This is a genomic window from Streptomyces sp. BV286, assembly GCF_019090165.1.
GTDB lineage: Bacteria > Actinomycetota > Actinomycetes > Streptomycetales > Streptomycetaceae > Streptomyces.
Map to the genome: position 1 here is coordinate 285235 of NZ_JAHRIB010000141.1, position 113844 is coordinate 399078.

Below are 113844 nucleotides of genomic sequence, written 5' to 3' on the forward strand. Positions count from 1 at the left end.
CGCCGGTCGAACTCCTCCGGCAAGAAGCCGAGCACGGTCATCGCCGCCTCGTCCAGCTTCACCTCGTCGGTCGCCATGACCCACTCCCAGGAACCGACGCGTACGGCCTCCAGCGCCTGTTGCAGGAGCGGGCCCGGCGGATGCTCCGGCGGTGCCGGCTCCTTGGGCAGGAGAGGGCGGCCCAGCCGTTCGGCGACCCAGCCGGCCACGGACTCCAGGAAGGACCACTGTCCGGATTCGGGGGTGTACGAGGTGCCGGTGACGACGGTGAGCGCGCCGGGCGGTCCGTCGGGCCCGGGCAGCGGGACGGTGGCGAGACCCCGGCCGCACTCCGCGCCCGCGGAGGTGGTGCCGCTGGAGGGCTCGCCGTGCGAGACCGCCGGCAGCCAGATGCGGGCACCTTCGCGTACGGCCCGGACCGGAGGGAGTCCTCCGTCGTCCGGGATGCGCACCCAGGATTCCGTCATGGCCGGGGGCAGACCGCTGCTCGCGACCAGATGCAGGCCTCGCAGGCTTTCGGGGCCGCCCATATGGACCATGCCGCCGATCCCGCCGAGTTCCGCCACGGCGTGTTCCAGGGCGAGACGGATCGCCTCGGTCACCGTGACACCGTCGTCGATCGTACGGAGAATGGCCATTCGCCCATTCATGAGCTCAATATACAGAGAGCCCATAAATCAAGTGATGTGATGCGGAATATCGTTCCATCGCCCATGAAGACGTTTGTGGTGGGTTTGCCGCACGATCCTGCGGCGGCGCCGGGGTGGTGATCGTTCGTGCAGGGCGCCGCACGCCGGTGACACCTTCCCGGCCGCCGCCGACGTGCGGTCCGGGGTTCAGTAACCGACGCGGAACGTCGCGTCCTGCTGCTCGGTGGACGTGGAGACCGGATCGATGCGCAGCACGTAGTTGGAGTGGCGGATGTAGCGGGTCGGGTTGTTGTACGAGCGGAACGACGCCCAGCTGGAGTCCGCGAGGCCCGCCGTGCGGTGGAAGGTGGCGTCGCCCGCGAACGTCGACGTGCCGTCGTTGACGTCGAGTTGGAGCTGGTAGTTGTAGTGGCGCAGGTAGCGGGTGGGATGGCTCACCGACTGGAAGGAGACCGCGGAGCTGTCGGCGAGGCCGGGGACGAGCTTCCACTGCGCGTCGGTCCAGAGGTCGAACGGGTAGGTGTCGATGCGCGCCGCGTAGTTGGCGTGGCGGACGTAACGGGCCGGGTAGTTGTACGACTTGAGCCGGTTCCAGCCCGGCGCGCCCCACTTGGTGAGCAGGTTGTTGTACTCGGTCGTGGTGATGGTCGTGATGCCGCAGTGTTTGGAGTTGACCGGCTGGGTGTAGGTCTTCTGGTCGAGCGCGGTCCAGGTGCCCGAGGCCAGGTTGGTGGACTGCCAGGCGTAGAAGACGCCGTTGGGGGTGTACGTGTCTCCCCAGAGGTACCAGTTGCTGGAGGTCAGTGACTTGAACACGGTCGGGGCCTCGGTGCCCCCGTGCGCCACGCCGGTGCTGAACTCGGTGAAGCTGCCCGGGTTGAGTGACGTGGACCGCGCGGCCACCAGTGTCTGGTTCTTCTTGAAGAAGAGGTAGTTGACCCCGTTGACGCCGACGGCCATGTTGCCGTCGATGACGTCGTAACCGGGGTCGAAGAAGACCTGAGGGGCCGAGGCGGTGACGAAGTCGCTGGTGTAGTTCACCATGATCACGTTGTGGCCGCTGGAGTTGACCGAGGAGTAGATGACCGCGTACTGGCCCCGGCCGGCGTCCCAGAACGCCTCGGGGGCCCAGCTGTGGGTGGTCATGTCGTGGAGCTTGAGGCGGCGGTAGCCCGTGAAGGTGCGCAGGTCGGCGGAGTCCCAGACGTGGATGTACTGGCTGTTGTACGCCCAGTCGGTGCCCTTGAGGTCGGTGGCCATCGCGACGAAGGTGCCGTCCTGCTTGCGCATGAGGAACGGGTCGCGCAGGCCGAGGGCGCCCGCCGTGGGGGTGACCACGGGATTGTTCTGGTTGAGCGGCGTCCAGTTGAGCGAGTCGGGGCTGACCGCGAGATGGAGGCCGTAGTCGGTGCCCGCACCGAGGCTGGTCGACTCGGTGAAGTAGCACATCACGTACGCCGAGTCGGCCGCGTGTGCGGTCCCGGCGCCGAGGGTCAGTACGCCGGACACGGCGAGGGGAGTGGTGGCGGCCATACCCAGGAACAGGCGTCGGGACGGCTGAGGTCTTGCGCTCATCTTGCTCTCCAGGCGGGTGCGGGGGTGCGGGGCGGAGTGAGCGGTGGCGCGGTGTGTGCGGGAGGGGGCGTCGGGCACGCCCACAACCCATCGAGGATCGATATTTCGAACGTGGTTCGGAAAGTCGATCAGAAAGTAGAGGGGCCCCTGGGTGCGCGTCAATCACTCTGTCGATGCTGGGGTTTTCCTGTGTCTCCAGGTGGAGGACGCGGAGGATCTTCGCGAGCGGGCCGCGGTGTCGCGCCGGACTGGATCGTGGTCGGATGGGAAGGGACTCCACTTCCCGCATCCGGGTACACAGCAGTCCTGGGGAACGACCTCTCGTCCGTCCGCAAGCGACCGAGCCAGGCAGGAAGGGGGCCCCGTGGCACACGATCCGCTGCGTGACCGCACGGTGGTGGTGACCGGAGCGGCCCGGGGACTGGGAGCCGCCCTGGCACGTGATCTGGCCGACCGGGGCGCCCGGCTGGCGCTCCTCGGGCACGAGAAGGAGGCCCTGGAGGCGTTGGCGGCCGAGCTGCCCGTCCCGGCGGTGGCCTGGGAGGTCGACATCACCGACGACGCGGCCATGGCCGACGTCGCCCGCGAGGTGCGCGTACGCCTCGGCACGCCGTCCGTGGTGATCGCCAACGCGGGCATCGCCGAGGGCGGCCCCTTCGCCGAGTCGGACGCGGCGACCTGGCGCCGGGTGGTCGACGTCAATCTCACCGGCAGCGCGATCACCGCGCGCACCTTCCTGCCCGACCTGGTGACCACGGCGGGCTACTTCCTGCAGGTCGCCTCACTGGCGTCGATCGGCGCGGCGCCGATGATGAGCGCCTACTGCGCGTCGAAGGCGGGTGCCGAGTCCTTCGCCCACTCCCTCCGGGCCGAGGTGGCGCACCAGCGCGTCGCGGTGGGCATCGCCTACCTCAACTGGACCGACACCGACATGATCCGCGACGCCGACGAGCACGCCGTGCTGCGCGAGCTGCGCACCCACATGCCGCCGCCCGCCCGCCGCGTATGGCCCGTACAGAAGGTGGCCCCCCGGCTGGTGCGCGCGATCGAGCGGCGGCGCACCGCCGTGTACGTGCCGTCCTGGCTCCGCGCCGCCCAGCTGGGCCGTGCCGTGCTGCCACCGGTCGTGATGCGCCTGTCACGCCGGACACTGCCCCGGCTGGCGGCACGGGAGCCGTTCCGGCCGACGGGGCTGCTCGGCGCCGGCGGCCGGGCCGACCGGGACGGGCGCGGGGCTCCCCGTACGCCGGAGGAGCGCTGCTGAAACGACGCCGTCCTCGGTTGAACTCCGGATGCGGGGGGACTCGAAGTCGGCACTCCTTTCCCGTGGGTGCCAGACGAGGGAGGCAGTCGTGGCCGTACGACACAGGCTGATCAAGAAGAGTCCCCGCGAGGTGTGGGCCGTCCTCGCCGACGGCACCCGGTACGCGGACTGGGTCGTCGGGACGGCGTCCTCGTATCCCGTGCGCGGACAGTGGCCGAAGGTGGATGCCGCCATCGCGTACGAGGTGCGGGTCGGCTTCTACGGCTTCACCAACGAGACCGTCGTACGGGCCTGTGACGAGGGGCGCGAACTGGAGCTGGAGGCGAAGGCCGGTCCTCTCGGCACGGCCCGTATCGCGATCGAGCTGCGCCCCTGGGGCGAGGACACCCTGGTGGTCATCGACGAGCATCCGCTGCGGGGTGTCGGCGGCACGCTGCACAACGTCGGCGTGGAAGCACTCATCCAGCTGAGGCACCGGACCATGCTCAAACGCCTGGCGGACGTGTGCGAGCACGGGCGGGGCCGGCCCGAGCCCGTCCGCGCGGAGCCGAAGCCCGCATGACCCGGACAGTACGCGGGACGGGGCCGGCCGGCCCCGGTACCCCCGCGACGGTGAAGCCGGTGCGGCGAGACGGGAGGCGTCCATGCCGGACGCGGTAGTCATCGGAGCGGGACCCAACGGGCTCGTCGCCGCCAACCTGCTGGCCGACGAGGGCTGGAGCGTCGAAGTCCTGGAGGAGCAGGACGAGCCCGGGGGCGCGGTCCGGCACGACCACGGGGTCGACCCCGACTTCGCGAGCGACCTCTTCAGCTCCTTCTATCCGCTGGCCGCGGCCTCGCCCGTCCTCGCCGGACTGCACCTGGAGCGGTACGGGCTGCGCTGGAGCCATGCGCCCGCGGTACTGGCCCACCCCCTGTCCGACGGCAGGTGTGCCGTCCTCGGCCGCGACCTGGATGACACCGCCGCGTCCCTGGAGGCCTTCGCGGACGGCGACGGCGACGCCTGGCGCGAGCTGCACCGGATCTGGGAGCGGCTGCGGCCCGACCTGCTGGAAGCACTGTTCACGCCCTTCCCGCCGGTGCGGGCAGGCGCCCGGCTGGCCATGCGCCTGCGGGCCGCCGGAGGCCTGCGGATGGCTCGCTCGCTCGTGCTGCCGGTGCGGCGCCTGGGGGAGGAGGAGTTCCGCGGAGAGGGCGGCAGGCTGCTGCTCGCGGGCAACGCGCTGCACGCCGACCTCGCCCCCGAGTCCGCGGGGAGCGGTGGGTTCGGCTGGCTGATGTCGATGCTGGGCCAGACGTACGGCTTTCCCGTACCCGCAGGTGGTTCGGGCGCTCTCACCGCGGCACTGACGCGGCGGCTCCAGGAGCGCGGCGGTGTCCTGCGGTGCGGTGAACGTGTCAGCCGTGTCGTCGTCCGGCAGGGGAGGGCCGTGGCAGTACGCACGGCCGGCGGTGAGACGGTGTCCGCGGGCCGGGCCGTGCTGGCGGACGTGTCCGCTCCCGCCCTGTACGGCGATCTGGTCGACAGCGCCGACCTGCCGCCTCAGGTGCTGGCCGACCTGCGCCGGTTCCAGTGGGACTTCGCCACCTTCAAGGTGGACTGGGCCCTCGACGGCTCCGTGCCGTGGCAGGCCCCCGGCGCGGCCGGGGCGGGCACCGTGCACCTGGCGGACGGCGTCGACGAGCTGACGCGGTTCGCCGCGCAGGTCGCCATGGGGCTGGTCCCGGACCGGCCGTTCTCGCTGTTCGGGCAGATGACGACCGCGGACGCCACCCGCTCGCCCGCGGGCACCGAGTCGGCCTGGGCCTACACCCACGTCCCGCACCGGATCACGGGCGACGCCGGTGACGAAGGGCTGGCCGGGACCTGGGACGCGAAGGAGCAGGAGCTCATGGCCGACCGGGTCGAGCGGCAGGTCGAGCGTTTCGCGCCCGGGTTCCGTTCCCTGATCCGGGCCCGCCGGATCCTCGCCCCGCCCACGCTGCAGGCCATGGACGCCAATCTGTACGGGGGTGCCATCAACGGCGGCACCACGGCCCTGCACCAACAGCTCGTCTTCCGGCCCGTACCGGGGACGGGGCGCCCGGAAACCCCGGTCAAGAACCTGTACCTGGCATCCGCCTCGGCGCATCCGGGAGGCGGTGTGCACGGGGCCCCTGGTTCCAACGCCGCCCGGGCCGCCCTGCGCAAGAACCTTCCCACCGGTCTGAGCCGCGCCCAGGGCCTGCTGGCCCGCCGCAACCGAAAGGGAGAGCTCAACCTGGGTCCTGGCACCTGATCGAACCGGCTTCCCCCTCCCGTCGGCCATCACGACGGTGAGGGGGGATCCCGGTCCTCGCCGAGCCAGGTGGTCAGGGCCCACCACCAGTTGAGCGTGCTCAGGGGTTCGGAGAGAGGTCCGGACGTGAGGTCGGTCGGTGTGTGGCCGGTGATCTGCTGCAGGCGGCCGAGCCGGTACCGGACGGTGTTGGGGTGGGTGAACAGGGCCGTCGCGGTCTGGTCCAGACGCCGGCCGTTGTCCAGGAACGTCAGGGCGGTGAGGGCGAGTTGGCGGTGGAAGCCGTCCGCCCGGTCGAGAGCTCCCAGGAGCCGGGTGCTCAGGTGCTCGCCCATGAGCGGCTGGTCGGCGAGGGCGATCTCGGCGGCCAGGTCGGTCAGTTCGTACAGGCCGTGACGTCCTCGCCGCACACCGATCTCCACGGCGCGCACGCACAGGCGGTACAGCGGCCGGATCTCCTCCAGCGGAGCGGCCGGTGAGACCACGACCAGAGCCGACGTCGGCGTCTCCCGGCCTTCGGGCCTGCGGTGGCACAGGCCGGCCAGCCGTCCCTCGACGAGGCCGAAGACCGTGCCGGGGCCGGAGAGACCGTCCGTGAGAAGGCGCGCGGACGTGGGATCGTCGGCGCCCGTGACAAGGCAGTGGAACGGCCCGCCGCCGGGCCGCATCCCGGCTCCGGCCATCTCCAGAGGGGACGGCACGACGCCGCCGACCAGCAGCCTCCGGAGCACGTTCGTGCGGACCTCGGCCGTCTCGTGCGGTGTGGCCCGCTCGGCGGCACGGTATCCGTTGATCACATGGCGTTCGACCGCGTCGCCGTACTCGTTCAGGCGCAGGACGACGTCGAGAACGGTGCCGTCCGCCACTCCCGCCGCCCGGCAGCGGTCGACGGTGATCTCCACCGCGCGGTTGAGGGCGGCTTGGACGCCCCGCAGGACCGCGGTCATCGCGACGCCCTGGCCCGCCCGGTCGGCACCCAGCAACAGGGCGGCTGTGAAGTCCTGTTGCTCGATCCCGTCGAAGGTGGCGAACCACTCGCCGGCGGCTCGGATCATCGCGGTGACGTGGGAGAGGCTCTCCGCCTCGGTGAGCCGGGCGACTTCGGGGGAGTGGGCCCGGGCCGCGCGGACGAGTTCGCCGCACACGTCGCCGTCCACGGCCATCGTCCGCAGGATCTCCGTCACCGGCTCGCGTTCGTGGACGACAGTCATGGTCCTTCTCCGTCCGCGCTGTTGCCGGGCCACAACGAAACCGTCGTCACGTTGGTCCCCGGCCACTACCACATTGCTGTGACGACCTGGTTCCCTGTGGGCTACCGACGGTAACAGCACGGCCGTCGCAGGAACATCCCCGGTGTCTCCCGCACCCCTCGCACCCCTCCGGAAGGCAGCCCATGGAGAACTCTGCGGCCTCGGCCGAGATCACGCGCCGTCGCGCCCTGACAGCGACGGGCGGCGCGGTCGCCGGTGTGGCCCTCGCGCAGGCGACGGCTCCGGCCTTCGCCGCCTCGGCCGCCTCCGCCGACGCGGACGCGATCGTCGTCGGCGGCGGACTCGCCGGACTGGTCGCGACGGCGGAACTGGCCGCGGCGGGACGCAAGGTGCTGCTCCTCGACCAGGAACCGGAGTCGAACCTGGGCGGGCAGGCGTTCTGGTCCTTCGGCGGCCTGTTCTTCGTCAACTCCCCCGAACAGCGGACGATGGGCATCAAGGACTCCAAGGACCTGGCCTGGCAGGACTGGCTGGGCACGGCGGGCTTCGACCGCGGCATCGACGACAAGTCGGGCCAGGACTACTGGGCCCACAAGTGGGCCGAGGCCTACGTCGACTTCGCCTCCGGGGAGAAGCACGACTGGCTCCACAGTCTCGGGATGCAGTGGTTCCCCATCGTCGGCTGGGCCGAGCGCGGCGGCGGCCTCGCGGACGGGCACGGCAACTCGGTGCCCCGCTTCCACATCACCTGGGGCACGGGCCCGGCGGTGGTCGAGCCGTTCGAGAAGAAGGTCCGGGCCGCGGTCGAGGACGGCAAGGTGACCTTCAAGTTCCGGCACCGCGTCGACGGGATCGTGACGTCGGGCGGCACCGTCACCGGCGTACGCGGCGCGGTCCTGGAGCCGAGCTCCGTCACTCGCGGCAAGCGCAGTTCCCGTACCGTCGTCGGCGAGTTCGAGCTGCGTGCCCCGGTCGTGATCGTCACCTCCGGCGGCATCGGCGCCAACCACGACCTCGTACGCCAGAACTGGCCGGCCCGTCTCGGCACCGCGCCCAAGTCGATGATCACCGGCGTGCCGGCATACGTGGATGGCCGGATGCTCGCGATCACCGAGAAGGCGGGCGGCCGGATCGTCAACCCCGACCGCATGTGGCACTACACCGAGGGCCTCAAGAACTACGACCCGATCTGGCCCGACCACGGCATCCGCATCCTGCCGGGCCCGTCGTCCATGTGGTTCGACGCCACCGGCAAGCGGTTCAGCGCACCCGACATGCCCGGCTACGACACCCTGCACACGCTCAAGTCGATCACCGACACCGGGTACGACTACTCCTGGTTCGTCACCACCCAGAAGATCATCGCCAAGGAGTTCGCGCTCTCCGGCTCCGAGCAGAACCCGGACCTCACCGAGAAGAACATCTGGATGCTGCTCTCCCGCGTCTGGCAGACCCCGGAGCCGATCGAGAAGTTCAAGAAGAACGGTGTGGACTTCGTCGTCGCCACGACGCTGTCCGAACTCGTCCGCGGCATGAACAAGCTGACCGGGGACGGCCTGATCGACCTGGCCGACCTACAGCGGCAGATCGACGCGCGCGACCGGGAGATGGACAACCCCTACAGCAAGGACCTCCAGGTCATGGGCATCCGTAACGCCCTCGCCTATCCCGGGGACACCATCAGCCGGACGGCCGCCGCCCACAAGATCATGGACCCGAGCGCCGGGCCGCTCATCGCCGTTCGCCTCAACATCCTCACCCGCAAGACCCTCGGAGGCCTCCAGACCGACCTCTCCGGCCGCGTCCTCGACGCGTCCGGCACCCCGGTCGCGGGACTGTACGCGGCCGGAGAGGTCTCGGGCTTCGGCGGCGGCGGTGTGCACGGATACCGCTCCCTGGAGGGCACCTTCCTCGGGGGCTGCCTCTTCTCGGGCCGCGTGGCGGGCCGCGCGGCCGCCCGGGCGACCGGGACCTGAACCGACGAGCCCGCGAGGGCTCGCCGGCGTGGCTCTCGTTCAACTCGTCGTGCGGCGGCGAGTTGAACGGGACCCGCCACCAAGGGCCGGCCGACGCCCGTCTCGAAGAACTTCGTCCAAAGACCGCTCAGTTCCCGGACGAACTCCGGTCTGTTCTGTGGAAGGCAACCAGCCACGAACGACCGACAGGAGACCGTGCCATGAGCGTCACCGCGTCCCAGAAGCAGTACACCGCCCAGTCCGTGTCCGGACCGACCCGATTCCTCGCCACGCGGCCCGTCTGGCAGGTCGGTGCCCTGGCCGTCGTCGCCGGCGCTCTCGTGACCGAGGCCTTCGCGCTGGTCGCCAGGGGCGCCGGCGTGCCCATGGAAGCGGCCAGTCCCGGGGAGACGGAAGCCGCCGCGATTCCCGTCGGCGGCTTCGCCGGGGGCGTGGTGTTCTGGTCGATCGCCGGGATCGTCCTGGCGGTGGCCCTCGCGCGCTGGGCCAGGCGGCCCGCCCGCACCTTCGTGGTGACCACCGTCGCACTGACCGTGCTGTCCCTCGCCGGTCCGGCCGTCGCCCCGCACACCGCGCTCTCCACACAGGTCGTGCTGGCCGTCTCCCACGTGGTGGCCGCCGCCGTGATCATTCCCCCGCTGGCGCGGCGCCTCTCCCACCGGCACGGATGACCGGGGCGGCAGCCGGGGCGCGGCATCTCGTCCGCTCCGGTGCGGGACTACCTCGGTGCGGCCGGACGACCCTCCGGTGCCGTCGCCCGGTAATAGGACGCGACGGTCGGCTGACCCGTGTAGTTGGGGCCGGCGTGCGGGTCGGCACCGAGGTAGGCGAACGGCAGGACGACCTGGCGGCCACCCCGCAGACTCAGCCGGTGATGGCGGGCGGAGTACCGGAAGCCCGCAGCGCGCAGTGCCGCCAGGACCGTGCGGGAGGCGTCGGTGCCGTCGGGCCGCCGCAGGGTCGAGGGATCGAGATGGGCGACGAGCAGGCCGCTGTCCGTGAGCCAGGAGGCGGCCCGCTCCAACAGGCCCAGCCGGTCGCCGATGTAGTGCAGTCCGTGGACACAGGTGATGAGGTCGTAACGGCGCTTCGGGGACCATCGGCCGAGGTCCGCGGTGACGAGTTCGAGGCCGTCGGGCACCGGCGACGACCGCAGCGGGCCGACCAGGTCCACACCGGTGAGCCAGGCCCCGGGAAGCTGTCGTGCCGCCGAGCGCAGGGCGAGGCCCTCCCCGCTGCACAGGTCCAGCCAGGACGCGGCCGGTCCCTGCCCGGTGAGGAACTCGGCGGGATCGAAGCCCAGTTCCCGCGCGTAGCTGTTGACGCCCGCCAGGCCCCGCTCGCGGTTCATGGTGCTGTTGGCCACCACTGAATGGCCGGTCAGCTCGTCGTCCTCGAACAGCCGGGGCGGCGGTTGGGCCCTCGGCGGCGAAGTACCGTCACTCATCGCGCCATTGTCCGACACGGCGGTCAGTCCCGGGCTGCGCCGGCTGCGCCGTCCTCCTCCACCGGTGGCATGAAGGCGCGCAGCCAGCGCTCCGTCTGCGAGACGTGGGCCTCGGCGGCGCCGGCGGCCGCGCCGGGATCGCGGTCGGCGATCGCGGTGGCCAGGACGCGGTGATCCGCGTCGCTCTTGCGCCGCAGCTCCGGGCCCTCCGGGAGGGTGAAGATCTGGTACTTGCGGGAGCGGGCCCGGAAGACCGCGAGCAGGGAGGCGAGGGTGGGGTTCTCGGCCGCCTGGGCGATCTCGGCGTGGAAACGGTGGTCGAGCTCCGAGGCCTCGGTGGGGTCGGCGGTGGCTTCCATCGCCTCGATGAGGGCGAAGAGCGACTTCACCGTCTCGGGTGTCCGGCGTGCGGCGGCCTTGGCCGCGACGTGCGCCTCCAGGACCCGCCGGATCTCGTACACCTCCAGCAGGCCGGGCAGCGGCAGGAGTTCGAGCGTCAGGGAGAGGCTTCCGATGACGTCCTCCGGCCGGAGCTGGGACACGTAGGTCCCCGAACCGTGCCGCGGCTCGACCACGCCCAGGGCGGCGAGCATCCGCACTGCCTCGCGCAACGGGCCCCGTGAGACGCCGAGTTCCTCGCCGAGCTCGGCCTCGGGCGGAATGCGCTCTCCCGGACCGAGACGCCCCGTCGCGATCATGTGACGCAGGCCGTGGAACGCCTTGTCGACTGCGGACATCCGATTCCTCCCCTGACGGTCCGGCGGCATCACCGTAACCCCTCGGGCACTCTAGCGAGTCATCTGATGTCTCAGACGTGTCGACCGAAAGTCATCTGATGACTACCGCTGCAGAACCCTTGCGTGGGCCGAAAATGCCATGCCAGGATGCCGAGTCATCATACGTGTCTCGCCGGGAGTCTGATGTCTGGCGGACATCCGGGTTCGGTAGATGTGGAGTGACGTGAGCGAGACCGAGGTCACCACCGCCCCACGCCCCTTGCTGCTGGCCGACGGCCGACCTGCCTCCCGGGCATGGTCGTTGGACCCCGTCATGAAGCACCTCAACCACGGCTCGTTCGGGGCGGTCCCCTTGGTGGCGCAGGAGCGGCAGAACGAGTTCCGCGCCGAGATGGACAGCTCACCGGTGGTGTGGTTCCCCGCGCTGCCGCAGCGGATCGCCGACGCGCGGGTCGATCTCGCGGCCTTCCTGCACGTGGCCCCCGACGACGTCGCCCTGGTACCGAACGCGAGCGCCGGCGTCAGCGTCGTGTTCGCCTCGCTGCCGCGCCGACGAGGCGGCGGGATCGTGGTGACCGATCACGGCTACGGCGCCGTGACCATGGGCGCCGAGCGCCTTGCCCGACGCTGGGGCGGCGAGGTGCGCACCGCCAGGGTCCCGCTGGACGCGGACGAGGAGCAGGCGTACGAGGCCGTGATCGCCGAGATCGACGAGGCCACGGACCTCGTCGTCGTCGACCAGATCACCTCCGCGACCGCACGCCGGCTGCCGGTGGAGCGGATCGGCGCTCAGGCCCGGCGGCGGGGTGTTCCCCTGCTGGTGGACGGCGCACACGCGCCCGGCCTGATCGAGGCGCCGCTGGACGGCCTGACCTGCGACTTCTGGGTCGGCAACCTGCACAAGTGGGGTTGCGCGCCCCGCGGCACCGCAGCGCTCGTCGCCCGCGGCGCGCTGCGCGAGGAGCTCTACCCCCTGATCGACTCCTGGGGCGCCGCCGATCCCTACCCCGACCGCTTCGACCAGCAGGGCACGGTGGACACCACCGGCTATCTCGCGGCCACCACGGCCCTGGAGTTCATCGAGCGCACCTGGGGCTGGCAGACCGCCCGCCAGTACATGGACGACCTGGCCGGCTACGCCGAGCGCGTCATCGGCGCCGCCTTCGCCGAACTGACCGGTGTCTCCGGCGCCGTCGACGTGGGCATGCCCGTCCCCGGCATGCGGCTGGTACGGCTGCCGGCGGGCCTGGCGGGCAGCCGCGTGGAGGCCGACGCGCTGCGCGACCGGGCGGCCCGCGAGCTGGGAGTGGAGGCCGCGTTCACCAGCTTCGGCGGCACCGGCTACATGCGGCTGTCCGCACACGTCTACAACACCGCCGCCGACTACGAGTACTTCGCCGAGGACTGCGTCCCCCTCCTCGGCCAGTGGGCCAGGGCGGCCCACGAACACCCCGGGCTGTCGTAGGCGCACCCCGCGTCCGCGCGACGCCCTGACCGAAGCCGCAGCCAGCGCGGCCGTAACCACGGAAGAGGTCGGCACGATGAGAACAAGGACGGCAGCTCTCGCCCTCGGCACAGCCGCCACGATGGTCCTGACCGGCTGCTCCAGCATGAGCGGCTCGCAGGCCGACGGCACGGTCACTCTCAACATGGTCGAGAGCCTGACGAACCCCGCCCGCACGGACCTGCTGAAGGGCCTCATAGGGGACTTCGAGCAGCAGAACCCCAAGATCAAGGTCAACCTGGTCTCGCCGCCCACCGAACAGGCCGACCAGAAGATCCAGCAGATGCTCCAGTCCGGCAGCGGCGTGGACACCCTCGAAGTGCGGGACACGACGGTGGGGCCCTGGTCGAACAACGGCTGGCTGTACGACATGAAGCCGGACCTCAAGGCCTGGAAGGGCTGGGAGGCGATGACGGAGAACGCGGTCAAGGCCTCCGAGGACGCCGACGGCAAGACGTACTTCGTCCCGTACGGTTTCTACGGCCTGAGCGTCTTCTACCGCACCGACCTCATCAAGGAGGCCGGCTACAGCAAGCCGCCGGCCTCCTGGGACGAACTGCTGGAACAGGCCTCCGCCATCCACGATCCCGGCAAGCGCCGCTACGGGTACGCCTTCCGCGGCGGAGCCAACGCCCAGGGCAACGCCACGGCCATCATCGAGGCGTACGTCGCCGACGAGATCGACCCCGCCGACGGCTTCAAGCTGAAGGACGGCAGCACGATCTTCTCCGCGCCCGAGGCGCTCGACGCCATGCAGACCTACCTGAAGCTCTTCAAGGACGCGTCCCCGAAGTCGTCCGTGTCCTGGGGCTACCCGGAGATGGTCGAAGGATTCTCCAACGGTTCCACGGCCTTCCTGCTGCAGGACCCCGAAGTGATCGCCACCGTCTCGGAGTCCAAGTCCATCAAGAAGGGCCAGTGGAGCACCGCCCCGCTGGTGGCCGGTCCCAGCGGCAAGACCGTCCAGCCGCTGGCCACCGCCGGCTGGGGTGTCGCGGACGGCAGCAAGAACAAGGCCGAGGCCGTGAAGCTGGTCGAGTTCCTCTCCGAGGGCGAGGCGTCGACGAACTTCACCAAGAAGAACAGCCTGGTGCCGATCCTCAAGTCGGCCACCGAGGACCCCTTCTACAAGACCGGCCCGTGGTCCAGCTACGTCACCATGACGAAGAACCCGGACACCTACCTCAACGTCAGCCAGCCGCGTGGCGTCGCCTGGTGGGCCGAGTGGCAGCAGAAGGCCGACGCCGACGTCCAGAAGATGGTGCTCGGCAAGACGACGCCCAAGGAACTGCTGGCCGGCTGGGACACGTACTGGACCGAGAAGCGGCAGCAGGAGAACTAGCCATGCCCACCGCGTCCGAGACGACGGAACCGACCGAACCGACGAAGCCGACGGAACCGACGAAGGCACGGCGGACGGCAGCGGCGGGGGCCTCCGGCAACGGGGGCGCCCGGCCCGTCCGCACGGTGCAACCAGGCCGCCGCAAGCCGGAGTTCACCGCCCGGCGCGGCTTCCTCATCGCCCTCTTCATGGCTCCGGCCGCGATCTTCGTGGCGGTCTTCACGTACTACCCGATGATCGCCGGCAGTCAGATGGCCTTCCGCAACTGGAAGCTGACGGACCTGACCGACACCTCCTGGGTGGGACTGAAGAACTTCCGGGACGTCTTCGCCGACCCCGCCTGGGGAACCGTGCTGGGCAACACCGGCATCTGGGTGTTCGGTTCGATCGTGCCCCAACTGGTGATCGGCTTCGCTCTCGCGCTGTGGCTGCGCAGGAAGTTCCGCTTCCGGGGCCTCTACCAGGCGTTGATCTTCTTCCCGTGGGCGATCTCCGGCTTCCTCATCGGCATCCTGTTCCGCTGGATGTTCAACAGCGAGTTCGGCGTCGTCAACGACCTGCTCCAGAAGGCCGGCCTGATCGACGAGCCGGTGGCCTGGCTGGCCGACCCGGAGACGGCGATGGTCGCCGTGGTGGTCGCCAACGTCTGGTACGGGGTCACCTTCTTCACGATCATGATCCTGGCCGCGCTGCAGTCCATCCCCGAGGAGCTGTACGAGGCGGCCGCGCTCGACGGCGCCGGCAAGGTGCGCACACTGTTCCAGATCACCATTCCGTACATCCGGGTCACGCTCGCCCTGACCGTGCTGCTGCGGATCATCTGGATCTTCAACTTCCCCGATCTGATCTTCGGGATGACCGGCGGTGGACCGAACAACGAGACGCACATCGTGACCACCTGGATGATCAAGATCACGCAGCAGGGCGACTACGGCAGGGCCTCCGCGCTCGGCCTCATCGTCGTCGCCACCCTGCTGGTGTTCGCGGTCTTCTTCCTTCTGGCCACACGCGAGAAGCGAGAGGTGAAGCCGTGATCGGCAAGGAGTCCACGGCGGGCCGGGCCGCCAAGTTCACCTTCCTGGGGCTGTGGCTGGTCTTCACCGTCTTCCCCCTCTACTGGATCACCGTCACGTCGCTGAAGGCGCCCGGCGACATCTTCGCCTTCCCGATCGCCTACTGGCCCGAGCACTTCTCGCTGGAGAACTACAGCGGGCTGTTCGGCAAGGCCGACTTCGGCGTCTACCTCACCAACAGCCTCATCATCGCCACCGTCGCGGGCGCCGTCGCCACCGTCATCTCGATGCTGTCGGCGTACGTGCTGGCCCGGTTCGAGTTCCGCACCAAGTCGGCTCTGCTGATGGCGGCCCTGGTGACCCAGATGATCCCGACGTTCATCGCGCTGGGGCCGCTGTACCTGCTCATGACCGACCTCAAGATGGTCGACAACCGGCTCGGGCTCATCCTCGTCTACATCGCGGTCTGCATCCCGTTCTGCACGGTGATGCTCCGCGGCTTCTTCGAGAACATCCCGGACGCGCTGGAGGAGGCCGCCATGATCGACGGCCTGTCCCGGTTCGGAGCGCTGTTCCGGGTGCTGCTGCCGGTGATGCGGCCCGGGATCGTGGCCGCGTTCATCTTCAACTTCGTCAACTGCTGGAACGAGCTGTTCCTGTCGGTGACGCTGATGAACAGCGACGCCAACAAGACCGTCCCCACGGCCCTGAACGGGTTCATCTCCAGCTTCAACATCGACTGGGGCTCGATGTCCGCGGCGGCGGTGCTCACCATCCTGCCCACGATGGTGCTGTTCGCCTTCGCCAGCCGCCACATCGTCCAGGGCCTGACGGCCGGCGCGGTGAAGGGCTGACGGAAGAGCGGGAGGGGACGACGCGTCCCGGACGTGTGCGGCGGTCAGGCCGATGACTGCCTCGCCGGGGCGCCGTCGGCCCTGACGCGGCTCACGGCCCCGGGGATGATCTTTTGCGCGCCATGGGAGTGGGAACGGCATGGAGCAGACCGATGATCACATACTCTACCGTGACGTCACGGTAGAGATCGCCGTCTGCCGTCCCCGCACGGACGGCAGGCACCGCTGAGGAAGGGCGCCCGAATGAGCAGTGTGCACATGCAGATCGGCGAGGTCGCCGCGCGGACGGGGCTGTCGTTGCGCTCCATCCGCCACTACGAGATGACCGGTCTGGCTACCCCCTCCGCCCGTTCCCAGGGAGGCTTCCGCCTCTACACCGAGGGCGATGTCGCCCGTCTGACGGTCATCCGCCGTATGAAGCCGCTCGACCTCACGCTGGATGAGATGCGCGACCTGCTGGATGCCACCGACCGTCTCGACTCCGGCGAGGAGCTGACGCCGGGCGCGCGGCGGGCTCTGCTGGAGCGCGTCCGCGGTTACGAGCGGGGCGCAGCCGAGCAGGTGGAGAGGATCCGCACCCAACTGGCGCAGGCGGAGGAGTTCACGCGGTCCCTGCGTGTGCGCCTGCACAGGGACCGGGTCACCACGGCTTGAGCGGCTGACGTCTTCGGCGCCTGCGACCAGCCGTATGCCGGTCGGTCGGCGGTGGCGACGCCCCGTGGGCGGTCGCCGGGCCGGTGGATCGTCGCGCCGCACAGGTGAAGGGCCGTCCGGTGAAGGACCGCCGTGAAGGGCTCCACGCGGGCGGAAGTCCGCGGTGGTGACCGTCAGTTCCGCGTGCCGTTCCTCGCCGTGGCGTGGAGTTGCTCCAGGGCGTCCAGGACGACGGTGTTCCAGTGCCAGGACAGCCAGCGCCCGGAGTCGACGCCCGTCTGCCACAGTGCCGCCAGCTGGGCGCGGGTGAAGCCGGCGAGGGGCTGTTCATGGTGCGAGGACACCATTCCCAGCGGCACGCCCGCCCGGTTGACGAGCGGAACACTGTGGGCGGCACGGCTGTTCGCCTGCAGGACGGCGTGCCGGGAGGCCTCGTCGAACACCGGCGCGGTGGCCACGTCCCGCACGGTGACCTGCCGGCGCTCGGCGGCCGCCTGCGAACACAGGGTGGTGGAGGCGTCCACGAAGGCGAAGAAGTCCGTGAAGTACTTGTTGAGTCCGGTGTGCCGGGCCAGGCGCAGCCGGCCGCTCTCGGCCAGCTGGACGTTGCCCATGGGCGTCTGAGTGATGGTCAGCACGCGGTGCAGGACCGCTTTGAGGACGAGGCCCTGACTCGTGTGTCTGTCCCGGCCGCCGGGCAGGAAGGGAAGTCCGGGCGGGCCGTAGCGGGGCCGGTTGGGAAACCACAGTTCCGCGTCGTGGTCGGGGGCAGGCGTGCGTACGACCGCGTCGGCGAGCGTGGCGAGCTTGATGTTGCACCGCTGGGAGATGTCCTTCAGCAGAGCGAACGCCTCCACGGTCGAAGTGAAGCCGTAGCGCTTGACCAGTACTTCCTGAGCGCGGGCCACGCCATGGTGGCCGTACAGGCGGTTGCGCTGGTCGAGATCGTTCTGCGGCCACCGCGATGAGCCGGAGCCGGAGCCGGAGCCGGGGCCGGCGTCAGGACCAGTGGCCGGGCAGCCTTCTTCGGCAGGGGGCTGGGACAACTGATTCATGCAGGGTGCTTCCCTCCGGGCGCAGGCAATGACGCGGAGGCGCTCGGCTCAACCGAGCCGCCGCCGCCGTACCTGCTTCCCAAGCACTGCAACCGAGCCTAACCGGACGCTCGTCGAACGAACTGACGATCCCGCCGTCCCTGGTCGCTGTGAGACCGCTTGTGCAGACGGTCAGGAGACTGCGTCACGTCGTCACGTCGTCACGTCGTCACGCCGTCATGTCGTGCGGGGCGGCTGCCGGAGAATGTCCGCGGTGATGTCGGCCAGGGTCCTCCCGGTACGGAACGCCTTGGCGCGCATGACGGCCAGAGCGTTCTCCGGGCTGAGGCCCCGCCGCGAGACCACCAGGCCGACGGCGCGACGGACGTCGAACCAGTGGGCGCGGACGACCTCTTCGGGTTCCCAGGCGGGGGCTTCCCGGCCGGTGATGAGCAGGTCACGGTTCGGCAGGAGAGCGGCGGCCACCGCGTCGGCCGCGTGCGACGCCTGAGCCAGGATGCTCCTGTCGAGCGTGTGGGATCGAAGGCCCAGCAGGTCGATGGACCCCAGGACGTAGTCGCCGAAGTAGAGGGGGAAGGCGTACACCGAGGTCACCTGAGGCAGCTTCTCCCGCATGCTCGCTCCGAAGAGGGGCCAGGGTGACAGCGCGTACCGCAGGTCGTCCACCAGCACGGGCTCGCCGGTGGCCGCGGCGCTGACGCAAGGGCCCTCGCAGACGGTGAACTGGATCTCCTCCAGCAGCAGCGCGGTGTCGTCCGAGGCCGCGAGCATCTGCCGCGACGGCGTGTCGGTGAGCAGCGACAGGGTCGCTCCATCGACTCCCAGCGTCGCGCACAACGCCGTGCACAAGCGCTGCGGGACCTCCCTGGCGGGTGCTCCCTCGACCGACTTCGTGACCAGCCGCGCCGCTTCCATGTCTTCGGTCGTCATCTGCTGCTCCGGTGCGGGGGCGGCCCGTCCTGGACCGCACACTGGGTGCTGTCGGTCGTGCATGCGCGGCCGGCCGGGCGTCGGGTCGGCGACGCGGTGTCGTAGTGGTGTGCCATGGCTGCGGAGTACCCAGCGAAATGTCCGTGCAACACGATGGAGCCGACTGCCTTGCGGACGTCGTGCATGGCGTTCAACGCACACCAGCGAGGACCGGCCCCGGACCGGAGCGGACCTTCGCGTCCTGACGCGAGCGACGAGCCCGGGCGCGTCCGCCGGCCGTGTACCAGCCCACCCCCAGCACCACGGCGAGGGCCGCCTCCGCGACATCGCCGCCGTAGTGCATCAGCTGGGCGCCGCTGTGCAGGTCGGCGGTGGTGAAACCGGTGCCGGGCGGTGGGACGGCGTACAGCGTCCTGGCCGGCAGTCCGTCCGTGGGCGGCGCCGGCGGCCTGCCCGATCCCATGTCCCCGCGAGCTCGCGGCCACCCGCTCCCCGGTGGCGCCGGTTCTCCGGCCGCGCTCAGCGTGTCATCTGGTTGCCCTGAGGTCTGGGTGACTGCCCGCGGCCGCCGTCCACAGCAGTTTTCCGGCGGTCACCGGCGGACGCTGCCCGCACCGGTGTTACGACGGGTGAGCAGCACGGCCAGTGCGATCATGCCGACGCCGAGAACGAAGTGCAGCCAGTCGTCGGCCGTGTTCAGGGGTACGAAGTTGGCGGCGCTGTGATTGTCGATGATCAGGCCGTACAGCCACAGCACCAGGTAGACGGCACCTCCGGCGAGCAGGAAGGTGTTGGCCCCGGACGCGCTACGGGCCAGCACGAGGCCCGCCACGCCGAAGGCGAGGTGGACGAGGTTGTGCAGGACGGAGACCTGGAAGATCCCGAGAAGCTCGGCGCCCGAGTCGTGCGAGGCGAACTCCATCGTGCCGAAGTCCGTGGTGATCCCCGGGACGAACCCGAGGATGCCGACCAGCAGGAACACGGCTCCTACCAGGAACGCCGCCTGCTGTACGGGGGTTTTGGTCGCAGTGCGGGTGTGCGTCGTCATGGCAGTCCAGCCCTTCTGGGGACGGCGCTTCGGTGTGCGCGTGCGGCGCGAGTACCCATGCCCTGCGGTACAACCCTGTCGAAGCGACGGGTTCGGAACGGCGGCACCTTGGCGCCACGGCCCCCGACGGGACCGCCTGCCGGGCGATGCGGTCGACGCACCCATGACCACGGGTCTTCCTCGGTCCTGACCTCGGCGGGCAGGCGGGCGGCGGATCGCGGGCGGCGCATCGCGCGCGTCACCGCAGCGAGCGGAAGAACTCCCTGATGTCACCGGTGAGTGTCCCGGGCTCCTCCAGCGCCGCGAAGTGGCCGCCGCGGTCCACGTCCGTCCACCGCACGATGGTGTTCTCCCGCTCGGCGTACCGCCGGATGCCGACGTCGTGCGCGAAGACGATCGCCGCCGTGGGGACACCGGAGTTCGCCTTGGGCGCGCCCCAGGCCGCCTGCTGGGCGTAACCGACGTAGGCCGCCGACGCCGCCGTGCGGGTGAGCCAGTAGAGCATGACGTTCGTCAGCAGACGGTCGCGGTCGATGACCTGCTCCGGAAGGGTCGGACGGGGATGGGTCCATTCCCGGAACTTGTCCATGATCCAGCCGAGTTGGCCGACGGGGGAGTCGGTGAGACCGTGGCCCACGGTCTGCGGGCGCGTCGACTGGATGGCGATGTAGCCGAATTCCTCCCGCATGAACGCCTCGATGCGGCCGATCCGGTCCCGTTCGAGATCGGTGAGGGCCGCACGCTCCGCCTCCGGCAGCGGCATCGGAGGCATGGGCCCCGGGCCGCCGTTGACATGGACGCCGATCACGCGGTCCGGTGCCACCCGCCCCAGTTCCGGGGCGACGGCGGCGCCGATGTCACCGCCCTGGGCGCCGTACCGCCGGTACCCGAGGCGCCGCATCAACTCGGCCCAGGCCCGGGCGATCCGAGTGGTGTCCCAGCCGGCGTCCGACGTCGGGCCGGAGAACCCGAAGCCGGGCAGGGCCGGGATCACCACGTGGAAGGCGTCCGAAGGGTCTCCGCCGTGCGCGCGGGGGTCGGTGAGCGGGCCGATCAGGTCGAGGAACTCGACCACCGAGCCCGGCCAGCCGTGGGTGAGGATCAGAGGGGTGGCGTCGGGTTCGGAGGAGCGCACATGCAGGAAGTGGATGCGCTGGCCGTCGATGACGGTGGTGAACTGCGGGAACTCGTTGAGCTCCCGCTCCGCCCTGCGCCAGTCGTAGCCGTGGCGCCAGTGGTCGGCCAGTTCGCGCAGCCAGGACACCGGGACGCCGGTGTCCCAGCCGTCGCCCGGCAGCGGAGCGGGCCAGCGGGCCGCGTCCAGCTTCGCGTGAAGGGCGTCGAGCTCCGACTGCGGGATGTCGATCCGGAAGGGGTGGACGGCGTCGTGCGCTGTTGTGGTCATGAGGACAAGGCTAGGAGGCAAAGAGGACAGCTTCCGCCCTAGCTGCCTGGAATACTTTCCGCATGCTGGAAACCTCCGCGCGGCTGCTGCGCCTGTTGTCCCTGCTCCAGACACCGCACGACTGGACGGGCGCGGACCTCGCGGCCCGGCTCGGCATCGACGTGCGCACGGTCCGCCGCGACATCGACAAGCTGCGCGCCCTCGGCTATCCCGTCGACGCGACGCCCGGCGTGGCCGGATACCGGCTCGGGGCGGGGGCGGACCTGCCGCCGCTGCTTCTGGACGACGACGAGGCGGTCGCCGTCGCGATCGGTCTGCGTGCGGCGGCCGGCGGTACGGTCTCCGGCATCGAGGAGAGCTCGCTGCGCGCGCTGACGAAGCTGCGGCAGGTGCTGCCCGCACGGCTGAGGCACCGGGTCGACACGCTGCGGTCGGTCACCGACACCATGCCCGTCGGCGGCCCCGCGATCGACGCCGACGTACTGATCGCCCTCGCCACGGCCTGCCGCGTCCACGAGCAGCTGCGGTTCGACTACACCGGCCGTGACGGCACCCCCGACGTCCGCCGTACCGAGCCGCATCGGCTCGTCCACACCGGCCGACGCTGGTACCTCATCGCCTGGGACCTGGACCGCGACGCCTGGCGGACCTTCCGTGTCGACCGGCTCCGGCCGCGCATCCCCACAGGTCCGCGCTTCACTCCGCGTCAGGCCCCCGAGGCCGGTTTCGTCGAGCACACGGCGCGTGGGATCTCCACCTCGGCCTACCGGTACCGGGGCCGCTTCACGCTCCATGTGCCCCTCGCCGTCGTCGCGGACCAGATTCCGCCGACCGTCGGCGTGCTGGAGTACGTCGACGACTCCACGTGTTCCCTGACCGCGGGGTCGGACTCGCTGAGCGAACTCGCCCTGTACGTGGGTCTGCTGGGCCATCGCTTCGAGGTGCACGAGCCCCCCGAACTCGTGCGCCACATCCATGAACTGACGGCCCGCCTCACCGCCGCGGTAGCTGTCTCGCCGGACTGAGAGGGGCGGGTGGGTCGCGCCGAGCGCGAGGGAGCCGACCGCCACACCGGCGCGGCCCAGGGTGCTGTACTGCATGACCGTGAAGCGTGACGGCGATGCATGGCTTGGTCGCCGGGTCCCCGCTCTGGCATCATGAGCAAACGGAACCTCGTTCCGGAAACGATACGGAACCTGGTTCCACTTCGGCAAGTCCGATGACGGAAGGAGCGGCGTGGTGAGCGGCAGTGACGAGGGCGCAGGGCACGCGGCCCAGTCCAAGCGGAAGGACGCCCGGCGGAACAAGGAGGCTCTGCTCGACGCGGCCGCCTCGGTCTTCGTCACGTCAGGTGTGGAAGCGCCGGTACGCGACATCGCGGCCGAGGCCGGCGTCGGCCTCGGCACGATCTACCGGCACTTCCCGACGCGGGCGGACCTCATCATCGCCGTGTACCGGCACCAGGTCGACGCCTGCGCCGAGGCCGGTCCCGCCCTGCTGGCGACCAGCGCGACGCCGCACGCCGCGCTGGGGCAGTGGGTGAACCTCTTCGTCGACTTCCTGGTCACCAAGCACGGCCTCGCCGCCGTGCTGCAGTCCGACAACGCCGGTTTCGACGCGCTGCACGCGTACTTCCTCGACCGTCTCGTGCCTGTCTGTGCCCAGTTGCTCGAAGCCGCGGAGGCCGCGGGCGAGATCGACCCCGGCCTGGAGCCCTACGTGCTCATGCGCGGCGTCGGGAACCTCTGCGTGGGCGCGGGAAGCGACCCCCGCTACGACGCACGCCGCCTGGTCGACCTCCTCGTCGCGGGACTGCGCCGACCGCGCTGACTCGGCGCGGCCCCGGACCCCTGGCAGGCTCCGGCTCACGCGCTTCCGACCTGCTGGCCTGCGGGTCTGCGGGCCTTCTGCGTAACGGTCGGCCCGCGACATCCGGACGACCGCGAGGCCTCCCGCCAGATCCACCGATGTCCTGTGCGGCGGAGCCCCGTCCTCTTGTCCGTCGCCCCGGAATCCGCCGGTGGTGTCAGTGGACGGAGAAGCCGCCGTCGACGTGGATCGCCTGGCCGGTCACGTACGCCGAGGCACCGCTCGCCAGGAAGACCGCCGCGCCGGCGAAGTCCTCCGCCAGCCCGTTGCGCCCGGTCAGCGTGCGCGCGGCCAGGGCAGCGACCTTGTCGGGATCGGACGACAGGCGCCGGTTCAGCGGCGTCATCACGAAGCCCGGAACCAGCGTGTTGACGGTGACGCCGTGCGGGGACCAGGCCTCCGCCTGCGAGCGGGCCAGCGATTCGAGCGCTCCCTTGGACACGCCGTAGGCGCCGCTCTGGACGAAGGCGCGGTGGGCCTGCTGGGAGGTGATGTGGATGATCCGCCCGTGACCCCGCTCGGCCATGGCCGGGCCGAAACGCTGGCCCAGCAGGAAGGGGGCGTCCAGGTTCAGCGCCATGGTGCTGTCCCAGACCTCTTCGCTCAGCTCACTCATGGGCGGCCGCAGATTGACCCCGGCGCAGTTGACGAGGATGTCGGGCTCACCGAAGACTCCGACTGCCCGCTCGGCGATCTCCCGTACGGCGGTACGGGTGCTCAGGTCGCCGCTGACCCAGGCCGCGCGGCAGCCGAGGGCGGTGAGCTCCTCGACCGTGGCAGCCAGTTCCGCTTCCCTGCGCGCCACGATGACGACGCTCGCCCCGGCGCGGGCGAGGGCCTCGGAGACGGCACGGCCGATGCCGGAGCTGCCGCCGGTCACCAGGGCGACCCGTCCGGCCAGGGAGAACAGTTCTGCGAGGTAGGGCTGCGAGGTCATGGCGAAACCCTAGAAGGGCGCCACTTGGAGCGGACCGGCGGGGCGCGGTCCGTCCCACTCGGTCACTTCGTCCCTCTCCTCGCGGCGAGGTCGCGGTACCGCCGTGCGACCGCGTGGAACGCCTCCTTGGGGCGGGTCGTGCCGTCGCCGGCCACGGCCACGACTCCGAAGCCGGCCTTGTCGAGGTCGGCGCGAGGGTCGTCGTGATGCGGGAAGTCGGGCATGGCGAAGGTGAAGACGAAACAGCCGTGTACGCCCTCCGCGTCGTACTGGTCGATGAGTTCCCCGAGGTACCGGGCCTGGACGGTCTCGTCGCGGGGATGGAGGCCGCGGATGCGCGGCGGATCGGCGAACCAGTTGACGATCCAGAAGGAACCGGCTCCCCGCTGGTCGGCTCCGGTGAAGGCGCCACACCCGAACTCGGTGACGACGACGGGTTTGGCGTGGTCTCGGACCAGATCGCGCAGACGGTCCGCGTAGGTGGCGTGGTTGCGTCGGGAACGGTAGAGACTGACGCCGACCACGTCGAACAGCGACCAGTCGACGTGTTCCCAGCCGGCCGCCGCATAGGAGACCGGCCCGTCGAAGCGGCGCCGTGCGACGGTCACGGCGGCCGTCAGCAGCTCGTGGAGACGGCGGTCGATCCTGCGGCGCAGCACGCGCCGGAAGCGCACGATGAGCTTGAGGCGCAGGAACGACCGCGGCCCGGGGACGATGCCGGGCGCGGTGTGGGAGAACTCGCTGCCGACCAGCAGCGTCACCCGGTCCGGGTGTTCCCGGCGCAGTCCTTCGGCCGCCTCGGCGACGGCGTCCAGGTTCTCCAGCAGCCTCGACCGGGGCACGTCGGGGACGTGGGGCCGGAGGCAGACGTCGAGTCCGGTGGCGAGGGCGACCCGGGCGGCATCGATCAACCGCTTCCCGTCGTCGCCGATGAGCATCACCGTGGTGCAGTGCAGTTCACGGGCGATGACCTCCAGGTCGCGCCGCATGTCGTCGGTGCTCGCCCCGCCGACCAGGTAGGAGATGCCGCGCACGCTCAGCATGTGCTCGGCTCCTCGGGAACGGATTTCGCGGGCATCGGGCTCCTTCACGTGCGACGTCCAGGGTCCGGGGTCACCGGTGAGGTCGACGCTAGGGGGACGGCCGACCGTGGGACATCCGTCTTCCGTTCACGAGCGGCCGACTTTCGGCTGGAGGAGATGCAGGAAGATGCAGGAAGGCGTTTCCTCAGGTGCCTCGGCCCGTGCCGTTCACCGAGTGGCGCGCTCCGGCTCCCGGCGTACGGCGCCCGGGTCCCAGCCCTCGTGGGGAACGGAGGCGAGCAGCAGCCGCGTGTACGGATCCCGCGGGTCGCTCAGTACCCGGGCGGTCGGGCCGTGCTCGACCACGGTGCCGCGCCGCATCACCACGGTCTCGTCCGTGATGTGCTGGACGACGGCCAGGTCATGGCTGACGAAGACCAGGGCGACCCCCGTGTCGCGGCGGATCTCGCCGAGGAGCTGGAGGATCTGCGCCTGGATCGACACGTCGAGCGCGGCGACCGCCTCGTCGAGCACCAGGATCCGTGGACCGACGGCGAGTGCACGGGCGATGGCGAGCCGCTGCCGCTGGCCGCCGGACAGCGCGTGCGGCCTCGCGTCCGCCTCACGGCTGCCGAGACCGACCTGGTCGAGCAGTGAGCCGACACGGGCGTCCACCTCGGAGTGACCGTGCAGGCGCAGCGCCGTGCGCAGACACTGACGGGACGACAACCGCGGGTCGAGTGACACATAGGGGTCCTGGAAGACCATCTGGATCTCCCGCGCGCGGGCCAGCCGCTCGCGGCGGCTGCGAGGGGAGCGCCCGTGGGCCCGGTCCTTCCCGTCGACGGTGATCGTGCCGGAGTCGGACCGGATCAGGCCGACGAGCATGCGTGCCACGGTGCTCTTGCCGGAGCCCGACTCACCGACGATGCCGACGGATCCGCCGCGCGGCACCGTGAAGGACACCTGGTCGGCGGCGGTCAGCCGGCCACCCCCGGGCAGCCGGTAGGTCTTGGTGACGCCGTCCACCACGAGGAGTGGCGGATCGGTCGGCGCGGGTGGAGGTGTGCCGTTCACGAAGTACTCCTGGCGGCCGGTGCGGCCTCGACGGCCGGTTGCACGGACAGTTCGGGACGGTGGGCGGCGAGGACCGGCAGATCGGACAGGCGCCGGCACGCCGCTGAACCGCCCCCCTCGGCGGGCACCGGCTCCGGGAGCCAACTCGCGCACGCGGGCTCGGCGTACGGACATCGCTGGGCGAAGGGACAACCGGTGAAGTGCTCGGCCATCGACGGTGGCCGACCCGGGATCGGGCGCAACTCCCGTGTGGTGTCGCCCAGTTCGGGCGAGCAGTCGAGCAGGCCCCGGGTGTACGGGTGCCGGGCTCCGGTGAAGAGACGGCCGGCCTGCTGCTCCTCGACGAGCCGGCCCGCGTACATGACGTACACCCGGTCGCAGTAGGCGGCGGCGAGATGCAGGTCATGGGTGATGAACAGCAGTCCGAGGTCCCGCTCGGCGCGCAGTTCGCGCAGCAGCGTGAGGATCTCGGCCTGGGTGGTGACGTCCAGGGCGCTGGTCGCCTCGTCCGCGAGCAGCAGGCGTGGCTCGGCGGCGAGGGCACCGGCGATGACGACGCGTTGCAGCATGCCCCCGGACATCTCGTGGGGATGCTGTCGGATGCGCTGTTCCGGGTCCGGCAGACCGACGGTGTCGAGGAGTTCGACGGCGCGCCGCCGGGCGGCGCGGCGGTCCATTGAGCCCGCGCCGACCAGTCGTTCGACGAGGAAGTCACCGACCCGGCGGACCGGGTTGAGCGAGGAGCGGGGGTCCTGGTGGACCATCGCGACCGTCCTGGCCCGGTGCTCGCGCAGCCGGGAGCCGCTCATCGTCAGCACGTCGGCGCCGTCGACGAGCACCCGTCCGGTGGCCCGCGCCTCGTCGGGAAGGATGCGCAGGACCGCTTTGGCGGTGGTGGACTTGCCGGAGCCGGATTCACCGACGAGTCCGACGACCTCCCCGGTACGCACTCTGAGTGAGACGTCCGCGAGCAGTGGCCGGGCGGCGCCGGGCAGGTGCGCGGTCAGGTTTTCGATGTCGAGCAGCATGCGCACTACCTCCTGGCGCCGAGCCGGTCGGCGGCCCAGACGCCGACCACGTTGAAGGCCACCACGACGGCGGCGATGGCGGTACCCGGCACGAGCGCGGGGAGCAGGGCGTTCTGGACGATGGCGGCCTGGCCCTCCTGCACCATCAGACCCCAGTCGGAGCTGGGCGGCTGGGCACCGAAGCCGAGGTAGCTGAGGGTCGCCAGGGCCATCAGCGACTCGCCGAACAGCACCACGAGGTAGCCGACGACGGAGCGGGCGAGGTTGGGCACGAGGTGGGCCACGCAGATCCGGGTGCCACTCATGCCCTGGACGCGGTAGGCGTCGATGTAGGCCTTGGACCGTTCGGCCAGTGCGACGCTGCGCGTGTACTTGGCGATCGTCGGGGCGTAGGCCAGTCCGAGTGCGACCACGGACGTGGTCATGCCGGCGCCGAACACCGCGATGATCAGGACGACGAAGAGCAGTCCGGGAAAGGCGTACATGACGTCGGTGATCCGGGAGACGAGGGTGTCCACCCATCCGCCGCGCCACGCGGCGACCGTACCGAGGGTGACCCCCAGCACGGAGGCGAGCAGCAGAAGCAGCAGCGGGGCGATCAGGCTGGTGCGGGCGCCGTGCAGCACCCGCGAGAACAGGTCCTGACCGGACGTGTCGGTGCCCAGCGGATGGGAGCCGCTGGTACCGGCCAGCGAGGACGACAGGTCGACGGCGTCGGGTGCGTAGGGCGCGATCAGCGGAGCGAGGGCGGCGGCGAGCACCACCAGCAGGAGGAAGGTCGCGGCGGCGCTCACGCCCCACGGTCGGCGGGCCCGTTTCCCGGTGACCGGGACGGCGCCGGCCGGGACGGCCTCGGCGGGGAGGGCGGTCATGCGGTGCTCCTCGTGGCTTTCAGGCGGGGGTCGAGCAGCGGGTGGACGAGGTCCACGACGGTGGTGACGACGATGTAGCAGGTGACCATCACGAGCAGGACGGCCTGCGCGACCGGGAAGTCGTGGGTGTTGATGGCACCGACGAGCAGGGAACCGATACCGCTCAGCCCGAAGACGGTCTCGACGGCGACGGTGCCGGCGAGCATCCCGGCGGTGACCAGACCGCACATCGTGACGATCGGCCCCAGGGCGTTGCGCAGGATGTGCCGCCGGATGATCTGCCGTTCGGGCAGTCCCGCCGAGCGGGCCACCGCCACATGGTCCGCGGAGCCCGCCTCCACCATGGCCTGCCGGGTGACCCGGCTGATGACGGCGAGCGAGCCGAGGGCCATGGCCACGGCGGGCAGGGTGAGGTGGTGGAGGGTGCCGGCGAAGCCTTCGCCGCTGCCCGTCACGGGGAACCAGCCGAGCCGGACACCGAAGAAGGCGACGAGGGCGATGCCGGCGACGAAGGACGGCACGGACGCGGCGAGCGTGGTGCCGCTCACGACGGCCGAGTCCACCCAGCCGCCCGGGCGCACCGCCGCGAGGATGCCTGCGCCGACCCCGAGCACCACGAACAGCACCGTGGCGTATCCGACGAGGACGAGCGTCGTCGGGAACCGGGACACCAGCAGGTCAAAGACCTGGTCGCTGTACTGGAACGAGCGGCCGAGATCGAGGTGGAGACAGTCCCACAGCCAGCGGCCGTACTGGCTGACCAGGGGCTCGTCCAGGTGGTACTGGGCGCGGACTCCGGCCAGCCGTTCGGGGGTGAGTTTGTCGCGGCCCCCCGCCAGGAAGACAGCGGGGTCGCCGGGAGCCGCGTAGACGGCGGCGAAGATCACGAACGATGCGGCCAGCAGGGTCGCCAGCAGTCCCGAGAGCCGCCGGCCGATGGCGACGATCATGTGGTTCAGCCCTTCTTGGCGCCGAGCTCTGCGGCCCAGGGGGAGTAGAGGTACGCCATCGAGGCGGGCGGGCCGGTCAGCTTGCTGCTCAGGGTGAGGACGGTGGGCGTCTGGGCGACGGGGATCCACACGGCCGCGTCGGCGAACTGCCGCTGGATGTCCACGACGAGGGCGGCGCGCTTCCTGTCGTCGATGGTGCGCAGCGCTTCCTCGACCTTGGTGTCGTAGCCGGCGCTCTTGAACCCGACCCAGTTGTTGGAGCTGTCGGACAGGGCGTTGTCGTAGAAGCCGATGGGGTCGCTCTTGGAGATGTACCAGTCGGCGACCAGGACGTCGAAGTCGGCGCGGGCCCCCTTGTCGCCGTAGGCCTCCTGGTAGGCGGAGGACGGGAGGGTCTTGATCTGTCCCTCGAGGCCGATCTTCGCGAGGGCGGCACGTACGGCGTTGGCGATGACGAGGCGGCCCTGGGTGCTGTCGGTGCCGATCACGATGGGCCCGTCGGGGGCGGCCCCGGCCTTCTTCACGAGCTCCTTGGCCGTGGCGATGTCCTTCTCGTCCGGTGTCGCGGGGGCTTCGGTGAGCTTCTTCTGGGCGGCGGCGAAGGTCGCCTTCTCGTAACCCCACGATCCGGAGCCGACAGGGGTGGCCCATGGCTCGGCGAGTCCGCCGTAGCCGGACTTGGCTATGCCGGCGCGGTCCAGTGCCAGGGAGAGGGCCCGGCGGATGCCGGGGTCGGCGAGCCCGCCGCGCTCGGTGGGCATGAGGGCCAGGGTGGCGGTGCTCGGCCCGTAGTGCTGCTCCAGGCCTGCCTTGCCGCGCAGGGCGGCGGCCCCGCCGGGGGTGTCGGCGTAGGCGCCGTCGGCCGCACCGGTCGTCAGCGCGTTGACCATCGCGCTGTCGTCGGCCCAGTGGAAGACGACCTTCCGGGTGAGCGGTTTCTGGCCCCAGTAGCTGTCGGAGGCGGTCAGGGTGATGGAGTCACCGGACTTCCAGCCGCTCAGTTCGTACGGGCCCGAGCAGGCGTCGCCCTGGCCGGGGGTGCCGAAGTCGTCGCCCGCCTTCTCCACCTGTTCGGCGTTGTAGACGAGGCCGGCGTCGCCCGCGAGGGCCTTGGTGAACAGGGCGTCGGGCTGCTTGAACGTAACGGTGATCTCACGGTCGGCGGTCTTGGCCATCTTGTCGACGTTGCCGAACTCGTCGGACTGCTCCATCTCCGGCTCGGCGTGGCGGCGCAGGCTGAACAGGACGTCGTCGGCGGTCATCGGCGAACCGTCGTGGAAGGTGACGCCCTCCCGCAGGGTCAGCACGAGGGTCTTCGCGTCCGGTCTGCTCTCCTTCGCGACGAGGGAGGGCCGCACCGACATGTCCGGCTGGAGCTGGTAGAGGCGCTCGCACACGTTGCTGAGGACGGTGCGGCCCGCGGTGCCGCCCTGGGTGTCGAGGTCGAGGGACTCCGGCTCGTCCGCCAGCAGCCAGTTCACGGAGGCGACGGCACCGGTGGCCTTGGCGGTGGTCGGGGTGAGCTTGAGCTTGGAGGCGTCGACGGCGGCACCGTTTCCGGTGGGGGACCCGGTGTCGGCGCCGCTGCACGCGGCGGTGAACGTCATCGTGCCGGCGAGGGAGGCAGCCGCGATACAGGACTTGAGCTTCATGACAGTGCTCCTGGACAGGAAGAGCGGGAAAGGGGTGTGGTGGGGGGAGTCCTTCAGTTCGGGGCGTGGGGACCGTCGTAGAGGTTCCAGGGAAGGTGCTGGTAGTCGCGGTCGCACGGAGTGCCCGCCGTGACGTGGTAGTCGCCGGAGGTCAGGTCCACACAGGAGGACACGAGCGTCTTCCAGTGCTTGACCTGCGGCTCGCGCGCATCGGAATGGGTGCACAGCGACTCGGGGAAGCCGAAGTGGTCCGACATGGCCTGCTTGACCAGCTTTCGGGTCTCGTCCGGGCCGGTGGCCTCGCGCAGCCGGCGCAGGCCTTCCTCGGCGCGGGGCACGCGGACGAGGGAGTCGGGGGACAGGGGCCGGTATCCGGCGGCCAGAGCCGCCGGGACACCCGCCTGGTAGTGGTTTCCGTGCACGAGCAGGCCGTCCGTCGGGTACAACCAGCCGTGGCCGGCCGGTGTGGTCTCCAGGTCGACGGCGAAGCCCTCCCGGCAGGTGAGAAGAGCGTTGCTGGCGATGTGGGCTCGGGTGCGGCACAGCACGTTCAGGGCGTCGGTGATGCTCGCCTGGTCCAGAACGCTGCGCCGGATCACGGTCTGGGGCAGACCGACGGTCTCGTCGAAACGGCCGCCGAGGCCGTTGGCGTTGAGAGCGATACCCGCCGAGTTCGCTCCTTGCCGGCCTATCTGTCCGGCCTCCACCTGCATCAGCAGGGTGGGCCGGGGCGGCTGGACGACACGGAGCATGACGACGGTGTTCTCGACGCCGGCTCGCCAGTCCCAGTTCTGGCCCGCCCAGACGTGGCCGTCGCCGCTGGCCGCCCCGTAGGCGGCGAACGAGGTGCAGCCCTCGGCGGGCTCCTCCTCGCGCATCCCGCTGAAGGAGTCGTCGTAGATCACCTCGCCGCGCGCGTTGAGCGCCAGTACGTCGAGCAGGTCGACGCCCGCGCCGTCGGCGATGCCCTGCATCTCCTCCACCAGGTGGGGCGCGTAGTCCTGGACGGGTCCGAGCCAGCGGGCCGCGCGGGCGGTGACCTGAGGCCAGGTGAGACCCGAGGAGGTGCCGATGGCTTCCGCGTAGTAGCCGAGGGCGGCTTCGAGTTGCCCGGCCACGGCCTCCCCGTACTGCCGGCCCCTCTGGGACGGCGTCCCGGAGATCTCGATGACCGGAAGGCTGTGATTCATGAAGGGACTCCCTCGGAGACACATGTGCCGTAACATTCGTTCCGAAAGTTCGCCTTCCTGGAACGCGATGCTCAGAGAGTAACGTCGGTGACGTAGGAGTCAATAGCTGTAATGACGATTTCAAAAACGGGCAGTGCCGCCCCCGGAGGACTCACCCGCCTGCGGGCCGCCGTCCGCGATCAGTGGGACGACCTGTCGGCCTCCGAGCAGACGGTCGCCCAGTACCTGGTCAGTGCCCCTGCGGAACAGCTGATGTTCGCCAGCGCACAGCAGCTGGGGACGGCCAGCGGCACCAGTAACGCGACCGTCGTACGGGCGCTCCAGCGCCTGGGCTACGCGGGTCTGCCGGCCCTCAAGCGGGAACTCGCGGCCGATTTCACGGCGACCACCGCTCCCGACGTCCGGCTGGCGCAGCGCATCGCCCACGTCGGCAGGGACCTGGAGAACATCCGCAGGGACATCTTCGACGAGACCCAGGAGCGCATCGACCAGTGCCGGCGTCTGACGGGGACCGAAGCGCTCGAACGGGCGGTCGCCGCGCTCGCTGAGGCCCGTGAGGTGTTCTGCTACGGGGCCGCCGCGTGCGAGCTCGGAGCCCGTCACCTGGCGCGGGCGCTCGGCCGTATCGGCCGCCGTGCGCGCTTCGCGGGCGAGACCGGCTTCGCGCTCGCCGACGCGCTCCTCGCTCTGGGGCGGGGGGACACCGTCGTGATCTTCCAGCCCGGGCGGCCGCTGCCCGAGCTCACGGTCCTGGTGGAGCGCGCCCGCGCGGTCGGCGCCAAGGTCGTCTTCATCACCGACGAGCTGCGGGAGGCCTTCGAGGACCGCGTCGACGCCGTGCTGATCGCGCCCGACACCCCGACCGGGATCACGAACGAGTCCCTGACCGCTCTGGTCATGGTCGATGTGCTGGTGCTCGCCCTGACCGCCCTGGACGAGACGTCGGCGGTCGAGCACTCCCATCAGCTCAACGCCCTGCGGAGCCTGCTGCCGGGCGAGCAGGGCAACCGTCGCGGCTGATCCCCGATCGACGCCGGGCGGCTCCGGCCGGGTCCGGGGCCGCCGTCACCCGGTGACCGGTGGGGTCATGGTGTCGCCCCGCCTCGAACGCCCGGCCGCAGAGCCCCTGTTCAGCCGGACACGGGCGGGCGGGCGCCGACGGCCGGGTGATCAGCGCATCGAGCAGGTCCTCACCGGCCGGGGTCGGCCGGTCATCGGTGACTCAGTACGTTGACCACCCTGCCGTTGGGGTCACGGACGAAGAAGCGGCGCACCCCCCACTCCTCGTCCTGCAGGGGGTGCACGATCTCCGCGCCGCTCTCCCGCACCGCCGCGTAGGCCGCGTCCACGTCGTCCACCTCGACACTCATGTCGGGCACGACCGGCGCGGACCTGTCGTGGGTCATGAAGGTGACTTGCGCCGTGGGGTTGGAAGGAGAGGCCAGCGTCATGACCCAGCCGAGGTTCATGACCTCCTCGAACCCCAGGAGCCCGTAGAAGTCGCGGCTCTCCTCCATCGCCTCTGATCGGATGTCGGGCATGACTCGGCGGACGGACATGGATGACTCCTGGCGCGGTCGGGAGCGAACGTTCTCATTGTGTCCACCCGCTCGTGAGGACGACGAGCTGTCGGGTCGCCCGGGTCATCGCGACATAGCGGTCGACCGCTCCCTCGATCCCCGTGCCGAACGCCTGCGGATCGATGAGGACGACCAGGTCGAACTCCAGCCCCTTCGACAGCTCCGGGGTCAGTGACCGCACGCGGGGTGTGTCCTGGAACGTGGGATCGCCGATGACGCAGGCGATCCCGTCGGCATGCGAACCGAGCCAGCTGTCGAGAACCGAGTCCAGATCCGCGACGGATCCGTGTACGACGGGAATGTCGCTGCTGCGGATGGAGGTCGGCACGTTGGCGTCCGGGAGGGCGGCCCGGATGACCGGCTCGGCCTCCGCCATGACCTCTTCCGGCGTCCGGTAGTTGATGGTCAGGGAGGTCACGTCGACCCGGTCGAGCCCGACCCGCTCGAGCCGTTCCCGCCACGACTCCGTGAACCCGTGCCTGGCCTGGGCGCGGTCCCCGACAATGGTGAAACTCCGGGACGGGCAGCGCAGCAGCAGCATCTGCCACTCGGCGTCGGTCAGTTCCTGTGCCTCGTCCACGACGATGTGCGCGAACGGGCCGGCGAGCAGATCCCGCTCGTCGGGGGCCAGTTCGGACTCGTCGACCAGGCTGACCCGGGCGTCCTTGCCGCGCAGCATCGTCACCAGCCCCTCGCCGTCGTCACCGTCGGCGCCTGAGTCGGCGGCGGCCACGATCAGGTTGTCGACGACCTGCGTCATGCGCTCGCGCTGGGCGGCGAGGGTCGCCTCGTGCCGACGCCTGCGGCGGGACGCCTCCGGATCGCCGAGCCGCTGTCGTGCCGCGTCCAGGAGCGGCAGATCGGACACCGTCCAGGCCTGCGTGTCCGCGCGCTGGAGGCTCCGGATCTCGTCGGGGCCGAGCCAGGGAGCACACATCCGCAGGTAGGCGGGCACCGACCACAGGTCCCCGACGAGGTCGGTCGCTTCGAGCAGAGGCCACGCGCTGTGGAGGGCCCCGGTCAGCTCCCTGTCGTGCAGCAGCGACTTGCGGAACAGGTCGGGCGAGACGTCACCGTCGAACTTGTCCATGAGGATCGTGACCAGCTCCTCCCAGACCTGGTCGCGCGCTTCGTTGTGCGGGGCGCCCGGTCCCGGTGCGCGGAACGCCTCGGCCCAGTCGTCCGCGCTCAACCAGATGTCGGACCAGGGAGTCGTGACCGTCATCCCCTCGGTGGGGGGCGCCTCGTAGAACCTGACAGCCGTCTCGATCGCCTTCACCATGTCCGCGGAGGACTTCAGCAGGGCCACGTCCGGGTCGGGCTCGGTCGCTGCCGCGTTCCCTTCGGCGACGAGGTCCCGCAGGGTGCAGGTCTGCACGCCCTCCTCACCGAGGCTGGGCAGGACGTCGGCGACGTAGGCCAGGTAGGGCTGGTGCGGACCGACGAACAGCACTCCGCCCCGGCGGTGACCGAGACGGGGGTCGGAGTGGAGGAGATAGGCGGAACGGTGCAGGGCCACCACGGTCTTGCCCGTGCCCGGTCCGCCGTCGACGACGAGAGCGCCGCGGGATCCCGCGCGGATGATGGCGTCCTGGTCGGCCTGGATGGTGCCGAGCACGTCGCGCATCCGGGCCGACCGGTTGCTGCCGAGGCTGGCGATGAAGGCGGACTGGTCGTCGAGCGCGGCGTGGCCGACAATCCCGTCCTGGGTGAACACCTCGTCCCAGTAGTCACTGATGCGGCCGCGGGTCCAGCGGTACCTGCGGCGGCTGGCCAGGCCCATCGGGTCGGCGTGGGTGGCTCCGAAGAACGGCTCGGCCGCGGGGGAGCGCCAGTCGATCAGCAGCCGGCGCCCGGTGCTGTCGGTGAGGCCGAGTCGCCCTATGTACAAGGGCTCGGGGTCGTCCGCGCCGACGATGTGTCCGAGGCACAGGTCCAGGCCGAAGCGGCGCAGGGCGCGCAGACGACCGGTCAGGCGGTGGATCTCCGCATCCCTTTCCATCGCGGCCCGGCCCGTGCCGCCGGGCGCCTTGAGTTCGGCGTCGAGGCGGCCGGACAGTTCGGCGATGGTTTGTTCGAGGCTCTCCGCCATGGCCGCGAAGTGCGCGTCGTCGCCGGCGATCAGTGCCGGGTCGGCCTTGGGGAAAAGGTGGCCGGGGAGGTCGAACGCGCTGGTGGTCAGAGAGTTCATGCCGTCAACTCCGGCCTGCGGTCGGGTCCGTGCCACCGGCTCGACGCCACCGCACGGCCCGTCATCCGACAACAAATCATGCACTCCGCGAATCTCCTGTTTCTCAGGCTCCGGCTTACGGCCAGTGATTCTGCGGTACGACCCGGGCCTTGTGGCAAGCCCCCCGGTGCGCTATAAGTTAAGAGTGGCAAGGGAATGATTTATCTCCCTTGCCTTTGTTGTTGGCTGTGAGCGGGTGATCGTGCACGGGCGGGCAACAGCCCGCCGCCGGTCCCGCGGCCGAGGTGCCCCCGGCCGTCAGGCTCCTGTCGGCACCGGCCTTTCGAAGAACGTCTCCAGCACCACCGTCGCGCGGGTGCCGCTCACACCCTCGATCTCGTACAGGCGGCGCAGTACGTCCTGCAGTTGCTCGGTCGTTCCTGTCCGGACCTTGACCAGGACCGAAGCGCTGCCCGCGATGATGTGGGCCTCCTGCAGCTCGGGGATCGCCGCGAAACGCTCGCCGGAGTCACCCATCCACGCCGACGAGTCGACCATGACGAAGGCCAGCACCCCGCTGCCGACCGCGCCGGGGTCCACCTCGACGGTCGTGCGCCGGATCACCCTCGACTCGCGCAGCTTGCGCACCCGCTCATGGGCCGCGCCGGCGGAGAGCCCGACCTCCTTGCCCAGGGCGGCGTACGCCTGCGAGGCGTCCTCCTGAAGGAGGTTCAGCAACTTCCGGTCCACAGCATCCATGACGCTCTCCACCAAACCAGTCCCATGAGTTCCTTGCGTAGACCATACGGCATCCTGCAATACTCGCTCGTTACAGGATGCTGTTCAGGATCCGAGCCTTGGAATCGACTGCAAGGAGAGCGGACATGGCCACCGGTCGCCCCGCGCTGTACGAAGTACTCGACGACAGGTTCCGTACGGAGAAGTGCACCGCGGGTGATCTGCAGCTGGAGACGCTCCACGTGGGCTCGCGCTGGGCGGAGGGGCCGCTGTACATACCGGCCTGGCGCCAGCTGATCTGGAGCGACATCCCGAACGACCGCATGCTGCGCTGGGACGAGGTGAGCGGTGCCGTGAGCGTCTTCCGCTCGCCCGCGGGGCACTCCAACGGCAACACCCTCGACCGCGAAGGCCGTCTGATCACCAGTGAGCAGGGCAACCGCCGGGTCACCCGCACCGAACACGACGGCTCGGTCACCGTGCTCGCCGACCGCTACCGGGGCAAGCGCCTCAACAGCCCGAACGACGCGGCGGTGAAGTCCGACGGCTCGATCTGGTTCTCGGACCCGGACTTCGGGATCACCAGCGACTACGAAGGCGTGCGCGGCGAGAGCGAGATCGGCGCCAACAACGTCTACCGGATCGACCCCGGCACCGGCGAGGTATGCCTCGCGGCCGACGGCTTCGGCGCTCCCAACGGGCTGGTCTTCTCACACGACGAGAGCGAGCTCTACGTCTCCGACACCAGGGCCGGCCAGATCCGCGCATTCCAGGTGCGCGCGAACGGCACCCTCTCCGAGGGCCGGGTGTTCGCCGAGATCAAAGGGGTGGAGGGCGGCCACTTCGACAACCTCCGCTTCGACGACCAGGGCCATCTCTGGGCCGCGGCCATGGACGACGGAGTGCACTGCTACGCCCCTGACGGCACTCTCCTCGGCCGCCTCCTGGTGCCCAACACGGTCTCCAACATCCGCTTCGGCGGCCCGAGGCGCAACCGCCTCTTCATCACCGCGAACGACACGCTCTACTCACTGGTCATGGGGGTCACGGCGGCGCCCGCGGCGCTCTGACCCGTCCACGCGCCCGCCCGCCCCGGGGCCTGGGTCGGGCGGGCGCGCGGACCGGTGCTAGCGGGTGACCACGTTGAACACCGGGTAGGTCCGCGGTTGTACGTCCGAGAGGCCCAGTTCCTGGAGGATGGGGACGAGCGTCTCCCCGAACTGCTGGAACGCCTCCTCGGACTCCCAGACGTCCACGACCAGCCAGCCGGTCTCGGTGGGGGCGGCCGTGTGCGAGATGAGTCCGGCCACCGGCCAGTCGGCGGGGCTCTTGACCGGGCCGGGCCGGCCGGCCACCTTTTCCGCGCTCTGCTCGTACTTGGCCTGGGTCATCCCGGGCATGTCGAGAACCACGACGATCGCCATACTGAGTTCCCTTGCGAAGAGGTGCCGAGTCTTCCGGCCAGTGGACCACCCTTGCGAGCCGCCCGCGCGCCGGTCCGGCCGGACGGAGGGCGGCCCGGTCGGGCGGCCCCGCGGGACTCCTCGGTGGCACACGCGGTGAACGGCCCACCCCCCTTGTCCGTACCCCCTGTCGATGTCATGCCCGCTCGCGCAGGACCAGCCCGGATACGGAGAGGCACGTGCCACAGCAGCCACCACGAGGACGTACCGTCCGCACTCTCGTCGCCCGCCCGGTGCGCGGCGCGGCCCTCGTCGGCACCCTGGCGCTACTGCCTCTGGCCACGGCCTGCAGCGGGGACGGGGGCGGTGCCGCCGAGAGCAAGCAGACGAAGACGTCCGCGAGGTCCGCCCCCTCGGCGGGTGTCGTGGCCCCCGCGAAGGTCGAGGTGATCGCCACCCTCACCGGCTGCAAGGTCAAGATCCGAACCGACGCGGAGGAACTGCGGGAAGGCGTCTGCCGCACCGCCGCGGGCGACTACCTCATCACGACCTTCCCCGCGGAGAAGTACAAGCTGACCTGGCTCGACAGCGCCGCCATCTATGGAGGCAAGTACCTCGTCGGCCCGCAGTGGGCCATCAGTGCGAAGCCCAAGATGCTGGAGCCCCTGCGGGCGAAGGTCGGGGGGACCATCCAGGACCTGGATGCCCTGCGCACGGCGAGCCCCGCCCCGAGCGCCTCGTAGCGCGGGCCGTGTCCTCCCGGTGAGCCCGGCGCGGAACGGGGGCGACGCCGACGGGCCGGCCGGTGGTCCGGAGAACCCGGAGAATGGGCGCGCCTTCGCGGGGAGCCCGCACCGCCCGCCGGAAGCCCGGGTGAATTAAAATTCACCCGTGATCTAAGACAGCTGGTGAATAGCCATTCATCTACTATGGTGAATGGCTATTCACCATGCCATGTCTCATGCCCAGGGAAGTGCCCATGCAGGATCCGCTGCCCGTGGCGCCCTCCACTGCCGTCGCGTCCGCCCCCAGGAGAGGACGGCGCGCCCGCCTGACGGTCCCGGTCCTCGCGTACGGCGGAATCCTGATGGCCGTGATGCAGACCGCCGTCGTGCCGCTGCTCCCCGGCCTGCCGCGACTGACCGGCTCGTCCGCCGCAGCGGTGTCGTGGACCGTCACCGCGACGCTCCTGGCGGGCGCGGTGCTGACCCCGGTACTGGGCCGCGCCGGTGACATGTACGGCAAGAAGCGCGTCCTGCTCCTCGCCCTCGCCCTGATGACGGCCGGCTCGGTGATGTGCGCGCTGACCTCGGACATCCGGGTGCTGATCGCGGCACGTGCACTGCAGGGCGCAGCCGCGGCCGTGGTGCCCCTGTCCATCAGCATCCTCCGTGACGTACTGCCGCCCGAGCGCACCGCCTCGGCCGTGGCCCTGATGAGTTCCACGGTCGGCATCGGCGCGGCCCTCGGACTGCCGCTCGCCGCGCTCATCGTCCAGTACGCGGACTGGCACACCATGTTCTGGGTGTCCGCCGCGCTGGGAGCGGCGGGTCTGGCGCTCGCCTGGTGGGCGGTGGACGAGTCGGCCCTGCGGCACCCGGGCCGGTTCGACACCCTCGGAGCGCTCGGCCTGGCCACGGTGCTCGTCTGTCTGCTCCTGGCGGTCTCGCAGGGCGGTGAGTGGGGCTGGACCAGCGTGCCGGTCGTCGCCCTGTTCGCGGGCTTCGTGCTCGCCCTGACCCTGTGGTGCGGGCAACAGCTGCGGGCCGCACGGCCGTTGGTCGACCTCAGGCTGGCCGCTCTTCCTCAGGTGGCACTGCCCCACCTGACCGCCCTGCTCGTCGGGTTCGCCTTCTACGCCAACTCCCTGGTCACGGCCCAGCTGGTACAGGCCCCCACAGACACGGGATACGGCCTCGGCCTGTCGATCGTCGGAGCGGGACTGTGCCTGCTGCCCAGCGGCGTGATCATGCTGTTCCTGTCACCGGTCTCCGCCCGCATCTCGACGGCACGCGGCCCACGCGTGACGCTCGCGCTGGGGGCCGTCGTGATCGTCTTCGGGTACGGGACACGGATCGTGGACAGCCGCCACCTGTGGGTGATCATTCTGGGCGGAGCCATCGTGTCGGCCGGCACGGCTCTGGCGTACTCCGCTCTCCCCACCCTGATCCTGGGAGCCGTACCGGCCGAACAGACCGGCTCCGCCAGCGGCGTCAACGTACTGATGCGGACCATCGGCCAGGCCGTGTGCAGTGCCGCCGTGGCCGCCATACTGGTGCACCACACCGGTCCGGTCGGCGGAGTGTCCCTGCCCAGCCTGCGCGGTTATCAGCTGGCCTTCGCCCTGGCCGGGGCGGTCGCGCTGGCCGGGTGCGCGATGGCCCTGGCGATACCGGGCAGGAGTGAGCCGCACAAGCCCGGCCGGCCGTCGCGGCGGCGCCGCGGACGGGCCGCGGACACGTTGCTGGAGGGAGCAGGAGAGTCATGAGGTCAACGAAGTCCGCCGACACCGTGCCGGACCGGACGGGTGTGGCTCAGGATTCCGGGGCCGCGCCCGAGAAGGCGACGGACGGCGGCCCGGGGCGCCGGGACGCCGAGGCCACCAAGACGGCGATCCTGCGTGCGGCCCGCCACCTCCTCGCGCGTCATGCCCACGGGGACATCACGCTCAAGGCCGTGGCCGAACGCGCAGGTGTCAGCCCGCCCCTGATCATGAAGTACTTCGGCAACAAGGAGACCCTCTTCGCACACGTGATGTCCTTCGCGCAGGACGCGGCCGCCCTGCTGGACGCACCACTGGCGGACCTCGGGAGCCACATGGTCCGCCACGTACTCGTCAGCCAGACCGAACAGGGCGCGGACCCGCTGCTGCGCATCGTGTTCGCCCCTCTCCACGGCGGCCAGGGAGACACGCTCCGCGCCAACTTCCGTACCCAGGTGGTCGACCGGCTCGTCCGGCGCCTCGACGGCCCCGACGCCGCCCTGCGCGCCGAGCTCGCCGTGAGCATGCTGCTCGGTCTCGGAGTGATGTTCGGCATCGCGCGCGGTGAAGAACTGCGTGCGACACCGCTCGACCTCATCGTCGAACGGTACGGACCCGCGGTGCAGGCGAGCCTCACGTCGTGAGCGGGGCACAGTGATCGATCCTGCGACGCATGTCGTCACAGCGGCCCAATGACACAATCCAGCCATGGACGCGAGCACAGAGGTGGACGAGACACAGGCGGGCCGGGTGGTGCCCGGCGCCGCGCCGGACCAGCTTCTGCAATGGGCCATGCGTCCCGCCGAGCCGGCGGACGTGGAGGCGATCGTGGAGTTGCGTGCGACGGTCATGCGCCCTGACCTTGAGCGGCTGGGCCGGTTCGACGAGTACCGGGTCAGGCAGCGGCTGCGGGACTCCTTCTCCGCCCGGCACACGTCGGTCGTTCTGGTTGGAGGCGCCTTCGCGGGCTGTGTCGCGATGCGGCCGGCCGAGGACGCGCGATGGCTGGAACACTTCTACCTCACGCCGGGTGTGCAGGGCCGAGGGCTCGGATCCGCGGTGCTGCGAACGCTGCTGGCTGGCGCTGACGCCGACGGCGTGCTCGTCCGCCTGAACGTCCTGCAGGGCAGCGCCGCCCGGCGGCTGTACGAGCGCCACGGGTTCACCGTGGAGGCCCAGGACCCGGTCGACATCTACATGGTGAGGCTGCCGTACACCGGCGCCCTCGAAGCGTGACGAGGACAGCCGGGAACGCACGGGCCCGTTGCAGGTGGCGCCCCGGCCGGCCCGTCCGGATGCGTCGGACGGGCCGGCCGGGGCATTTCCGTCTCCGGCACCCCCGGTCGGCGGTGGGGTCGGTTACGGCGTGACCTGGTTGCCGCCGAAGGTCACCACGAGGCGGCCGTCCGCGGCGAAGGACCACCTGAGGGCGCCGCCGTACGAGGAGCACCGGGAGCCGTTCGTGCCGGACCAGAACTGGTTCGAGCTGTCGGTGTTGCCCACGATCCTGTCGTTCGTCCCGCTGCCTGAGCGGCACGACGTGTTGCCGCGGAACACCGAACTGCCCGCGTCGAACGAGTAGTTGCGCTCCTCGTTGTCGATGCTGACGTTGTCCGACACCGTCATGCTGCCGAGGTTCCTGTTGTAGGTGAACCCGTGCTTGCCGTTGTTGTAGGCGATGTTGCGCCGGATGACGTGGTTGACCCCGATGTCCTCGCCGCCGAGCTTGTAGCCGTTGCGGTCGCCGTTGCCGGCCTGGCCGCCGTTGCTGAGGGTGCCGTTGTCGAGGGCGAGGGAGTCCTCGATGGTCACCGGGCCGATGGCTCCCGTGTCCGACTTGGTGTAGAGGTCCCAGCCGTCGTCGATGTTGTTGTGGGCCACCGCGTAACGGAAGACGTTGCCGGGGCCGGAGGTGAGCTTCGCGGCGAATCCGTCGGCGTCCTCGCCGTCCGAGTCGGCGTTGTCGTGCGACTCCGCGCCGAGGACGAGGTTGTTGGACGGCCACTGTTCCTTCGGGGTACTGGACAGCATGCGCGAGAGCTGCAGACCGGTGTCCCGGTTGTACCGGGTCACCGTGCGCTCGAAGACGTTGTTGCTGCCGCCGACGAAGATGCCGTTGTCGCCGGCCCGCTCGACGACGATGCCAAGGACGTGCCAGTACGATCCGTTGACGGCCAGCCCGCGGTTCGCCGTGTCCTCGCTCTGGGCCGAGAAGTTCAGCACCGGGGTCTCACCCGGGTAGGCGGAGAGTTTCGTCCGGGCGCTCGCGGTGCCGTTGTTGCCCGCCGGGATGGTGATGGTCTGCGAGGGCCGGTAGGTCCCGCCGCGCAGGTAGATCGTCCCGCCGGGTGTGATGCGGGTGATCGCCGAGGTGAGTGTCGTCGGTGCCGCCTGGGTTCCGGCCGCGCTGTCGATGCCGCCCGGTGCCACGTACAGCGCGCTGCTCGACGGTGGCGGGGTCGTGTCGCCCGTCTCGACGTCGAGGTGGTCGATGTTGGGCAGGCCACCCGCGTTGGTGGGGCTGAAGCGGATGGTGTTGCTGCCCGCCGTCACCGGCACGGTGAGCGTCTTCGTCGCCCATGTCCCCCAGGCGCCGGTGCCCTCGAACGAGACCGAGGTGGCCGCCGAGCCGTTCACCGTGAGGTTCGCGGGCCGCGCGGCGGTGGTTCCGTTGGCGAACCGGACCTTGAGCGTCGCCGTTCCTGACGCGGCTGCGGTCACGGTGAACTGCGCGTGGGCGCCGGTCGCGTTGGTGCCGTTGCAGAACCCGCTGCCGGTGTGGCCGGCCCAGTCGGAGTCGATGGTGCCCGTGCAGATCGCCGGGGAGGTCTCGGCCTCGTACCGGGTGGTCGCGGCGTGAGCCGTCGTGCCGGAGAGTGCGACGAGTGTGCCGGCCACGAGGGCGAGGGACGCTGTCACTGGTCTCGGTTGCATCGTTCGTCTCCAGGTTGCTTGGCTCGTCCGACCGGAGTGCGGTGAACGAGTGCCGAGGAACTGTGCGGTGGGACGTTCAGTGCGCCCGAGCTGCCGGTGAGGTGGTGCCGGCCCGTGGTTCCGGGATCTCGAATGTGGCAAAGTGCGGGTTCGAGTACATGAACCGGCCGCATGGTGGGGACACTGCCTCGCAAGGGAGAAAGCGCTTTCCCGGAAGTTAGAGGCTTGCGGCGTGGGGCGTCAATAGACGTGTACGTGATTGGTGTCCATCAGCATGAACGAGGGTGGCGCGGAGCCCTTGCTTCCTCGCCCGACCGTGGGATGCCCTCCTGGCGGGCTCACGAGGCCGGTGGAGACGCCGGCCCGGCAGGACCCTTCCGCCAGACGAACACCTCGGTGCTCGGCAGCCGTTCGGAGAACAGACCCGAGGGGGACGCCTCCCGCAGCACCCGGCGCAGGTCTGCCTCGAAGGCGTCGCGGCGCGGGCCGAACAGGTGCGGAGCCGAGAACGACATGGAGAACACCCCCGCGACGACGTCGTCACTCGTGCGTTCCAGCGCCTGCCCGCCGGGGACGACATGACGCTCGCGGCCGGCGAATCCCGCCCGGGCGAACACCGAAGCCTCACCACCGGGTGTTCCCCGCGGCAGCACCCCCCGGCCGGCCCGCCGGACAGGCCCCAGGTAGCGCCTGACCAACTCCTCCACGTCCGCGCCGGGCACCGCCGGATACGGAAGCCCGTCGACCGACCTCGTCTCCGACTTGAGGTCGGAGATGTGCACGAGCGCCCCGCCGGGCCGGAGCATGTCCCGGACGGTCGCGGCCACCGGCTCGCGGTCCATCCAGTGGAACGACTGGCCGAAGGTCGCGACGGTGAACGTGCCGAGACCGGCGGGCAGATCCTCCGCCCGGGCCCGCACCCACCGCGCCTTCCCGGTCAGGGCACGCCCGGCGGCTTCGCGGGACGCTTCGGCGATCATCCCGCGGTCCGGGTCCACACCGACGATCTCGCCGAACAGGTGCGCCAGGGTCAGTGCGAGGGTGCCCGGCCCGCATCCCACGTCGATGAGGCTTCCTCGTCCGTCGAGCCCCAGGACCTCGGCCAGCACGTCCGCCAGCGCTGGGGCGTACGGCAGCCTTCCGCGCCGGTAGTGGGCCGCCGTGCCCGCGAACAGCGTCTCGTCCCATTCCCAGTCGGCGGACATGTCCACCCACCGCCTCTCGCAGACATCAGGTTCGATCCGGGTCCGCGCCGGAGCGGCGCAGCCGCCCGGTGCGTGGCGCGGGGTCCACCTTGCCGGGTCCGGTCGCTGCCGGGGCTGCCGGGGCTGCCGCGGACGTGCTCAGCGCCTTCACCGGCCCTTCTGTGCGACCCGCCTGCCCAGCCCTCCCGGGCGGTCCGTCAGCTCATCAGCCCCGCGGCGAGGGTTGCCCCCAGCTCCCGACACGCCTCGATGTCCGCCTTGTTCGGCTCGCCCGTCACGGTCACGGCGTCGGCGGAACGCTGCCAGCCCAGGCCCTTGGTGATCGACTCGATGCCCCGCACCGCTCCGGTGACGTCGTTGCCCCCGTGGACGTAGAAGCCGAAGGGCCGGCCTCGCGTCGCGTCCAGGCAGGGGTAGTAGACCTGGTCGAAGAAGTGCTTCAGGGCGCCGGACATGTAGCCCAGGTTGGCCGGAGTGCCGAGGAGGTATCCGTCGGCGGCCAGCACGTCGGCGGCCGTGGCGGCCAGCGCCGCTCGGCGGACGACACGTACGCCCTCGATCTCCGGGTCGTTCGCGCCGGAGACGACGGCTTCGAACATCGCCTGGCAGTTGGGCGAGGGCGTGTGATGCACGATCAGCAGGGTGGTCACCCCCGAACCCTCCCGCGGGGACCCTCCGGGCCGCAAACGGGAGCGACGGCCGCCGGCGCCGTTCCGGTCGGTGCGTCAGCCGCTCGCCGTGCCTTGTCGCAGACGTCGTACGGACGGTGGCGACGCCCACTCGCGCAGGTCCGCGGGGGTGAGGTCCGAGGGTCGCCGAGGTCTTACGGGCCTGTGACGTCATGGGCGCGTGGCTGCCCCACGATGCGCTGGTGGTCCTAGCGTCGTGTCCATGCGAGTACTGGTCACCGGCGGAGCCGGGTTCATCGGGTGTCATGTCGTCGAGGCGCTGACCGCGCGGGGGCACGAGGCGGTCGTCTTCGACCTGCGCGACGGTCCGGACGTGCGCGACGCCGCGGCGGTCGCCGCTGCACTGCCGGGCGTGGACGCCGTCTGTCACCAGGCGGCGATGGTAGGACTCGGAAAGGGTTTCGGTGACGCGGTCGACTACGTGTCGCACAACGACGTCGGTACGGCGGTGCTGCTCGCCGCCATGGCCGACGCGGGAGTACGGCAGCTCGTGCTGGCCGGGTCGATGGTGGTGTACGGCGAGGGCTCCTACACCTGCGAGTGGCACGGGGCCGTGCGACCCGGCCCCCGGACCGTGGCGGACCTCGACGCGGGGCGGTTCGAGCCCCGGTGCCCGCGGTGCGAGGAGGCGTTGACGCCGGGCCTGGTCGGCGAGGACGCCCCGGTCGACCCCAGGAACGTGTACGCGACGACCAAGCTGGCCCAGGAGCATCTGGCGGCGGCATGGGCCCGGTCCACGGACGGCTCCGCGATCTCGTTGCGCTACCACAACGTCTACGGGCCGGGCATGCCGCGCGACACCCCGTACGCGGGGGTCGCGTCGTTCTTCCGGTCGGCGCTCGCCCGGGGCGAGGCCCCGCGCGTCTTCGAGGACGGGGGCCAGCGACGGGACTTCGTGCACGTACGTGATGTGGCGGCGGCGAACGTGGCCGCGCTGGAGGCCGGACCCCGGGCCGGATCCCTGGTCGCGTACAACACCGGCAGCGGCGAGCCCCACACGGTCGGCGAGATGGCGCAGGCGCTGGCCTCCGCGTACGGCGGTCCTGAGCCCGTGGTGACGGGGGAGTACCGGCTGGGGGACGTACGCCACATCACGGCGGACTCGGCGCGGCTGCGAGGCGAGTTGGCCTGGAAGCCCGAGGTCGGCTTCGAGGAGGGCATGCGGGAATTCGCGACGGCCGGGCTGCGCGGCGCGTAGCGCTCTGCATGCCCTGGTCGGGCTCTCCCGCAGCCCCGACGTCCGTGTTTCGTAAGAAGCCGGAGTCCGTTACGTCTCTTGTGTCTTCGTAGGGTGAAACACGTGATGACCTCTCCCGCAACGCGATCCGAAGCGGCGACGACCGCGGCGTCCGTCGACGTGGTTCTCCCCTGTCTCAACGAGGCCGAGGCCCTGCCCTGGGTGCTCGACCGCATCCCGTCCCCATGGCGTGCGCTGGTGGTGGACAACGGATCCACGGACGGCTCACCGGAGTTGGCCCACAACCTCGGCGCGACCGTCGTGCACGAGAGCCGTCGCGGCTTCGGGGCCGCCTGCCACGCCGGGCTGACCGCGGCCACCGCGGACATCGTGTGCTTCTGCGACTGCGACGCCTCCCTCGACCCGTCCCTGCTCGTGCCCTTCGTCCGCGAGGTGGAGCGGGGTGAGTCCGACCTCGTGCTCGGGCGGCGCCGCCCGCAGGGCCGTGGCGCCTGGCCCGCGCACGCCCGGGCGGGCAACCTCGCGCTGGCACGGATGACGCGCCGCCGCACGGGGCTGCGTCTGCACGACCTCGGACCGCTCCGTGCGGGCCGTCGCGAACAACTGCTCGGCCTCGGGCTCACGGACCGCCGCAGTGGCTATCCGCTGCAGATGGTGGTCCGCGCCGCTGACTCCGGCTGGCGTGTCGTGGAGCACGACGTGCCGTACCTGCCACGCACCGGTGACTCCAAGGTCACCGGCACCTGGCGCGGCACCTGGCAGGCGGTACGGGACATGAGCCGGGTCCTGGCCGAACCACCCGTCTCCCGCGACGGGGCCGCCAACGGCTCGATCGCCGTACCTCCAGGAGGAACCTCCCAGTGACCACACTCCTCGTCATCGCCAAGGAACCGCGGCCGGGACGGGTCAAGACCCGCCTCACCCCGCCGTTCACGCCCCGGGAAGCTGCGGCGCTCGCCGAGGCGGCGCTCGCGGACACCCTGTGTGCGGTGGCGGCCGCTCCCGCTCGTCGTCGTGTGCTGGTGCTCGACGGCGCTCCGGGCCCCTGGCTGCCGCCCGGCTTCGACGTCGTCCCGCAGAGCGCGGGAGACCTGGACGAGCGACTGGCCGCCGCCTTCGACGCCTGTGACGGACCCGCTCTGCTCATCGGCATGGACACCCCACAGGTGACCCCGGAACTGCTCACCGTGGACTTCGCCGGCTGCGACGCGTACTTCGGGCCGGCCGAGGACGGCGGCTTCTGGGCGCTGGGCCTCGCCCACCCCGACCCCGGGCTGCTGCGCGGCGTGCCGATGTCGACGCCCACCACGGGCGCCGTGCAGTTCGAACGGCTCGTCGTCGCGGGCCTGCGCGTGCGTGAGCTGCCGCGGCTCCGGGACGTGGACACCGCCCGTGACGCGGAGGCGGTCGCCCTGGCGGCCCCGGAGAGCCGGTTCGCCGCTGAGCTGGGGCGTCTTGGGGCGGCTGCCCGTCGATGAGCACCGCACACGAGATCACGTCGCCTCGGGAGACCGGCCCCGATCGTCCCGCGCCCCCCGCACGCCTCGAGCCCTTCACGCCCGTCGGCATCCCGCGTCCGTGGGCCGCCGACCCGTACTCCGAGGCACTGGCCACCGGGCGCGGGCCGCTCTTCCTGCGTCGCACCGACGGCTGGCTGATGCCGCTGGAGGTGGAACGCTGGTGCGCCACCGCCGACACGGCCGACATGGTGGTTCTGGACCACTGCGAAGGGGCCGTCCTCGACGTGGGGTGCGGACCGGGGCGGCTCGTCGCGGAACTCGCGGGCAGGGGCCGGCCCGCGCTCGGCGTCGACGTCAGCGAAGCAGCCGTAGCCCGCACCGTGCGACTCGGCGGCCAGGCGCTGCGGCGCTCGGTCTTCGAACCGCTCCCCGGAGAAGGGCGCTGGGACACCGCCCTTCTCATCGACGGGAACATCGGCATCGGCGGCGATCCGTCGGTCCTCCTGCGACGCATGTCCCAACTCCTCAACCAGGAGGGCTTGTTGATCGTCGAGACTGTTCCGGACGGCGACGTCGACGAACGGGTCACGGTCCATGTCGTCCACCTGGCCGCCGGTACTCACGGCACGGCCGGCCCGCACTTCCCCTGGGCCCGTCTCGGCACACCGCCTCTGCTCCGGCTCGCGACCCGTGCCGGCTGGCGCCCGGAGCGTCAGTGGACGGCCGGCGGCCGCTCCTTCGTCGCCCTGCGCAACCGCAGTGACCTCAGCAGGAGCAGCACCGCCGAGCCGCCGAACAGCGCCGCCGTGATCAGCAGCCAACGGGACAGGAACCCGTCGCCGGACACAGTGGTGGCAGAGCGGTAGCGGTCGGCCACCTGCCCGCTGATCAACGGAAACCAGATCAGCAACAGAAGACCGGAGAGCGCCGCCGGGACGCGTACGAAGACCGTCCAATCCCGGCGGCCGGCCACGCCCAGCACTCGCGTGACGGCCCGGTCCGCGCCCGCGTACAGGGGCAGCAACACCAGGTCGTGCACCAGCGCCGCGCCCACGAACCACAGCACGACCGAGAGCCAGTCGTCCGCGAGCAGCCGCACACCCGCATACCCGGCGAGAGCGAACGAGCAGGCCAGGAGCAGGAGTTGCAGCGGGCTCCCCACGTACCGGCGCACCGGAAGCCGTCGTGTCGCACGTCGTCGCATCACAGGTCTCCGAAGGTCATCCGCGCCACCCACTTGGTGTTGAGGACACCGGGCGCGGCCGGCACGATGATCCGCGCCGGATAGCCGTGGTCCGCGGTCAGGGGCTCACCGTTGACGAACAGGGCGAGCAAGGCGCGCGGGTCGCGCACCTGGTTGTCGCGCAGAGCGGCCCGGCGGAACGACCCGTGCCGCTGGAGCGACTCCACCAGTACGTCGGGCGCTGCGCCGGGCTCGTAGCCGACGAGGGCCGCCAGGTCCCGCAGACGGACACCCCGCCACGACTGGTCGGACGTCGACCACCCCTCCACGCAGGCGATGGGCAACGCGGCGCTGTGCAGGGGGAGTCGGGCGAGATCCGCCCGGCTCAGGCGTACCGTCCGTCCGTTGCCCTCGACGACCAGCCGCCAGGCCTCGTCACTCGTCTCCGCCGCGCCGATCCCACGCGACGCGGCCGTCTTGTTGATCTGGAAGCCGCCGGGCCCCGAACCCGGTTCGGGGCCGCCGTGCGGAGCGAGCACAGCTGTCTCCCGCAGGGGTCCGTCGAAGCCCCGCCCCGCCGTCGTGACGAGCAGGAGCAGTGAACCTCCGCCTACGAGGCCGAGGGCCCCGCGGCGCGAGACGGTGGGTGGGTCGGGAGCCGGGGAGACCAGCTCGCAGCCCTCCTGGCTGCCCTCTCCGCGCAGGTGCCGCAGATTGCGCAGCGCGGCTGGCACCCGCAGCACCGCGTGTGTCACGAACGCCGCGAAGAACACCCAGGCCCCGTAGAAGTGCAGCGGATAGAAGGAGCCGGGGAAGAGGTAGTCGAGCTGGACGTTCAGCACACCCGTGACGAACACGAACAGCGCACCCCCGACCAGCAGAAGCAGCGAGATCCGCTCCAGCGCGTGCGCGAGCGACCGCACCGGCGGCAGGGTGAACAGCTTCGGCAGGACCGACCACAGTTTCGCCAGCAGTACGGGGATCAGCACGATGCCGAGAGTGACGTGGACGCCCTGGGTGAGTCGGTAGAGCCAGGGCGGGTCGGTCGGCCAGGCGAACAGGTAGAAGCCGAGCAGACCCTTGTCCGGGGTCTTGTCGTTCACCGGCGACAGCTCCGGGTTGTAGGCCGCGTACGACAGAAGGCCCGTCAGGAACAGCACCGTGATCCCGACGAGCAGCACGATGCCGAGGACGGAGGTGAACCAGGGGCCACGCAACGGGCTGCGCCAGAAACCGGGGGAGGTGGGGAGTCGATGGTCACGCATGTCCCGACCGTAGGCCGGGAGTTGCCGAGGACAGGGCCCGCGACTCATGACGAAACGCTGACGTCCGAGGTCTCCGCAGCCCCGTCCGGCCCTCCCCGGCCTAGCGTGCCGGTGTGAACCGCGATCTTCTCCGCGACCTGTTCGCGGCCCTGGCCGCAGCGCTGCTCGTCACGACGGCGGCTGTGATCGGCACCGTCATGGAGCACCGGTACGGAACCCTTCGTGTCAGGTGGCCACCCCTGTACGCCTACTGGGAGCCGCACGCCGGCCCGGGCACCCCCGCCGCGATCATCGTCGCCGTCGCCGTCGTCGCGTACGGGCCGCGCGTCGCCGCCCGGCTGCCCTGGCGGGCCCTGCTGGTCACGGCGTGGGGTACCGCCCTGGCGTGGACGTTCTCGCTCGCGCTGGTCGACGGATGGCAGCGAGGCGTCGCCCGGCGGCTGACGACCAAGTACGAGTACCTCCAGGTCATCGACCCCGTCAACCGCTTCCATGACATCCCGGCCGCCCTGCGCGACTTCACCCACCACATCCTGATGCACGCACCGGACGCCTGGCCCGCGCACGTCGCCGGGCATCCCCCCGCGGCCACCCTCACCTTCGCCGTCCTCGACCGGGTCGGCCTGGCGGGCGGGGCGTGGGCGGGCGTCTGGTGCGTCACCGTAGGGGCCACAGCGGCGGTGGCGGTCCTCGTCACCGTGCGCGCACTGTGCGGAGAGGCACTCGCCCGCCGGGCCGCGCCCTTCATGGTCCTGGCCCCGGCGGCCGTGTGGATGGGCACCTCCGCGGACGGGTACTTCGCGGCGGTCGCCGCCTGGGCCGTCGCGTTCCTCGCCGTTGCGGTCACCGGACACCGGCCGCGGTCGGCAGGCCTCGCCTCCGGGCTCCTCTTCGGCCTCACCGCGTATCTGTCGTACGGGCTGACCCTGCTCGCGGTGATCGCCGGCGGCGTCCTGCTGCTCGGCTCCCGAAGGCTCCGGCCGCTCCCGTGTCTCATCGCCGGATTCCTCGTCGTGCCGGCCGCGTTCACGTTCGCGGGCTTCAACTGGTGGGAGGCGTACCGGCTGCTCGTCACCCGGTACCACCAAGGGGCCGGCGGGATCCGGCCGTTCGGGTACTGGGTGTGGGCGAACCTCGCGTGCACGGTCCTGGTGATCGGCCCGGCGACCGTCGCGGGCCTGCGGCGGGCCGGCACGGCTCCGGTGCGCAAGGGCTTCCGCAGGTGCCTGCGCTCGGTCGCCGTCACCCCCGACGCCCGGCTTGCCCTGCTCGTGGCCGCCGCACTGCTCGCACTCCTCACCGCCGACCTCTCCGGGATGAGCAAGGCGGAGACGGAACGCATCTGGCTGCCGTTCGCCCTGTGGCTGCTCCCCGCGTGCGCGTTCCTGACCCGGCCCCGTGCCTGGCTCACCGCCCAGGCGGTCCTCGCCCTCCTCGTCAATCATCTGCTGCTGACGGGATGGTGACAGCGGGAGCCCGGCCTGCCGCGAGATGGCGCACCACGCGAACCACGCGGACCTCAGGTCCTTACGAAACAAGGACGTCGCAGAGGGGTCGGCGCACCCGGGCGCGACGGGTGACAAGCTGCGGTCATGCAGCAACCGCACGAAACCCCGGGCTCCGGCTCCGCTCCTCGCGGACACGCGGGCGCGCCCCGCGTCCTCGTCGTGGACGACGACCCCACCGTCGCCGAGGTCGTCTCCGGCTATCTCGACCGCGCCGGGTACGAGGTCGACCGGGCCGAGGACGGGCCGTCGGCGCTCGCGCGGGCCGCCGCGCACCGGCCGGACCTGGTGGTACTGGACCTGATGCTGCCCGGCATGGACGGACTGGAGGTGTGCCGCCGGATCCGGGCCCGCGGACCCGTGCCGGTCATCATGCTCACCGCCCGCGGTGACGAGGGCGACCGGATCCTCGGCCTGGAAGTGGGCGCCGACGACTACGTCACGAAGCCCTTCAGCCCTCGTGAGCTGGTGCTGCGGGTCGAGTCGGTCCTGCGTCGGACCCGGCCCGCGCCCGCCGCCCAGCCCGTGCACGCGGCGGGTATCACCGCCGACCCGGCCGCCCGCCGCGCCACCAAGAACGGCACCGAACTCGGCCTCACCCTCCGCGAGTTCGACCTTCTCGTGTTCCTCCTGCGCAACCAGGGCCGCGCCTACAGCCGCGAAGAGCTGATGCGTGAGGTGTGGGGCTGGGACTTCGGCGACCTGTCCACCGTCACCGTCCACGTACGGCGGCTGCGGGGCAAGGTGGAGGACGACCCGGCCCGCCCCCGGCTGATCCAGACGGTGTGGGGAGTGGGCTACCGCTTCGACGTCACACCACACGAGGAGGCGGTCTGACCGTGCTCGACTTCCTGCTGATCGGCCTCTTCGCCCTTCTCGGCGCCGTCGTGGCCGGGCTGCTCGGCGCGGGTGTGCTGTGGCTGATCCGGCGCCGCTCACTGACGGCGTCCCTCACGGTGGTCGCGGCGGTGGCCGTGGCGTCCATGCTCGCGGGCACGCTGGCCGTGGCGTGGGCCATGTTCCTGAACTCGCACGACCTGACCGTCGTCACCATGGTCGTCGCGATGGCGGCGGTCGTCTCCCTGGCCACCGCTCTGCTGCTCGGCCGCTGGGTCGTCGCCGGCAGCCGGGCGATCACCGCGGCCGCCCGCTCCTTCGGCGAGGGCGGTCATTTCGCGGCGCCCGCGGGCTCGGCGACCGCTGAGCTGTCCGAGCTGAGCCGGGAGCTGGCCATGACCAGCGCGAAGCTGGCCGAGTCCCGGGACCGCGAGCGCGCCCTGGAGACATCGAGACGCGAACTCGTCGCGTGGATCTCGCACGACCTGCGCACTCCGCTCGCCGGGCTCCGTGCCATGTCCGAGGCACTGGAGGACGGCGTCGCCGCCGACCCCCAGCGCTACCTCCGCCAGATGCGGACGGAGGTCGAACGCCTCAACGACATGGTGGGCGACCTCTTCGAGCTCTCCCGCATCCACGCCGGGGCGCTCGCTCTCTCCCCGGCCCGTATCTCCGTGTACGACCTCGTCGGCGACGCCCTCGCGGGAGCGGACGCCCTCGCCCGCGAGTACGGGGTATGGCTGGTCGGCGACCGCATCGAACCGGTACCGGTCGAGGTGGACGGCAAGGAGATGAGCCGGGTACTGGGAAATCTGCTGGTCAACGCGATCCGCCGGACCCCCTCCGACGGTACGGTCGCGGTCGCCGCCGAGCGTTCCCCGGAGGGTGTCGTCCTGTCCGTCACGGACGGCTGCGGCGGTATCCCCGAGGAGGACCTGCCGCGGGTCTTCGACACCGGCTGGCGTGGCACGCACGCCCGCACCCCACCGGCCGGTGCCGGCCTCGGCCTCGCCATCGTCCGGGGCATCGTCGAGGCACACCGGGGTCAGGCGGCGGTGCGCAACGTCCCGGGCGGCTGCCGATTCGAAGTGACACTGCCGGTGGCCGGGGCCTGATGACCTGGAACAGGTCCAGGGAAGGGGACCGGGCCCTCGGGTCCGACGGCCTCGACCGGACGCCGCCGTCGGGCGAGGCCGGCCGGGATCACGGCGGGCCGTCAGGTCCACGGACGCGCCATGAGACCGGGACACGTGTGGGCGGCGGATGGAGTGCATCCGTCGCCCACACGTGTCCCGATCTCAGCCGTGTGCCTCGCCGACCGTGGTCGCGGGCGGGGACCGCGGCTCAGGGCAGGGGACTCACTGGCACTTGCGGCCGGTGTTGATGCACTGGACCATCTTGTTCATCAGCTGCTCGTCGAAGACGTTGACGAAGTCGCCGTGGTCCGTGACCGGCTTGTGCATCTGTTCCGGGAAGCCGTCCACCGCGTAGAACGGGCTGGTCCGGCCGCCGTCGTCGAGACTGGGAGCGTCCACGTCGTACACGAGCCGCTGCACGAGCTGCGGAACGGCCTTGAAGCCACTCGGGCAGGCACCCGACTTCGGATCGGCGAACGCGACGTGGGTGCGGTGGTTGGCACTGTCGGCGTTCTGGCCGTCCCAGCAGCTCTGGAACTTCGACGTCCGCACCAGGCTGCTGCCCTCGGGACACACCGGGTACTTGTCCGTGAGCTGGCGGTCCTCGAAGCCGGTGCAGCTCCAGGCCGCGTTGGCGTTCGCGGTGCCGTTGGTGAACGCCTTGGCGTCACCGGTGATGATCCGCAGGAACCTGGGCATGGCCACGACCCGGCTGCGGGCGTTGCCCACGTAGTCCAGAGTCACTTCCGATGCCGTGAGGATCCTGCCCGTGTTGCCCTCGGCGCCGCCGCCCTGCTGCGCGGCGTCGAACTCCTCGGTGCCGTCCTGCAGGCGAAGGACCGGCCAGTAGTAGGAGGACCTGTCACCCTGGTTCTGGCATGTCGTCGCGCCGCCCGCGAAGTCGTCGTTGTCGGCGAACGCGTCGTTCGCCTGGTTGCCGACGTAGTCGTGCGTGTGGTGCGCGCCGTTGTCCACACCGGGGGCGACGATGACGTTGTCGGAGTTGTACAGCTTGTTCTCGTTGACTCCGCACCGGGTGGTGAAGGTCCCGCGGGATGCCTGCTTCGACCGGCGGGGTGGCGCCACGTTGGGCTGGACCGAGGTGATGTCGACGAAGTCGGCGGCGACGGGCCCGTTGCCCGCGACCTGACCTCCGTCGGCGGGCTGACCCTGCCCGCCACCCTGCTCCTGCCCCTCTCCCTCTCCCTGGCCCTGCTCCTGGCCGTTTCCGGTGCCGTCCTGGGAGCCGGGGGCGCGCAGCGTACAGGCGGCCAGTGACCCGAGGCCCTGGGGCTTGTCCCCCTGCCTGCCGATGGCGACCGCTATCCGGTCGATCGTCGCGACCCGCTTGTCCTTGAGGGGATTCATGATCGCGTTGTTCGCGAAGCCGCTGTCCTGCTGTATGGCCCGAGCCGAGCTCTGCAGCCTCCGGTAGGCCTCGGAGATTTGGGTGTCCAGTGCGGCGAGTTCCCTGTCGACCTCCGCACGGGCCTGGTCCGGCACTTGCCGCAGTCCGCTGCCGACGTCGGGGCAGTCGATGGTCGAGGCCGCCGACGCGGCGGCCCGGCCGACCCCGCCCTGTGACTGCTTGACGGTGTTGCCGCCCGATGTCTCATGGGCGGAGGCGTAGACGTTGACGACCACCAGCCCGCCCGCTCCGAGGGTGAGAGCCGCAGCGGCGGCCATGACCTTGCCGCTCGTGGTCTTCGACCGTTTACGTGTGTTGGGCCGCATGGTTCTCCTCCGAACTCCTCCGGGTGATACGCCACTTCACGGCGCGGATCAGGTCCAGGAAGAAGTCGACGCTTGTGTCGAGGTCCTGTTCAGGAACCAGAGTTGTCCATGAGGCTGCCGGGACGGAGGGATCTGATCATCGCGTCAGGGTCTCGTAAGAAGTCGGAGGGTGACCGCGTCGTGCGGGTGCGGGTGCGGGTGCGGGTCCGGGCTCCGGCCGGGGCGGGGCGGGCGGACATACGACGCGGGGCGACCGGGGCCATCGGCGCAGGTGCCGCGGCCGCGACGGCGCGACGGAAAGTGCCCGGCAGCCGTCGCCGCCGGGCACTTCGATGCCGCTTCAGGAGTGGGTGCGTCAGACCTTGCCGGCTGCGAAAGCGGCCGCCTCCTCCGCGTCGTCGCGGTAACTCAGGTGGGCCAGAGTGTCGTTGCCGCCGCTTTCGCAGACCGGGTCGCCCTGGGCGCAGACGTCATGGGTGCGGTCCGCGTACGTTCCGGTGACGCTCTTTCCCAGTGAGCGGATCGGATTGCCGAAGAGGAGCACCGCGGAGACCTTCGGCTCGACGTCGTCGGGGAGGGTGGCGGTGATCGTGCCGCCGACCGGCGAGCCGGCGCTGCTGATGCCGATGGAGTTGTCCACCACGTTGGCGCCCTGAGAGTAGCCGACCAGGATGAATTTCTGCGCCGGGCAGGAACTCGCCTGGGCCTTCACGTGATTGACCAGATCGGTGTTGCCCTGGGCGCTCGAGCCGAGGCTCAGATCGGCCGGATAGTCGACCTTGTGGCTCGTGAGGTTCTTGCCGGTGAGGCGCTTCTGCAGCGCGGCGAACACCGGGTCGCCCACGATCGTTCCGAGGGTGCCGGGCTCGAACGTGCCGCGGGCCGAGACGACTTCGATGTCGGAGCAGGCGGCCGACGCGCCCGGGGCGGTCAGGGCGATCACACCACCTCCGCCGGCCAGGAGGGCGGCGGCCGCGGAGAGGCGTACCACCGGTCGTCGCCGCTGACGGTGGGCTGAGGACTGGCGCATGGGGTTCCTCTGTACGTCGTGCGCGGCCGACCGTACGAGGCGGAGGATGCCGCGCTGTCATTGGGGTTCCCCAGAACGTAAGTGGCCGTGGGTGTAAGGCGTTAGAGAGGCGATGACAGTACGCGGGTGCAATCTCTTGCCGAAAATGAGTACAGCTCCGCCGCCGGTACGGACCAGACGTGCGTGGGGGCGGGCCACCGTTGACCGGCCCGTCCCCACGCACATCGACCCACTGCTTCTGCGAACTGCTGCTCCTCGCGGCGGTCCCGTCGGCCGTGGCGCCTAGGCCGGGCCCAAGCGGTCGGACGGGCCGCCGACCCCGGACGTCAGGGACCGGCGGACCGCAGCCGCGGAGGCGGCGGGGCGGCCGACGCGTCCACGCCCCCGGGCCGGCCGGGCTCGGCCCCCGCCCGCAGAGCGAGTTCCAGTTCGAATCGGCTCTGCGGATCGCGCAGACGGTCGCCGAACAGTTTCTCCAGCTGACGCAGGCGGTAGCGCACCGTCTGCGGATGGATGTGCAGGCGCGTCGCGACGGCGACGCTGTTGCCGCTCTGCAGCCACGCGAGCAGCGTCTCGGCCAGCCGCTCGCGCTGCGGCGTCTGAACCTCGTCTAGCGGTACGAGAATGCGGCGCGAGACCCTGCGCAGCAGTGGCTCGTCGGCGTGCAGCAGCAGCGTCGGCAGGTGATCCGCGCACCGTACGACCCCCGTCTCCAGGGGCAGCACCCCGCTGCGTACGAGATCCAGGGCGCGCGTCGCCCAGCGCAGCGAGTCCCGGGCCTCGGTGAGCGGGACCGTCGGTCCGATCGCGGTCGGCTTGTCTCGGAGCGCGAGGAGCGACGGACGCCCCGACCAGGCACCCGATCTGTCCGGGTCGGGGAGCAGGAGGCGGGCCGGGCGGCTGTCGGTGTCGGCCAGCACCCCGGCCGGCAGCAGCAGCCGTTCCTCTTCGTCGGCCTGCGCCGAGTTGTCGAAGACCAGCACGGCGACCCGGCGGGGCACCGACCACCGCGCGGCGTGAGCGAGTTCGCGTGTGGCCTCGGGCGAGGCCGGGGACTCGGCGAACAGCAGGTCGAGAAGCCGTTTTCGGCGGCGTGCCAGCTCGCCGTCGTTGCGCAGCCGCTCCTCCGTGTAGCCGGCCGTGGCGGCCTCGGCGATCTCGTGCATGTGCAGGATCGCCGCCTCGCCCAGCGCCGCCACCACGTGCGAGTCGAGCTGCAGTTGCTCGGCGAGCAGCCCCATCCGCCGCCACGCCACCCGGCCGCCGAGCCGCAGGGCGGTCTGCAGGGTGTCCAGACTCCGCCCTTCGACCGCCTCGCCCCGGCCGATCTCCTCGTACGCGTGGGCGACGCGGCCCCAGTCGCGGCCGGGCTCGGCGATCCGGTCGATGAACAGGGCGAGGGCGTCCACGACGCCGGCTCTCAGCGTCCGCACGTAGATCTCGTCCGACGGGCGTGAGTACTCCGGAACGCCCTCCCGGACCTCGCGCTCCACCTCTTCGGAGACCTCCTCCAAAGACATGCGCATATGTCCGGTGATTTCTGCCGCGAGGGCGCGTGGTACGGCGGCGAAGGGATCCATCCTGGACATTCCTTCCGCGGTGTACGGCTCGGCCGTTGACACCGTTCGGTACGGATATGGACCGGACTTGTCTCGCGAGGAGGGCATCCGTTCTGAGATCGGCTGCTTTCGCTCGGTCACGACGAGTGCATGAGGCGCTTCCCGCGAGGGCCGAGCGTGAGCGTGCGAGGTGGCAGGAGAGTGCGTGGTCCGCGAGCCGCCCTCGTGCTGCGAGCCTTGTCCCCCTGCACAGCGGTCACATCCACCGCGTACCGTGGCTGCATCACAACGGGAGGTCACACACATGTCCGCGCTACCGCACGAGCCGAGCCCCGAAACATCTTCGGACCCGTACGGGTTCGAAAACGTCGAGGGCCCGCAGACGCTCGCCGAGCTGCGCGCCGCTCTCGAGACGATCAGTCCGGAGGTGGTGACCGCCTTCAACGCCCGGCTGGACGCCGCGACGTTCGGTGCGGACCACATGGAGGTCATCGCCAAGGCGCGCCGGGCCGTGGCGTTCCAGGAGCGGGCCCGGGCGGCGGCCGCCGAGGCGGCAGCCCAGGAGGCGGCGGCCGGGGCGCAGGAGGTCGACGACCCCTGGGCCGCACTCGACGTGCGGGACAGCAGCTCGTGACCCACTGATCGGCACCGTCGTGTTCCGCCTCTCCGAGAGGTTCGCCCGCCTTCCGGAAATGGCCGAAAGGCGGTCAGTACGTGCTCGGCCGCCGTCGTCGGCCCCGGCTTGTCGACCGGGTCAGTGTGCCGTGTCGCCGAACGTCCGCAGGATCTGCTCGGCGGCGAGCGTGGCTGTCAACTCGCCGTCGCGTACTCGCTGTTCGAGTTTCGGTGCGAGGGCGCGTACGGCGGGATCGGCGTGCAGGCGGCCGAGCAGCTCGTCGCGGACCATCGTCCAGGTCCAGTCGACCTGCTGGTCGCGGCGCTTCGCGGCGAGCCGCCCGGTGGAGTCGAGGAGCGTGATGTGCTGTTCGAGGCGCTGCCAGACGGTGTCCAGGCCGGCCGACTCGCGGGCGCTGCAGCTCAGCACGGGCGGGGTCCAGGCCGCGTCCTTGCCGTGCATCAGCCGCAGGGCGCCCGCCAGCTCCCGTGCGGCGGCCTGGGCGTCGCGTGTGTGCGGCCCGTCGGCCTTGTTGACGGCGATCACGTCTGCCAGCTCCAGGACGCCCTTCTTGATGCCCTGGAGCTGATCGCCTGTGCGGGCCAGCGTCAGCAGCAGGAAGGAGTCGACCATGTTCGCGACCGCGGTCTCCGACTGGCCGACGCCGACCGTCTCCACCAGCACCACGTCATAGCCCGCCGCCTCCATCACGACGATCGACTCGCGGGTCGCCTTGGCGACCCCGCCGAGGGTGCCGGCCGTGGGGGAGGGCCGGATGAAGGCCGCCGAGTCCACGGCCAGGCGTTCCATCCGGGTCTTGTCCCCCAGGATCGAGCCGCCGGTCCGGCTGGACGACGGGTCCACGGCCAGCACCGCCACCCGGTGCCCGAGCGCGGTCAGCATCGTGCCGAACGCGTCGATGAACGTCGACTTGCCCACGCCCGGCACACCACTGACCCCGATCCGCCGGGCCCGCCCGCTGTGCGGGAGCAGCTCGGTGAGCAACTGCTGTGCCAGCGCCCGGTGTTGGGGGCGGGTGGACTCGACGAGGGTGATGGCGCGCGCGATGAGCGCCCTCTTCCCGTCGAGCACACCCCGGACATAGGTGTCGAGTTCGATCACAGGTCGTGCCCGAGGTCGGTCGCGAGACGCTGGACGAGGTCGTACGCGGCGTCGGGGATCACCGTCCCCGGCGGGAACACGGCGGCCGCGCCCATCTCCAGCAGGGTCGGCACGTCCTGAGGCGGGATCACTCCACCGACGACGATCATGATGTCCTGCCGGCCCTCCGCCGTCAGTTCCTCCCGCAGTGCCGGTACGAGGGTGAGGTGTCCGGCGGCGAGCGACGAGACGCCCACGATGTGCACGTCCGCCTCCACCGCCTGGCGTGCCACCTCGCCGGGCGTCTGGAACAACGGGCCGACGTCCACGTCGAAACCGAGGTCGGCGAAGGCGGTGGCGATCACCTTCTGGCCGCGGTCGTGGCCGTCCTGACCCATCTTGGCGACCAGGATGCGCGGGCGGCGCCCCTCGGCCTCCTCGAAGGAGTCCACCAGCGTGCGGGTGCGGTCGACGGACGGGGACTCGCCTGCTTCGTTGCGGTACACGCCGGAGATCGTACGGATCTGGCCCGCGTGCCGCCCGTAGACCTTCTCCAGGGCGTCGGAGATCTCCCCGACGGTGGCCTTGGCGCGGGCCGCGTTCACCGCCAGCTCCAGCAGGTTGCCCTCGCCTCCGGCCGCCCGCGTCAGGGCGTCCAGCGCGTCCTGGCACGCCTGCGGGTCGCGCTCCGCGCGCAGCCGCCGCAGCTTCTCGATCTGCTGGGTGCGCACGGAGGAGTTGTCGACCTTGAGGACGTCGATCTGCTCGTCGGTCTCGACGCGGTACTTGTTGACACCGATCACCGGCTGGCGTCCGGAGTCGATCCGGGCCTGGGTGCGGGCCGCGGCCTCCTCGATGCGCAGCTTGGGAATGCCCGCGTCGATGGCCTTGGCCATGCCGCCCGCCGCCTCGACCTCCTCGATGTGCTGCCAGGCCCGCCGCGCGAGGTCGTGCGTGAGCTTCTCCACGTACGCGCTGCCGCCCCACGGGTCGATGACCCGGGTCGTGCCCGACTCCTGCTGGATGAGCAGCTGGGTGTTGCGGGCGATGCGCGCCGAGAAGTCGGTGGGCAGGGCGAGCGCCTCGTCGAGGGCGTTGGTGTGCAGCGACTGGGTGTGACCCTGGGTGGCAGCCATGGCCTCCACGCACGTACGGGTCACGTTGTTGAACACGTCCTGCGCGGTCAGCGACCAGCCGGAGGTCTGCGAATGGGTGCGCAGGGAGAGGGACTTGGGGTTCTGCGGGTCGAACTGCCGCACCAGCTTCGCCCACAGCAGCCGCGCGGCCCGCATCTTGGCGATCTCCATGAAGAAGTTCATGCCGATCGCCCAGAAGAAGGAGAGCCGAGGCGCGAACGCGTCGACGTCCAGGCCGACTTCACGCCCCGCACGGATGTACTCCACGCCGTCCGCGAGCGTGTACGCCAGCTCCAGGTCGGCCGTCGCGCCCGCCTCCTGGATGTGATAGCCCGAGATGGAGATGGAGTTGTAGCGCGGCATCCGCTGCGAGGTGTAGGCGAAGATGTCGGAGATGATCCGCATCGACGGCTTCGGCGGATAGATGTAGGTGTTGCGGACCATGAACTCCTTGAGGATGTCGTTCTGGATGGTCCCGGCCAGCTTCTCCGGCGGTACGCCCTGCTCCTCCGCCGCCACGATGTACAGCGCGAGGACGGGCAGCACGGCACCGTTCATCGTCATCGACACGGTCATCCTGTCGAGCGGGATGCCGTCGAAGAGCTGCCGCATGTCGAGGATCGAGTCGATGGCCACACCTGCCATGCCGACGTCACCCGTCACCCGCGGATGGTCGCTGTCGTAGCCGCGGTGGGTGGGCAGGTCGAACGCGACCGACAGGCCCTTCTGGCCGGCGGCGAGGTTGCGCCGGTAGAAGGCGTTGGATTCCTCGGCCGTGGAGAAGCCCGCGTACTGACGGATCGTCCAGGGCTGGTTGACGTACATGGTGGGGTACGGGCCGCGCAGGAACGGCGCGACGCCCGGATAGGTCCCCAGGAAGTCCAGACCCTCCAGGTCACGGCCGGTGTAGAGCGGCTTGACGGCGATGCCCTCCGGGGTCTCCCAGAACGTCTCGTCGCCGCCGGACGCCGCCTTGACGGCCGTACGCCAGTCGTCGGTCGCGCCGCCGGAGGTCGGCTTCCCCAGCTCGATTCCGGAGAAGTCGGGGATTCCCATCAGGACACTCCCATGCGGTCGAGGGTGGAACAGAGCACGGCGACGGCGTCGCAGCCCGCGAAGACGTACGCGTCGACGTCCGTGTACTGCCCGGGGCGGCCGGCGAGGAACACATGCCGGGCGCCTGCCGCCTTCAGGTCGTGGGCGGTGCTGTCGGCCTGCTCCTCGTACAGCGCGTCGCTGGAGCACAGGCACACCTCGGTGGCCCCGCTGTCCTCGAAGGTGCCCTCCGTGACGGGTTCGATGCCGCCGGCCTGGAAGAGGTTCGAGACGAACGCGGTGCGGGCGGAGTGGGCCGCGGCGGGGCCGATGGTGGCCAGGTAGACACGCGGCCGGGCTCCGGTGGCGGCGAGGTGCGCGTCGGAGCGGGCGCGCAGGGACTCGTACGCCTCGTCGCGCCGTACCTTCGGCAGGCCCCCGGACGGCGGCTCGGGTGCGGGTTCACGCCCGACCGGTCGCTCGGCGAGGTTCGGGAACTCGCTGACCCCGGTGATGGGCTCGCGCCGCTTGGCGAGCTTCGCGGTGCGGGCCTCCCAGGTGTTCGCCAGGTCCTCGCCGAGACGGCCCGAGCGCAGGGCGGCCGCCTGACCGCCCTGCCCCTCGATGTGCCGGAAGAACTCCCAGCCCGCGTGGGCGAGTTCGTCCGTGAGCCGCTCCACGTACCAGGAGCCGCCTGCCGGGTCGATCACCCGCGCCAGATGCGACTCCTCGACCAGGATCGTCGAGGTGTTGCGGGCGATACGGCGCGCGAAGGCGTCCGGCAGCCCGAGGGCGTGGTCGAAGGGGAGCACGGTGACGGCGTCGGCGCCGCCCACTCCGGCGGCGAGCGTGGCGATGGTCGTGCGCAGCATGTTCACCCACGGGTCGCGGCGCGACATCATCACCGGTGAGGTCACGGCGTGCTGCACCTGCGCGCCCGCCCCGGGCGCCGCGCACACCTCGGCGACGCGCGCCCACAGCCGGCGCGCGGCGCGCAGCTTGGCGATGGTCAGGAACTGGTCGGCCGTCGCCGCGAACCGGAACTCCAGTTGCGCACAGGCCTGTTCGACGGTGAGCCCCGCCTCCGTCAGCTTCCGCAGACAGGTGACACCGGTCGCCAGGGAAGCGCCCAGCTCCTGCGCGGCCGAGCCTCCCGCCTCGTGGTACGGCAGCGCGTCCACCGTCAGGGCGCGCAGCCCCGGGTACTCCTCGGCGCACTGCCGGGCGAGAGCGGCGGCCGGTGCGAAGTCCGACGCCTCGCCGGTACGTGCCTCATGGCCGAGCGGGTCCGCACCGAGGCTGCCGCGTACGGCCTCCTTGGCGATGCCGCGCTCCTCGTACAGTCGCAGCAGCTCCCGCGCGGCGGACTCGGTGTCACGTCCCGCGTCGAGGACGACGGGCGCCAGGTCGAGGTAGACGCCTTCGAGGACCCCCGCGAGCGAGGACACGGGGAAACCGCCCTCGCCGACGACCAGCCAGAGCGAGGTGACGCCGTTCTCCAGGTCCGCGAGCACCGCGCCGGAGTCGGCAGCCGTGTGCCGCTGCCGTACGCCCCAGCCGCCGACGGTGTTTCCTTCGGGGCGGCTGCCCCGTACAAAGGGTGCGAAGCCGGGAAGGCCGGGATCAGGGGCGTCGTCGAGCGCCGTGTACAGCGGGCGGGTGGTGAGCCCGTCCTCCAGCGCGGTGGACAGGGCTGCCTCCGCCGTCTCGTCCGAGACCACCTTGCCCGACTTGCTCAGCACGCCCGCCACCAGGCGTCGCCACTGCTCATGTGTCGCGGAAGGGAACTCGGCGGCCAGCGAGAGCCCGTCATTGGGCAGGACCGTCATGCTGGGATGCTAGGGCAGATTCGTCGGGACACAGCAGAGGCAAGGGCTGTGACCTTGCCCTCGCGGCCTTCGTGATCTCCGCCTCACCGGCCGCGCTCGACTCGACGAGGACGGGACGCGGCCACGATTCGGCGCGTCGATCCGTAGCGGGCTCCGGCCGCGTCCGCCTCCTGGGGCGAGGTGCCGACGGATGCCATACGTGTGACGCGCGCCATACGAGCCGAGAGGAACTCGGACCCCGGCCCGCCCGACCACTGAATCGGTACGGTGCGATCCGAGTGACGCCGTACGACGTCACCTGGAGAAGCGGTTGATGGACGAGTCCCGGCGATCCTCGACACCCGGCGCGGCCGCGTTCCTGCGGAAGGCGGTACCCCCGCCCGCGCTCTGCGGCTTCCTCCTGCTGCTGGCGCTGATCTTCACCGGCGCGTACGCCGCCGGAGGCTCCGTCGGACCCGTCGCACCCGGAATGCACGGCCCGGGCACGAGCGGCAGCGGCACCGGAGAGGCCGAGGACACCGGGGACATGGGCGGCATGGACGGCATGCACGAGGAAGACCGCTGATGGGCGCGGAACCAGCGGCCGTTCTGGTGATCACCGACCTGGCTGTCGGCGGTATGACCTGCCCGGCCTGCGTGAACCGTGTCGAGAAGAAGCTCGGCAAACTGGACGGGGTCACGGCGAGCGTCAACCTGGCCACCGGCCGCGCCCGCGTGACCCATCCGGCGGACGTCGGTACCGGCGAACTCGTCGCGACCGTCGAGAAGGCCGGGTACACGGCCACCCTGCCCGAGCCGCCCCGGCAGAGGAAGCAGGGGCCCGCGGACCACGACGAGCCCGAGGACACGCGGCCGGAGCGTGACCGGCTGGTCGTCACGGCCCTGCTCGCGCTGCCCGTGCTCGTCCTGTCGATGGCGCCCGCTCTCCAGTTCCGCAACTGGCAGTGGCTGTGCTTCGCCCTCACCGCGCCCGTCGTCGTGTGGAGCTCCCGGCCCTTCCACGTACGGGCGGTACGAGGACTGCGGCACTCCACGGCGACCATGGACACCCTGGTGTCGCTGGGCGTGGTGGCCTCCTTCGCCTGGTCGGCGTACGCGCTGTTCCTCGGAGGGGCGGGCGACCCCGGGATGCGGATGCCGTTCACGCTCGTGCCCTCCGCCCCGGACGGCGTCGCGCACATCTACCTCGAAGCGGCCGTCGGCGTACCCCTGTTCGTGCTGGCGGGCCGCTTTCTCGAGGCGCGGGCCCGGCGGGGGACCGGGGCGGCGTTGCGCTCGCTGGCCCAACTCGCCACCAAGGAGGTGTCGGTACGCGAAGACGGCATCGAACGGCTCGTCCCCGTAGAGGAGTTGCGCGTCGGACAGGTCTTCGTCGTGCGGCCGGGGGAGCGGGTCGCCACCGACGGCGAGGTGGTAAAGGGCAGTTCCGCCGTCGATCTGTCCCTGGTCACCGGCGAGAGCGGCCCGGCGGAGGTGGGGCCGGGTTCGGCCGTGGTCGGCGGGGCCGTCAACGCCGGCGGAATGCTGTTCGTACGGGCCACGGCCGTCGGCGCCGACACGCAGCTCGCCCGCATCGCACGGCTGGTCACCGAAGCGCAGGCAGGCAAGGCGCGCGCCCAGCGGCTGGCCGACACGGTGGCCGGAGCGTTCGTGCCCGCCGTACTGGCGTTGGCCGTGACCACGCTGGGGTTCTGGCTGGGCGCCGGCGCCGACGCGCAGTCGGCCGTCACCGCGTGCGTGGCCGTCCTGGTCGTGGCCTGCCCGTGCGCGCTGGGCCTCGCCACCCCGACCGCGCTGATGGCCGCGACCGGCCGGGGCGCCCAACTGGGTGTCCTGGTCACCGGCCCGCAGGCCCTGGAAGGGCTGCGGCACGTCGACACGGTCGTCCTGGACAAGACCGGCACGCTGACCTCCGGCCGCATGGGCGTCGCCACGGTCACCGCCGTACCCGGCGGACTCGGCCGGGACCCGGTGCTGCGGCTGGCGGGGGCCGTCGAGCAGGGCTCGGAGCATCCGCTCGGCCGGGCGATCGTCGCGTACGCCTGGCGGGAGCCGCCCGGCGGACAGCTGCCTCCCGTGAGCGGGTTCGCCGCCCTGCCGGGACGCGGGGTGCGCGGCAGGGTCGACGGGCGGCTCGTCGAGGTGCTCGCTCCGGGCGACGAGGTTCCCGCCGCGCTCGCGAAGGCCCTCACGGCGGCCGAAGCCGCCGCCCGCACTCCTGTCCTCGTGCGGGTGGACGGCACAGTGGAAGCCCTGATCGAGGTGGGTGACGTCGTACGGCCCGGCAGCTATCGGGCCGTCGAGCGGCTGCGGCGACTCGGGGTCCGCCCCGTTCTCGCCACCGGGGACCGTGAGGCCCCCGCACGGGCCGTCGCGGCCACCTTGAACATCGACGAGGTGCACGCCCGCCGCACACCCGAGGACAAGGCCGGTCTCGTAGAGGACCTGCAGAAGCAGGGGCTTCGGGTCGCGGTCGTCGGCGACGGCGTGAACGACGCCGCAGCGCTGGCCGCCGCCGACCTCGGCATCGCCATGGGCGGCGGCACGGACGCGGCCATCGGAGCCGCCGACGTCACACTCGTCCGCGGCGACATCGAAACCCTGGCGGACGCGATCCTCCTCGCCCGGCGCACCCTCGCCACCATTCGGGTCAACCTCGCGTGGGCCTTCGGATACAACGCCGTGACCGTCCCGCTCGCCATGGTCGGCCTGCTCAACCCCATGGTCGCCGCGGCGGCCATGTCGGCCAGCTCGGTGCTGGTCGTCGCCAACAGCCTGCGCCTGCGCGTCTGGCAGCCCTCGCCCACGGCCCGAAGGCGTACCCGATGACCGACCTCGCCCTCTGGCGGCCGACGCGCCGCCGGCTCACCGACACACTGCTCGCCGCGCTCGCGCCCGTCGCCGTGTGCGCACTCGCCCTCGGCGGTCTGAGCACCTGGACCGCACTCGGCCACGCGGGAAGCCCGGCCCGCGTCACGGTCACCGACGGCCGGGTCTTCCTGCCCACCGGGGACACCCCGGAGACGGCGGCCTTCTTCAGGATCACCAACGACGGAGGCTCGGCGGACCGGCTGCTGAAGGTGACGTCCGCCCAGGCCGACGGAGCCGCCAGGCTCAGCAGCCACCGCATGACCGGTGCCCGGTCGGCCGCCGCCCGGACGGTGGCCTCGGTCCCCGTCCCGGCAGGCGCGAGCATCGCCATGTCCCCGAGCGGCCTCGACGTGATCGTGCCGGCGAACGCGGACTGGCAGGCAGGTGACCTCGTGACCTTCACCCTGCACTTCGAACGCGGCGGACCGGTGAAGTACCCCGCCGTCGTCGTCCGCCCGGGCCAGGACGGAACCTGACCCGGTCACGCCCCCAACAGGCATAAATCCAGAGGCCGTTCGGCCCCGGCCCGGGCAGGATGCCCTCCATGAACGCTGCCCTGTGCGGGCTCGCCGCCAACCCCGCCCTGCCGCCCGAACTGATCGACCGGCTCATCCCGGTCGCGGACGACGACATCGCCGCGGAACTCGCCGGCCGCGCCGACCTCAGCCACGCGCAGGCGGTTGCCCTGGTCGCCCGCTTCGAGGAGAGCGCCGTACCCCTGGCCCATGAAGGCTGCCTGGCAGCCGACGACATCGATCCCGTGGCACAGCCGACGGCCGCCCTCGCCTGGCTCAGCGAGCGTGCAGGCAGGCCTGAATGGGCGCGTCTCCTCGCGGCCGGCCCGGTCTCCGAGCACCGGGAGAAGCTGGCCGCCTGTCCCGGCCTCCCGCCCGATGTGGTGGAGTCGCTCGCCGCCGACCCGGACGCACAGGTCGTCGCCGAACTCGCCCTGTGGGCCACGGCGGACGTCGCCGCCACACTCGCACGGCATCCGCATGCCGAGGTCCGCCGCGCGGTGGCGGCCAACGGGGCGACGCCGCCGCCCGTGCTGGCGGCACTGATCACCGGCGAGGGACAGCCGCCGGTCTCGCGCTGTGTGGTCTGCGAGCATGAGGAGACTCCGTTCACGCACGACCCGCACTGCCCGCGGCTCCACTGCGATCTGCCGCCGGGCGCCTCCTGCGACGGAAGCCACGAGTCCTCCGTGCACGACACATGGCAGGCGGCACTGGAGAACGCGGCCACACCCACAAAAGCCGTCGTCCATTTCGTGGACCATCCCTCGATGCTGCTGCGCAGGGCACTCGCCGCCCGAACCGACCTTCCCCCGGAGGTGAGCGCACGACTGGCCGATGATCCCGTCCCGGCCGTCCGGGCCGACCTCGCCGGGAACCCCGCGATCGACGACGTCCTGATACGCGCACTCGCCGATGACCCCGACCCTGACGTGCGGCGCGGTCTCGCGCACAACCCGAACGTGCCGCTCGACGTGCTCGTCCACCTGGCCGGCGTCACGAGGATCGGCGCCACCCTGTTGCCCCGGATCGCCGCCGCCTCGCCCGCCGAGGTGGGTGAGCTGGCCACGTCACCGAACCCGGCCGCCCGGGTGCTTCTGGCCCAACGAGACGACCTGCCGGCCCGGGTCCGTGACGCGCTGGTCACCGACCCCGACGCGAAGGTCGCGAAGTCCGCGGCTGCACAACCGGGCCTGTCCGAAGCACAGTTGAGGGACGCGGTCCATCGCCACGGAGTCCAGGTCGTCGCGAAGGTCGCGACCAACCCGGACGCGAACGGCGCATTGCTGGAAGACCTGACGCGGCACGAACCACCGGTCCGGAAGGTGTTCAAAGCGGTCGCCCGGCACGACAACGCGACCGGCCCGGCGCTGCTCGCCTGCTTGGCGGACAGCCGGGCGAGGCCCCTGGCCGCAAGCCATCCGGCCCTTCCGCCGTCGACGATCGTGGAGCTGCTCTCCGACACCGATCGGCAGGTGGTGGAGGCGGCCGCCGCCAACCCGTCGCTGCCGCTCACCGTGATGTCGGACCTGGTGCCTCGGCTGTGAGAGGGACGGGTGTCGGGTGTTCGTACGCCGCTGCCGACCGGGCCGACGCCGTCTCCGAGAAGCTGCCACGGCGATCGTCGTCGGCGGCCGCGCTCGGACCGGCCCCGTCTGTGTCCTCCGGCGTGGAGGCCTCCGCCGGGGTCTCCCGCCGCCCGGCGCGCGGGGCGTGCCGCCCAGCGGCGTCGCGCCGGGCGTCGAGCAGAGCCCGTACGCCCAGGTAGACCAGGTAGGCGGCGCCCGCCAGCTTGATCGCGGTGAACGCGTAGGCCGATCTGGTGGCGATCACCGACAGACCCAGGGCGGCGGCGCACATGTGGACGCAGAGCCCGGTCTGCGCGCCCAGGGCGGCCGCTCTGCCCAGCGCGGGCCGTCGAGCGGCCGCCCGCACGATCACCAGGAAGTCGGGCCCGGGCACCAGGTAGGCGAGCATCACCACGCCGAGGAATCCCACGAGATCGACCGACATCGTCCAGCTCCGTCCTGCGGGCCCGGCGGTCGGGCATACGTCCGATGTCCCGTGTGCCACTCTCACCATGTGTCATGCGGCCGGTCCGGCAGACGGCCCCCGAGAGCTGAACGAGGGCCGCCGCGGTGGTGTGCCTCGGTCTACCCGGACGTCGTGAAGCGGGCCTGCCACAGGTCGCGGAGCAACGCGATCTCGGCCATGTGGTGGATGAATTCGAGGTTGTCCCCCGACAGCACGCTGATGAAGGGTTCCTCGGAGTGGGAGCCGTACGGATAGCGGGAGAAGCCGACCGTGTCGAGCTGCTCGTCGGTGACGGTGTCGAGTCGGGCGCGCCAGCGGTCGATCTCCTCCCAGAACCGCTCGACCGCCAGCGCGGCGGAGGGGGTGAAGTCGACCAGCAGCTTCGGATCCTGCCGGCGCTCGCCGAAGGTCCACTCCCAGGCGCCGGCGAACTCGAAGTGCAGGTGAGCCAGCCGCCAGGCGATGGTCGTGACCGGCGTCCTGTCGGGCCCCGGCGCACCGGTGTGGGCGAGGATCTCCTCGACCCGCTCGGCACTCACGCTCCAGTCCTCGGCGATCTTGGTGACGCTCATCCCTCCGGCGGCCTGCCGGGCGACCTCCGCGTACTCGTTCGCCGGGATGTCCGGGGCGCCCAGGTCGAGCACCCACTCGCCCGGCCCGAAGGCCCTGGGTGTCGCTGCCTCGTTCCGGCGCCGGAGCGACCAGCAGTCGGGCACGGGCTCCCACAAAAACTCTTCGTCGCTGAGCCCCGTCAGGCGCACCTCGGCCATCTCCCTGGCACGGTCGAACTGGTCGAGAAGCAAACCCAGACGGTCGGTCCGCACGCCCTCGATCTCCATGCCCGGCTCCCTCGTGATCGTGTCTCGTACCTCGTCGTGCACAGGCGGAAGCTAGTGGCTCGGCTCACGGGGCGCCACCGAATTCCTCCCGCACACGCGGCGTGGCAGCACGCGTGCGTGCTCGTCCTTCTCGGCAAAGCCGCGCTTCAGCCGCGCTGGAACCGGCGGCATGCTTCCTCGTCGGCCCGGTCATTGGCCCGGTCATTCCTGGGCGTTGGCCGATCGAACGACGGTCAGACCGCACCGGTACGGCTCGTCGAGCTCCCCGTCGGGGAAGAGACGCGCCAGCACGGCACGGTTCGCGCCGAGGAGCTCGGCCCGCTCTTCGGGGTCCATGACCACGAAATGCGAATGCGTGCCGAGGTTGCCGATGTGCTCCTCCACCGTGATCCGGCGCGACCACGTGATCTCGCGGGTGGTCACCCGCACCGGAAACGAGGTGAACAGCTCGGCCACGGTCGTCGGGTAGCCGCGGGTGAAGGGCGCAAGGCGGTCGTCCTCCGCCTTGACCCAGTCGACGCGGGAGTCGGCCTGGTTCCACCACAGGGCCAGTACGCCGTGAGGGCGCAGCACACGCAGTGCCTCGGGAACGGAGCGGGCCGGGTCGGTCCAGTGCCAGGCCTGGGCGTACGTGATGACGTCGAAGCTGCCGGAGGCGAAGGGCAGTTGGTTTCCCTCGCCCCGCATCAGCGGGACGGCCGGCTCGGCCCGGCGCAGCTGGGATGCCATACCGGCGCCCGGCTCCAGGGCGACGACGTGGGCGCCCCGCTCGCGCAGCAGCCGGGTGGCGATTCCGGTGCCGGCCCCGCAGTCCAGCACGTCGGCCCCGGACAGCGCCCGGCCGGCGAGTTCCTCGAGAGCGTCGAAAAGAGCCGGCGGATAGCCCGGGCGGACGGCGGCGTACTGCGTGGCGACAGCGTCGAAGGACAGGGCGCGGGCGAGGTCTGCCTGGGATGCCATGCCTGCGATCCTCCCCGGCGGAACGCGGAGTTGCCAAGGGTGTGCCTTCTCGGGCGGTTGGGGCGGTGGCCCTGGGACTGCTGGCCCGGGACTGCGGTCCTGGCCCGGTCAGGCCGTGCGGGCGCGGAGACGGCGCAGCATGCGCGGGTCCTCGAAGCCCACCGAGCGGGCGGCGGCGTCGATCGTCGTGCCGTGGCTGATGAGGTGCTGGGCGCGTTCCAGGCGGAGGGCCTGCTGGTAGCGCAGGGGGGTGAGTCCGGTGGCGCGGGTGAAGAGGCGGGTGAGGGTGCGTTCACTCACCCCGGCGGCCGACGCCAGAGCGGCGAGGCGGAGCGGCTGGTCGAAGCGGGCGTCGATGAGGTCCTGCGTGTGGTGCACGGTGTCGTCCAGGTGGGAGCGGTGCCGGAGCATCGCGCTGGACTGCGGTTCGTGGCCGTTGCGGCGGGCGTAGACAACCATCTCCCGGGCCACCTGGGCGGCCACGGCAGGGCCGTGCCGGGACGCGACCAGATGCAGGGCCAGGTCGATGCCGCTGGCGATCCCGGCCGAGGTGATCACTCGGTCGTCGGAGGTGAACAGGACGTCACGGACGACGACCGCCCGTGGGTGGTGTGCGGCCAGCTCGTCCTGCACGTCGTGGTGCGTGGTGCAGCGCCGGCCGTCGAGGAGCCCGGCGCGGCCGAGCGCCTCGGCTCCGGCGCAGACGCTGGCCACCGTGCCGCCCCGGGCGTGGTGGTCCCGCAGAACCCGCAGGGACGCGGCGCCGATGGCAGGGCTGTCGGGCTGCGTGCCCGTGCGCCAGCCGGGCACCATGATCAGGTCGTCCGGCCCGAGTTCGGGCCAGTCGAGCCCGGCCACGAGTGGCAGGCCCTGCGCGGTGGGGATCTGTGGCCGCTCGGCCACGTAGGTGAGGGTGTAGGGGTGCCCGAAGTCGGCGGCCGTGGAGAAGACCTGGGCGGGGCCGGCCAGGTCCAGCAGATGGACTCCGGGCACCAGGAAGAAGACGATGTGGCTCACGATTCGGTCATCATGCCCGAAGTGCTGCCGCGGCCTCCAGTTCGTCGACGGTCGCGATGGTGGCGAAGCGTCCGGCGAGGGCGTACTCGGTGCGCCTGATGACCTCTTCGGCGGACAGGGTGCGCGGATCGGCCAGCAGGTCGGCGACGCTCTGCTCGGCGGGGGCGTCGCGGTGCGGGATGGGGTTGGTCGCGGTGGCGTCGGTGACGAAGGTGACCTGGTAGCCGAGGTCGCCGGCGACGCGGGTGGTGGTCTCCACGCACTGCTCGGTGCGGATGCCGCAGACGGTGAGCTCGCGGACTCCGCGCTCGGTGAGCACCTGCTGCAGGTTGGTGGTGGTGAAGGCGTTGTGCGAGGTCTTGTGGATCAGCGGCTCCCCGTCCGCTCGTTCCAGCTCCTCCATGAGCCGGACATGACCGAGGGCCGGGTCGAAGACATTCCCGGAGCCCGGCTCGGAGTGCAGTACCCACACCACCAGGTCCCCGGCCCGCCGGGAGATCTGGACCAGCCGGTTCACCTGCTCGGAGATCTTCGGGTCGGAGATCGTCGCCCACAGGGGACGGGCGCGGAAGGACTCCTGGACATCGATGACGATCAGTGCTCGGGTCATGCCCCAAGCCTGTGCCGTCCGGTCGGTGCGGGGACAGGCCGCATCGGGTCCGGCAGCGGACCGATCCGGTCACTCGGGGCCGTGCACATGAGGCCCTGCCCGCCTCGTGCCGACCGATTGCGGTGTCGAGTGAAGGAGGCCCATGAAGGGCAGGCCCCGCCAGGGCGGGCGCACTACTGTCGCGAACATGAAGGTCCGTCACAAGGCGCGCGCGATACTTTTCGACGGCAGCCGACTGGTGTTCCTGCGCCGGGGATGGCCCGGCTGCCTCCCGTACTGCACTGCCGTCGGCGGGAGCGTCGAGTCCGAGGACGCCGATCTCGAAGCGGCCCTGCGCCGCGAGGTCATGGAGGAGATCGGCGCCACGATCGGCCCGGTCACCGAGGTCTTCACCTTGACCGAACCGGGCGGGACGACCACCGTCGTCCAGCACTACTTCCTCGCCGACGTGCTGGATATGGACCTGGGCCGCCGCCACGGCCCCGAAATCGACGATCCAGACACCGGAGTTCACGAACCGGTCCGGGTCGCGCCGGACATCCCGGCCGTCTCGGCACTCAACCTCCAGCCGGCCGAGTTCGCCCGATTCGTGCTCGACCATGTCACGGCATGGGACGCCCGGTGACCGACGCCGATTTCAGGTACCAGTAACGGCACTTGGGCACCGGAGGGGGCGGTACGGCCTCCGGACCGACAGGTCACGGCTGCCCCGGCCGAACGCGTGTGCTCGGACCGATCGGGCGGCTCGGCCCGCCGCCGGCATGCGGAGTGCGGCCGGCCCGGGCGCCGAGACCTGTCGGGGTTCGACGCCCGGGCGTTCGTGCGGGGCAGGGCCGCTACTTCTCCGTCAGCGGTGTGACGGTGACCTGGTCGATCACCGGCGCGTACGGGGAGCGCTGGTCGTACTGGTTGTGGGTGTCGCCGTCGAAGTCCGGCAACTCGTCGGCTGTGAAGGTGAGTCGGTTCGCGCCCTTCTTGAGCGTGACGGGGACGGTCAGGTCCCGGAAGCTGTTGAAGTGGAAGGTGGTCGGGAACAGGATCCGGCGCGCCGGTTCCCCGTTCACGGCAAGGTCGGCATGGCGTGCGATCGGGTCGGGGTTGTAGTGGGTGGCGGGTGCCTGTTCGGCGTTGGAGTAGCGGATGGTCACCGCGTGCCGTCCGGCCCGCCCGGCGACGACATCGAGGGTGAGGGCGTTGGCCTTTCCCTTGCCGATGTCGGTGACCGACCTGCCGCCCGTGGCGAAGGTGTACGCCCCGGTGGCCTTGGCGGCGCCGCTCAGCGTGCCGGCCTCCGCCTGGTACACCTTGGGCACCAGGTTGCCGCTGGACGGCGCGACCCGCAGCCGGTCGAGGACCAGTTGACCCGAGGCACCGGTGACGGTGACCTTGTTGACGCCCGCGGACAGGAACATCCGCACGACGTCCGTGCCCTTCCTGGCGGCTCCCACCTTGGGGATGTCGAGCTTCTCGCCGTTGAGGGACACCTTCGCCCGGCCACCGCCGAGGTGGTCGAGGGACACGGCGGCCTCACCGTCGGCGGGGGAGTGGACCCAGAAGGTCGCGGAGGCACCCTTGGGCAGGGGGGCCGCACCCGGTCCCGAGACCTCGGGATAGCTGTAGCGGGGCCGGGTTCCGGCGAGGGTGGCGTACTCGGCCTCGTAGATCGCGGGCCGTGTCACGTTCTCGTCGCGCAGTGACAGGTCGATCTTGTCGATGATGGCGTCGCCCTTGGTGACGCCGAGGTCGGGGTCCTGTGCGGCCAGCGTGATCTTGTGCTTGCCGGCGGTCAGCCTGACCGAGGTGTCGGTGTGGCCCCAGACCACCCACTTGTAGCCGAGCGGCAGCCGCAACTCCTGCGGAGAGCCGCCGTCGACGCGCAGGAAGACGTTGGTCGGCCCCTGCTCCTTGACGAGGTCGTACAGGTTGTAGGAGTTGGCGAAGACGCTCAGGTCGTACGTGCCGTCCCGCGGGACGTCCACGTCGAAGGAGAGCACGCCGTCGGAGCCGGTGCGCAGCCCGCCGACGTTGTAGTTGCCGGACGTCGCGAACTTCCCGACGTCGGAGGGTGTGCCTTCGGGTCCGTTCCTGGAGTAGCCCCTGCCGGTGTAGGTGGCGTTCTCCGCCTCGTAGGTCCTGCGCCAGCCGACGGAGGGCTCGGCGGGTTCGCCGCCGTTTCCGCCGGGGGAGAGGATGACCTGGTAGGCGGACATCTCGTTCATGCCGGTCATGGGGAGGGTGACGGTGCCGTCGGCGCCGACCCGGACCTCCTGGTCGGCGAGTCGCAGAGGCTGCGCCGAGTCGCCGACCTGCCCGGTCCACGGGATCTCCTGGACGGTGGCGTGGACCGTCCTCCCGAACAGCTTCGTGTCGACGTTGTCGAAGACGATGTCGGCGTCACCGGTCTTGCCGCCGAAGATGGCCCGGGACTGCTTCTTCTCCTCGTCGAGTGTGGCCACCCCCTGGAGGGTGTACTGCTGGTTGGGGTGCGGGGCGGTCACCCGCACGGTGTGGCCGGTCATCTGGCCGTAGGCGTTGAACAGCCACCACTGGCCGTTGCCCTTGTTGGCGTCGACGGCCGAGTCGTTGAGGTTGCCGTCGATGTTCCAGTAGGCCAGATCCGCGTCGATCTTGGAGTCCTCGATGGCGGAGACCCACTGCACCACCTGACCGGGGACGGAGAGGTGGTAGTTGTGCCCGTACTCGTTGACGTTGATGGGCAGCGGACCGATGCCGGTCTCGCGCTCCCACTGCCGGTATCTGGCGACGCTCGTGCGGACCGCGGCGGGGCTGGACAGTTCGTGCCAGGTCATCACGTCCGGGACGACGTCGTTGGCCTTGGCGTACTGCAGGAAGCCCTTGACCTGGTCGTAGAGGACGGAGGTGTTCGGGCCTGCGATCCGCGCGTCCGGGTCCAGGCTTTTGATGAGGCGGTAGGTCTCCTTCCAGGCGGCGAAGAAGTCCTTGGGGTCCGAGAGCCAGGAGGTCTTGTCGTAACTCCAGTTGCCGGTGCCGAACATGTTCCCTTCGGGTTCGTTGAAGGGGACGTAGACGACGTGGTCCTTGTAGTCGCCCATGGTCAGGACCTGCCGGACCTGCTTCTTGATCTTCTCCTGGAAGTCGGCGAGCCTCGCGGGACCGTCGGCACCCGGCCACTCGTACGGGAAGCCCCGGTAGATGTCCGTCATGTAGATGTAGACGTCCTTGCCGCCGGAGTCCACGAACGGAGGCAGGATCTCCAGCGCGTCCGCGCCGGGGTGCTGCGGGCCGTCCTGCGCCTTGGTGGACACCGTGCGCAGGTGCATGCCCTCGATGAGGTTGCGGCTCGGTGCCCCGTCGCCGTAGACCCCGTACAGCGAGCCGCTGGCCCCGCCGTGGAAGGCGCCGGTGTCGGTGCCGAGATCGATGACGAGCCGTTCCTGTTCCGCTGCCTGTGCCATGCCGGCGGACGGTACGGCAAGCATGGTGGTGAGGACGGCCGCCACCGCGGCGCCGGCTCCGGTCGTTCTTCTTCTGTGTCGCACTGAGGTCTCCGTGGATTCCGTGCTTCTCGGACACTGGATCTGATGCGCCTCGTACGTTCGGGGCCGGTGCGTTCAGCGATCCGGCGCCGTCCTGTCGGGGAGCGGTTGTCGGGGAGCGGTTGACGAGGGTCGAACCGGTTCGACTCCGCGCGGCGCGACCGGGGTCGCGTCAGTTCGGTGACGCTCGGGCTCGCGGGCTGTGGGCTGCCGGTCGGCCTCGGCGAGGCCGACCGCGTGCGGGTGCGGCAGGCGTTCGGCAGCACCCTCCGGCCGGAGGGCGCACAGGAGTCGGGGCGCTCGGCAGCGCTTCGAGGCAGGTGTGACGCCTCGAAGGATGTGGCGAGTACCCGATACTTCGTCGAACCGGTTCGGGGAAGCTAGCACCGAGGAAACCTGTCAGCAATACCCTCGCCATGGATCTCCCGGGCCGTACGGAGTCGGTCGCCGGGCGGGAGGTGGGGCGTTCCCGCATATCCGGTGCGAGGGCAGACCTGCCCGTGAGCAGGGACGTGGCCGAGCGTGCAGGGTGTTACGTGTCTGTATGTCGAGGTTCTCGGCCGTTGCGAGAAGTTCGGCGCGAGGCGTTGACACCCGCCGTGGTTGCTCCTACCTTCACTTCACGCGAACCGGTTCGACGATCGGTACCAGTCCGGTCTTGTCACTGCGAAGTATCGAACCGGTTCGACCCTTCCGGCGAGGAGCCTCGTGAACATCGGTGAGATTGCCAGGCGGGCCGGTGTCTCGCGGAGCACCGTGTCCTACGCGCTGAGCGGTAAGCGCCCCGTGTCCGAGGACACCCGCCAGAAGATCCAACAGGTCATCGACGAGCTGGGCTACCAGCCCAACGCCAGTGCGCGGGCCCTCGCCAACGGCCGGACCAACACCATCGGTCTGGTCTTCCCGCCGGCCGGGAACCACTACACCGGCATGCAGCTGGACTTCATCGGCAGCGTCACGGAAGCCGCCGCGGCCTACGACTACGACGTGCTGCTCTCGCCGAGCGGCGCGGACAGCGACCGCTCGTTCCAGCGGCTGCTGGGCGAGCGCAGGGTCGACGGCGCGATCCTGATGGAGATCCGCCTGGAGGACGACCGGCTCGATCACCTCGCCGCGGTGGACTTCCCCTCCGTCGCCATCGGCCGCACCGCCAACCCGCAGGGCAGCTGGTGGGTGGGCCTGGACCACACGGCACTCGCGGCGGCCTGCGTGCACCACCTCGCGGACCTGGGCCACCGCAGGATCGCCTTCGTCAACCGGCCCGAGCAGCTCCTGCGGGCCGGGTACGAGTCCGCGCACCGAGGGCTCGAAGGCTTCACCAAGGCCGCCGCGGAACGCGGGCTGACCGTCCGGACGTACTGCTGCGGGGACGACGCCGCCTCCGGTCTCGCCTGTCTGGAGCGGATTCTGCACGACGACCCCGCCACCACCGCCCTGGTCACCTTGAACGAGGCCGCGCTCGGCGGCCTCTACCGAGGGCTGGCCGCGGCCGGGCGCCATGTGCCACGCGACTTCTCCGTCACCGGCGTCGTGGCGAGCCGGTGGGCCGAGACGGTGACCCCGCAGCTCACCGCGGCCGACGTGCCGGCGGAACAGATGGGCCGCCTCGCCGTCGAGTTGCTCGTCGAGCGGCTCGACCACCCCGGCACCCCGGCTCGGCACCACCTGCTCGCGCCGCCGATCTCGTTGCGGGCGAGCACCGCGCCCGCCGGTACCAGGCCGGCCGACCCGGCCCCCGACTTCGGTCCCTCCACCACTTCCTGACCGCCACCCCCGCGCACTCCGCTTCACCCTCCCGTTCCCGTCCACGCCCCACGTCGGCGGCCCGTGCGGCCGACCGTCCGGTCCGGCGGGCCCAGCCGCCACAACGACCCCTCCCAGGGCACACGCGTGCCGATCCCGGGGCACCCCTGTGCCGAAAACCAAGAGGAACACGCCATGAACAGATCTGCCGGCCGGCGTCTCACCGCCGCAGCCCTCACCGTCGTAGCCGTCACCACCGGCGCCACCGCCTGTTCCCCGGGCGGCGGGAGCGGCAGCTCCGCGAAGGCCGCGGACAGCGGCACGTACACCGTCTGGGACCCGTATCCGCAGTTCGACAAGAGCTCGGAATGGGCCGGGCTGCTCGACGACTGCGGCACCAAGGCCGGCGTGAAGGTGAAGCGGACGGCCTTCGACACCAGTGACCTGACCAACAAGGCACTGCTGGCGGCGCAGCAGGACAACTCCGCGGACGTCCTCGTCGTCGACAACCCGGTCGTGTCGACCCTCGCCGAGGCAGGCGTGCTGACCACCACCGACGACAACAAGCTGGACACCTCGCAGGTGGACCCCAACCTCCTCGCCGCGGGACAGACGGACGGAAAGACGTACGGCACACCGATCGGTGCGAACACCCTGGCCCTCTACTACAACAAGGCGGTGCTGAAGAAGGCCGGCGTGGACATAGCCTCCGTCACGGACTGGAAGACACTGACCGCGGCTCTGGCGAAGGTCGACGAGGCGGGCAAGAAGGGCATCACCTTCTCCGCGACCGGGACCGAGGAGGGCAGCTTCCAGTTCCTTCCGTGGTTCTGGGGCGCGGGGGCCCAACTGACCGAACTGGACTCGGCCGAGGCCGTCTCGGCGCTCTCACTGTGGAACGACTGGCTGAAGAAGGGCTACGCCCCCAACTCGGTCATCAACAACACCCAGACCACCAGCTGGCAGGAGTTCGCGAGCGGCGACTACGCGTTCGCCGAGAACGGCACCTGGCAGCTCGCGGGCGCCGAGAAGGCCGGCTTCGACTACGGAGTCATCCCTGTCCCGGGTGCCAAGGGCGGCAACGCCGCGGCCCCGACGGGCGGTGAGTTCGTCACCGTCCCGGTGCAGGGCGAGACGGGCCGCTACGCCACCTCGCAGAAGCTCGTGTCCTGCCTGACGAGCGCGCAGAATCTGCTCGCCACCGACACCACCCTGTCCTACGTCGCCCCCACCGCCGCGGTCCAGGACAAGCAGGTGGCCGCCGACGCCAAGCTGAAGCCCTGGGTCGACGCGGTCAAGGCGGCCAAGGGGCGCACCAGTGACGACCTCGGCACCAAGTACCCCAAGATCTCCGAGCAGTTGTGGAAGGCGGTCCAGACGGCCCTCAGCGGGTCGGCGTCACCCAAGGACGCGCTCGGGTCCGCACAGTCCGCCGTCAAGTAGCCGAATCCCCGACCCGCCGATGAAGCACACGACACAGCTGCCGGACCGACCGCCCGTGCACGAACGCGCCGGGGCGGCGGCCACCGCCGCGGCCCCGGCACACACCACGACCCGGCGCCGCCCCGCCTCCCGGCAATGGGCCGCCTGGGGATTCCTCACCCCCGTGGTCCTCTACCTCACCCTCTTCTACGCCTATCCGCTCTACCGCAACATCGATCTGAGCCTGCGCGACTACACGGTCCGTTCCTTCGTCCAGGGCGACGCACCCTTCACGGGCCTGCAGAACTACCTGACCGTCTTCGACGACCCCACCTTCGGCCCCGCGCTCGTGCACACCGTGGTGTTCACCACCGTGTCGCTGGTCCTCCAGTACGCCATCGGCCTGGCCCTCGCCGTCTTCTTCACCCAGCACTTCCGTCTCTCCGCGACCCTGCGGGCTCTGTTCCTGGTGCCCTGGCTGCTGCCGCTCATCGTGTCGGCCTCGACCTGGTCGTGGATGCTCAACAGCGACTCGGGGATCGTCAACGCCGCCCTGCACGCCGTCGGTATCGGCCCGGTGAACTGGCTGACCTCACCGGACTGGTCACTGACCTCGGTGATCCTCGCCAACGTCTGGATCGGCGTGCCGTTCAACCTGGTGGTCCTCTACAGCGGCCTGCAGTCGATCCCGGCCGGCCTGTACGAGGCAGCCGCCCTCGACGGGGCGAACGCCTGGCAGCGGTTCTGGCGCATCACCTTCCCGCTGCTCCGCCCCGTCTCGGCCATCACACTGCTGCTGGGCCTCGTCTACACACTCAAGGTGTTCGACATCATCTGGATCATGACCAAGGGCGGCCCGGCGGACTCGTCCACCACCTTCGCCACCTGGTCCTACCAACTCGGCTTCGGCAACCTGCTTCCCGCCTTCGGCCCCGGGGCGGCTGTCGGGAACCTGCTCGTCGTCGCCGCTCTGGTCTTCGGCCTGATCTACATGCGGGTCCAACGAAAGCAGGGGCTGTCATGACAGGGGTTGCCGCGACCCGACGCGACCGACGCAGCCGTACCTGGTGGAAGACAGCCATCGGCCTCCTGCTGACCGCGATCATGCTCTTCCCGGTCTACTGGATGCTGAACGTGTCCTTCACCCGCGACCAGGACATGCGCAAGAGCCCGCCGGACCTGTTCCCCGCCCACGCCACCCTGGAGGGCTACCGGGCCGTCGTCGACCAGCAGTTGCCCCACCTCGGCACCAGCCTCGTCATCGGCCTGGGCACCGTCGTGCTGACCGTGGCTCTGGCGGCCCCCGCCGGATACGCGCTGGCCAAGCTGCGCCCGCGAGGCGGTGGCCTGCTCGGCTTCGTCCTGCTGGCCGCCCAGATGATTCCCGGCATCATCATGGCGATGGGCTTCTACGCCATCTATCTGAGCCTCGGCCTGCTCCAGTCCGTGCCCGGCCTCATCGTCGCCGACTCCACCCTGGCCGTCCCCTTCGCCGTACTCATCTTCACCGCCTTCATGTCCGGCATCCCCGGTGAACTGCTCCAGGCGGCCAGGACGGACGGAGCGGGCCCCGTACGGACCTTCTGGTCCATCGTCCTGCCGATGAGCCGCAACGCCGTCGTCACGGTGTCACTGTTCGCGTTCCTGTGGTCCTGGTCCGACTTCGTCTTCGCCAGCACCCTCGCGAGCGGCGGCGCCCACCAGCCGATCACCCTCGGCATCTACCAGTACATCGGCAACAACAACCAGGAGTGGAACGCCATCATGGCCACCGCCGTCGTGGCCTCGCTGCCGGCCGCGGTCATCCTTGTCCTCGCCCAGCGCTACGTCGCCGCCGGTGTCACCGCCGGAGCCGTCAAGGACTGACACGGTGGCGAACACCCCACCAGCCCCTGCCCGCCAGGACCGCCGCGCGAGCGCGTCACCCCACCACGGCAGCCGGCCACCTCCGCTCAAGAAACGAGTAACGCCTCCATGACCGCCGCCCCGCCCGGCCCGGCCTTCTCCGTCCACGACATCCCGTTCAGTGCGCACGGATCCTGGTTCGGTATCTCTCCCGTGCTCGCGGAGAAGGTGCGCGCCGAGGACCTTCACCTCGTCTCGCACCAGAACGGCATGCACGCCGTCCTGCGTTTCGTCCCGCTGGAGCCGACCACGGGTGACCGGGCGCCGACCGACGTCCGGGCCACACCGAGCCGGCTCACCTGGACCGGCACGGGCGGGCACATCGAACTCGCCTACGAGGCGCCGGACACCGTCCGCCTGCGCGGTGAAGGACTGGGCCTGCGTGTCACCGCGGCCGCGCACGCCCTGACCCCTTTCAGCGGGACCTACTTCTACCGCGACCCGGTGGACGGCGCCCACATGTTCACCTCCTACGAGACCGGACGCCGGTACCGCCTCACCGCGCTGGCCGGCACGGTGACCGACGTGTCCGGCGGCCAGGCCCTGGGCGCCGCCGACCGGGGTCTCACCGTTGCGGGCGAGGCGGACGGGGCATGGGAGATCGCCGTCGAGGAACTCGACAGCGCGCGACACCCCTACAGCTCGTCGTCGACGTTCGGGCAGGTGGCGGAGGCCGCGCAGCGCTCGTTCACCCAGTTCGTCGACGCGGTGGCCCCGTGGCGCACGTCGGCCACTCCGGCAGCCGAACTCGCCGCCTACGTGGTGTGGTCCGCGACCGTGCGGCCTGCGGGCCTGGTCACCCGTCCCGCGGTGCTGATGTCCAAGCACTGGATGGACAAGGTCTGGAGCTGGGACCACTGCTTCAACGCCCTCGCCCTGGCCCCCGGATCGCCGGATCTCGCCTGGGACCAGTACTCACTGCCCTTCGACCACCAGGACGACAGTGGCGCCCTCCCCGATTCGGTCACCCACTCCGAAGTCCTCTACAACTTCGTCAAACCCCCTGTCCACGGCTGGGCTCTGGGCCATCTGCGCCAACGGCTCCCCGAACCCCTCGGCAGGGCCCAACTGGCCGTGGCGTACGACAGACTGGCCCGCTGGACGGACTTCTGGCTCACGGCCCGCCGCGCCCCCCGAGCCGCCCTGCCCCACTACCAGCACGGCAACGACAGCGGCTGGGACAACGCCACCTCCTTCGACCCCGAACGGGTCGTCGTCACCGCAGACCTGTCCGCGTTCCTCATCCTCCAACTGCGCGAACTCGCCGGCCTGGCCGCCGAACTGGACCGGCCGGACGACGCCCGCCGCTGGACGCGTACGGCTGACGCGACCCAGGCCGCGATGGTCGACCAGCTCTGGAACGGCGAAAGCTTCGTCGCACGCGGTGTCCACAGTGGTGACACCTGGACCACCGCCGGCCTCCTCGACCTGATGCCCATCGTGCTGGGCGAGCACCTGCCCGAAAGCATCAGCGGCGTGCTGGCCACCCGCATCGAGGCCCACCTGACCGTGCACGGACTGGCCACCGAACTGCCCGGCTCGCCCCACTACCGTGCCGACGGATACTGGCGCGGCCCGATCTGGGCCCCCGCGACCGTCCTGATCGAGGACGGCCTGCGCCGCGCCGGTCACCCGCACCTGGCGGACGAGATCAGTACCCGATTCCGTGCCCTGTGCGAGACCTACGGCTTCGCGGAGAACTTCGACGCCCTGACCGGGACGGGCCTGCGCGACCGCGCCTACACCTGGACCGCAAGCTGCTACCTCCTGCTCGCCGAAGCCCACGAACTCCGCCGCGGCGAGCCTGTCGAGGCTGCCCGGACCCCCGCGGACGACGCGACAGCCGTGCACGACGGCGTCGGGGTGCCCCGCGGGTAGTGCCTGCGGTACCTCGGCGTGCGCAGCGCAGGGATCCGCGTCAACGACCATGCGCTGCACGGTGACGGCACTCTGTAGGACACAGCGCTCGTGGTTGCCCGATCGCCTCACCGATCGGACAACCGGCCCCGGACGAGCCACAACCATCGGTTGTGCAGGCCTAAGGTGAACCAGTGGACACCAAGGCACTGCGATCGTTCGTCCGGGCGGCCGAACTGGGCCGACTGCGGCACGTGGCCGACGAACTGGGCGTGACGCAACAGGCCGTATCCAAGCGGATCGCCGCCCTGGAGCGTGAGCTGGAAGTCCGTCTGTTCACGCGTACGGCCCGAGGGGTGGAGCTGACGCTCGACGGTCAGGCGTTCCTCCCTCACGCGCGGAGCATCGTCGCCGGCGTCGAGCGTGCCGTCACCGCGGTCAGGCCGGGCTCCCGGGCCCTTCGGATCGACGTTCTCGGCCTGCGCAGCGCCCAGGCCGTCGTTCTGCACGACTACTGGCGGTCCCACCCCGAAACGCACCTCGACGTGGTGACCCTCAGGGTCGACGACCCGCGCAGAGCGGCCGCGGCCGTCCAAGCAGGCGACATCGACGCCTCGTTCCGTACCGTCACCGACCCGGAAAGCCTGCCGCCGGACCTGCACATGATGCACGCGTTCGACTCGCCGCTGGAACTTCTCGTCGGCCCGAGGCATCCGCTCGCCTCCGCGGGGACACTGACGCCGGCCCACTTGCGCAAGCACCGGATATGGGTACCGGGCATCGCGCCCCACAGTGAATGGGCGGAGTTCTACGACCAGCTCACCACCGCGTTCGACCTGCGCATCGACGCGGCGGGCCCGCACTTCGGCGACGACGTACTCCTCGACACCCTCGCGGACTCCTCGGATGTGGCCACCCTCGTCGGGGCACGCGACCGGTACATCTGGCCGACGAGCCACGACCTGCGCCGCATTCCCCTCGTGAATCCGACCCTCGCGTACCCGCTCTCCCTCATCGTCCCAAGAGCGAATCCGCATCCAGGGCTCCGTGGAATCGTCACCCACCTCACCGGCCTGCCGAGGCTCCCGGAATCGGCCTGGCGTCCCTCCTGGGCGCCGCCACCACCACGCGGCAGCGACGTCCCCGACGCCCTCAGGTCCCGCGCCCGGCAGAAGTGACCCGGAGGCCGCTGCTCACAGCGGCCTCCATCAGGGCCCAGTGCGTCTCGTCCAGTCACCGTCACATCAGAAGGGGCCGTGGAATGTCCAACGACCGTCTCATGCGTATCCGAAGCGCCGAGTTCCAGGCCATGGCCGAGAGGGTCCTGCAGGTCACCGCGCTCACCTCCCGACTGAACGTCCTGCCCTTCGAGGACGAAGAGGGCAAGGCCGAACTGTTCGAGCAGATCCTCGGCAAGGCGCTGCCGCCGAGAGTCACGATCTATCCGCCCTTCTTCACGGACCATGGCCTGAACCTCGACCTCGCCGAGCGCGTCTTCATCAACCAGAACTGCACGTTCCTGGACTACGCAGGCATCCGTGTCGGCGAGCGCGTGATGATCGGACCGAAGGTCACGTTCATCACCGGTGGTCACCCGGTTGATCCCGAGGAGCGGCGGTTGTACCTCACCGGCGCACCCATCGACGTGGCGGAGAACGTGTGGATCGGTGCCGGTGCCACGATCCTGCCCGGCGTCAGCATCGGCCGTGACGCCGTGGTCGCCGCCGGCGCGGTCGTGGCCGACGACGTTCCGCCGGCAAGCCTGGTGACCGGCAGCAAGGCGACCGTGCACCGGACGTGGTGACAGCCGAAGTCGGGCGACTCCACAGCCCGTACCACGGCGGTCGGACCGGAGGGGGCCGTACCTCGCATCATCGCGAGGGACGGCCCCCTCCGGTCCGTTCCGGCGGAGCCAGGGCCCGCGGTCACACGAAGGCGCTCTGCCCCGTGATCGACTTGCCCACGATCAGGGTGTTCATCTCACGCGTGCCCTCGAAGGAGTAGATCGCCTCGGCGTCGGCGAAGAAGCGTGCGATGTCGTAGTCCAGGACGATGCCGTTGCCACCGAAGATCTCCCGGCTCCAGGCGACGACCTCGCGCATCCGGGAGGTGACGAACGCCTTGGCCAGTGACGAGTGTTCGTCGCGGAAGACCCCGGCGTCCTGCAGCCGGGCGAGCTGGATCAGCATGCCCCACGAGGCGGTGATGTTGCCCAGGCTCTTCACCAGCAGGTCCTGCACCATCTGGAACCGGGCGATCGGGCGGCCGAACTGCTCGCGCTCCTTGGCGTAGTCCAGGGCGAGTTCGTAGGCGCCGACCATCACACCCAACGCCTGCCAGGCGACCCCGCCGCGGGTGGCGCGCAGGATCTCCGCGACGTCGCGGAAGGAGTTGATGTTCTGCAGACGGTTCACCTCCGGCACCCGTACGTCGGTCAGGGTGATCTCGGCGTTCTCCACGATCCGGAAGGCGATCTTGCCCTCGATCTTCTCCGCGTGGAATCCGGGGGTGCCCTTCTCGACGACGAACCCCTTGACGTGGTTGTCGTCGACGTCCCGCGCCCACACCACGACGTAGTCGGCGAAGGTCGCGTTGCCGATCCACTTCTTGGCGCCGTTGAGGACCCAGGTGTCGCCGTCGCGCTCGGCCGTGGTGCGCATGCCGCCCGCGACGTCGGACCCGCCGAGCGGCTCGGTCATGGCGAACGCGCCGATCTTGTCCATCGCGGCCATCCGGGGCAGCCAGCGGTCGCGCTGTTCCTGGCTGCCGCCGGAGTGGATGGAGTACATCGCGAGCCCGTTGTGGACGCCGAAGAACGTGGCCACCGAGGCGTCGGTGCGGGTCATTTCCATGGCCAGCATGCCGCTGAGCAGGTTGCTGACGGCGGGGCGGTGTTCGCCGTAACCCTCGTAGGGCAGTCCGGCCAGCCCGCTCCCACGGAAGATGCCGATGAGCTCGGTCGGGAACCGGCCCTTGCCCCAGTTCTCGTTGACCAGTGGCTTGACCTCGTTCCGCATGAGGGCGCGGGCGCCGAGAAGTATCTTGCGCTCCTCGTCCGGCAGCAGCGACTCGTAGTCGTAGAAGTCCGCGACCAGCTGGTCGTCGAGCGGTTCCGTGGTGGTGGTCATCTCAGTTCTCCTCCTTGGCGGTGTTGGCGGTCCTGGCCGTCCTGTCGGCGCTGTCCAGCGCGGACAGGACAGCGAGTTGCCTGCGGTCGCGCGTCTCGGTGAGTTCCGAGTACGTGGAGGAGCCGTAGGCCCTTTCCACGGCTTCGATGAGCCGTTCCTGTTCCTCTTCGTTCTGCGACGGGGTGCCGAGCTCGGCCCACATCTGTTTCATCGACCCGCCGATGTGCTCGGCCATGTGCCGGTAGCCGCCGGGGCCTCCGCCCAGGTGCGAGCCGAGGAACGGCCCGACCGTCGACCAGCGGATGCCCAGCGAGTTGGTCATGACCCGGTCGAGGTCCTCCGGGGTCACCACACCCTGTTCGACGAGGTGGACGGCCTCGCGGCTGAGCGCGTTCTGCAGGCGGTTGCCGACGAACCCGGGGATCTCCTTCCGCTCGACGACCGGGGTGCGGCCGACGAAGGTGTAGAAGTCCACCGCGGCCCGGACGGCGTCCTCACTGGTGCGTTCGCCGGGGACGACCTCCACCAGTGGGATCAGATGCGGCGGGTTGAACGGGTGTCCGATGAGGATCCGGCCGGCGTCGTCGAGTTCCGTGGTGAAGGCGGTCGACGGGATCGCCGACGACGAACTCAGCAGCAGTGCGTGCGCCGGCGCCTCGCGGACCAGGGTGGCGAAGAGGTCCTTCTTGAACTCGACGCGCTCCGGGCCGTTCTCCTGGACGACGTCGGCGTCCCGGACCGCTTCGGTCACGTCGGACGCGATGTGGACCCGGTCGGCGAGGCCCTCGACGTCCAGGCCCTGGGCGGCGAGGTGCGCGGCGAAGCCGGCCAGGGCCTCGGCGACGGCCTCGGCGAGGTCCGGCCGGGGGTCGCTCACCCGGACGGTCAGCCCGTGCCCGGCGAACAGTGCCGTCCACGACAGTCCGATGGTGCCGGCTCCGATCACCGCGGCCGTGCGGAACTCGCGCGTCGTCAACTCCTGTGTCATGACGCCCTTCCTTCCAGGTAGTCGTGGACCGGCTCGACTCCGCCGAGCGTCAGGTCGGTGAGGATGTGGCTCGCGGAGACGATCTCCAGGACCGGCAGGTCCGCCAGCGGGGCGAGTACGTGCTGGAACAGCTGGAGCCTCGCGGGGCCGGTGTAGGCCCACTTGACCGTGAGGTCGGTGATCTCGGTGCGGACGAGTTCCTGCACCCGAGGCGAACCGTCGTAACCCGGGATCGTCTTGAGCATGAACGTCGGCACGGTGATCTGTGCCTCGGCCTCGCGCCGGTCGAGCTCGTGGTGCTTGTATCCCATGGTCGCGGTGGCGACCCGCAGCGTGCCGTAGTCCAGTGAGCCCACGAGCACGCCGTGGTCGACGTGGAGTTGCGGTGCGCCGATCGTCTTCGGGTACGCGCTGACCTCGCGGCCCGACGCGGTCGCCGGGAAGTTGTCGAGGTACATGGCGTGCAGGTACTCGCCCTGTTCGCCGTCGAGGGTGACCTGGATCGCCTGGCCGGACTCGGTGTACGGCCCGTATCCGCTGACGTCGCCCATCCTCATGACCTCGAACCGGACCAGCGGTTCGTCGATGGTCAGGGGCTCGGGGACGACGGCGCGCAGTGCGTCGGCGTCGGTGCGGTACACGATGTTGAGGTATTCGCGGTCGGTGAACCTCGGGACCACCGGCGCGAAGGCGGGGCTGGTCAGCGGAGTGGTCATGCGACGCCGGACTTCTTCGATCCTCATGTCACTTGCCCGTCCACCGCGGGGCGCGGCGCTCGGCGAAGGCGGTCATGCCCTCGCGGACATCGGCCGAAGCCGTCAGAGCGGCCATCTCCCCGCGCTGTACGGCGAACGCGTCGGCCTCGGGCACTCCGTCGGCGGCGCGCACGATCCTCTTCACGGCGGCCAGCGCGAGCGGGGCGTTCAGCGCGAGCTGTTCGGCGAGTCGCAGCGCCACGGCGGTGGCGTCGCCCGTGCCGGTGACCCGGTTGACCAGGCCCAGTTCGCCGGCCCGGCGGCCGTCGACCGGTTCGCCGGTGAGCAGGAACTCCATGGCCAGGTGGTACGGGATCCGCTGGGGCAGGCGGATGGCTCCGCCGCCCGCGGCGATCAGGCCGCGCTTGACCTCGGGCAGCCCGAACCTGGCATCCTCGGCGGCGACGATCAGGTCGCAGCCCAGTGCCAGTTCGAACCCGCCGCCCATGGCCCAGCCCTCGACGGCGGCGATCAGCGGCTTCGTCGACTCGGCCTCGGTCAGGCCGCCGAACCCGCGGCCTTCGATCTCGGGCGACTCGCCCCGCAGGGCTGCCTTGAGATCCATGCCGGCGCTGAACGTGCCCTCGGCGCCGGTCAGGACGCCCACGCGGAGCGCGGGGTCGGCTTCCAGGCGGTCCAGCGCGGTGGCCAGTCCGGTGGCGACCGCGGCGTTCACGGCGTTGCGCGCCTGCGGACGGTCGATCGTGATCAGCAAAGTCGAACCGAGCTGTTCGGTGCGTACTTCGGTGGTACTCATGCCGTTCTTCTTTCTGACTGCTGAAAGCTGACTGCACTGCTGGCAGTGGTCTCGTGCCTCTGCCGTTCGCTGCTTGCCCGTCGCGGTGAGGAGCAGGTCAGCGGGTGGCGAGCTCGGCGAGAACGTCGACGGTGTCCTGGCCCGGGACCGGGGCCAGGCGGCGGATCGAGCCGGGCGTCGCGGAGAACCGCACAGGGATGCCGACGGTGCGGATCGCACCCTCGGTCGGGTGGTCGACGGTGTCGAGCAGGTGTCCGTCGCGGACGTACGCGTCCTCGTGGGCGTGGTCCAGCTCCAGGACCGGTGCCATCGGGATGCTGTGCTTGGTGCAGACCTCGGTCCACTCCGCGGTGGTCAGCGCCGGGGCACACTCGTCGATCAGCCCGGCCAGCGCCTCGTGGTCGGCGCTGTCGATGGCCTCGCCGTTGACGCGCGGGTCCGCGGCCAGATCGGGGCGACCGGCGGCGGCGAAGAAGTCACGGAAGTTGTGCGGGTTGTAGGGGATCACGCACGCGAGACCGTCCTTGGTACGCACCGCCCGGTGGCCCTTCGTCATCGACAGCGGGAAGCCGGTTGAGCCCTGCGCGGGCTCGTACACATGCCCGGACAGGTGCTCGACCAGGTTGAAGGCGATGAGCGTGTCCGTCATCGGGATCTCGATCTGCTGGCCCTGTCCGGTCCGGCTCCGGTGCACCAGCGCTGCGAGGACGCTGTAGGCGATGGTCAGCGACGAGACCTTGTCGCCGAGGATGGTCGGCAGGTAGACCGGCTCGCCCAGCGCGCGGTTGGCGATGTCGACCAGGCCGGAGGCAGCCTGCACGGTCTCGTCGTAGGCGGCGTTGCCGACGCGGTCGGAGTCGCTGCGGAAACCCTGGGCGTGGGCGTAGACCAGGCCCGGGTTGCGCTGGGCGACGTCTTCGTAGGCCAGTCCCAGGCGGCTGAGCGCGTCGGGGCGCATGTTGGTGATCAGCACCTGCGCGGTGTCGATCAGGTCGAGGGCCTGGGCGCGCTCGGTCGCGTCCTTGAGGTTGAGCGTGACGCTGCGCTTGTTGCGGTTGACGTTGAGGTTCAGCGGGGTCATGCCGGGGGTGGTGCGGTACTGGCCCACACGGACGGTGTCGGCCGGCGACTCGATCTTGATGACGTCGGCGCCCAGGTCCCCGAGGATCTGGGCCGCGTACGGGCCCATGACGACGGTCGAGAGGTCGATCACGCGTACACCGTCCAGAGGGCCGGTGGCGGTGGTGGTGTTGCTGGTGTCCGTCATTGTTCGTCCTTTCGCACCTTGCTTCGCTGCTCTGCGATCGAAGTTAGTTGCGAAGGGAGAAAAACGGAATGATCTTGTTGCGAACATTGGTATGTCCGCAGCGGTCATACCAATATGGGAAGAACTTTCGGGGTAATTCCGTCCCCGTCCCGGTCAAATGCTGAGGGGTTCGGAGAAGACCTCACGGGCGGCGTCGACGAGCTCTTCGAGGTCGCCTCCGTGGGCGCGGTCACGGTGCCAGAGCAGGGCGGTGTCCAGGCGGGGGTGGAAATCCGTGATGGGCAGAACGGTCACGTTCTCCATCCGGTAGCCCTGCATGGGGCTCCTGGCGTCGAGCATCGAAAGGGAGAATGCCAATCCGCAGGAGATTATTTCGGCGGCTCCACCAAAACCCGTGTGAGCGAGTTTGATGCGTTTCTTGATTCCGAGCTCGGACAACTGACGGTCGAGCTGGTCGAAGTACGCCGGAGTGATTTCTGCCGGAGAGGCGACGTAGGGGAGGTCGGTCAGCTCGGCCAGAGCGATGGAGTCCCGCCCGGCGAACCGGTCGGCGGGCACGACCGCGCCGAGCCGCTCCGACATCACGGCCAGTTGCTCCAGAGCCGGGTCGGCCACCGGGAGCCGGGCCAGCGTCAGCGCGAGCCTGCCCTCGCGCACAGCGGTGACGAGGTCGGCGGTGGCGCCGGGCCAGCGTTTGACCTCGAACCGCTCCCGGACGAGCCCGGCGAGGGTGTTGATCCGTTCGCGCAGTTCCGGATGCACGCCGGCGGGGACGCCGAGGAACACGGTGCTGCGCTGCGGCCGAGTCGCCTCGCTCAGCCGCCACGGGATGGAGTTGACCTGCTCCAGTACGTCCCGGGCGATCGGCAGCAACGCGGCGCCGGCCGGGGTGAGCATGACGTGGTGGGTGCTGCGGTCGAACAACCGCTGCCCGATCTCGTTCTCCAGGTCCTTGATCCGCTGGCTCAACGGGGGAGTCGACATGTGCAGTCTGCGCGCTGCGGCGGTGAAGTTCAGTTCCTCGGCGACGGCGACGAAGTAGCGCAGGTGCAGCATTTCCACAGGGGCAGCCTACCCTCCGGGCACGGTGCGTGATCTTGCGCGCGGGGCCGCGGATCAGAGCGCGGTCCCCGCGCAGCAGGTCTCGGACCGGTGGGTCAGTCCAGGTCGGGCCAGCTCAGAAGCCTCTCCAGGGTGGCGCGGTCACCCTCGCTCCGTAGCTGGTCCAGGGGGAGGCGGCCGTGCAGGACGAGCAGCAGGTCGCTCGCCGGTCCATGGAGGTGGGCGGTTGCCCCGTCCGGGTCGTCGACCACGGTCGAGCCCGACTGCGTCAGGTCGATCAGCCATGACGCACCCTCGGTGGTGTGCAGGCCGATCCGGGCCGGCTCATGTGGCCAAGGGCTGGCCGTTCCGTGGCTGACGCCGATGAACTCGGCTATCCCGTCGAGTGCGACGACCGCGGGGACGGGCTCGGGAGTTCCGGTGGCCAGCTGGGCGTCGAAGGCATGGACGGCAGCCTCCTGGACCTGATGGCGCGCCACGGCGCCGGTCGTCATCGGGACGCCGGAGCCGTCCCACCACGTCCAGCAGCCCGCCGCGGGATCGACGGATCGCAGGGCGGCGATCAGCTCCTGCGTGGCTGAGGCCGAGCGCGCCAGCAGGTCGGACGGCGCTGCGTCATCTGCCGGTGCCACGGTCGGGGGCTTCTCGCTGGGGCCGGCGACGACCGCCGCCGCCCAGAACCGCTGCACCTCGGTCAGGTGCTCGACGAGTTCGCGCAGCGACCAGTCGGGGCAGCTGGGGACACGGACGTCCGGGTCGGGGAATGCGGCGACGCTGCCGCGCAGCGCGGCGGAACGGTCCTCGACAAGGTTCAGAAGCTCTTCGTAGGCAGGTGTCTGCGGCATCCCCGTTTCCTACCACCCGGCACTGACAACGGCCCTTGGTCCAGGAGGACGTCGACGGGACTGGAATCGGCACGGAGGCGAAGGCGGCGTTGCGGACCGGCCCGGTAGGCCGGCCCGGTAGGCCGGCCCGGTAGGAACGGGGAAGCCGGGCCCGGCGAAGGGGAACCGGGCCCGGCTTCAGGTCATGTCAGCGGTTCCAGCCTGATGTTGCGGAACCTGACCTTGTTGCCGTGGTCCTGCAGACGGATGGCTCCCGCCGCCGGTGTCTCGGATCTGCCCGAAGCGGTGGGGCCGTCGAGGGCGATGTCGTCGTGCACCTTCTGGCCGTTCCACACCACGGTCAACCGGGCGTCCTCGGTCTTGGCGCCGCTCTCGTCGAAGCGGGCGGCGCGGAAGACGATGTCGTAGGTCTGCCAGGTCTCGGGAGCCTTCGCCGCGTTCACGTCGGGCGCCTTCTTCAAATAGATGGCTCCGGCTTCGTTGGTGTCCAGGGAGGTGTCACCGTAGGAATCCAGGATCTGCAGTTCGTAGCGGTCCTGGATGAAGATTCCGCTGTTCCCGCGGTTCTGCCCGGTGACGTCGGAAGGCAGCAGCGGAACGCGGAACTCGACGTGCAGCTTGAAGTCCTGGTACGCGTCGATGGTCCGGATGTCGCCGCAGCACACCTCCATGGATGACTCGTCGGAGAGCGGCCACTCCAGTCGTCGGCCGTCCGTGTGCTGCCACTGCGACTGTGAGGCGGCGCTCCCGTCGAAGAGTGCGAGCGGCGCGCCCTGCCGGCGGACGGTGATGAGGTCGAGGTTGACATGGCCGCTGTCACCGGCGTCGTAGCGGTAGGAGATGGTGTTGTCTCCCTCGCGCAGCGCTATCGGTTCGGTCCGCGTGGACCACGAATCCCAGTCACCGGTGGAGGCGAGCCGTATCTGCCGCAGCTTCTTCCCATTGGCGTACAGGGAGACCGACTTGGTCCCCTGGAAGGGGTTCGGGCCGTTGGAGTAGCGCAGGTTGACGTCGTAGGTGCCCGCTCTGGGGACCTTCACGTCGAAGGTGGTGGCTGCCTTGCCCTCCGTGTTGTACCGGTCGACGAAGCCGCTGCCGGAGTGTCCGACGTGATCGGTGTTGATGCCGGCCGTACCGGTGAGACGGGCCTCCTCGGCCTCGTACTGGGTGGCGGCGGGCGGCTGCTTGCCGGGCATGGCGTTGAGCGTGTACCAGGCCTCGGTGTTCCAGAGGGATTCACCGGACGTGGAGGTGAAGGGACGCGCGGACCGCAGGTGGACGACCCGTCCCGGCTTCAGGTTGTCCAGCCGCAGCCGCACGGTGAGCCCGTCCTTCGACAGCTCGGCCGATCGCACGGGGAGCGTCTCCTCGGCGATCTTCGGGCCGCCGTAGGCAGCGGTCGGTGTGTACCGCCATTGCTCGGCCCGGTAGCGTTCCGCCAGCTTCTCGGCCGTCTTCTCGGACACCGGCTGGGTGTAGGTCAGGTCGAAGCCGCCGGGCACGGCACGCATCGTCTTGATGTCGAAGGTGTTGCCGCCGTTGGGCGTGAGCTTCTGCAGGCCGAACTTGAGCTTGCCCTCCTGCCCCCAGTTGCCGTCGGCGCCGAGACCGCCCGCGTAGACCGAGCCGTCGGGCCCGAGGGTGAGGCGGTTGACCCCGGCCTCAAGTCCCTGCGTGTAGCGGAAGACGGCACCCTGGTACTGGCCCTGCACCTTCTCCAGGTACGCCCGCTGCAGGCCGCCGTAGGTCACGTCGCCGATCAGCATCTGCCCCGCGAACCTGCCCTTCTTCAGATACAGCGGTGTGGAGGGCGAGTTGGCGATCTCGTTCTGGGGCAGCCACAGCACCGGACTGGTGGGTGTGGAGGCGTCGAAAGGACCGGACGGCTCGGTGTAGTGATTGAAGAAGCGGTCCTGCTTGACGTGGACCAGCTTCGACGAAGGAAGCCACCCACCCTGGTTGTCAGTGGCGAAGAGTTCACCCTCCGGACCCCAGCCGATCCCGTTGGGGGTGCGCAGCCCGCCCGCGACCGGGCTGATGCGGCCCGTCTTCTTACTGACCTTGTACGTGGTTCCGCGGTCCGGCGCGGGCTGCGGGACCGTGGTCGCGCCGCCCAGATCGATGGCGACGGAGAGGTTCACGTAGAAATAACCGTCACGGTAGAGGAGGCCGAAGGCGAACTCGTGGAAGTTCCCTCCGTACGGCCAGCTCGCGACGGTGCGGTACTCGTCGGTGACGTCGTCACGGTCCCGGTCGACGAGCCGGGTCAACTCGTGTTTCTGCGAGACGTACAGCGAACCGTCCACGTACTTGATACCCATGGGTTCACGCAGTCCACCGGCCACCTTTTTGACGGTGACCTTGTCCTTGCTGGTCGCGCCGGTGACGTTGTCCAGCAGGTACACCTCACCGGCAACGTTGTCAGAACCGCCCCAGGTGCTGATCGCCAAACGCCCGTCGGGCAGCCAGTCCATGCCGGTGACCTGTGGTTCGAAACCGTCGGGCCGCAGATCGGTGAGCGTCAGGTCGGGTCGGACGGACGTGAGGGGGAGGCCGTCGCCGGGGGAGTCGCCGCTCGCCTCGCAGTCCTTGCGTCCGGGGGCGGTCACCCGGACGACGTCGGCATCCGTACTCAGCGCTTCGCGAGGTACGACCGTGAAGTCGCCCTCACCCGGCGGCTTCCAGGCCAGTTGCAGCTGCTGTCCGCCGTCACGCTCGAAGTGATCGATGCGCAGAGGGTGCAGCCCGGCGGTGAGCGAGACGGAACCGTCCTTCGGCTCCGCGCCGTGGAGCCCGTCGTGGTCGATCACCACGGAGTCGTCGAGGGACAGCCGGGAGCCGTCGTCGCTGGTGAGACGGAACTCGTAGGTGCCGTCCCGCGGCACGACCAGGTTGCCGGTCACCTCGGTGACGAAGCGGTCGGAGAAGCCGCCGAAGTCGTCCGTCGTGGACCAGTCCACCGTCGGCTTCAGCGAGTCGTGGTTGGGGGTCTGCCCGGGTTTGAGGGTGCACAGCTTGCTCAGCGGGGTCTGCACGTCGAAGACGCGCAGCGTGACTCCGGGGTCCTGCGGCGGGATGTCCGACGGGGCGGCCGTGGACGCCGGGGCGGCCCAGAGGCCACCGGCCAGGACGGCTCCGGTCAGCAGGGCGGGGAGAAGTCTTCGGGCACGCAGGAATGGATGGTGGGACAACGGTCCTCCATGATGCGGGACCGGACCGTGCCGGATTGCGTTCCGGTCATCGATGTGACTGCGTTGCGCCGCCAACCTAGAGGTCTTTCGCTCAGCATGTCCATACTTTGTCATCCAAGTGTTCAAAGTCTTTCGCGGAGACTGACATTGCATCAGTTGTCCTTGTGGGACGTTCACTTACGTGGTCGTCCGGGGTTCCTCGCTTTCGTCCAAGCGCCGACGATCTTTGTCCATGGACGCGCCCGCCGCCGACGGGTGAGGGTGAGCCATGAGCGAATTGAGAAGCAGGGACACGGACTTCCCGCCGACCGGGCGCCAGGTTGCACAGCCGCACGGCAGTTGACCCGCGGATGCCCGCCGGGCTGGTGGCGCTCGCGCTCGGCGGGTTCGGTATCGGTCTGACGGAGTTCCTGATCGCCGGACTGCTGCCGCAGGTGGCATCGAGCTTCGCGGTGTCCGAGGCGGCCGCCGGCCGGCTCATCTCCGGGTACGCGTTGAGTGTGGCGATCGGTGCGATCGTGCTGACCGCGGCGACGGCACGACTGCCCCGCAAACAGGTCCTGGTCGGCCTGGTGGCCTTGTTCGTGATCGGCAACCTGCTGTCCGCCGTCGCGCCGGACTATCCGGTGATGATGCTGGGGCGGATCATCGCGGCGCTGTGCCACGGTTCGTTCTTCGGTATCGGCTCTCTGGTCGCTCGCAGCCTGGTCGCGCCGGAGAGGAAGTCCCGTGCGGTGGCGGTCATGTTCGCCGGGCTGACGCTCGCGAACGTGCTGGGTGTTCCGTTCGGTGCGCTGGTCGGTGAACGCTGGGGCTGGCGTGCGGCGTTCTGGGCGGTCACCGTCATCGGCGTGCTCGCGCTGGCGGGAATCGCCGCGCTCGTGCCCGGCGGGGGCGCGAAGCAGGACCCGGCGGTGACGGGCCGTGCGGGCCCACGGGCACCGAGCGGTCTGCGGGCCCAGGTCCGTGCCTTCCGGTCGTGGCAGGTGTGGCTGACCCTGACGGCCACCGCGCTCGGCTACGGCGGGATGTTCGGAGCATTCAGCTACATCGCCTACACGTTCACCGAGGTCGGCGGCTTCACCTCCGCGGATGTCGCCTGGCTGCTCATGGTGTACGGCGTCGGCCTGGTGGTCGGAAACCTGGTCGGCGGGCGAGCGGCCGACGGCGACCGGGACCGCGCCCTCGTCATCGCCCTGCTCGGACTCAGCGTCACCCTGGCTGTGTTCGGACTGCTGGCAGGCAGCGGCATCGCGTCCGTGATCCTGGTCTTCGCGATGGGGGTGTTCGGGTTCGCCGGTGTGCCCGGCATGATCACTCGCGTCACCGACTTCGCCCACGGGGCGCCGCTGGCCGCCGGCGCCAACGTGTCCGCGTCCAACGTCGGCAACGCACTCGGCGCCTGGCTCGGCGGTCTGGCCATCACCGCGGGCCTCGGCTACAGGGCGCCGCTCTACGTCGGTGCCGTACTCGCCCTGACCGCCGTCATCGTCATGGCCGTCGCCGCTCAACTGGCCAGGCCCTGCGCGGTACAGGCCGACCGTTGACGGTCCTGCTCCCCTCTTCGTACGGCTGGGAGCACTCACTGACCACTGACCACTGACCACTGACCACTGACCAGTGACCACTGACCACCTACCAGTGACCTGTGGGTCTGTGAGCGGGCCGTGCCGGGGTGGGACGTGGCGGTCGAGTCACCCCGGCTGGGCCTCATCGGATGCGATGCGCCGGCTTGGTGGCGGCGTTGAGCAGGTACTCCAGGGGTCCGCGGCGGAAGAAGCGGGACCAGACCGTGGCGAACACGATCGCCCCGAGGACGAAGCTGATCAGCGTGACCCAGGATTCCTCGTCGTGGGTCGCGCCCCACGAGGGCAGCCAGCCCTGTATGACGAAGTGGCCCACGTAGGCGGTCAGGGACATGGTTCCCACGGCGATGACCGGTTTGGCCGGGCGGCGCAGTCGCGGCAGGCGGTCCATGGCCACCGTCGCGCCCACGATCACGAGAATCGCGACCCCCACGCTGCCGATGATGTCGAACGTGGTGCCGCTGTGCGGCCCGGCCGTCAGCAGCGACGAGGCCTGGGGCTCGAACGACCCGCCGTCGGGGGGCATCGACCCGGAGCTGCCGGACATCGACCCGGAGCCACCGGACGACGACCCGTCTTCCGCCGTGCTCCTCAACGCGTCCTTGCCGGCGAGCAGCAAGGACATGCCGTACGCGGCCACGGTGAGGACGGCGCCGAGTGCGGCCAGGCGCCACTGGACGGCGGTCCGGGACAGGTCGAGGCGGGCCAGCGCCATACCGGCGATCACGAACGACATCCACGTGATCGTCGGGTAGAAGCCGGTGAACAGCAGATCGAGTACGCCCACGTTGCTGAGCCGGTGGAGCGGGTCATAGGAGTTGATGCTCTGCCGGACCGGCTCGGTCAGCAGTGAGTTCAGGGCGAACGACAGCTGCGGTGTGACCAGGGCGAGGGAGGCCGCGATGATCGCGAGCGTCTTGGCCCGCAGTCGTACCAGGGGCAGCGCCAGCAGGAAGTAGACCCCGTAGAAGCCGAGGATGATTACTCCGCCGTATTCCATCGCCATCACGGTGCCCAGCGCCAGCAGGACCACGGCGCGGATCGCGATCCTGGCCTTCGCCTGCCGGCCGGCCAGGCCGGTCTTCGGCTCGCGGCGGCCGGCGAGCAGCACCAGTGAGAACCCGGCGAGGGTGGCGAACAGGACCGACGAGTGACCGTCCGCCATGTAACGGACCCAGCTGGCGACGCCGTCCGTGGCCGACAGCGGGGGGCCGATGTGCACGACGTACATGCCGAACACCGCCAGTGCGCGGGCCAGGTCCACTCCGACGAGGCGTCCCATCGAGGGACCGGGCGTGGCCTGCGGGGTGGACTCGGGGGAAGTCCGGGGCTGCGGAGGCGAGTTCTCCTGCGGAGCTGATGTCTCCTGCAGCGGTTGCATCTTTGTCATACGGAGAATCTCGCGTGGACGTCAGGGGGCGGAACATCCGGCAGTCTTCGGTACCGGCCCCGCCGGTCGGCGTGGATCACCCCGCTGACCGGCGGAGTTTCGCCCGGCGGTTCGGCGCGGGCGGGCGATGGCCTTTGATGCAGCCACTCGGCGGGGGTGGACCCGACGGTTGCCGGATGGGCGGGGGCGGGCCGGGCTTCCAGGCTGGAGGCAGGACGTGTCCGAACGGTCGGCGCACATCCGCTCCGCCAGGGCGGCGGGGCTCGTCCCCGAGCCGAAACCCACACCTGCTCACGCAACTGGTGTGCCGGACCGCTGATGCGGTGCTTGGCAGACCGCAGAAGAGAGGATCTTCGTGAACACCGCACCCGCCCCGGTGATGGATGAAGCATCGCTGTCCGCCCGAGAGACGGTCAGAGCACTGTGCGGCTATGTGCGGCCGTACCGGTGGGCCGTCGTCCTCGGTCTGCTGTGTTCCCTGGTCGGGGCCGCCGGTGGACTGCTGCAGCCGCTGGCCACCAAGGTACTGGTGGACCGGCTGGCGACCGGTGAGACCATCGCCGGGATTCTGATCGCGCTCACCGTGCTGGTGCTGCTGGGCACGGCGGTCGAGGCGTTCGGCGCGTATGTGCTGGAGCGGACGGCGGAGTCGGTGGTCCTGGCCGCACGGCGCACCCTTGTGGGGCGGTTGCTGCGGCTGCGGATCCCGGAGTGGGAGCGGATCCCGCCGGGGGACCTGATGTCCCGGGTCACCTCGGACACCACGCTGCTTCGGGCGGTCAGCACCCAGGCGGTCGTCTCCGCGGCCACCGGCGCGGTGGCCTTCGTGGCGGCGATCGTGGTGATGGGCTTCCTGGACGTTGTGCTGCTGGGTGTGACGCTCGGCGTGGTCGTGCTGGTCGGCGGGGCCGCCACGCTGGTGATGCCGAGAATCGCCCGCGCCACCGAACGGTCGCAGGAGGCGGTCGGGGAGATCTCCGTCGCGCTGGAGCGGGTCTTCGGGGCGTTTCGCACGGTGAAGGCGTCCGGTGCCGAGGAGCGGGAGACCGCCCGGGTGGAGGCGGCGGCACAGCGGGCGTGGCGGTACGGCGTGAAGAGCGCGAAGTGGGAGTCCGTGGCAGGCGCGGCGGACGAACTCGCCGTACAGCTGGCCTTTCTCGCGGTGCTCGCGGTCGGCGGGGCACGGGTGGCGTCGGGGGAGATCCCCGTGTCCACCCTCATCGCCTTCCTGCTCTACCTCTTCTACCTGATCGAACCGGTGTCCAAGCTGGTCGACGCCATGTCCGACTATCAGGAGGGGGCAGCCGCGATCTCCCGCATCGCGCATGTGGAACGCCTGTCTGCGGAGCCGACCGTCCGGCGGAAGAGGCATCTGCCCGGGCAGCGGGCAGCGGCGTCGGGTCCCGCATCGGTCCGCTTCGAGGACGTGTCCTTCCGCTACCGTCCGGGCCGGCCCTCCATCCATCAGCGGGTGAGCTTCGAGGTACCGGGCGCGGGGCTGACGGCCTTCGTCGGCCCTTCCGGGGCGGGCAAGTCGACGGTGTTCGCACTCATCGAGCGGTTCTACGAGGCCACCGGCGGGCGGGTCCTGGTCGACGGCAAGGACGTCCAGGACTGGTCCCTGCCCGAGCTGCGGTCTGCCATCGGCTACGTGGAGCAGGACGCTCCGGTGCTGGCTGGCACGCTGCGCGAGAACCTGGTCTTTGCCGCGCCCTGCGCGACGGACGTCGACATCCGCGACGTCCTGGCCCGGACGAGGCTCGACACCGTCGTCGCGCGCCTGCCTCACGGGCTGGACACCCCGGTCGGACACCGCGGCTCACAGCTGTCGGGCGGTGAACGGCAGCGCGTCGCCATCGCCCGGGCCCTGCTGCGCAAGCCGCGGCTGCTGCTGTTGGACGAGGCCACCTCGCAGCTCGACGCCGTCAACGAACTGGCACTGCGGGAAGTCATCGCGGAGGTGGCCCGTGAGAGCCCCGTGCTGGTGGTGGCTCACCGCCTGTCGACGGTGACCGGCGCCGACCGGATCATCGTCATGGAGGCCGGCCGGGTCCGGTCGGTGGGCACCCATGAGGAACTGATGGCCCAGGACCGGTTGTACGCGCAGCTGGCGGCCACCCAGCTCCTGGCCCCCGCGCGACAACCCACCCCCCGCAGGGTGGTCCGGCCGTCCGGGTTCCCGAAGACCGACCGGGACCTGTGAGGCGGGCCGACATACATTGTGCCGATGGCCGACTACCTGCCGCCCGGCGGCGCTGTGCTGGACACGGACGACCTGACTGCCCGGTGGGCGCAGGCCTGGCAGCCGGAACAGGTCGCGGAGCGGTTGGACGGGGTCCGTACCCCCTGGTGTGTTGCGGCGGGGTGGGCGCTGGACCTGTTTCGCGGGGAGCAGTCGCGACAGCACGGCGACCTGGAGATCGCGGTACCCGCGGCGGACTTCCCGGAGATCCGGGACCGTCTTCCCGAGTACGCATGGGATGCGGTGGGTTCGGGCCGGGTCTGGGCGGAGGCGGGCGCCGAGGTTCTGGCGGCCACGCACCAGACCTGGCTCCGGGATCCGGCAAGCGGGCGCTTCCTGTTCGACGTCTTCCGGGAACCGCACGACGGCGGCACGTGGATCTGCCGGCGGGACGAGAGCCTGCGACTGCCGTACGACGTGATCATCGAGAGGACGGCGGGCGGGATTCCCTTCCTGGTACCGGAGTTGGTGCTGCTGTTCAAGGCGAAGGCGCCGCGGCTCAAGGACCAGGCGGACTTCGACGGGGTCCTGCCGCTGCTGGGCCGAGCACGGCGGGCCCGCCTCGGTGAGTGGCTGGACCACGTGCACCCCGCACACCCCTGGCTGTCGCGGCTGCGGTGAGATGCCGCGGTGGTGAAGTACCGGGCACGGTGAGGCAACAGGGGTGGCGAGGCGCTGGGCGGGCCGGGGTTCAGGTGCGGCGGGCGGCCCACACGGTGCGTTCCGTACGCACGTTCAGGTCGGGGCGGCGCAGGATGCTGTGCGGGCTGTCGGTGTCGAGCAGTTGGTCGAGAGCGGCCACGTCGTCGGGTGTCAGGACGGATGCGGCACGGCCGCGCAGGTGGCGCAGACTGCTGAGTGCGTAGCGTCCCACCGCGCCGGTGTGGGGTGGGCCGATGTCGACGGTGACGGTGCGTCGGTCTTCGACGGTGAAGCCGGCCCCCGTCAGCTTGGGTCCCCAGTCGGCGCCGCGGTGGGAGGTGTGCTCCGCGTGCTGGTGGGCGACTGCGGCATGGCAGCGCTCCTCCAGGCCGGGAGCTTCCTGTGGGGCGTCCTCGGGCAGGAACCGAGGGAAGCCGGCGAGTTCGACGACGGCGAACAGCCCGCCCGGTGCCAGTAGGCCGTGGACCTGGCGCAGGGTGCGGTCGGGGTCGCGCATGTGATGCAGAGAGGCCGATGCCCAGACGAGGTCCGGTGTGCCGAGCCCGGGCCACGACGTCGCGTCGAGGTCTGCCTGCACGAGGCGCACGCGGTCGGTGACTCCGGCTGCGGCTGCCTTCTCCCGCAGGCGGTCCAGGTGCGTGGCTGAGAGGTCGGTGGCCGTCACCTCCGCCTCGGGAAATCGCTCGAGCAGGGCGAGGGTGCCGGCTCCGGTCCCGCAGCCCAGATCCACGATGCGGCGAGGGTCGTCCCCGACGGGCAGCCAGGCGGTGATGGACGCGATGTGTTCGGCGAGCACTTCCGCGTCCAGGTCGAGGATCTCCGCCTGGTCGCCCGTGTCGTGCTCTCGCTGGTGAACAGGGTGTGCGCCGTGGTGCGCCGCGTGGGGCGTGGGGTGGTTCATGCGTGCACGCTAAGCGGGCCGTCCGTACGGGGCCCGGTGCGTTGCGGAATGCGCAAGGCGATGGCCGGCTGTGCTGCGGAGCACGCAAAGGATCAGGACGAGGGGCGGTTCGCCTTCGTCTTCGCGTCGCTGTCGCCGCGCTGGTGGCCGCGGCGGGCGTCGCGGTCGAAGATGCCCAGGATCTCGCACGGTCCGCCCTCGGCACCGATCGCGTGCGGGAGCATCGTGGGGAACTCCGCCGCCTGGTTGGTCTCGATCCGCAGGCGCCGGTTGCCCAGGAGCAGGATCGCGGTGCCGGACAGGACGACGAGCCATTCGCGCCCCGGGTGGGCGCGCATGCGTGCGGGATTGTCGGGCGGCGGGTCGGTCATGCGCTGACGTACGACGGTCATGCCTGGCTCCGCCTTGATGGGCCAGCGCATGAGGCCGTGGGCCCCGTCGATCATCGGGTTGGAGACGACGTCGTCCGTGCCGGTCTCGACCAGTTGGTCGAGGGAGGTGTCCAGGGCTCGCGCGAGGGTGACGAGCTGGTCCAGGGCCAGACGGCGCTGACCGTTCTCGATGCGGCTGAGTGTGGACTGGCTGACCCGGGCACGGCCGGCCAGTTCCTCCAGGGACCAGCCCTGGGCCACCCGCAGGGCACGGATGCGCTTGCGTACCAGGCTGTCCAGCTCACCATTGTCTTGCGTCATGGGCAACATCGTATGCCTTGGCGGCAAGGCGCGCTTAGTGTCGTCCGTGTGCGGCCCTCGGCGACCGGGGTGGCAGCCTCCGCGGTCGCCGGCCTCGCCGACGCCGTACACCTGGCGGCACCGGAGAAGTACCCGGCCGGTCCTTCCCCCCTCAGCACTTCTGGCGCTCGAGCTCCGGCCCCGGCGCCGATTCCCGCCTGTCCCGTTGCCCTGCATGTTCCGCATGTCCCGCCGAGAGGAATCCATGAGTACGAACCCATCCCCCCGGACGAGTGCCGACCCGGCCGGTGCCCCCGACGAGGACGTGCCCGACGAGCGTCGGCGGCGCACGATCCTGATCGCCGTCTGCATCGCGTTGATGGCCGTCGTCGCATCGGTGTCCGGGCTCAACGTCGCCCAGCCCGACCTCGCCGTCGCCTACGACGCCTCGCAGAGCACGGTCCTGTGGATGATCAACCTGTACACGCTCAGCCTCGCCGCACTCCTGCTGCCTCTCGGCGCGATCGGCGACCGTCTCGGCCGCAAACCCATGCTGCTCACCGGCCTGAGCGTCTTCGGCGTCGCCGGCGCGGTGGCAGGCCTGGCCCCGTCCGCCGAGGTCATGCTCGCCGCGCGCCTCTTCAGCGGAGCGGGCGCGGCGATGATCATGCCCATCACTCTCGCCGTCATCACCTCGACCTTCCCCCAGGAGGAAAGGGGGCGAGCGATCGGCGTGTGGACCGGCGTGGCCGGCGGGGGCGGTGTCCTGGGCATGTTCCTCTCGGCCGCCCTGGTCGACGTGGCGAGCTGGCGGTGGCTGTTCGTCCTGCCCATCGCGCTCGTCGTGGTCGCTTTCGCCATGGTGCTGCGATCCGTTCCCAACTCCCGTGAGAAGTCCGGGCACGACTTCGACACCGTCGGTGCGCTGACGTCCGTCGTCGCGGTGGCCGGGCTCATCTTCGTCCTCCAGGAAGGCCCCGAGCACGGCTGGACCTCCCCGGCGACACTGCTGAGCCTGGCCGTCGGTGTCTGCGCCGCCATCGGCTTCGTGGTCTGGGAACTGCGCCGCGGGGACGCCGCGCTCCTGAACGTGCGCCTGTTCGGCGAACGCGGTCTGGCGGGCGGCTCGATCACACTCCTTGTGGTCTTCGGCGTCCAGGCGGGTGTCTTCGTCGTCCTCTTCCCGTTCCTCCAGGCAGTCCTCGGCTGGTCGGGACTGCTGTCCACCCTGGCGCTGATGCCCATGGCCGTGCTGATGATGGCGGCCTCCGGCCTCGCTCCGCGGATGGCCGCACGCGTCGGCCCGCGGGCGACCATGGCCACCGGCATCCTCCTGGCCGGGGCGGGCCTGGCGCTCATGGCAGCCATCGTCTCCGTGGCCGGCGGCTACCTGTCCGTCCTCCCCGGCATGCTTGCCATGGGCGTCGGCATGGGCCTGTCGATGACACCCTCCACCGAGGCCATCACCAGCGCCCTTCCGCGAGAGCGCCAGGGCGTCGCGTCCGCCCTGAACGACGTCACCCGCGAGTTCGGCACCGCGCTCGGCGTCGCGTTGCTCGGAGCGCTCCTGTCCTCCGGCTACCGCAACGCCATCGACTCCCGGCTCGCCGATGTCCCCCAGGGGTCGGCCGACACCGCGCGCGAGGGCGTCGCCAACGCTCTCGCCGCCGCGAACGAGGCGGGCCCCGACGCCGAGGCGCTGATCCGCGCCGCCCGGGAGTCGTTCGTCGACGGCTGGCAGCACGCCATGTGGGCCGGAGTGGCCGTCATGGCCGCGCTGTTGCTCTACGTACTGGCCCGAGGACCCCAACACCCCACCCACACACCGGCGGACGAGCCGGAACCTGTCGAAGTGATCGCCCCGTAGGCCCGAAAAACCGGTGGAGCAGCACCGCTGTAGGCCAATACCGTGCTGCCGAACCGAGTTGTCCGGGTAAGGACGTGCCGTTGTACACCGTGTGAGACCCCCCGAGTGCTGATTCGTCGCGCGTCGCGCAGTTGCGCCGCGCTGCTTCTTGCTGCGGACTTCTCACTGGAACCGGTGTACTTCTGTGCTCAAGAACTGGGTGGTCATGCCCACCTGCCTGCCCCTCGTGCTGCGCCGTTGCCACGCGTGCGCGTCCGACCGCTTCCGGGCAAGCGGAAAATTTCGCGTCAACGCACACCACAAGCTCATCGATGTCTGGCTCCTCGTGCTCTGCACCGGGTGCGGGGACACGGCCAAGCTCACGGTGCTGGAGCGGACACACGTGCGCTCCGTACGGCCCGACCTGCTGGACCGGTTGCATGACAACGACCTCGGTCTGGCAGCCGAGTTGCTTCAGGATCCGGTCGTGCGGCGCCGCAATCGCATCGCCCTCGACTGGGACGACGCCTGGCGCCTCGACACAGGCGGATCGGATCACCTGGACCACGAGGTGATCGACGTATCGGTCCGCTTCGCGGCGCGAATCCCCGTCAGGCCGGTGCGACTGATCGCCGAAGGCTGCGGCCTCTCGCGGGCCGAGGCCGAGAGACTGATCACGGAGGGGAAGCTCGTTTCGGCGGTCCGGCTGAGCGGCAAGCTCTCCGGCGACTTCACCTTCACACTCAAGCGCTGAGCCGCCCCGGAACCCGGGGAACCAACGGCCAGGGGCCTGTCCGGCACAGCACGCCGGGCAGGCCCCTGCGGCCGTTTCCTGCGGGCCTCCGAACCAGTGTGCACTCGTGCGCCCCGTCAGCGGCCCCGGTGGGTGTTGAGCCGGGCGGCTTGGCGTGTCAGGTGGTTGCGTTCGGGGAGGTTGGGTGCCTTCTGGGCCGCCTCGGCGTAGAGGCGCGCCGCCTTCGTCAGGTCGCCGTCGCGCTCGTGGAGGTACGCCGCCACCGCCGTGTGGCGGGGCAGGGAGTCGTCCAGCGCCGCGAGCGCCGCGAGGCCGGCGCGCGGTCCGTCGGCCTCGCCGACGGCCACCGCACGGTTGAGCCGGACGACCGGGCTGTCCGTCAGGCGCACGAGCTCGTCGTACCACTCCACGATCTGTACCCAGTCGGTCTCCTCGGCGGTGGGCGCGTCGGCGTGGAGTGCCGCGACGGCTGCCTGTGCCTGGAACTCGCCCAGCCGGTCGCGGGCGAGAGCCGCCTGAAGGATCTCGACCCCCTCGGCGATCGACTTGGTCTCCCAGAGGCCGCGGTCCTGCTCGGCGAGAGGCACCAGACTGCCGTCGGGCGCTGTCCGGGCCGCCCGCCGGGCATGGTGGAGCAGCATCAGGGCGAGCAGCCCGGCCACCTCGGGGTGGTCGATCGCGGCCGCGAGCTGCCGGGTGAGCCGGATGGCCTCGGCGGCGAGGTCGACGTCACCCGAGTACCCCTCGTTGAAGACCAGGTAGAGGACGCGCAGCACGGTGGCGACGTCCCCCGGCTGGTCGAACCGCACGCCGGAGACGGTGCGCTTGGCCCGGCTGATCCGCTGCGCCATGGTGGCCTCGGGCACCAGATAGGCGTGAGCGATCTGCCGGGTGGTCAGCCCGCCGACGGCGCGCAGCGTGAGCGCGACCGCCGACGACGGCGTCAGTGACGGATGGGCGCACAGGAAGTAGAGCTGGAGCGTGTCGTCCGTCGCGGGCCCGGGAACGGGCGCAGGTTCCTCGTCCACGAGGTCCTCACGCCTGCGGCGGGCGGTGTCCGCCCGCGTCGCGTCGAGGAACCGGCGCCAGGCCACGGTGACCAGCCAGCCCTTCGGGTCCCGCGGCGGATCGGCGGGCCAGACACGGACCGCCTCGACCAGCGCGTCCTGCACGGCGTCCTCGGCCGCCGCGAAGTCGGCTCCGCGGCGGACGAGGATTCCGAGCACGCTCGGTGTGAGGCTCCGGAGCAGGACCTCGTTCACGTGAGAGGTCACTCCGTGATGGTGGGCGGCGTGGTCAGGAAGGGGCGCAGCTCGAGCCACTCGTGGATCGGCTTGCCGCCGGCCCCGGGGGCGGCCGACAGCTCTCCGGCCAGCTCGACGGCCCGCTCGTAGCTGTCGACGTCGATCACCATCCAGCCGGCGATGAGGTCCTTGGTCTCGGCGAACGGGCCGTCGGTGACCGGCGGGCGCCCCTCGCCGGCGTACTGGACGAACGTCCCCTCGGGGGCCAGCGCCTGACCGTCCACGAATTCGCCCGTCTCCTCGAGCCTGGCCGCGAAGTCCTGCATGTACTGCATGTGGGCCGAGATCTCCTCAGGAGTCCACTGCTCCATGGGGACGTCGTTGACCGGGGCCGGGGCGCCGCGGTAGTGCTTGAGCAACAGGTACTTGGCCATGGTGTTCTCCTCGGTCCGATGCGAGCCATTGTGGTCGCGTTCACAGCAGGGACGGAGCGGGCCACGGGTTCTCGACATCGCCGGCCGAAGTTTTCTCGAATTCTTTTCGGCTGTCTCGGGTGAGCCCCGGCAGGGGAGGGTGCCGGCCGGGAGTCCGACGCCGCCGACCTGCGTGAAGACCCGCTCGGCCCACCGGTCGTCCGCGTAGGGGAGGGCTGCCGCCGTACCGGTCGAGCAGCCTGACGAGTACCACTGGCCGGTGCGGACCGTACGCGCTCGACGTGGTCCGACGGGAGTCGGTAACACCACCTCACAACCGTGGCGTACGACCCGGGCCGGGGCCTGCCGCGGGCGTGACCTTCGCCGGCACACCCCCGCAGCCCTTAGCAGTGATAACCGTCCGGACACTCGGCGAACAGCACGCCGAAAACCCAGAAGAAGAGCACCGGCAGGCTGGACACGGCCCCCATGACGATGAAGCGCCGACGGGCTCGCCGCCGACGCCCGACGAGTGCCACCGCCAGTCCCGCGGCGGGCGCGACCACCATGCTGAGCAGCGCGGTCAGCCCGAACAGCCGACCCCACTCCTCCCGCACCTCAGGGACACCCATGGCATGGGCGACCGCGGGAGTCAGCAGGATGACGGGAGCGGCCACCCACCACCACGACAACCCCGTGATCACCCGGTCCACCCCCGACGGCGACCGGTCGCCGGACGGCACAGCACTGGGGCGCAGGTCCGGTGTGACATCGGGAGGTGGCATGCCAGAAATCATATTGCCCCCATGCGTCATGGAGTTGGGGGTGACCCGAGCTCCTTGCCGTACCAGATCTCCATGTACTCGCCCGTGCAGTACGCCGGGATCTCGTCGTAGCCGTGACGGACGTACAGTGAGCGCGCCTCGGTCAGGTCGAGGCGCGTGTTGAGCACCATCCGGCGGGCTCCGAGCCTGTGCGCCTCGGCCTCCAGCAGCTCCAGCAGGAAGCTCGCGCCCTTCTTCCCGCGGAACGCGGGGCGCACGTAGACGCGGGTGAGTTCGGCGCGTGCGGCGTCCAGCATCAGCACCCCGCCGCAGGCGGCGGCCTCCCCGCCGTAGCGCCCGACGACGAACCGGCCCGTGGGCGGGGCCAGCAGCTCGACACCGTCGTCGGCCAGACCCTGGTCGATCTCCTCGCAGGTCGCGGGCCTCTTCCAATAGCGGCTCGCGACCTCGGCGTAGTAGTCGCGGCGCAGACCGGTCGCGTCGGGTGAGTCGACGGCTTCGGGTGCCAGGCTCCAGGACGTCATGATCCTTCTATAGCTGACGAGTACAGCCCGGCGGAAACGCATTTCGGTGCGAGGGCCGTCAACGCGGTCGTCCGTGTCGAGACAACAACAAGCGGACAGCTGAGCCCAGTTGGGTGTCATGCCGGGCACCGGCCTGATCGCGGCGGACCGCTCCGGACGATTGCGGCTCCCGGACGGACGGACCCATACTGTGGCTGGCCGTACGGGGGGAGAGCGGCGAGTTGAGTGGGAGACGTGCGCCTACCGCCATACGTGCGACGGTGCACCATGGACTGGTGCTGGGGGCCGCGGGGCTTGCCGTGCTGCTCGCCGCCACCGTCCTGGCAGCGCTCGCGGCGCTCACCGAGAGAGCCGTCGAAGGCGGGGTGCAACGGCGGCTCGCCCGGGACCCGGAGGCCGTGGTCGAGGTCTCCGGGGCGTACCGGACCCGTGGTGCGGGGGAGGTCGATCGCCTCGTACGCGCCGCCGTCGACCGTGCCTTCGGTGGCGTACCGCATCACACCTGGGCGGCGTTACGGGCCCCGGCCAGTCGTTCCTCGGCGCTCACCGTGACCGAGGTGGACGGCCGTCGGCGGGACGCTGCCGCCGTGACGCTCCTCGGTCTCCAGGAGATGCAGCGGCACGCGGGGCTGGTGGCGGGACACTGGCCGCGGGCAGGCGGCTCGGGGATCGTCGAGACGGCGCTCAGTGATGTGTTCGCCGCGGAGCTCGCGGTGCGGCCCGGTGACGAACTGCGGGTGCAGCCCGACAGCGGACGCGCGGTGACCTTGCGGGTGGCAGGGCTGTACCGGGCGGGCGACCGCAGTCCCGCCGTCTGGGCGAACCTGAGCCCTACCTTCGCCGCTCCCGAGTCCATGGCGCTGGTGCCGCGCGAGGCGCTCGCGGCGACGCCTGCTCTGGCCAAGGACTCCGACGCGCTGTGGCTGGGTGTGCCGGACACCCGTGGGCTCCGGCTCGATGACATCGGGCCGCTGCAACGGCGTGCCGACGCCTTCTCCGGCAGTGACGTCTCGCTGTCCGTCTTCCGTGGTGGGCCGGTCCTGGCCGAGCTGGATGCCCGGTCCACGCTCGACAACGCGCTCGACGACCTGAGCACCCCCATCGCCGTGGCACGGGCCGGCCTGTACATCCCGGCCACCCTGCTCGCCGCCCTGGCGGCCGCCGCGCTCGTCCTCACGGCGCGTCAGCTCGCCGAGCACCGCCGCCCCGAACTGGCGCTGCTGGCCGCCCGTGGCGCCGGAACCACGCGGCTGGGTCTTTCGACGGCGGCACAGTGGGCGGCCGTGGCGGTGCCCGCCGGTGTGGCCGCGCCGTACCTGGCGGGACCGCTGCTGCGCCTCCTCGACGAGGCCGGGCTGATACCCGGCGACGTACCAGCGACGGCGACGCTGGCCGTCGGCTGGGTCGCCGCGCTGCTCGCCGTCCTGGTGCACGGCGTCGCCCTGCTGGTGCCGACCGTGCGCACCGTGCGGGACCGGCACGCCGTGCGCAGGCTCCGGCTGCGCCTCGGACGGTTCGCGGGAGCGCAGCGGCTCGGAGCCGACGTGGCGCTCGCCGCCGTCGCCGTGCTCGGCTGGCTGCAACTGCGGCAGTACCGCTCGCCCGTCACCGGCGGCGGCGTCGACCCGGTGCTGGTCCTCGCACCGGTCGCCATGACCTGCGCGGCCGCCTTGCTCGTCCTGCGGGCGCTGCCCCTGGCCGCCCGGATCACCGATCCGCTCGCGCGACGCGGCACCGGACTCGTACTGGCTCTGGGCGGCTGGCAGATCGCGCGGCGGGCCGCGCGGCACGCCGGTCCCGCACTGCTGGTGACGCTCGCCCTGGCCGTGGCGGCCCTCAGCAGTACCGCACTGGCCATCCTGGACCGCGGGGACCACGACCAGGCGGTCTTCAAGGTCGGCGCCGACCTGCGGATCGTCCCCGGGCAGCGCCTGCCGCTCGCGGAGCGGCGTGCCGCGTACGCAGCGCTGCCCGGCGCCGGGGCCGTCACGCCCGTGGTCGAGGCGAACGGATACCTCGGCCAGAGCTGGCTCACCGTCACCGGCGTGAACACCGCGACCGGTCCCGCCCCGGCCCTGCGGTCCGACCTCGGCGACCGGCCGGTGGCCGAGCTCGTCGCCCCACTCGGCCGGAACATACCTGCCTACGGGCTGCCGTTGAGCGGCTCGGCACGCGAACTGCCCTTGCGCGTCCGGCTCTCCGCCGACGGGCCCGGCACCCCCGTACCGGTGACGCTCACCGTCCACTTCGTGGACGCCGACGGGCTCACCCGGGCGAGCGAGGCGGTCATCGAGGACACCGGTGGCGCGGTCCGTACCGTGCGGTTGAAGGTCCCCGTCGACGGTGAAGGCGCCCGCATCGTCCAGGTGGGTCTGAGCATGACCGGAGAGACCGTACGCCGCACCTACCGCCTGTCCGTCGACGGTGTGCCCGGCCTCACCCGGCCCGCGGCCTGGCGTGATCTGCGCACCGACGCTCCCGACCGGAAGCTCGCAGGATGCCCCGACGCCACGCCGAGGCGCTCGCCCCGGAGCGCTCCGGGGCCGGTGCTGTGCTCCGACCGCCCGGCGCCCGGCACGCTCCTGGACGCGGTCCTGCGCGGTCCGGACGTCACCCTCAAGTACCCGACCTGGAGCGTGCGGCTGGGCACCGACCGTGCCAAGGGGCGTCCGGCCGCGCCCGCGCTCGCCGACCGCACGCTCCTCGCGTCCGGCGTGGCCCGGGTGGGAGACACGATCACAGTGCAGCGCGCCGGTGGCGGCACCGCCCGCATCAAGATCGTCGGGAGGATCGACGCCGTGCCGGGCGCCGACCGCGACCGGCCGCGGCTGTTGGCCGACTCCCGGGCCATGGCCGCCCAGTTCGCGCTCGGCGGCACGCTGCCCGTCGCCGAGTCCGCCTGGTGGGTGGCCGCCGACCGCGGCGACGCGACGGCGGCACTGAGAGCCGTGCGTGCCGACCCCCTCCTCGGCGCGGCCGTCGACGTGCCGCAGATGCGGGCCCGGCTGGCCGCCGATCCACTGCGGCAGGGCGCGCGCGGGGCACTCACGCTGTGTCTCGTCCTCGCGCCGGCGTTCGCCGTCGTCGGCTTCACCCTGCACACGGCACTCTCGGCGCGGGCCAGAACACGGGAGTTCGCGCTGCTGCGGGCCCTCGGGGTGCGGCGCGGGCAACTCGCCGCGTACCTGTGGACGGAGCAACTCGTGCTGGCCGCGGTGGCGGCGGTCCTCGGCACCCTGCTGGGCACCGCACTGGCCGCGACGATCATGCCGGTGGTGACCGTCGACGACACGGGAAGGCCGGTCTACCCGGGACTGCTCACCGACGTGCCATGGGTGCGGGTGGCCCTCACGGCGAGCGCCACGACGCTCATGATCTGCGCGATCGTGTCGGTCGTCGCCCGGTTCCTGGGACGGGTCGACCTGGCCCGTGTGCTGCGCGCGGGGGAGGACCGGTGAAGCGCCCTGCGCGCGGGGGAGGACCGATGAAGCGACCGTCGCGACCGTTCCACTTCGTCGCCGCGCGCGAGGCACGCGCCGACCTGCCGCTGCTGGTGTGCCTCGTCGTCCTGGTGGCGCTGCTCACCGCCGTCGCCGCCGCCGGCCCCGGGCTCCTCGACCGGCTGGCCGGGCGCGCGTTCGCCTCCCGGCTGGCGCAGGAGCAGCGGGCGGAGCCCGGCATGCTGCTCAGCGCGCAGTTCGAGCCGGCGCAGGACGCGGACACCGAGGCCTGGGCGAGCGACCTGGCCGAGGACCTGGTCCCGGTCACCGACGTGATCGTGGACGCGGCTCCCGGTGACCTCGACGGCGGTCTCGTACACGACTCGACCCGCGTCGACCTGCCGCTCCTCGAGGCCACGACAGCCGCCGGGAAGGTGGGGCTGGGCCTGACATACGCCTCGGACGCGCCGGGCCGCAGGGTCTACGTCGAGGGACGGCCGCCCGACCAGGACGGCGAGAGAGTCGAGATCGCCGTCTCCACCCGGACCCGTGACGTGCTGGAACTGCGGCTCGGACAGCAACTCCCGCTCACACCCGGCGCGTTGGACAAAGTCCATGCCACAGCCGTCGTCGTCGGGTTCTTCACGGCGGACGGGACCGGCCCCGACAGCGCCGACGCCGGGGCCCGGCTGTGGCGCGAACAGCCCCTGCTGACACGCCCCGCCAGGCAACCGTCACGCAGCGCCCAGGGGCTCGACTGGGAGGCCCGCGCCCTCGTCGCGTCCCGTACCGTCACCGCCCTGCAGAAACAGGCCGGCGCCACGCTCACCGTCACCTGGGGGATGCGCCTGGACCTCGACGCACGCACCGCCGCACGGTTCGCCGACGACCAGGGACTACGCGATCTGCAGCGCCTGCTCGCCCAGTACCCGGACGACGCACGATCCGTCTTCTGCGGCGACATCGCCGACTACGGCGGCATGTACTGCGAGATCGGCCCGCACACCTCCTCCACGCTGCGGCACAGCACCCACCTGCCGGACGCGCTCACCGACTTCGGCCGACAGTGGCGCCAAGGCCGTGTCGTGATCTCCTTCGCGCTCGCCTCCCTGCTCGTCGTCGGCCTGCTCACCTCAGCCGTTACCGCGCTCCTCGCGGTACGCCGCAGCCTCGACGCCCATCGGCTGAAACGCGCCCGCGGCGCCTCCGCGGCAGGCCTCGCCCTGGGCAGGGCGGCACAGACGGCACCGGCCGTGTTCCTCGGCCTCGCCGCGGGAACCGCCGCCGCCCGATCGCTGCCTGGCCCCTCTCCCGCGTACCGGTACGGACTGCTCGTCGCCGCACTCGTCTGGCTGCTGCTGCCCGCACTCACCTGGCGTGCCCTGCGCGACCCCGCCATCCGCGCCGGGCACGAGCCGGCCCCGCACGCGGCAGGACGCCGTCTCGTCGCCGAAGCGTCGGTGCTGCTCCTCGCCGCGGCCGGAGTCCTCGCGCTACGGGCCCGTGGCACCGTCGCCGAGGCCGGCCCCGACCCTCTGCTCGCGGCGGTGCCCGCGCTGCTGGGACTGGCCACCGTCACGGTCCTGGTGCGCTTTTACCCGCTGCCGGTGCGGATCCTGGCGCGCTGGTCCGCACGCAGGCGCGGCGTCGTCCCCCTCATCGCGCTCTCCCGGGCCGCGAAGGAGGCCCCGGCGCGCGCACTCGCGCTGCTGGTCCTGGTGGTGACGCTGGCCGGAGCGGTGTTCGGCGGCCTGGTGGCCGGGACGCTGACGGACGGACGCCTTGAGGCCGCCGCGTGGCAGGTCGGCGCCGACGCCTCCTACGTCGGCGTGGGCCGCGACCCCGACATCGCCGAGCGGCTGGCCCAGGTGCGCGGAGTGCGCGACGCCGTCCGTGTCAGGCAGCTGCGCGTCGACCCGACCAGCGCGACCAGCGGCGACCGGTACGGCATCGCCAGCCTCGTCGGCGTCGACGGCACACAACTGCGGGCGGCGGCGCCCGGCTCGGCGGCCGCCTGTTCTCTCGACGCCGCCGGCCTCACCCGCCCACGGTCCGGCACCGACATCCGCGTCCTCGCCACCGGGGCCCGCGCCGGCGACCGGCTCACCATCACGTCGCACGGCAGGAAACTGCGCCTGAGCGTCGTCGGAACCCTCCCCGAGGACGTGTTCCATGACGCGGCGCTCGGCCCCGTCCGCCGCACGACCCCACCACGTGAACGCCTGCTGCTCGCCGACAACCGCGACCTCACGGCCATCGCGGAGAGCGACTTCGAGGAAACCTCACTCCTGCTGTACGGCCCGAAGCTGGACGCGCAGACGATGCGGGCCCTCGTGCCACGCGCCGCGAACGGCGCCGCCGCCGGAGACCTGCGCATCCGCTCCGAAGAAGAGGCCGAGGCAGCGGCCGACGACATGATCGACGTCCTGACCGCCGCGCACACGGCGTGCACCACGCTCGCCGTGCTTCTCGCTCTGCTGGCGCTCGTCCTCGAACTGCTGCTGTCCGCCCCGGCACGCGGCCGAACCACCGCCTACCTGCGCACCCTCGGCCTCGGCGACCGGGCCACATCGGCGCTCCACCTCCTGCAACTGCTGCCCTTGGTACTGGCGGCCGTGGCGGGCGGAACAGCCCTGGGGCTGGCCCTGCCCGCGCTGCTCGGCCCCGCTCTGGACCTGCGCGAGTTCACGGGCGGACCCGCCGCCCCGACCCCACGCCCCGACCTGCTGCTCACC

98 protein-coding genes (2 of these 98 cut by a window edge) are annotated in these 113844 nt (G+C 70.8%); 45 read left to right on the plus strand and 53 right to left on the minus strand.

The genetic code is table 11. From position 1 onward, the window contains the following. Nucleotides 1–638, minus strand: the beginning of a protein-coding gene (locus KUF83_RS21015; protein WP_254644116.1) for a SpoIIE family protein phosphatase. Its footprint begins 2221 nt before the window's first position; only the first 638 of its 2859 coding nucleotides appear in the window; it begins with the start codon at nt 636–638; the stop codon falls past the left edge of the window. Between the two features lie 198 nt (nt 639–836). After that, complete coding sequence (locus KUF83_RS21020) at nt 837–2225, minus strand: glycoside hydrolase family 43 protein (protein WP_217456279.1); 1389 nt, start codon at nt 2223–2225, stop codon at nt 837–839. Between the two features lie 364 nt (nt 2226–2589). Between KUF83_RS21020 and KUF83_RS21025 the strand changes: the two genes are divergently transcribed. From KUF83_RS21025 to KUF83_RS21035, 3 genes are all read left to right on the plus strand, one after another. Beyond that, nucleotides 2590–3489, plus strand: a complete 900-nt coding sequence (locus KUF83_RS21025) for an SDR family oxidoreductase (protein ID WP_217456280.1) — start codon at nt 2590–2592, stop codon at nt 3487–3489. An 88-nt stretch (nt 3490–3577) separates the two neighbouring features. Beyond that, nucleotides 3578–4051, plus strand: a complete 474-nt coding sequence (locus tag KUF83_RS21030) for an SRPBCC family protein (protein WP_217456281.1) — start codon at nt 3578–3580, stop codon at nt 4049–4051. Between the two features lie 82 nt (nt 4052–4133). Beyond that, the gene (locus tag KUF83_RS21035) at nt 4134–5768 is read left to right on the plus strand and encodes an NAD(P)/FAD-dependent oxidoreductase (protein WP_217456282.1); all 1635 of its coding nucleotides are present in this window, start codon (nt 4134–4136) and stop codon (nt 5766–5768) included. Between the two features lie 29 nt (nt 5769–5797). Here KUF83_RS21035 and KUF83_RS21040 read toward each other — a convergent pair whose 3' ends face one another. Beyond that, nucleotides 5798–6979 carry a CdaR family transcriptional regulator gene (locus KUF83_RS21040; protein WP_217456283.1) on the minus strand — a complete coding sequence of 394 codons (1182 nt, stop codon included), beginning with the start codon at nt 6977–6979 and terminating at the stop codon, nt 5798–5800. 182 nt (nt 6980–7161) lie between these two features. Here KUF83_RS21040 and KUF83_RS21045 point away from each other — a divergent pair, with 182 nt between their 5' ends. Both KUF83_RS21045 and KUF83_RS21050 read left to right on the plus strand, forming a co-directional pair. Then, the gene (locus tag KUF83_RS21045; protein ID WP_217456284.1) at nt 7162–8955 is read left to right on the plus strand and encodes an FAD-binding dehydrogenase; all 1794 of its coding nucleotides are present in this window, start codon (nt 7162–7164) and stop codon (nt 8953–8955) included. A gap of 200 nt (nt 8956–9155) precedes the next feature. After that, nucleotides 9156–9626 carry a DUF6069 family protein gene (locus KUF83_RS21050; protein WP_217456285.1) on the plus strand — a complete coding sequence of 157 codons (471 nt, stop codon included), beginning with the start codon at nt 9156–9158 and terminating at the stop codon, nt 9624–9626. 47 nt (nt 9627–9673) lie between these two features. On the opposite strand, the gene KUF83_RS21055 is transcribed toward KUF83_RS21050, so the two are convergent. Next, a complete protein-coding gene (locus KUF83_RS21055; RefSeq protein ID WP_217456286.1) occupies nt 9674–10402 on the minus strand; it encodes a trans-aconitate 2-methyltransferase in 729 nt (242 codons plus the stop codon). A 23-nt stretch (nt 10403–10425) separates the two neighbouring features. Then, on the minus strand, nt 10426–11139 hold the full coding sequence (locus tag KUF83_RS21060; RefSeq protein WP_217456287.1) for a FadR/GntR family transcriptional regulator: 714 nt from the start codon (nt 11137–11139) through the stop codon (nt 10426–10428). Between the two features lie 223 nt (nt 11140–11362). Between KUF83_RS21060 and KUF83_RS21065 the strand changes: the two genes are divergently transcribed. The 5 genes from KUF83_RS21065 to KUF83_RS21085 all read left to right on the plus strand — a co-directional run bounded on the left by KUF83_RS21065 (nt 11363) and on the right by KUF83_RS21085 (nt 16506). Beyond that, entirely contained in the window at nt 11363–12604 is a 1242-nt protein-coding gene (locus tag KUF83_RS21065) for an aminotransferase class V-fold PLP-dependent enzyme (protein WP_217456288.1), read from the plus strand. Between the two features lie 76 nt (nt 12605–12680). Next, entirely contained in the window at nt 12681–13985 is a 1305-nt protein-coding gene (locus KUF83_RS21070; protein WP_217456289.1) for a sugar ABC transporter substrate-binding protein, read from the plus strand. Between the two features lie 2 nt (nt 13986–13987). Further along, nucleotides 13988–15019, plus strand: coding sequence for a carbohydrate ABC transporter permease (locus KUF83_RS21075; RefSeq protein WP_217456290.1), 1032 nt, complete (start codon nt 13988–13990; stop codon nt 15017–15019). Next, nucleotides 15016–15852, plus strand: a complete 837-nt coding sequence (locus KUF83_RS21080; RefSeq protein WP_217456291.1) for a carbohydrate ABC transporter permease — start codon at nt 15016–15018, stop codon at nt 15850–15852. Before KUF83_RS21075 ends, KUF83_RS21080 begins: the two co-directional genes overlap by 4 nt. Nucleotides 15853–16095: 243 nt before the next feature. After that, on the plus strand, nt 16096–16506 hold the full coding sequence (locus tag KUF83_RS21085) for a MerR family transcriptional regulator (protein ID WP_217456292.1): 411 nt from the start codon (nt 16096–16098) through the stop codon (nt 16504–16506). A gap of 173 nt (nt 16507–16679) precedes the next feature. Here the strand turns inward: KUF83_RS21085 and KUF83_RS21090 are convergent, their stop codons facing one another. From KUF83_RS21090 to KUF83_RS21110, 5 genes are all read right to left on the minus strand, one after another. Next, nucleotides 16680–17561, minus strand: coding sequence for a GAF and ANTAR domain-containing protein (locus KUF83_RS21090; protein WP_217456293.1), 882 nt, complete (start codon nt 17559–17561; stop codon nt 16680–16682). Nucleotides 17562–17777: 216 nt separating this feature from the next. After that, the gene (locus KUF83_RS21095) at nt 17778–18491 is read right to left on the minus strand and encodes a GAF and ANTAR domain-containing protein (protein WP_217456294.1); all 714 of its coding nucleotides are present in this window, start codon (nt 18489–18491) and stop codon (nt 17778–17780) included. A 190-nt stretch (nt 18492–18681) separates the two neighbouring features. Further along, complete coding sequence (locus KUF83_RS21100) at nt 18682–18954, minus strand: hypothetical protein (RefSeq protein WP_217456295.1); 273 nt, start codon at nt 18952–18954, stop codon at nt 18682–18684. A gap of 129 nt (nt 18955–19083) precedes the next feature. Next, nucleotides 19084–19539 (minus strand): DUF4383 domain-containing protein, encoded by a 456-nt coding sequence (locus KUF83_RS21105; RefSeq protein WP_217456296.1) that lies wholly within the window; start codon nt 19537–19539, stop codon nt 19084–19086. Nucleotides 19540–19777: 238 nt separating this feature from the next. Next, complete coding sequence (locus KUF83_RS21110) at nt 19778–20944, minus strand: epoxide hydrolase family protein (protein ID WP_217456297.1); 1167 nt, start codon at nt 20942–20944, stop codon at nt 19778–19780. Nucleotides 20945–21006: 62 nt separating this feature from the next. Here KUF83_RS21110 and KUF83_RS21115 point away from each other — a divergent pair, with 62 nt between their 5' ends. Next, on the plus strand, nt 21007–21969 hold the full coding sequence (locus tag KUF83_RS21115) for a YafY family protein (RefSeq protein ID WP_217456298.1): 963 nt from the start codon (nt 21007–21009) through the stop codon (nt 21967–21969). Between the two features lie 214 nt (nt 21970–22183). Continuing rightward, entirely contained in the window at nt 22184–22774 is a 591-nt protein-coding gene (locus KUF83_RS21120) for a TetR/AcrR family transcriptional regulator (RefSeq protein ID WP_217456299.1), read from the plus strand. Between the two features lie 196 nt (nt 22775–22970). Here the strand turns inward: KUF83_RS21120 and KUF83_RS21125 are convergent, their stop codons facing one another. From KUF83_RS21125 to KUF83_RS21160, 8 genes are all read right to left on the minus strand, one after another. Further along, on the minus strand, nt 22971–23750 hold the full coding sequence (locus tag KUF83_RS21125) for an SDR family NAD(P)-dependent oxidoreductase (protein ID WP_217456300.1): 780 nt from the start codon (nt 23748–23750) through the stop codon (nt 22971–22973). 62 nt (nt 23751–23812) lie between these two features. Next, a complete protein-coding gene (locus tag KUF83_RS21130; RefSeq protein WP_217456301.1) occupies nt 23813–24793 on the minus strand; it encodes a hypothetical protein in 981 nt (326 codons plus the stop codon). Between the two features lie 207 nt (nt 24794–25000). Further along, the gene (locus KUF83_RS21135; RefSeq protein ID WP_217456302.1) at nt 25001–25849 is read right to left on the minus strand and encodes an ABC transporter ATP-binding protein; all 849 of its coding nucleotides are present in this window, start codon (nt 25847–25849) and stop codon (nt 25001–25003) included. Further along, on the minus strand, nt 25846–26877 hold the full coding sequence (locus KUF83_RS21140) for an ABC transporter ATP-binding protein (RefSeq protein WP_217456303.1): 1032 nt from the start codon (nt 26875–26877) through the stop codon (nt 25846–25848). The genes KUF83_RS21135 and KUF83_RS21140 overlap by 4 nt, the downstream gene beginning before the upstream one ends. A 5-nt stretch (nt 26878–26882) precedes the next feature. Further along, the gene (locus KUF83_RS21145; RefSeq protein WP_217456304.1) at nt 26883–27749 is read right to left on the minus strand and encodes an ABC transporter permease; all 867 of its coding nucleotides are present in this window, start codon (nt 27747–27749) and stop codon (nt 26883–26885) included. Then, nucleotides 27746–28699, minus strand: coding sequence for an ABC transporter permease (locus tag KUF83_RS21150; RefSeq protein ID WP_217456305.1), 954 nt, complete (start codon nt 28697–28699; stop codon nt 27746–27748). The genes KUF83_RS21145 and KUF83_RS21150 overlap by 4 nt, the downstream gene beginning before the upstream one ends. A gap of 5 nt (nt 28700–28704) precedes the next feature. Beyond that, on the minus strand, nt 28705–30351 hold the full coding sequence (locus KUF83_RS21155) for an ABC transporter substrate-binding protein (protein ID WP_217456306.1): 1647 nt from the start codon (nt 30349–30351) through the stop codon (nt 28705–28707). 53 nt (nt 30352–30404) lie between these two features. Next, entirely contained in the window at nt 30405–31541 is a 1137-nt protein-coding gene (locus KUF83_RS21160) for a C45 family peptidase (RefSeq protein WP_217456307.1), read from the minus strand. 111 nt (nt 31542–31652) lie between these two features. Here KUF83_RS21160 and KUF83_RS21165 point away from each other — a divergent pair, with 111 nt between their 5' ends. Then, nucleotides 31653–32561 (plus strand): MurR/RpiR family transcriptional regulator, encoded by a 909-nt coding sequence (locus KUF83_RS21165; RefSeq protein WP_217456308.1) that lies wholly within the window; start codon nt 31653–31655, stop codon nt 32559–32561. 191 nt (nt 32562–32752) lie between these two features. Here the strand turns inward: KUF83_RS21165 and KUF83_RS21170 are convergent, their stop codons facing one another. From KUF83_RS21170 to KUF83_RS21180, 3 genes are all read right to left on the minus strand, one after another. Beyond that, nucleotides 32753–33100 (minus strand): VOC family protein, encoded by a 348-nt coding sequence (locus KUF83_RS21170; protein ID WP_217456309.1) that lies wholly within the window; start codon nt 33098–33100, stop codon nt 32753–32755. A gap of 34 nt (nt 33101–33134) precedes the next feature. Next, complete coding sequence (helR, locus tag KUF83_RS21175) at nt 33135–35312, minus strand: RNA polymerase recycling motor ATPase HelR (protein WP_217456310.1); 2178 nt, start codon at nt 35310–35312, stop codon at nt 33135–33137. Nucleotides 35313–35609: 297 nt separating this feature from the next. Continuing rightward, a complete protein-coding gene (locus KUF83_RS21180; RefSeq protein ID WP_217456311.1) occupies nt 35610–36050 on the minus strand; it encodes an Lrp/AsnC family transcriptional regulator in 441 nt (146 codons plus the stop codon). 125 nt (nt 36051–36175) lie between these two features. On the opposite strand from KUF83_RS21180, the gene KUF83_RS21185 reads away from it, so the two are divergent. Beyond that, nucleotides 36176–37099: an SMP-30/gluconolactonase/LRE family protein gene (locus KUF83_RS21185; RefSeq protein WP_217456312.1), complete on the plus strand. Its 924-nt coding sequence runs from the start codon at nt 36176–36178 to the stop codon at nt 37097–37099. A 57-nt stretch (nt 37100–37156) separates the two neighbouring features. On the opposite strand, the gene KUF83_RS21190 is transcribed toward KUF83_RS21185, so the two are convergent. Continuing rightward, the gene (locus tag KUF83_RS21190) at nt 37157–37453 is read right to left on the minus strand and encodes a hypothetical protein (RefSeq protein ID WP_217456313.1); all 297 of its coding nucleotides are present in this window, start codon (nt 37451–37453) and stop codon (nt 37157–37159) included. A gap of 218 nt (nt 37454–37671) precedes the next feature. Between KUF83_RS21190 and KUF83_RS21195 the strand changes: the two genes are divergently transcribed. From KUF83_RS21195 to KUF83_RS21210, 4 genes are all read left to right on the plus strand, one after another. Next, a complete protein-coding gene (locus KUF83_RS21195) occupies nt 37672–38175 on the plus strand; it encodes a hypothetical protein (protein ID WP_217456314.1) in 504 nt (167 codons plus the stop codon). Nucleotides 38176–38411: 236 nt separating this feature from the next. Continuing rightward, complete coding sequence (locus tag KUF83_RS21200; RefSeq protein WP_217456315.1) at nt 38412–39920, plus strand: MFS transporter; 1509 nt, start codon at nt 38412–38414, stop codon at nt 39918–39920. Then, on the plus strand, nt 39917–40558 hold the full coding sequence (locus KUF83_RS21205) for a TetR/AcrR family transcriptional regulator (protein WP_217456316.1): 642 nt from the start codon (nt 39917–39919) through the stop codon (nt 40556–40558). The genes KUF83_RS21200 and KUF83_RS21205 overlap by 4 nt, the downstream gene beginning before the upstream one ends. 148 nt (nt 40559–40706) lie before the next feature. Further along, on the plus strand, nt 40707–41150 hold the full coding sequence (locus tag KUF83_RS21210; RefSeq protein ID WP_217456489.1) for a GNAT family N-acetyltransferase: 444 nt from the start codon (nt 40707–40709) through the stop codon (nt 41148–41150). 123 nt (nt 41151–41273) lie between these two features. On the opposite strand, the gene KUF83_RS21215 is transcribed toward KUF83_RS21210, so the two are convergent. The 3 genes from KUF83_RS21215 to KUF83_RS21225 all read right to left on the minus strand — a co-directional run bounded on the left by KUF83_RS21215 (nt 41274) and on the right by KUF83_RS21225 (nt 44703). Continuing rightward, entirely contained in the window at nt 41274–42848 is a 1575-nt protein-coding gene (locus KUF83_RS21215; protein WP_217456317.1) for a carbohydrate-binding protein, read from the minus strand. Nucleotides 42849–43186: 338 nt separating this feature from the next. Further along, nucleotides 43187–44053 carry a class I SAM-dependent methyltransferase gene (locus tag KUF83_RS21220; protein WP_217456318.1) on the minus strand — a complete coding sequence of 289 codons (867 nt, stop codon included), beginning with the start codon at nt 44051–44053 and terminating at the stop codon, nt 43187–43189. A 197-nt stretch (nt 44054–44250) separates the two neighbouring features. After that, on the minus strand, nt 44251–44703 hold the full coding sequence (locus tag KUF83_RS21225; RefSeq protein ID WP_217456319.1) for an NAD(P)H-dependent oxidoreductase: 453 nt from the start codon (nt 44701–44703) through the stop codon (nt 44251–44253). A gap of 241 nt (nt 44704–44944) precedes the next feature. Here KUF83_RS21225 and KUF83_RS21230 point away from each other — a divergent pair, with 241 nt between their 5' ends. The 4 genes from KUF83_RS21230 to KUF83_RS42830 all read left to right on the plus strand — a co-directional run bounded on the left by KUF83_RS21230 (nt 44945) and on the right by KUF83_RS42830 (nt 48266). Further along, nucleotides 44945–45940 carry an NAD(P)-dependent oxidoreductase gene (locus KUF83_RS21230; protein WP_217456320.1) on the plus strand — a complete coding sequence of 332 codons (996 nt, stop codon included), beginning with the start codon at nt 44945–44947 and terminating at the stop codon, nt 45938–45940. A gap of 105 nt (nt 45941–46045) precedes the next feature. Further along, nucleotides 46046–46804, plus strand: a complete 759-nt coding sequence (locus KUF83_RS21235) for a glycosyltransferase family 2 protein (protein WP_217456321.1) — start codon at nt 46046–46048, stop codon at nt 46802–46804. Next, nucleotides 46801–47418 (plus strand): DUF2064 domain-containing protein, encoded by a 618-nt coding sequence (locus KUF83_RS21240; RefSeq protein WP_217456322.1) that lies wholly within the window; start codon nt 46801–46803, stop codon nt 47416–47418. Before KUF83_RS21235 ends, KUF83_RS21240 begins: the two co-directional genes overlap by 4 nt. Beyond that, the gene (locus KUF83_RS42830; protein ID WP_217456323.1) at nt 47415–48266 is read left to right on the plus strand and encodes a methyltransferase domain-containing protein; all 852 of its coding nucleotides are present in this window, start codon (nt 47415–47417) and stop codon (nt 48264–48266) included. The genes KUF83_RS21240 and KUF83_RS42830 overlap by 4 nt, the downstream gene beginning before the upstream one ends. Nucleotides 48267–48603: 337 nt before the next feature. Here KUF83_RS42830 and KUF83_RS21250 read toward each other — a convergent pair whose 3' ends face one another. After that, nucleotides 48604–49848: a molybdopterin-dependent oxidoreductase gene (locus KUF83_RS21250; protein ID WP_217456324.1), complete on the minus strand. Its 1245-nt coding sequence runs from the start codon at nt 49846–49848 to the stop codon at nt 48604–48606. Nucleotides 49849–49961: 113 nt separating this feature from the next. On the opposite strand from KUF83_RS21250, the gene KUF83_RS21255 reads away from it, so the two are divergent. The 3 genes from KUF83_RS21255 (at nt 49962) to KUF83_RS21265 (ending at nt 53305) form a co-directional block, all read left to right on the plus strand. Further along, complete coding sequence (locus KUF83_RS21255) at nt 49962–51314, plus strand: hypothetical protein (protein WP_217456325.1); 1353 nt, start codon at nt 49962–49964, stop codon at nt 51312–51314. Between the two features lie 126 nt (nt 51315–51440). Next, nucleotides 51441–52190, plus strand: a complete 750-nt coding sequence (locus KUF83_RS21260) for a response regulator transcription factor (RefSeq protein ID WP_254644118.1) — start codon at nt 51441–51443, stop codon at nt 52188–52190. Between the two features lie 2 nt (nt 52191–52192). Beyond that, entirely contained in the window at nt 52193–53305 is a 1113-nt protein-coding gene (locus KUF83_RS21265) for a cell wall metabolism sensor histidine kinase WalK (RefSeq protein WP_217456326.1), read from the plus strand. 243 nt (nt 53306–53548) lie between these two features. Here the strand turns inward: KUF83_RS21265 and KUF83_RS21270 are convergent, their stop codons facing one another. The 3 genes from KUF83_RS21270 to KUF83_RS21280 all read right to left on the minus strand — a co-directional run bounded on the left by KUF83_RS21270 (nt 53549) and on the right by KUF83_RS21280 (nt 57670). Next, nucleotides 53549–55060 carry a DUF1996 domain-containing protein gene (locus KUF83_RS21270; RefSeq protein WP_217456327.1) on the minus strand — a complete coding sequence of 504 codons (1512 nt, stop codon included), beginning with the start codon at nt 55058–55060 and terminating at the stop codon, nt 53549–53551. Between the two features lie 355 nt (nt 55061–55415). Continuing rightward, nucleotides 55416–56090 (minus strand): cutinase family protein, encoded by a 675-nt coding sequence (locus tag KUF83_RS21275; protein ID WP_217456328.1) that lies wholly within the window; start codon nt 56088–56090, stop codon nt 55416–55418. A gap of 326 nt (nt 56091–56416) precedes the next feature. Next, nucleotides 56417–57670, minus strand: coding sequence for a CdaR family transcriptional regulator (locus KUF83_RS21280; RefSeq protein ID WP_254644119.1), 1254 nt, complete (start codon nt 57668–57670; stop codon nt 56417–56419). A gap of 283 nt (nt 57671–57953) precedes the next feature. On the opposite strand from KUF83_RS21280, the gene KUF83_RS21285 reads away from it, so the two are divergent. Continuing rightward, nucleotides 57954–58283, plus strand: a complete 330-nt coding sequence (locus tag KUF83_RS21285; RefSeq protein WP_217456330.1) for a hypothetical protein — start codon at nt 57954–57956, stop codon at nt 58281–58283. Between the two features lie 120 nt (nt 58284–58403). Here the strand turns inward: KUF83_RS21285 and meaB are convergent, their stop codons facing one another. From meaB to KUF83_RS21300, 3 genes are read right to left on the minus strand one after another with little or no spacing between them, the layout of a single operon-like run. Next, nucleotides 58404–59387 (minus strand): methylmalonyl Co-A mutase-associated GTPase MeaB, encoded by a 984-nt coding sequence (gene meaB, locus KUF83_RS21290; protein WP_217456331.1) that lies wholly within the window; start codon nt 59385–59387, stop codon nt 58404–58406. Further along, the gene (scpA, locus tag KUF83_RS21295) at nt 59384–61558 is read right to left on the minus strand and encodes a methylmalonyl-CoA mutase (protein ID WP_217456332.1); all 2175 of its coding nucleotides are present in this window, start codon (nt 61556–61558) and stop codon (nt 59384–59386) included. Before scpA ends, meaB begins: the two co-directional genes overlap by 4 nt. Then, nucleotides 61558–63366 (minus strand): methylmalonyl-CoA mutase subunit beta, encoded by a 1809-nt coding sequence (locus KUF83_RS21300; RefSeq protein ID WP_217456333.1) that lies wholly within the window; start codon nt 63364–63366, stop codon nt 61558–61560. Before KUF83_RS21300 ends, scpA begins: the two co-directional genes overlap by 1 nt. A gap of 313 nt (nt 63367–63679) precedes the next feature. On the opposite strand from KUF83_RS21300, the gene KUF83_RS21305 reads away from it, so the two are divergent. From KUF83_RS21305 to KUF83_RS21320, 4 genes are all read left to right on the plus strand, one after another. Continuing rightward, a complete protein-coding gene (locus KUF83_RS21305) occupies nt 63680–63931 on the plus strand; it encodes a hypothetical protein (protein WP_217456334.1) in 252 nt (83 codons plus the stop codon). Continuing rightward, on the plus strand, nt 63931–66195 hold the full coding sequence (locus KUF83_RS21310; RefSeq protein ID WP_217456335.1) for a cation-translocating P-type ATPase: 2265 nt from the start codon (nt 63931–63933) through the stop codon (nt 66193–66195). Before KUF83_RS21305 ends, KUF83_RS21310 begins: the two co-directional genes overlap by 1 nt. Continuing rightward, nucleotides 66192–66713 (plus strand): copper chaperone PCu(A)C, encoded by a 522-nt coding sequence (locus KUF83_RS21315; RefSeq protein ID WP_217456336.1) that lies wholly within the window; start codon nt 66192–66194, stop codon nt 66711–66713. The genes KUF83_RS21310 and KUF83_RS21315 overlap by 4 nt, the downstream gene beginning before the upstream one ends. A 68-nt stretch (nt 66714–66781) precedes the next feature. Beyond that, nucleotides 66782–68299, plus strand: a complete 1518-nt coding sequence (locus tag KUF83_RS21320; protein WP_217456337.1) for a hypothetical protein — start codon at nt 66782–66784, stop codon at nt 68297–68299. On the opposite strand, the gene KUF83_RS21325 is transcribed toward KUF83_RS21320, so the two are convergent. The 5 genes from KUF83_RS21325 to KUF83_RS21345 all read right to left on the minus strand — a co-directional run bounded on the left by KUF83_RS21325 (nt 68265) and on the right by KUF83_RS21345 (nt 72212). After that, entirely contained in the window at nt 68265–68765 is a 501-nt protein-coding gene (locus KUF83_RS21325) for a LysE family translocator (protein ID WP_217456338.1), read from the minus strand. The genes KUF83_RS21320 and KUF83_RS21325 overlap by 35 nt on opposite strands. Nucleotides 68766–68905: 140 nt before the next feature. Further along, nucleotides 68906–69625 carry a DinB family protein gene (locus KUF83_RS21330; protein ID WP_217456339.1) on the minus strand — a complete coding sequence of 240 codons (720 nt, stop codon included), beginning with the start codon at nt 69623–69625 and terminating at the stop codon, nt 68906–68908. 201 nt (nt 69626–69826) lie between these two features. Further along, the gene (locus KUF83_RS21335) at nt 69827–70585 is read right to left on the minus strand and encodes a class I SAM-dependent methyltransferase (protein WP_217456340.1); all 759 of its coding nucleotides are present in this window, start codon (nt 70583–70585) and stop codon (nt 69827–69829) included. A gap of 108 nt (nt 70586–70693) precedes the next feature. Beyond that, nucleotides 70694–71602: a GlxA family transcriptional regulator gene (locus KUF83_RS21340; protein ID WP_217456341.1), complete on the minus strand. Its 909-nt coding sequence runs from the start codon at nt 71600–71602 to the stop codon at nt 70694–70696. A 10-nt stretch (nt 71603–71612) separates the two neighbouring features. Continuing rightward, nucleotides 71613–72212, minus strand: coding sequence for an isochorismatase family protein (locus KUF83_RS21345; protein WP_217456342.1), 600 nt, complete (start codon nt 72210–72212; stop codon nt 71613–71615). A 187-nt stretch (nt 72213–72399) separates the two neighbouring features. Between KUF83_RS21345 and KUF83_RS21350 the strand changes: the two genes are divergently transcribed. Continuing rightward, a complete protein-coding gene (locus KUF83_RS21350) occupies nt 72400–72837 on the plus strand; it encodes an NUDIX domain-containing protein (RefSeq protein WP_217456343.1) in 438 nt (145 codons plus the stop codon). A 211-nt stretch (nt 72838–73048) separates the two neighbouring features. Here the strand turns inward: KUF83_RS21350 and KUF83_RS21355 are convergent, their stop codons facing one another. Further along, nucleotides 73049–75649 (minus strand): cellulosome protein, encoded by a 2601-nt coding sequence (locus KUF83_RS21355; protein WP_254644120.1) that lies wholly within the window; start codon nt 75647–75649, stop codon nt 73049–73051. Between the two features lie 789 nt (nt 75650–76438). Here KUF83_RS21355 and KUF83_RS21360 point away from each other — a divergent pair. From KUF83_RS21360 to KUF83_RS21390, 7 genes are all read left to right on the plus strand, one after another. Continuing rightward, nucleotides 76439–77494 carry a LacI family DNA-binding transcriptional regulator gene (locus KUF83_RS21360; RefSeq protein WP_217456344.1) on the plus strand — a complete coding sequence of 352 codons (1056 nt, stop codon included), beginning with the start codon at nt 76439–76441 and terminating at the stop codon, nt 77492–77494. 174 nt (nt 77495–77668) lie between these two features. Then, nucleotides 77669–78916 (plus strand): extracellular solute-binding protein, encoded by a 1248-nt coding sequence (locus tag KUF83_RS21365; protein WP_217456345.1) that lies wholly within the window; start codon nt 77669–77671, stop codon nt 78914–78916. A 19-nt stretch (nt 78917–78935) separates the two neighbouring features. Continuing rightward, a complete protein-coding gene (locus KUF83_RS21370) occupies nt 78936–79919 on the plus strand; it encodes a carbohydrate ABC transporter permease (protein WP_217456346.1) in 984 nt (327 codons plus the stop codon). Then, the gene (locus KUF83_RS21375; protein ID WP_217456347.1) at nt 79916–80761 is read left to right on the plus strand and encodes a carbohydrate ABC transporter permease; all 846 of its coding nucleotides are present in this window, start codon (nt 79916–79918) and stop codon (nt 80759–80761) included. Before KUF83_RS21370 ends, KUF83_RS21375 begins: the two co-directional genes overlap by 4 nt. Before the next feature lie 108 nt (nt 80762–80869). After that, complete coding sequence (locus KUF83_RS21380) at nt 80870–82678, plus strand: amylo-alpha-1,6-glucosidase (protein WP_217456348.1); 1809 nt, start codon at nt 80870–80872, stop codon at nt 82676–82678. A gap of 173 nt (nt 82679–82851) precedes the next feature. Further along, complete coding sequence (locus tag KUF83_RS21385) at nt 82852–83835, plus strand: LysR family transcriptional regulator (RefSeq protein WP_217456349.1); 984 nt, start codon at nt 82852–82854, stop codon at nt 83833–83835. An 83-nt stretch (nt 83836–83918) separates the two neighbouring features. After that, nucleotides 83919–84461 (plus strand): DapH/DapD/GlmU-related protein, encoded by a 543-nt coding sequence (locus tag KUF83_RS21390; protein WP_217456350.1) that lies wholly within the window; start codon nt 83919–83921, stop codon nt 84459–84461. A gap of 121 nt (nt 84462–84582) precedes the next feature. Here KUF83_RS21390 and KUF83_RS21395 read toward each other — a convergent pair whose 3' ends face one another. From KUF83_RS21395 to KUF83_RS21430, 8 genes are all read right to left on the minus strand, one after another. After that, nucleotides 84583–85785: an acyl-CoA dehydrogenase family protein gene (locus tag KUF83_RS21395; RefSeq protein WP_217456351.1), complete on the minus strand. Its 1203-nt coding sequence runs from the start codon at nt 85783–85785 to the stop codon at nt 84583–84585. Nucleotide 85786: 1 nt separating this feature from the next. Then, nucleotides 85787–86773: a 3-hydroxyacyl-CoA dehydrogenase NAD-binding domain-containing protein gene (locus KUF83_RS21400; protein ID WP_217456352.1), complete on the minus strand. Its 987-nt coding sequence runs from the start codon at nt 86771–86773 to the stop codon at nt 85787–85789. Further along, entirely contained in the window at nt 86770–87516 is a 747-nt protein-coding gene (locus KUF83_RS21405; RefSeq protein WP_217456353.1) for an acetoacetate decarboxylase, read from the minus strand. The genes KUF83_RS21400 and KUF83_RS21405 overlap by 4 nt, the downstream gene beginning before the upstream one ends. A 1-nt stretch (nt 87517) precedes the next feature. After that, nucleotides 87518–88285, minus strand: a complete 768-nt coding sequence (locus KUF83_RS21410; RefSeq protein WP_217456354.1) for a crotonase/enoyl-CoA hydratase family protein — start codon at nt 88283–88285, stop codon at nt 87518–87520. A gap of 97 nt (nt 88286–88382) precedes the next feature. Beyond that, entirely contained in the window at nt 88383–89552 is a 1170-nt protein-coding gene (locus KUF83_RS21415) for a CaiB/BaiF CoA-transferase family protein (protein WP_217456355.1), read from the minus strand. Between the two features lie 153 nt (nt 89553–89705). Further along, complete coding sequence (locus tag KUF83_RS21420; protein WP_254644190.1) at nt 89706–90608, minus strand: LysR family transcriptional regulator; 903 nt, start codon at nt 90606–90608, stop codon at nt 89706–89708. A gap of 101 nt (nt 90609–90709) precedes the next feature. Then, nucleotides 90710–91459, minus strand: a complete 750-nt coding sequence (locus KUF83_RS21425; protein WP_217456357.1) for a maleylpyruvate isomerase family mycothiol-dependent enzyme — start codon at nt 91457–91459, stop codon at nt 90710–90712. Nucleotides 91460–91641: 182 nt separating this feature from the next. After that, nucleotides 91642–94650 (minus strand): family 16 glycoside hydrolase, encoded by a 3009-nt coding sequence (locus tag KUF83_RS21430; protein ID WP_254644121.1) that lies wholly within the window; start codon nt 94648–94650, stop codon nt 91642–91644. A gap of 350 nt (nt 94651–95000) precedes the next feature. On the opposite strand from KUF83_RS21430, the gene KUF83_RS21435 reads away from it, so the two are divergent. Then, a complete protein-coding gene (locus KUF83_RS21435; RefSeq protein ID WP_217456359.1) occupies nt 95001–96197 on the plus strand; it encodes an MFS transporter in 1197 nt (398 codons plus the stop codon). 163 nt (nt 96198–96360) lie between these two features. Here the strand turns inward: KUF83_RS21435 and KUF83_RS21440 are convergent, their stop codons facing one another. Next, nucleotides 96361–97626: a DUF418 domain-containing protein gene (locus KUF83_RS21440; RefSeq protein WP_217456360.1), complete on the minus strand. Its 1266-nt coding sequence runs from the start codon at nt 97624–97626 to the stop codon at nt 96361–96363. Between the two features lie 355 nt (nt 97627–97981). On the opposite strand from KUF83_RS21440, the gene KUF83_RS21445 reads away from it, so the two are divergent. Together KUF83_RS21445 and KUF83_RS21450 are read left to right on the plus strand one after the other, a co-directional pair. Next, nucleotides 97982–99829 (plus strand): ABC transporter ATP-binding protein, encoded by a 1848-nt coding sequence (locus KUF83_RS21445; protein WP_374106115.1) that lies wholly within the window; start codon nt 97982–97984, stop codon nt 99827–99829. A gap of 24 nt (nt 99830–99853) precedes the next feature. Then, the gene (locus KUF83_RS21450) at nt 99854–100489 is read left to right on the plus strand and encodes a nucleotidyltransferase domain-containing protein (protein ID WP_217456361.1); all 636 of its coding nucleotides are present in this window, start codon (nt 99854–99856) and stop codon (nt 100487–100489) included. Between the two features lie 70 nt (nt 100490–100559). Here KUF83_RS21450 and KUF83_RS21455 read toward each other — a convergent pair whose 3' ends face one another. After that, the gene (locus KUF83_RS21455; protein WP_217456362.1) at nt 100560–101432 is read right to left on the minus strand and encodes a trans-aconitate 2-methyltransferase; all 873 of its coding nucleotides are present in this window, start codon (nt 101430–101432) and stop codon (nt 100560–100562) included. A 92-nt stretch (nt 101433–101524) separates the two neighbouring features. Then, nucleotides 101525–102124 carry a helix-turn-helix domain-containing protein gene (locus tag KUF83_RS21460; protein ID WP_217456363.1) on the minus strand — a complete coding sequence of 200 codons (600 nt, stop codon included), beginning with the start codon at nt 102122–102124 and terminating at the stop codon, nt 101525–101527. A gap of 244 nt (nt 102125–102368) precedes the next feature. Here KUF83_RS21460 and KUF83_RS21465 point away from each other — a divergent pair, with 244 nt between their 5' ends. Beyond that, the gene (locus KUF83_RS21465) at nt 102369–103970 is read left to right on the plus strand and encodes an MFS transporter (RefSeq protein WP_217456364.1); all 1602 of its coding nucleotides are present in this window, start codon (nt 102369–102371) and stop codon (nt 103968–103970) included. A 184-nt stretch (nt 103971–104154) separates the two neighbouring features. Beyond that, nucleotides 104155–104703 (plus strand): DUF1062 domain-containing protein, encoded by a 549-nt coding sequence (locus KUF83_RS21470; protein WP_217456365.1) that lies wholly within the window; start codon nt 104155–104157, stop codon nt 104701–104703. A gap of 116 nt (nt 104704–104819) precedes the next feature. Here the strand turns inward: KUF83_RS21470 and KUF83_RS21475 are convergent, their stop codons facing one another. From KUF83_RS21475 to KUF83_RS21490, 4 genes are all read right to left on the minus strand, one after another. Then, the gene (locus KUF83_RS21475; RefSeq protein WP_217456493.1) at nt 104820–105965 is read right to left on the minus strand and encodes an RNA polymerase sigma factor; all 1146 of its coding nucleotides are present in this window, start codon (nt 105963–105965) and stop codon (nt 104820–104822) included. A gap of 8 nt (nt 105966–105973) precedes the next feature. Next, a complete protein-coding gene (locus KUF83_RS21480; RefSeq protein WP_217456366.1) occupies nt 105974–106381 on the minus strand; it encodes a YciI family protein in 408 nt (135 codons plus the stop codon). A gap of 383 nt (nt 106382–106764) precedes the next feature. Then, nucleotides 106765–107145, minus strand: a complete 381-nt coding sequence (locus KUF83_RS21485) for a hypothetical protein (RefSeq protein ID WP_254644122.1) — start codon at nt 107143–107145, stop codon at nt 106765–106767. Nucleotides 107146–107171: 26 nt separating this feature from the next. Continuing rightward, nucleotides 107172–107669 carry a GNAT family N-acetyltransferase gene (locus KUF83_RS21490; RefSeq protein ID WP_217456367.1) on the minus strand — a complete coding sequence of 166 codons (498 nt, stop codon included), beginning with the start codon at nt 107667–107669 and terminating at the stop codon, nt 107172–107174. 275 nt (nt 107670–107944) lie between these two features. Between KUF83_RS21490 and KUF83_RS21495 the strand changes: the two genes are divergently transcribed. Together KUF83_RS21495 and KUF83_RS21500 are read left to right on the plus strand one after the other, a co-directional pair. Beyond that, the gene (locus tag KUF83_RS21495) at nt 107945–111127 is read left to right on the plus strand and encodes an ABC transporter permease (protein ID WP_308403080.1); all 3183 of its coding nucleotides are present in this window, start codon (nt 107945–107947) and stop codon (nt 111125–111127) included. Nucleotides 111128–111153: 26 nt separating this feature from the next. Next, on the plus strand, nt 111154–113844 hold the 5' portion of the coding sequence (locus tag KUF83_RS21500; RefSeq protein WP_217456368.1) for an FtsX-like permease family protein. 117 nt of this gene lie beyond the right edge of the window; 2691 of the gene's 2808 nt are visible here — the first part of the coding sequence; the start codon lies at nt 111154–111156; its stop codon lies beyond the right edge, outside the window.

Excerpts from the sequence above, each read along its gene's own strand:
- KUF83_RS21020 (WP_217456279.1), bottom strand. The coding sequence starts at position 2,225 with ATGAGCGCAAGACCTCAGCCGTCCCGACGCCTGTTCCTGGGTATGGCC.
- KUF83_RS21035 (WP_217456282.1), top strand. The coding sequence starts at position 4,134 with ATGCCGGACGCGGTAGTCATCGGAGCGGGACCCAACGGGCTCGTCGCC.
- KUF83_RS21040 (WP_217456283.1), bottom strand. The coding sequence starts at position 6,979 with ATGACTGTCGTCCACGAACGCGAGCCGGTGACGGAGATCCTGCGGACG.
- KUF83_RS21045 (WP_217456284.1), top strand. The coding sequence starts at position 7,162 with ATGGAGAACTCTGCGGCCTCGGCCGAGATCACGCGCCGTCGCGCCCTG.
- KUF83_RS21050 (WP_217456285.1), top strand. The coding sequence starts at position 9,156 with ATGAGCGTCACCGCGTCCCAGAAGCAGTACACCGCCCAGTCCGTGTCC.
- KUF83_RS21055 (WP_217456286.1), bottom strand. The coding sequence starts at position 10,402 with ATGAGTGACGGTACTTCGCCGCCGAGGGCCCAACCGCCGCCCCGGCTG.
- KUF83_RS21060 (WP_217456287.1), bottom strand. The coding sequence starts at position 11,139 with ATGTCCGCAGTCGACAAGGCGTTCCACGGCCTGCGTCACATGATCGCG.
- KUF83_RS21070 (WP_217456289.1), top strand. The coding sequence starts at position 12,681 with ATGAGAACAAGGACGGCAGCTCTCGCCCTCGGCACAGCCGCCACGATG.
- KUF83_RS21075 (WP_217456290.1), top strand. The coding sequence starts at position 13,988 with ATGCCCACCGCGTCCGAGACGACGGAACCGACCGAACCGACGAAGCCG.
- KUF83_RS21085 (WP_217456292.1), top strand. The coding sequence starts at position 16,096 with ATGAGCAGTGTGCACATGCAGATCGGCGAGGTCGCCGCGCGGACGGGG.
- KUF83_RS21090 (WP_217456293.1), bottom strand. The coding sequence starts at position 17,561 with ATGAATCAGTTGTCCCAGCCCCCTGCCGAAGAAGGCTGCCCGGCCACT.
- KUF83_RS21095 (WP_217456294.1), bottom strand. The coding sequence starts at position 18,491 with ATGACGACCGAAGACATGGAAGCGGCGCGGCTGGTCACGAAGTCGGTC.
- KUF83_RS21100 (WP_217456295.1), bottom strand. The coding sequence starts at position 18,954 with ATGGGATCGGGCAGGCCGCCGGCGCCGCCCACGGACGGACTGCCGGCC.
- KUF83_RS21105 (WP_217456296.1), bottom strand. The coding sequence starts at position 19,539 with ATGACGACGCACACCCGCACTGCGACCAAAACCCCCGTACAGCAGGCG.
- KUF83_RS21110 (WP_217456297.1), bottom strand. The coding sequence starts at position 20,944 with ATGACCACAACAGCGCACGACGCCGTCCACCCCTTCCGGATCGACATC.
- KUF83_RS21115 (WP_217456298.1), top strand. The coding sequence starts at position 21,007 with ATGCTGGAAACCTCCGCGCGGCTGCTGCGCCTGTTGTCCCTGCTCCAG.
- KUF83_RS21125 (WP_217456300.1), bottom strand. The coding sequence starts at position 23,750 with ATGACCTCGCAGCCCTACCTCGCAGAACTGTTCTCCCTGGCCGGACGG.
- KUF83_RS21130 (WP_217456301.1), bottom strand. The coding sequence starts at position 24,793 with ATGCTGAGCGTGCGCGGCATCTCCTACCTGGTCGGCGGGGCGAGCACC.
- KUF83_RS21140 (WP_217456303.1), bottom strand. The coding sequence starts at position 26,877 with ATGCTGCTCGACATCGAAAACCTGACCGCGCACCTGCCCGGCGCCGCC.
- KUF83_RS21145 (WP_217456304.1), bottom strand. The coding sequence starts at position 27,749 with ATGACCGCCCTCCCCGCCGAGGCCGTCCCGGCCGGCGCCGTCCCGGTC.
- KUF83_RS21150 (WP_217456305.1), bottom strand. The coding sequence starts at position 28,699 with ATGATCGTCGCCATCGGCCGGCGGCTCTCGGGACTGCTGGCGACCCTG.
- KUF83_RS21155 (WP_217456306.1), bottom strand. The coding sequence starts at position 30,351 with ATGAAGCTCAAGTCCTGTATCGCGGCTGCCTCCCTCGCCGGCACGATG.
- KUF83_RS21160 (WP_217456307.1), bottom strand. The coding sequence starts at position 31,541 with ATGAATCACAGCCTTCCGGTCATCGAGATCTCCGGGACGCCGTCCCAG.
- KUF83_RS21165 (WP_217456308.1), top strand. The coding sequence starts at position 31,653 with ATGACGATTTCAAAAACGGGCAGTGCCGCCCCCGGAGGACTCACCCGC.
- KUF83_RS21170 (WP_217456309.1), bottom strand. The coding sequence starts at position 33,100 with ATGTCCGTCCGCCGAGTCATGCCCGACATCCGATCAGAGGCGATGGAG.
- helR (WP_217456310.1), bottom strand. The coding sequence starts at position 35,312 with ATGAACTCTCTGACCACCAGCGCGTTCGACCTCCCCGGCCACCTTTTC.
- KUF83_RS21180 (WP_217456311.1), bottom strand. The coding sequence starts at position 36,050 with ATGGATGCTGTGGACCGGAAGTTGCTGAACCTCCTTCAGGAGGACGCC.
- KUF83_RS21185 (WP_217456312.1), top strand. The coding sequence starts at position 36,176 with ATGGCCACCGGTCGCCCCGCGCTGTACGAAGTACTCGACGACAGGTTC.
- KUF83_RS21190 (WP_217456313.1), bottom strand. The coding sequence starts at position 37,453 with ATGGCGATCGTCGTGGTTCTCGACATGCCCGGGATGACCCAGGCCAAG.
- KUF83_RS21200 (WP_217456315.1), top strand. The coding sequence starts at position 38,412 with ATGCAGGATCCGCTGCCCGTGGCGCCCTCCACTGCCGTCGCGTCCGCC.
- KUF83_RS21205 (WP_217456316.1), top strand. The coding sequence starts at position 39,917 with ATGAGGTCAACGAAGTCCGCCGACACCGTGCCGGACCGGACGGGTGTG.
- KUF83_RS21210 (WP_217456489.1), top strand. The coding sequence starts at position 40,707 with ATGCGTCCCGCCGAGCCGGCGGACGTGGAGGCGATCGTGGAGTTGCGT.
- KUF83_RS21215 (WP_217456317.1), bottom strand. The coding sequence starts at position 42,848 with ATGCAACCGAGACCAGTGACAGCGTCCCTCGCCCTCGTGGCCGGCACA.
- KUF83_RS21220 (WP_217456318.1), bottom strand. The coding sequence starts at position 44,053 with ATGTCCGCCGACTGGGAATGGGACGAGACGCTGTTCGCGGGCACGGCG.
- KUF83_RS21230 (WP_217456320.1), top strand. The coding sequence starts at position 44,945 with ATGCGAGTACTGGTCACCGGCGGAGCCGGGTTCATCGGGTGTCATGTC.
- KUF83_RS21235 (WP_217456321.1), top strand. The coding sequence starts at position 46,046 with ATGACCTCTCCCGCAACGCGATCCGAAGCGGCGACGACCGCGGCGTCC.
- KUF83_RS42830 (WP_217456323.1), top strand. The coding sequence starts at position 47,415 with ATGAGCACCGCACACGAGATCACGTCGCCTCGGGAGACCGGCCCCGAT.
- KUF83_RS21250 (WP_217456324.1), bottom strand. The coding sequence starts at position 49,848 with ATGCGTGACCATCGACTCCCCACCTCCCCCGGTTTCTGGCGCAGCCCG.
- KUF83_RS21260 (WP_254644118.1), top strand. The coding sequence starts at position 51,441 with ATGCAGCAACCGCACGAAACCCCGGGCTCCGGCTCCGCTCCTCGCGGA.
- KUF83_RS21270 (WP_217456327.1), bottom strand. The coding sequence starts at position 55,060 with ATGCGGCCCAACACACGTAAACGGTCGAAGACCACGAGCGGCAAGGTC.
- KUF83_RS21275 (WP_217456328.1), bottom strand. The coding sequence starts at position 56,090 with ATGCGCCAGTCCTCAGCCCACCGTCAGCGGCGACGACCGGTGGTACGC.
- KUF83_RS21280 (WP_254644119.1), bottom strand. The coding sequence starts at position 57,670 with ATGGATCCCTTCGCCGCCGTACCACGCGCCCTCGCGGCAGAAATCACC.
- KUF83_RS21285 (WP_217456330.1), top strand. The coding sequence starts at position 57,954 with ATGTCCGCGCTACCGCACGAGCCGAGCCCCGAAACATCTTCGGACCCG.
- scpA (WP_217456332.1), bottom strand. The coding sequence starts at position 61,558 with ATGGGAATCCCCGACTTCTCCGGAATCGAGCTGGGGAAGCCGACCTCC.
- KUF83_RS21300 (WP_217456333.1), bottom strand. The coding sequence starts at position 63,366 with ATGACGGTCCTGCCCAATGACGGGCTCTCGCTGGCCGCCGAGTTCCCT.
- KUF83_RS21305 (WP_217456334.1), top strand. The coding sequence starts at position 63,680 with ATGGACGAGTCCCGGCGATCCTCGACACCCGGCGCGGCCGCGTTCCTG.
- KUF83_RS21310 (WP_217456335.1), top strand. The coding sequence starts at position 63,931 with ATGGGCGCGGAACCAGCGGCCGTTCTGGTGATCACCGACCTGGCTGTC.
- KUF83_RS21315 (WP_217456336.1), top strand. The coding sequence starts at position 66,192 with ATGACCGACCTCGCCCTCTGGCGGCCGACGCGCCGCCGGCTCACCGAC.
- KUF83_RS21320 (WP_217456337.1), top strand. The coding sequence starts at position 66,782 with ATGAACGCTGCCCTGTGCGGGCTCGCCGCCAACCCCGCCCTGCCGCCC.
- KUF83_RS21325 (WP_217456338.1), bottom strand. The coding sequence starts at position 68,765 with ATGTCGGTCGATCTCGTGGGATTCCTCGGCGTGGTGATGCTCGCCTAC.
- KUF83_RS21330 (WP_217456339.1), bottom strand. The coding sequence starts at position 69,625 with ATGGAGATCGAGGGCGTGCGGACCGACCGTCTGGGTTTGCTTCTCGAC.
- KUF83_RS21335 (WP_217456340.1), bottom strand. The coding sequence starts at position 70,585 with ATGGCATCCCAGGCAGACCTCGCCCGCGCCCTGTCCTTCGACGCTGTC.
- KUF83_RS21345 (WP_217456342.1), bottom strand. The coding sequence starts at position 72,212 with ATGACCCGAGCACTGATCGTCATCGATGTCCAGGAGTCCTTCCGCGCC.
- KUF83_RS21350 (WP_217456343.1), top strand. The coding sequence starts at position 72,400 with ATGAAGGTCCGTCACAAGGCGCGCGCGATACTTTTCGACGGCAGCCGA.
- KUF83_RS21355 (WP_254644120.1), bottom strand. The coding sequence starts at position 75,649 with ATGGCACAGGCAGCGGAACAGGAACGGCTCGTCATCGATCTCGGCACC.
- KUF83_RS21365 (WP_217456345.1), top strand. The coding sequence starts at position 77,669 with ATGAACAGATCTGCCGGCCGGCGTCTCACCGCCGCAGCCCTCACCGTC.
- KUF83_RS21370 (WP_217456346.1), top strand. The coding sequence starts at position 78,936 with ATGAAGCACACGACACAGCTGCCGGACCGACCGCCCGTGCACGAACGC.
- KUF83_RS21375 (WP_217456347.1), top strand. The coding sequence starts at position 79,916 with ATGACAGGGGTTGCCGCGACCCGACGCGACCGACGCAGCCGTACCTGG.
- KUF83_RS21380 (WP_217456348.1), top strand. The coding sequence starts at position 80,870 with ATGACCGCCGCCCCGCCCGGCCCGGCCTTCTCCGTCCACGACATCCCG.
- KUF83_RS21390 (WP_217456350.1), top strand. The coding sequence starts at position 83,919 with ATGTCCAACGACCGTCTCATGCGTATCCGAAGCGCCGAGTTCCAGGCC.
- KUF83_RS21395 (WP_217456351.1), bottom strand. The coding sequence starts at position 85,785 with ATGACCACCACCACGGAACCGCTCGACGACCAGCTGGTCGCGGACTTC.
- KUF83_RS21400 (WP_217456352.1), bottom strand. The coding sequence starts at position 86,773 with ATGACACAGGAGTTGACGACGCGCGAGTTCCGCACGGCCGCGGTGATC.
- KUF83_RS21405 (WP_217456353.1), bottom strand. The coding sequence starts at position 87,516 with ATGAGGATCGAAGAAGTCCGGCGTCGCATGACCACTCCGCTGACCAGC.
- KUF83_RS21410 (WP_217456354.1), bottom strand. The coding sequence starts at position 88,285 with ATGAGTACCACCGAAGTACGCACCGAACAGCTCGGTTCGACTTTGCTG.
- KUF83_RS21415 (WP_217456355.1), bottom strand. The coding sequence starts at position 89,552 with ATGACGGACACCAGCAACACCACCACCGCCACCGGCCCTCTGGACGGT.
- KUF83_RS21420 (WP_254644190.1), bottom strand. The coding sequence starts at position 90,608 with ATGCTGCACCTGCGCTACTTCGTCGCCGTCGCCGAGGAACTGAACTTC.
- KUF83_RS21425 (WP_217456357.1), bottom strand. The coding sequence starts at position 91,459 with ATGCCGCAGACACCTGCCTACGAAGAGCTTCTGAACCTTGTCGAGGAC.
- KUF83_RS21435 (WP_217456359.1), top strand. The coding sequence starts at position 95,001 with ATGCCCGCCGGGCTGGTGGCGCTCGCGCTCGGCGGGTTCGGTATCGGT.
- KUF83_RS21440 (WP_217456360.1), bottom strand. The coding sequence starts at position 97,626 with ATGACAAAGATGCAACCGCTGCAGGAGACATCAGCTCCGCAGGAGAAC.
- KUF83_RS21450 (WP_217456361.1), top strand. The coding sequence starts at position 99,854 with ATGGCCGACTACCTGCCGCCCGGCGGCGCTGTGCTGGACACGGACGAC.
- KUF83_RS21455 (WP_217456362.1), bottom strand. The coding sequence starts at position 101,432 with ATGAACCACCCCACGCCCCACGCGGCGCACCACGGCGCACACCCTGTT.
- KUF83_RS21460 (WP_217456363.1), bottom strand. The coding sequence starts at position 102,124 with ATGACGCAAGACAATGGTGAGCTGGACAGCCTGGTACGCAAGCGCATC.
- KUF83_RS21465 (WP_217456364.1), top strand. The coding sequence starts at position 102,369 with ATGAGTACGAACCCATCCCCCCGGACGAGTGCCGACCCGGCCGGTGCC.
- KUF83_RS21480 (WP_217456366.1), bottom strand. The coding sequence starts at position 106,381 with ATGGCCAAGTACCTGTTGCTCAAGCACTACCGCGGCGCCCCGGCCCCG.
- KUF83_RS21485 (WP_254644122.1), bottom strand. The coding sequence starts at position 107,145 with ATGCCACCTCCCGATGTCACACCGGACCTGCGCCCCAGTGCTGTGCCG.
- KUF83_RS21490 (WP_217456367.1), bottom strand. The coding sequence starts at position 107,669 with ATGACGTCCTGGAGCCTGGCACCCGAAGCCGTCGACTCACCCGACGCG.